Origin of the sequence: Amycolatopsis arida, assembly GCF_900115565.1 — a bacterium.
Taxonomy (GTDB): domain Bacteria; phylum Actinomycetota; class Actinomycetes; order Mycobacteriales; family Pseudonocardiaceae; genus Yuhushiella; species Yuhushiella arida.
This window is the reverse complement of sequence record NZ_FOWW01000001.1, coordinates 536453-650013: the sequence shown is the minus strand read 5'-3', so window position 1 is coordinate 650013 and position 113561 is coordinate 536453. Positions and strand designations below refer to the sequence as shown.

Annotated in this window: 101 protein-coding genes, 3 pseudogenes and 3 riboswitches (2 of these 107 running past the window's edge); of the genes and pseudogenes, 51 read left to right on the top strand and 53 right to left on the bottom strand. The window is 73.9% G+C overall.

What is annotated here, in order from left to right:
- Positions 1–366: the start of an alkaline phosphatase D family protein gene (locus tag BM051_RS03090; protein ID WP_092527561.1), read on the bottom strand. Its footprint begins 948 nt before the window's first position; 366 of the gene's 1314 nt are visible here — the first part of the coding sequence; it begins with the start codon at positions 364–366; its stop codon lies off the left edge, out of view.
- A 579-nt stretch (positions 367–945) separates the two neighbouring features.
- On the opposite strand from BM051_RS03090, the gene BM051_RS03085 reads away from it, so the two are divergent.
- From BM051_RS03085 to BM051_RS03070, 4 genes are all read left to right on the top strand, one after another.
- Positions 946–1374, top strand: coding sequence for a DUF4383 domain-containing protein (locus BM051_RS03085; protein ID WP_092527558.1), 429 nt, complete (start codon positions 946–948; stop codon positions 1372–1374).
- Positions 1375–1434: 60 nt separating this feature from the next.
- The gene (locus BM051_RS03080; RefSeq protein ID WP_092527555.1) at positions 1435–1971 is read left to right on the top strand and encodes a DUF1360 domain-containing protein; all 537 of its coding nucleotides are present in this window, start codon (positions 1435–1437) and stop codon (positions 1969–1971) included.
- A gap of 17 nt (positions 1972–1988) precedes the next feature.
- Positions 1989–2294: a DUF3040 domain-containing protein gene (locus BM051_RS03075; protein ID WP_092527552.1), complete on the top strand. Its 306-nt coding sequence runs from the start codon at positions 1989–1991 to the stop codon at positions 2292–2294.
- A gap of 90 nt (positions 2295–2384) precedes the next feature.
- Positions 2385–3266: an alpha/beta fold hydrolase gene (locus BM051_RS03070; RefSeq protein ID WP_092527549.1), complete on the top strand. Its 882-nt coding sequence runs from the start codon at positions 2385–2387 to the stop codon at positions 3264–3266.
- On the opposite strand, the gene BM051_RS03065 is transcribed toward BM051_RS03070, so the two are convergent.
- Positions 3184–3873 (bottom strand): superoxide dismutase family protein, encoded by a 690-nt coding sequence (locus tag BM051_RS03065; RefSeq protein ID WP_092527546.1) that lies wholly within the window; start codon positions 3871–3873, stop codon positions 3184–3186. The genes BM051_RS03070 and BM051_RS03065 overlap by 83 nt on opposite strands.
- A 54-nt stretch (positions 3874–3927) precedes the next feature.
- Between BM051_RS03065 and BM051_RS03060 the strand changes: the two genes are divergently transcribed.
- The gene (locus tag BM051_RS03060) at positions 3928–4539 is read left to right on the top strand and encodes a copper chaperone PCu(A)C (protein WP_092527542.1); all 612 of its coding nucleotides are present in this window, start codon (positions 3928–3930) and stop codon (positions 4537–4539) included.
- 74 nt (positions 4540–4613) lie between these two features.
- On the opposite strand, the gene BM051_RS03055 is transcribed toward BM051_RS03060, so the two are convergent.
- Positions 4614–5555 carry a universal stress protein gene (locus BM051_RS03055; protein WP_092527539.1) on the bottom strand — a complete coding sequence of 314 codons (942 nt, stop codon included), beginning with the start codon at positions 5553–5555 and terminating at the stop codon, positions 4614–4616.
- Positions 5556–5784: 229 nt separating this feature from the next.
- Here BM051_RS03055 and BM051_RS03050 point away from each other — a divergent pair, with 229 nt between their 5' ends.
- Together BM051_RS03050 and BM051_RS30260 are read left to right on the top strand one after the other, a co-directional pair.
- Complete coding sequence (locus BM051_RS03050; RefSeq protein WP_092527536.1) at positions 5785–6348, top strand: DUF4232 domain-containing protein; 564 nt, start codon at positions 5785–5787, stop codon at positions 6346–6348.
- An 83-nt stretch (positions 6349–6431) separates the two neighbouring features.
- The gene (locus BM051_RS30260; RefSeq protein WP_092527533.1) at positions 6432–6986 is read left to right on the top strand and encodes a M23 family metallopeptidase; all 555 of its coding nucleotides are present in this window, start codon (positions 6432–6434) and stop codon (positions 6984–6986) included.
- Between the two features lie 72 nt (positions 6987–7058).
- Here the strand turns inward: BM051_RS30260 and BM051_RS03040 are convergent, their stop codons facing one another.
- From BM051_RS03040 to BM051_RS03030, 3 genes are all read right to left on the bottom strand, one after another.
- Positions 7059–7889 (bottom strand): MauE/DoxX family redox-associated membrane protein, encoded by an 831-nt coding sequence (locus BM051_RS03040; RefSeq protein ID WP_092527530.1) that lies wholly within the window; start codon positions 7887–7889, stop codon positions 7059–7061.
- Between the two features lie 103 nt (positions 7890–7992).
- A complete protein-coding gene (locus BM051_RS03035) occupies positions 7993–8604 on the bottom strand; it encodes a cell wall protein (RefSeq protein ID WP_243859521.1) in 612 nt (203 codons plus the stop codon).
- Between the two features lie 10 nt (positions 8605–8614).
- Positions 8615–9046 (bottom strand): RlpA-like double-psi beta-barrel domain-containing protein, encoded by a 432-nt coding sequence (locus tag BM051_RS03030; protein ID WP_092527524.1) that lies wholly within the window; start codon positions 9044–9046, stop codon positions 8615–8617.
- A 269-nt stretch (positions 9047–9315) separates the two neighbouring features.
- Here BM051_RS03030 and BM051_RS03025 point away from each other — a divergent pair, with 269 nt between their 5' ends.
- Positions 9316–9687 (top strand): VOC family protein, encoded by a 372-nt coding sequence (locus tag BM051_RS03025; RefSeq protein WP_092528452.1) that lies wholly within the window; start codon positions 9316–9318, stop codon positions 9685–9687.
- An 8-nt stretch (positions 9688–9695) separates the two neighbouring features.
- On the opposite strand, the gene BM051_RS03020 is transcribed toward BM051_RS03025, so the two are convergent.
- From BM051_RS03020 to BM051_RS03010, 3 genes are all read right to left on the bottom strand, one after another.
- On the bottom strand, positions 9696–12602 hold the full coding sequence (locus BM051_RS03020; RefSeq protein ID WP_092527521.1) for an AfsR/SARP family transcriptional regulator: 2907 nt from the start codon (positions 12600–12602) through the stop codon (positions 9696–9698).
- 174 nt (positions 12603–12776) lie between these two features.
- Positions 12777–13244 (bottom strand): GreA/GreB family elongation factor, encoded by a 468-nt coding sequence (locus tag BM051_RS03015; RefSeq protein ID WP_092528450.1) that lies wholly within the window; start codon positions 13242–13244, stop codon positions 12777–12779.
- A gap of 52 nt (positions 13245–13296) precedes the next feature.
- Positions 13297–15708, bottom strand: a complete 2412-nt coding sequence (locus BM051_RS03010) for a Tex family protein (RefSeq protein ID WP_243859554.1) — start codon at positions 15706–15708, stop codon at positions 13297–13299.
- A 112-nt stretch (positions 15709–15820) separates the two neighbouring features.
- Between BM051_RS03010 and ilvD the strand changes: the two genes are divergently transcribed.
- The 3 genes from ilvD to BM051_RS02995 are packed head-to-tail and all read left to right on the top strand — an operon-like array spanning position 15821 to position 18642.
- Positions 15821–17506, top strand: a complete 1686-nt coding sequence (gene ilvD, locus BM051_RS03005; RefSeq protein WP_092527518.1) for a dihydroxy-acid dehydratase — start codon at positions 15821–15823, stop codon at positions 17504–17506.
- Complete coding sequence (locus tag BM051_RS03000) at positions 17503–18195, top strand: SDR family NAD(P)-dependent oxidoreductase (RefSeq protein WP_092527515.1); 693 nt, start codon at positions 17503–17505, stop codon at positions 18193–18195. The genes ilvD and BM051_RS03000 overlap by 4 nt, the downstream gene beginning before the upstream one ends.
- Before the next feature lie 24 nt (positions 18196–18219).
- Positions 18220–18642, top strand: a complete 423-nt coding sequence (locus BM051_RS02995; protein ID WP_092527512.1) for an SRPBCC family protein — start codon at positions 18220–18222, stop codon at positions 18640–18642.
- A gap of 6 nt (positions 18643–18648) precedes the next feature.
- Here BM051_RS02995 and BM051_RS02990 read toward each other — a convergent pair whose 3' ends face one another.
- The 6 genes from BM051_RS02990 to BM051_RS02965 form a co-directional block, all read right to left on the bottom strand.
- Positions 18649–19395, bottom strand: coding sequence for an ESX secretion-associated protein EspG (locus BM051_RS02990; RefSeq protein ID WP_092527509.1), 747 nt, complete (start codon positions 19393–19395; stop codon positions 18649–18651).
- Positions 19392–20639: a hypothetical protein gene (locus BM051_RS30255; protein WP_166677702.1), complete on the bottom strand. Its 1248-nt coding sequence runs from the start codon at positions 20637–20639 to the stop codon at positions 19392–19394. The genes BM051_RS02990 and BM051_RS30255 overlap by 4 nt, the downstream gene beginning before the upstream one ends.
- Positions 20640–20698: 59 nt before the next feature.
- A complete protein-coding gene (locus BM051_RS02980; RefSeq protein ID WP_092527503.1) occupies positions 20699–21328 on the bottom strand; it encodes a DUF3558 domain-containing protein in 630 nt (209 codons plus the stop codon).
- Complete coding sequence (locus tag BM051_RS02975) at positions 21325–21789, bottom strand: hypothetical protein (protein ID WP_092528446.1); 465 nt, start codon at positions 21787–21789, stop codon at positions 21325–21327. Before BM051_RS02975 ends, BM051_RS02980 begins: the two co-directional genes overlap by 4 nt.
- A 79-nt stretch (positions 21790–21868) precedes the next feature.
- Positions 21869–22099, bottom strand: a complete 231-nt coding sequence (locus tag BM051_RS02970) for a DUF397 domain-containing protein (protein ID WP_092527500.1) — start codon at positions 22097–22099, stop codon at positions 21869–21871.
- On the bottom strand, positions 22084–22872 hold the full coding sequence (locus BM051_RS02965; RefSeq protein ID WP_092527497.1) for a helix-turn-helix domain-containing protein: 789 nt from the start codon (positions 22870–22872) through the stop codon (positions 22084–22086). Before BM051_RS02965 ends, BM051_RS02970 begins: the two co-directional genes overlap by 16 nt.
- Before the next feature lie 135 nt (positions 22873–23007).
- On the opposite strand from BM051_RS02965, the gene BM051_RS02960 reads away from it, so the two are divergent.
- Both BM051_RS02960 and BM051_RS02955 read left to right on the top strand, forming a co-directional pair.
- A complete protein-coding gene (locus BM051_RS02960; protein ID WP_092527494.1) occupies positions 23008–23514 on the top strand; it encodes a hypothetical protein in 507 nt (168 codons plus the stop codon).
- On the top strand, positions 23511–23768 hold the full coding sequence (locus BM051_RS02955; RefSeq protein ID WP_424923276.1) for a helix-turn-helix domain-containing protein: 258 nt from the start codon (positions 23511–23513) through the stop codon (positions 23766–23768). The genes BM051_RS02960 and BM051_RS02955 overlap by 4 nt, the downstream gene beginning before the upstream one ends.
- Before the next feature lie 113 nt (positions 23769–23881).
- Here the strand turns inward: BM051_RS02955 and cobN are convergent, their stop codons facing one another.
- The 4 genes from cobN to BM051_RS02935 form a co-directional block, all read right to left on the bottom strand.
- Positions 23882–27487: a cobaltochelatase subunit CobN gene (gene cobN, locus BM051_RS02950; RefSeq protein ID WP_092527491.1), complete on the bottom strand. Its 3606-nt coding sequence runs from the start codon at positions 27485–27487 to the stop codon at positions 23882–23884.
- Between the two features lie 52 nt (positions 27488–27539).
- Positions 27540–27610, bottom strand: a riboswitch (cobalamin riboswitch).
- Between the two features lie 29 nt (positions 27611–27639).
- A complete protein-coding gene (locus BM051_RS02945) occupies positions 27640–27879 on the bottom strand; it encodes a helix-turn-helix transcriptional regulator (RefSeq protein WP_092527488.1) in 240 nt (79 codons plus the stop codon).
- Positions 27880–28115: 236 nt separating this feature from the next.
- Positions 28116–28958: an ABC transporter permease gene (locus BM051_RS02940; RefSeq protein ID WP_424923275.1), complete on the bottom strand. Its 843-nt coding sequence runs from the start codon at positions 28956–28958 to the stop codon at positions 28116–28118.
- Between the two features lie 14 nt (positions 28959–28972).
- Positions 28973–29902: an ABC transporter ATP-binding protein gene (locus tag BM051_RS02935; RefSeq protein WP_092527483.1), complete on the bottom strand. Its 930-nt coding sequence runs from the start codon at positions 29900–29902 to the stop codon at positions 28973–28975.
- Positions 29903–30088: 186 nt separating this feature from the next.
- On the opposite strand from BM051_RS02935, the gene BM051_RS02930 reads away from it, so the two are divergent.
- The 3 genes from BM051_RS02930 to BM051_RS02920 are packed head-to-tail and all read left to right on the top strand — an operon-like array spanning position 30089 to position 33468.
- Positions 30089–31321 carry a nitrite/sulfite reductase gene (locus BM051_RS02930; RefSeq protein WP_092528442.1) on the top strand — a complete coding sequence of 411 codons (1233 nt, stop codon included), beginning with the start codon at positions 30089–30091 and terminating at the stop codon, positions 31319–31321.
- Positions 31322–31945, top strand: a complete 624-nt coding sequence (locus BM051_RS02925) for a precorrin-8X methylmutase (RefSeq protein WP_092527481.1) — start codon at positions 31322–31324, stop codon at positions 31943–31945.
- The gene (locus tag BM051_RS02920) at positions 31942–33468 is read left to right on the top strand and encodes a precorrin-2 C(20)-methyltransferase (RefSeq protein ID WP_092527479.1); all 1527 of its coding nucleotides are present in this window, start codon (positions 31942–31944) and stop codon (positions 33466–33468) included. Before BM051_RS02925 ends, BM051_RS02920 begins: the two co-directional genes overlap by 4 nt.
- Here the strand turns inward: BM051_RS02920 and cutA are convergent.
- The 5 genes from cutA to BM051_RS02895 all read right to left on the bottom strand — a co-directional run bounded on the left by cutA (position 33459) and on the right by BM051_RS02895 (position 40140).
- A complete protein-coding gene (gene cutA, locus BM051_RS02915) occupies positions 33459–33785 on the bottom strand; it encodes a divalent-cation tolerance protein CutA (protein WP_092527477.1) in 327 nt (108 codons plus the stop codon). The two genes, BM051_RS02920 and cutA, sit on opposite strands and share 10 nt — an antisense overlap.
- The gene (locus tag BM051_RS02910) at positions 33770–35080 is read right to left on the bottom strand and encodes an MFS transporter (protein WP_166677701.1); all 1311 of its coding nucleotides are present in this window, start codon (positions 35078–35080) and stop codon (positions 33770–33772) included. The genes cutA and BM051_RS02910 overlap by 16 nt, the downstream gene beginning before the upstream one ends.
- Before the next feature lie 458 nt (positions 35081–35538).
- Positions 35539–38712, bottom strand: coding sequence for an arabinosyltransferase domain-containing protein (locus tag BM051_RS02905; protein ID WP_092527461.1), 3174 nt, complete (start codon positions 38710–38712; stop codon positions 35539–35541).
- 10 nt (positions 38713–38722) lie between these two features.
- A complete protein-coding gene (gene bluB / locus BM051_RS02900) occupies positions 38723–39397 on the bottom strand; it encodes a 5,6-dimethylbenzimidazole synthase (RefSeq protein ID WP_092527459.1) in 675 nt (224 codons plus the stop codon).
- Positions 39394–40140 (bottom strand): cobalt-precorrin-6A reductase, encoded by a 747-nt coding sequence (locus tag BM051_RS02895; protein ID WP_243859553.1) that lies wholly within the window; start codon positions 40138–40140, stop codon positions 39394–39396. Before BM051_RS02895 ends, bluB begins: the two co-directional genes overlap by 4 nt.
- 76 nt (positions 40141–40216) lie before the next feature.
- Between BM051_RS02895 and BM051_RS02890 the strand changes: the two genes are divergently transcribed.
- Entirely contained in the window at positions 40217–41377 is a 1161-nt protein-coding gene (locus BM051_RS02890) for a cobalt-precorrin-5B (C(1))-methyltransferase (RefSeq protein ID WP_092527453.1), read from the top strand.
- Here the strand turns inward: BM051_RS02890 and cobM are convergent.
- Complete coding sequence (cobM, locus tag BM051_RS02885) at positions 41317–42093, bottom strand: precorrin-4 C(11)-methyltransferase (RefSeq protein ID WP_092527450.1); 777 nt, start codon at positions 42091–42093, stop codon at positions 41317–41319. The two genes, BM051_RS02890 and cobM, sit on opposite strands and share 61 nt — an antisense overlap.
- Before the next feature lie 115 nt (positions 42094–42208).
- Positions 42209–43402, bottom strand: a complete 1194-nt coding sequence (cbiE, locus tag BM051_RS02880) for a precorrin-6y C5,15-methyltransferase (decarboxylating) subunit CbiE (protein WP_243859517.1) — start codon at positions 43400–43402, stop codon at positions 42209–42211.
- A gap of 17 nt (positions 43403–43419) precedes the next feature.
- Positions 43420–43560, top strand: a riboswitch (cobalamin riboswitch).
- Between the two features lie 70 nt (positions 43561–43630).
- Here cbiE and BM051_RS02875 point away from each other — a divergent pair.
- The 6 genes from BM051_RS02875 (at position 43631) to BM051_RS02850 (ending at position 50412) form a co-directional block, all read left to right on the top strand.
- On the top strand, positions 43631–45670 hold the full coding sequence (locus tag BM051_RS02875; protein ID WP_092527447.1) for a putative cobaltochelatase: 2040 nt from the start codon (positions 43631–43633) through the stop codon (positions 45668–45670).
- A 113-nt stretch (positions 45671–45783) separates the two neighbouring features.
- Positions 45784–46398 (top strand): cob(I)yrinic acid a,c-diamide adenosyltransferase, encoded by a 615-nt coding sequence (gene cobO, locus BM051_RS02870; protein WP_092527444.1) that lies wholly within the window; start codon positions 45784–45786, stop codon positions 46396–46398.
- A 15-nt stretch (positions 46399–46413) separates the two neighbouring features.
- Entirely contained in the window at positions 46414–47784 is a 1371-nt protein-coding gene (locus BM051_RS02865) for a cobyrinic acid a,c-diamide synthase CobB (RefSeq protein WP_092527440.1), read from the top strand.
- A 535-nt stretch (positions 47785–48319) separates the two neighbouring features.
- Positions 48320–49339, top strand: coding sequence for an Rv2231c family histidinol phosphate aminotransferase CobC (gene cobC, locus BM051_RS02860; RefSeq protein WP_243859552.1), 1020 nt, complete (start codon positions 48320–48322; stop codon positions 49337–49339).
- A 39-nt stretch (positions 49340–49378) separates the two neighbouring features.
- Positions 49379–49762, top strand: a complete 384-nt coding sequence (locus tag BM051_RS02855; protein WP_092527435.1) for an ArsR/SmtB family transcription factor — start codon at positions 49379–49381, stop codon at positions 49760–49762.
- Positions 49759–50412: an SRPBCC family protein gene (locus tag BM051_RS02850; RefSeq protein WP_092527432.1), complete on the top strand. Its 654-nt coding sequence runs from the start codon at positions 49759–49761 to the stop codon at positions 50410–50412. The genes BM051_RS02855 and BM051_RS02850 overlap by 4 nt, the downstream gene beginning before the upstream one ends.
- A gap of 286 nt (positions 50413–50698) precedes the next feature.
- On the opposite strand, the gene BM051_RS02845 is transcribed toward BM051_RS02850, so the two are convergent.
- Entirely contained in the window at positions 50699–51673 is a 975-nt protein-coding gene (locus tag BM051_RS02845; protein WP_092527430.1) for a helix-turn-helix transcriptional regulator, read from the bottom strand.
- A 62-nt stretch (positions 51674–51735) separates the two neighbouring features.
- On the opposite strand from BM051_RS02845, the gene BM051_RS02840 reads away from it, so the two are divergent.
- Positions 51736–53139: an FAD-binding oxidoreductase gene (locus BM051_RS02840; protein ID WP_092527428.1), complete on the top strand. Its 1404-nt coding sequence runs from the start codon at positions 51736–51738 to the stop codon at positions 53137–53139.
- A 75-nt stretch (positions 53140–53214) separates the two neighbouring features.
- On the opposite strand, the gene BM051_RS02835 is transcribed toward BM051_RS02840, so the two are convergent.
- The 3 genes from BM051_RS02835 to cobU form a co-directional block, all read right to left on the bottom strand.
- Positions 53215–53985 (bottom strand): adenosylcobinamide-GDP ribazoletransferase, encoded by a 771-nt coding sequence (locus BM051_RS02835; protein WP_092527426.1) that lies wholly within the window; start codon positions 53983–53985, stop codon positions 53215–53217.
- Positions 53986–54211: 226 nt separating this feature from the next.
- Positions 54212–55255, bottom strand: coding sequence for a nicotinate-nucleotide--dimethylbenzimidazole phosphoribosyltransferase (cobT, locus tag BM051_RS02830; protein WP_243859516.1), 1044 nt, complete (start codon positions 55253–55255; stop codon positions 54212–54214).
- Positions 55252–55869 carry a bifunctional adenosylcobinamide kinase/adenosylcobinamide-phosphate guanylyltransferase gene (gene cobU, locus BM051_RS02825; protein ID WP_134046174.1) on the bottom strand — a complete coding sequence of 206 codons (618 nt, stop codon included), beginning with the start codon at positions 55867–55869 and terminating at the stop codon, positions 55252–55254. Before cobU ends, cobT begins: the two co-directional genes overlap by 4 nt.
- A 276-nt stretch (positions 55870–56145) precedes the next feature.
- On the opposite strand from cobU, the gene BM051_RS02820 reads away from it, so the two are divergent.
- The gene (locus tag BM051_RS02820) at positions 56146–57108 is read left to right on the top strand and encodes a cobalamin biosynthesis protein (protein WP_092527422.1); all 963 of its coding nucleotides are present in this window, start codon (positions 56146–56148) and stop codon (positions 57106–57108) included.
- Between the two features lie 83 nt (positions 57109–57191).
- Here the strand turns inward: BM051_RS02820 and BM051_RS02815 are convergent, their stop codons facing one another.
- On the bottom strand, positions 57192–57848 hold the full coding sequence (locus tag BM051_RS02815; protein ID WP_092527419.1) for a CbtA family protein: 657 nt from the start codon (positions 57846–57848) through the stop codon (positions 57192–57194).
- Positions 57849–57858: 10 nt separating this feature from the next.
- Positions 57859–58071, bottom strand: a complete 213-nt coding sequence (locus BM051_RS02810) for a CbtB domain-containing protein (protein ID WP_092527417.1) — start codon at positions 58069–58071, stop codon at positions 57859–57861.
- 44 nt (positions 58072–58115) lie between these two features.
- Positions 58116–58206: riboswitch (adenosylcobalamin (AdoCbl) riboswitch) on the bottom strand.
- A gap of 724 nt (positions 58207–58930) precedes the next feature.
- Here BM051_RS02810 and BM051_RS02805 point away from each other — a divergent pair.
- From BM051_RS02805 to BM051_RS02790, 4 genes are read left to right on the top strand one after another with little or no spacing between them, the layout of a single operon-like run.
- Positions 58931–59809 carry an SIS domain-containing protein gene (locus tag BM051_RS02805; protein WP_092527415.1) on the top strand — a complete coding sequence of 293 codons (879 nt, stop codon included), beginning with the start codon at positions 58931–58933 and terminating at the stop codon, positions 59807–59809.
- Between the two features lie 2 nt (positions 59810–59811).
- Positions 59812–60735 carry an ROK family protein gene (locus BM051_RS02800; RefSeq protein WP_243859515.1) on the top strand — a complete coding sequence of 308 codons (924 nt, stop codon included), beginning with the start codon at positions 59812–59814 and terminating at the stop codon, positions 60733–60735.
- Positions 60732–61655 carry a 1-phosphofructokinase family hexose kinase gene (locus BM051_RS02795; RefSeq protein WP_092528434.1) on the top strand — a complete coding sequence of 308 codons (924 nt, stop codon included), beginning with the start codon at positions 60732–60734 and terminating at the stop codon, positions 61653–61655. Before BM051_RS02800 ends, BM051_RS02795 begins: the two co-directional genes overlap by 4 nt.
- Positions 61646–62476, top strand: coding sequence for a class II fructose-bisphosphate aldolase (locus tag BM051_RS02790; RefSeq protein WP_092527413.1), 831 nt, complete (start codon positions 61646–61648; stop codon positions 62474–62476). Before BM051_RS02795 ends, BM051_RS02790 begins: the two co-directional genes overlap by 10 nt.
- Here the strand turns inward: BM051_RS02790 and BM051_RS02785 are convergent.
- Positions 62448–63398 carry a polysaccharide deacetylase family protein gene (locus BM051_RS02785; RefSeq protein ID WP_092527411.1) on the bottom strand — a complete coding sequence of 317 codons (951 nt, stop codon included), beginning with the start codon at positions 63396–63398 and terminating at the stop codon, positions 62448–62450. The genes BM051_RS02790 and BM051_RS02785 overlap by 29 nt on opposite strands.
- A gap of 57 nt (positions 63399–63455) precedes the next feature.
- Here BM051_RS02785 and BM051_RS02780 point away from each other — a divergent pair, with 57 nt between their 5' ends.
- The gene (locus tag BM051_RS02780) at positions 63456–63884 is read left to right on the top strand and encodes a MerR family transcriptional regulator (protein ID WP_092528432.1); all 429 of its coding nucleotides are present in this window, start codon (positions 63456–63458) and stop codon (positions 63882–63884) included.
- Here the strand turns inward: BM051_RS02780 and BM051_RS02775 are convergent.
- Positions 63874–64659 carry a DeoR/GlpR family DNA-binding transcription regulator gene (locus BM051_RS02775; RefSeq protein WP_092527409.1) on the bottom strand — a complete coding sequence of 262 codons (786 nt, stop codon included), beginning with the start codon at positions 64657–64659 and terminating at the stop codon, positions 63874–63876. The genes BM051_RS02780 and BM051_RS02775 overlap by 11 nt on opposite strands.
- Positions 64660–64747: 88 nt before the next feature.
- Positions 64748–66136, bottom strand: coding sequence for a Gfo/Idh/MocA family protein (locus BM051_RS02770; RefSeq protein ID WP_208325951.1), 1389 nt, complete (start codon positions 66134–66136; stop codon positions 64748–64750).
- Positions 66137–66487: 351 nt separating this feature from the next.
- Here BM051_RS02770 and BM051_RS02765 point away from each other — a divergent pair, with 351 nt between their 5' ends.
- From BM051_RS02765 to BM051_RS02755, 3 genes are read left to right on the top strand one after another with little or no spacing between them, the layout of a single operon-like run.
- Positions 66488–67927 (top strand): ABC transporter substrate-binding protein, encoded by a 1440-nt coding sequence (locus tag BM051_RS02765; RefSeq protein ID WP_092527405.1) that lies wholly within the window; start codon positions 66488–66490, stop codon positions 67925–67927.
- Positions 67927–68859, top strand: a complete 933-nt coding sequence (locus tag BM051_RS02760; RefSeq protein ID WP_092527402.1) for a carbohydrate ABC transporter permease — start codon at positions 67927–67929, stop codon at positions 68857–68859. The genes BM051_RS02765 and BM051_RS02760 overlap by 1 nt, the downstream gene beginning before the upstream one ends.
- A gap of 31 nt (positions 68860–68890) precedes the next feature.
- Positions 68891–69820, top strand: coding sequence for a carbohydrate ABC transporter permease (locus BM051_RS02755; RefSeq protein WP_092527399.1), 930 nt, complete (start codon positions 68891–68893; stop codon positions 69818–69820).
- Between the two features lie 19 nt (positions 69821–69839).
- Here BM051_RS02755 and BM051_RS02750 read toward each other — a convergent pair whose 3' ends face one another.
- Both BM051_RS02750 and BM051_RS02745 read right to left on the bottom strand, forming a co-directional pair.
- Positions 69840–70121 carry a hypothetical protein gene (locus tag BM051_RS02750; protein ID WP_092527396.1) on the bottom strand — a complete coding sequence of 94 codons (282 nt, stop codon included), beginning with the start codon at positions 70119–70121 and terminating at the stop codon, positions 69840–69842.
- A 51-nt stretch (positions 70122–70172) separates the two neighbouring features.
- Positions 70173–71543, bottom strand: coding sequence for an LVIVD repeat-containing protein (locus tag BM051_RS02745; protein WP_243859514.1), 1371 nt, complete (start codon positions 71541–71543; stop codon positions 70173–70175).
- Positions 71544–71720: 177 nt separating this feature from the next.
- Here BM051_RS02745 and BM051_RS02740 point away from each other — a divergent pair, with 177 nt between their 5' ends.
- A complete protein-coding gene (locus BM051_RS02740) occupies positions 71721–73208 on the top strand; it encodes a peptide ABC transporter substrate-binding protein (protein WP_092527393.1) in 1488 nt (495 codons plus the stop codon).
- Positions 73209–73432: 224 nt separating this feature from the next.
- Here BM051_RS02740 and BM051_RS02730 read toward each other — a convergent pair whose 3' ends face one another.
- Both BM051_RS02730 and gltB read right to left on the bottom strand, forming a co-directional pair.
- Complete coding sequence (locus BM051_RS02730; RefSeq protein WP_092527388.1) at positions 73433–74884, bottom strand: glutamate synthase subunit beta; 1452 nt, start codon at positions 74882–74884, stop codon at positions 73433–73435.
- Positions 74877–79409, bottom strand: a complete 4533-nt coding sequence (gene gltB, locus BM051_RS02725) for a glutamate synthase large subunit (RefSeq protein ID WP_243859513.1) — start codon at positions 79407–79409, stop codon at positions 74877–74879. Before gltB ends, BM051_RS02730 begins: the two co-directional genes overlap by 8 nt.
- Before the next feature lie 437 nt (positions 79410–79846).
- Here gltB and BM051_RS02720 point away from each other — a divergent pair, with 437 nt between their 5' ends.
- Together BM051_RS02720 and BM051_RS02715 are read left to right on the top strand one after the other, a co-directional pair.
- On the top strand, positions 79847–81025 hold the full coding sequence (locus tag BM051_RS02720; protein WP_092527384.1) for an acyl-CoA dehydrogenase family protein: 1179 nt from the start codon (positions 79847–79849) through the stop codon (positions 81023–81025).
- Between the two features lie 71 nt (positions 81026–81096).
- Entirely contained in the window at positions 81097–81615 is a 519-nt protein-coding gene (locus tag BM051_RS02715; RefSeq protein WP_092527382.1) for a retropepsin-like aspartic protease, read from the top strand.
- Positions 81616–81644: 29 nt separating this feature from the next.
- Here the strand turns inward: BM051_RS02715 and BM051_RS02710 are convergent, their stop codons facing one another.
- The 3 genes from BM051_RS02710 to BM051_RS02700 all read right to left on the bottom strand — a co-directional run bounded on the left by BM051_RS02710 (position 81645) and on the right by BM051_RS02700 (position 83376).
- Positions 81645–81911, bottom strand: a complete 267-nt coding sequence (locus tag BM051_RS02710; RefSeq protein WP_092527380.1) for a hypothetical protein — start codon at positions 81909–81911, stop codon at positions 81645–81647.
- A 155-nt stretch (positions 81912–82066) separates the two neighbouring features.
- The gene (locus tag BM051_RS02705; protein WP_092527378.1) at positions 82067–82594 is read right to left on the bottom strand and encodes a hypothetical protein; all 528 of its coding nucleotides are present in this window, start codon (positions 82592–82594) and stop codon (positions 82067–82069) included.
- Positions 82591–83376: a 2-keto-4-pentenoate hydratase gene (locus BM051_RS02700; protein ID WP_092527376.1), complete on the bottom strand. Its 786-nt coding sequence runs from the start codon at positions 83374–83376 to the stop codon at positions 82591–82593. Before BM051_RS02700 ends, BM051_RS02705 begins: the two co-directional genes overlap by 4 nt.
- 102 nt (positions 83377–83478) lie before the next feature.
- Here BM051_RS02700 and BM051_RS02695 point away from each other — a divergent pair, with 102 nt between their 5' ends.
- Complete coding sequence (locus tag BM051_RS02695; protein WP_424923280.1) at positions 83479–86325, top strand: FAD-binding and (Fe-S)-binding domain-containing protein; 2847 nt, start codon at positions 83479–83481, stop codon at positions 86323–86325.
- 44 nt (positions 86326–86369) lie between these two features.
- Here BM051_RS02695 and prcB read toward each other — a convergent pair whose 3' ends face one another.
- Entirely contained in the window at positions 86370–87230 is an 861-nt protein-coding gene (gene prcB, locus BM051_RS02690; protein ID WP_092527366.1) for a proteasome subunit beta, read from the bottom strand.
- A gap of 198 nt (positions 87231–87428) precedes the next feature.
- Between prcB and BM051_RS02685 the strand changes: the two genes are divergently transcribed.
- The 3 genes and pseudogenes from BM051_RS02685 (at position 87429) to BM051_RS29350 (ending at position 90788) form a co-directional block, all read left to right on the top strand.
- Positions 87429–89405: a beta-propeller domain-containing protein gene (locus BM051_RS02685; RefSeq protein ID WP_092528426.1), complete on the top strand. Its 1977-nt coding sequence runs from the start codon at positions 87429–87431 to the stop codon at positions 89403–89405.
- A gap of 264 nt (positions 89406–89669) precedes the next feature.
- Positions 89670–90545, top strand: a pseudogene (locus tag BM051_RS02680) (chitinase); the annotation flags it as partial.
- 114 nt (positions 90546–90659) lie between these two features.
- Positions 90660–90788: a PIG-L family deacetylase gene (locus BM051_RS29350; protein WP_092527363.1), complete on the top strand. Its 129-nt coding sequence runs from the start codon at positions 90660–90662 to the stop codon at positions 90786–90788.
- A 324-nt stretch (positions 90789–91112) separates the two neighbouring features.
- On the opposite strand, the gene BM051_RS02670 is transcribed toward BM051_RS29350, so the two are convergent.
- On the bottom strand, positions 91113–92048 hold the full coding sequence (locus BM051_RS02670) for a phosphotransferase family protein (protein WP_092527361.1): 936 nt from the start codon (positions 92046–92048) through the stop codon (positions 91113–91115).
- A gap of 100 nt (positions 92049–92148) precedes the next feature.
- Here BM051_RS02670 and map point away from each other — a divergent pair, with 100 nt between their 5' ends.
- Positions 92149–92916, top strand: coding sequence for a type I methionyl aminopeptidase (gene map, locus BM051_RS02665; RefSeq protein ID WP_092527359.1), 768 nt, complete (start codon positions 92149–92151; stop codon positions 92914–92916).
- Here the strand turns inward: map and BM051_RS02660 are convergent.
- From BM051_RS02660 to BM051_RS02650, 3 genes are all read right to left on the bottom strand, one after another.
- Positions 92903–95020, bottom strand: a complete 2118-nt coding sequence (locus BM051_RS02660; RefSeq protein WP_092527357.1) for an HNH endonuclease signature motif containing protein — start codon at positions 95018–95020, stop codon at positions 92903–92905. The two genes, map and BM051_RS02660, sit on opposite strands and share 14 nt — an antisense overlap.
- A gap of 465 nt (positions 95021–95485) precedes the next feature.
- Positions 95486–95665 carry a hypothetical protein gene (locus BM051_RS02655; protein WP_092527355.1) on the bottom strand — a complete coding sequence of 60 codons (180 nt, stop codon included), beginning with the start codon at positions 95663–95665 and terminating at the stop codon, positions 95486–95488.
- Between the two features lie 80 nt (positions 95666–95745).
- The gene (locus BM051_RS02650; protein ID WP_092527353.1) at positions 95746–96735 is read right to left on the bottom strand and encodes an ABC transporter substrate-binding protein; all 990 of its coding nucleotides are present in this window, start codon (positions 96733–96735) and stop codon (positions 95746–95748) included.
- Between the two features lie 227 nt (positions 96736–96962).
- Between BM051_RS02650 and BM051_RS02645 the strand changes: the two genes are divergently transcribed.
- The gene (locus BM051_RS02645; RefSeq protein ID WP_092527337.1) at positions 96963–97532 is read left to right on the top strand and encodes a TetR/AcrR family transcriptional regulator; all 570 of its coding nucleotides are present in this window, start codon (positions 96963–96965) and stop codon (positions 97530–97532) included.
- A 171-nt stretch (positions 97533–97703) separates the two neighbouring features.
- On the opposite strand, the pseudogene BM051_RS02640 reads toward BM051_RS02645, so the two are convergent.
- Positions 97704–98910: pseudogene (locus BM051_RS02640) on the bottom strand (IS110 family RNA-guided transposase).
- 228 nt (positions 98911–99138) lie between these two features.
- On the opposite strand from BM051_RS02640, the pseudogene BM051_RS02635 reads away from it, so the two are divergent.
- From BM051_RS02635 to BM051_RS02610, 6 genes and pseudogenes are all read left to right on the top strand, one after another.
- Positions 99139–99396, top strand: a pseudogene (locus BM051_RS02635) (DMT family transporter); the annotation flags it as partial.
- 111 nt (positions 99397–99507) lie between these two features.
- Positions 99508–100374, top strand: coding sequence for an SDR family oxidoreductase (locus BM051_RS02630; protein ID WP_092527331.1), 867 nt, complete (start codon positions 99508–99510; stop codon positions 100372–100374).
- A 98-nt stretch (positions 100375–100472) separates the two neighbouring features.
- The gene (locus BM051_RS02625; protein WP_092527328.1) at positions 100473–101531 is read left to right on the top strand and encodes an alpha/beta fold hydrolase; all 1059 of its coding nucleotides are present in this window, start codon (positions 100473–100475) and stop codon (positions 101529–101531) included.
- Between the two features lie 162 nt (positions 101532–101693).
- Positions 101694–102671 carry a LysR family transcriptional regulator gene (locus tag BM051_RS02620; RefSeq protein WP_092527325.1) on the top strand — a complete coding sequence of 326 codons (978 nt, stop codon included), beginning with the start codon at positions 101694–101696 and terminating at the stop codon, positions 102669–102671.
- Positions 102672–102720: 49 nt separating this feature from the next.
- The gene (locus BM051_RS02615; RefSeq protein WP_092527322.1) at positions 102721–102960 is read left to right on the top strand and encodes a hypothetical protein; all 240 of its coding nucleotides are present in this window, start codon (positions 102721–102723) and stop codon (positions 102958–102960) included.
- 103 nt (positions 102961–103063) lie between these two features.
- Positions 103064–103435, top strand: coding sequence for a glyoxalase superfamily protein (locus BM051_RS02610; RefSeq protein WP_092527320.1), 372 nt, complete (start codon positions 103064–103066; stop codon positions 103433–103435).
- Between the two features lie 9 nt (positions 103436–103444).
- Here BM051_RS02610 and BM051_RS02605 read toward each other — a convergent pair whose 3' ends face one another.
- Positions 103445–104362: a LysR family transcriptional regulator gene (locus tag BM051_RS02605; protein ID WP_166677700.1), complete on the bottom strand. Its 918-nt coding sequence runs from the start codon at positions 104360–104362 to the stop codon at positions 103445–103447.
- Positions 104363–104452: 90 nt separating this feature from the next.
- Between BM051_RS02605 and BM051_RS02600 the strand changes: the two genes are divergently transcribed.
- Entirely contained in the window at positions 104453–105433 is a 981-nt protein-coding gene (locus BM051_RS02600; protein WP_092527314.1) for an NADPH:quinone reductase, read from the top strand.
- A gap of 1351 nt (positions 105434–106784) precedes the next feature.
- Here BM051_RS02600 and BM051_RS02585 read toward each other — a convergent pair.
- From BM051_RS02585 to BM051_RS02570, 4 genes are all read right to left on the bottom strand, one after another.
- Positions 106785–107996 carry an acyl-CoA dehydrogenase family protein gene (locus BM051_RS02585; RefSeq protein WP_092527308.1) on the bottom strand — a complete coding sequence of 404 codons (1212 nt, stop codon included), beginning with the start codon at positions 107994–107996 and terminating at the stop codon, positions 106785–106787.
- A gap of 21 nt (positions 107997–108017) precedes the next feature.
- Positions 108018–109313 (bottom strand): acyl-CoA dehydrogenase family protein, encoded by a 1296-nt coding sequence (locus tag BM051_RS02580; protein ID WP_092527305.1) that lies wholly within the window; start codon positions 109311–109313, stop codon positions 108018–108020.
- Positions 109314–109434: 121 nt separating this feature from the next.
- Positions 109435–110631 carry a low temperature requirement protein A gene (locus tag BM051_RS02575; protein WP_092527302.1) on the bottom strand — a complete coding sequence of 399 codons (1197 nt, stop codon included), beginning with the start codon at positions 110629–110631 and terminating at the stop codon, positions 109435–109437.
- 66 nt (positions 110632–110697) lie between these two features.
- Positions 110698–111918 carry a TetR/AcrR family transcriptional regulator gene (locus BM051_RS02570; RefSeq protein WP_092527299.1) on the bottom strand — a complete coding sequence of 407 codons (1221 nt, stop codon included), beginning with the start codon at positions 111916–111918 and terminating at the stop codon, positions 110698–110700.
- Between the two features lie 128 nt (positions 111919–112046).
- On the opposite strand from BM051_RS02570, the gene BM051_RS02565 reads away from it, so the two are divergent.
- Complete coding sequence (locus BM051_RS02565) at positions 112047–113258, top strand: acetyl-CoA C-acetyltransferase (protein WP_092527297.1); 1212 nt, start codon at positions 112047–112049, stop codon at positions 113256–113258.
- Between the two features lie 10 nt (positions 113259–113268).
- A protein-coding gene (locus tag BM051_RS02560) for a 3-hydroxyacyl-CoA dehydrogenase NAD-binding domain-containing protein (RefSeq protein ID WP_092527296.1) crosses the window boundary here: on the top strand, positions 113269–113561 show its beginning. The gene runs 1879 nt beyond the window's last position; the window shows 293 of its 2172 coding nt (coding positions 1–293); it begins with the start codon at positions 113269–113271; its stop codon lies beyond the right edge, outside the window.

The following is a 113561-nucleotide window of genomic DNA, read 5'->3' as shown; positions in this document are numbered from 1 at the left end:
GTGCCCGGAGTTCTTCTCGTACATGTAGTCGCCGAGGAACAGCACGACGTCGGGATCGTCGGCGGCCAGGTGCCGGAACGCGTGGTACCAGCCCTCCTCGAAGTGCGCGCACGACGCCATCGCGAACCGCACCGACGCCGGGTTCGACCCGGCGGCCGGCGCGGTCCTGGTCCGGCCGACCGGCGAGATGTGCGAGCCGGTCCGGAACCGGTAGAAGTACTCCGTGTCGGGGGTGAGCCCGGCCGGCTCGGCGTGCACGCTGTGCCCCTCGCCGGGGGTCGCCGTCTCCGCGCCAGCGGCGACCACGTTCGCGAACCGCTCGTCGGTGGCCAGCTCCCACTGCACGTCCACGGTCTGGCTGCCCATGCCGCCGTCCAGCTCGAGCGGCGCCGGACGCCACCCCCAACTCGAACGGGTAGCGCAACGCCACCGTGCCCGCGCCCGCCGCGGCCGGGCCGGGCACCGCGAGCGCGCCGCCCGAACACAGTGCGCGGTGTCGACATGGCACCTCCGACAGTCGGGTGGAGCCCGATTCTGCCGAGCGGGCGGCCCGGTGGGCAGCGATACGGCGACATCGCCGGGAAGTCCGGCGCGGGCCGCCGAACTCCCAACTTTTCGCAGAACCGGAATGGCCGGATGTTTCCCTCCGGCAGCGGAGCACCCGGCGGACCGCGGGCGAGCGCACCCGGACGGCACCGGCCGCCGCGACGGGGTACGGCGAACCCGGCCGGCACGGTGGCCGGGGACCGCCTCGGCGATCACGGCACCGGCGGGATGCGGGCCGCGACAGCGCCCCGACCAGGGCTCTCCCGGCAGGGTGTCACCCGGTCTCGTCACCGTTGGGACGGGGGCGGTTTGACTGGTTTACCCGCGGGTATTCCGACGATCCGTCCAACAGTCCCTTCCGAACGAGGTGGCGACGTGAGTGAATCGGTCAAGCCGGCGATGTCGCCGGTACGGGCGGCGGCCATGGTGGTCGCGGCCGTGTTCCTGGTGGTCGGCATTCTCGGCTTCATCCCGGGTGTGACGACCAACTACGACAGCATGCAGTTCTGGTCGCACGACTCGACCGCGATGCTGCTCGGCGTGTTCCAGGTGTCGATCCTGCACAACCTGGTGCACCTCGCGTTCGGTGTCGTCGGGTTCGCGATGGCGATGCGGCCGGGCGGCGCGCGGGCGTTCCTGATCGGCGGCGGGATCATCTACCTGTTGCTGTGGATCTACGGGCTGGTCATCGACCTCGACAGCCAGGCCAACTTCGTGCCGCTGAACAACGCCGACAACTGGCTGCACCTCGGCCTCGGCGCCGGCATGGTGCTGCTGGGCCTGCTGCCGACCGGGGCCCGCGCGGAGACGGGTGTGGTGCGGCACTAGTCGTGATCCACACGACCCCGTTGAGGGTCGGCGAGTCCAGCGCGACGACGAGGAGTGGGCATGTCGATACTGGCCAGGACGGGGCGGCGGATCCGCGAGCTCTACCAGGGCGACGCGGACCGACCGCTGCGGGGTTACCTGGTCGTCCTCGGCACCTACGGCGGTCTGGCGGCCGCACTGACCGCGGGCGGGCGCGCCCTCGGCGTGCGGCTGCCGGAGCGGATCGGCCTCGGCGACACGGTGTTGCTGTCCGTGGCCACCCACAAGGCGAGCCGGGTGCTGGCGAAGGACACCATCACCAGTCCACTACGGGCGCCGTTCACCCGATACGAGGCACCGGCGGGGGAGTCCGAGTTGCAGGAGTCGGTACGCGGCGACGGCGCGCAGCACGCGATCGGGGAGATGATCACCTGCCCGTTCTGCCTCGGGGTCTGGATCGCGACCGGCCTCACCGCGGGCATGGTGGCCGCGCCGCGCCCCACCCGGCTGGTGAGCACGGTGCTCACCGTGGTGGCGGCTGCCGACGTGCTGCAGATCGGCTATGACATGAGCAAGCAACTGCTCACCCGCGCGGCCAGGGCCGCGCACCCCCAGTGAGTTCCGCGGAGGCGCTGATGTTCAGCCAGCACGAGGAGCGGGAACTGAAGAAGATCGAGCAGTGGTTCGAGGCCGACGACCCCGAGCTGGCGAAGGCGCTCGGCGAGGGCGCGCTCCCCGGCGGCGCGCGGCGGGCCAGGGCGATCCGTCTCACGATGACCGTCCTGGCGCCCGCCGTCGTGCTGCTCGGCGTGCTGACGCTGAACTTCTTCCTGGTCTTCGTCGGCATCGTCGGGCTCGTCGGTGCCGCGTGCCTGCACCTCAGTGACGAGGACAGGACACCCGGTCCGCACGGCGGTGGACACTGGATTCCACCGCACTGACCGGTCCCGCCAGAGCCGTTCTGGCGAGGGGCAGGTGGCTTCTCGCGCCATGGCCGTCGAGGGGGACGCGACGGTGAGACGGAGGAGCAGATGAGCCGGGTGACATCGAAGGACGGCACGCCCATCGCCTACGAACGGCAGGGCAGCGGCCCCGCCGTGGTCCTGGTGACCGGAGCGCTCGACGACGGATCGGAGAACGCGCCGCTCGCCACGGAGCTGGCGGGGAGCTTCACGGTGTTCAACTACGCCCGCCGGGGCCGCGGCGCCAGCGGCGACACGCCGCCGTACGCGGTGGCGCGCGAGATCGAGGACCTCGCGGCGCTGATCGGCGCGGCCGGTGGGCCGGTGCGGCTGTACGGCGTGTCCACGGGCGGGGCGCTCGCGCTGGAGGCGGTGGCGGCCGGGCTGCCGGTCGACCGGATCGCGGTGTACGAGCTGCCGTACAGCCTCGACGCGCCGCCGGGTCACTGGCGGGACTACGTCGTCCGGTTGCGGGAGACGCTGGCCGAAGGGCGGCGGGGGGACGCGCTGGAGCTGTTCATGCGGCTCGCCGGTTCGTCCGACGAGGACATCGTGGCGGCGCGGACATCGCCGATGTGGCCGGATCTGGAGACGTTGGCGCACACCCTGGCCTACGACGCCGCGGTACTCGGCGACAGCCGGCCGCCGTTCGCCCGGCTCGCCGCGATCACCCAGCCGGCGCTGGTGGCCACCGGCGGCGGCGCGGACTTCTTCGAGCGGGGCGGACTTCTTCGAGCGGGCCGCGGACGCCGTCGCCGGGAGCCTTCCCCACGCGGAGCGACTCACCCTGGACGGCCAGCCGCACGCCGTCGACCCGGCGGCGCTGGCCCCGGTGCTCGTCCGGTTCTTCACCACCTGACGGAGCCGGTCACCCGGTCGTGCCGAACGGCACGGTCAGGCACGCGAGCCGGTCGCCGGCCTTGCCGGCCTTGCCCGGCTCGGTCGCGGTGACCTCGGCCTCGTGCACGACCACCGATCCCGGAGCCCGCTCGGTGAACACGAACGGCACCGTCGTGCGCGTCTCGCCGTCACCCTCACCGTTGGTGCGGATGTCCAGCCAGATCTCGTTGTCGGGGTTGGCGTAGGCGGGGTCGGTGGACGGATTGTCCGGCGTCGCGTTCGGGTCCACGTTGTGCTGGAAGTGCGGGCCGGCCGCCTCGCCCGTCTGGCCGCACGGATCGACGTGCGCGTGCACCGCGTACCCGCGGTTGGGCAGCAGGCCGTCGACGCTGAACTCCACCGCGGTCGCGCCGCCATCGCGGTCGACCTCGACCGTGAGCTCCGCGCCGGCCGGGGCGAGCTCGGGGTTGTAGGTGTAGGCGTCCTGCGCCGTCTCCGGTGGCGCCAGTCGACCGCTGTGGGTGAGCTCCGGTTCGTCCTGGGTGGGCGTCTCGGTCAGCCCCTCCGCCGGACCGGGTGGCGGCGGAGGATAGTCCTCCACGGGCGCGGTGTCGTCGGAGCAGGCCGTGGCCAGCAGCCCGGCGACGGCGAGCGCGGCGGTCAACCTGCCGAGCGGCTGGCGAGGCTGGCGAATGGTCGGAACGTCGTGCGATGTCATGCCGTCCGGTTTCCCCGCTCGCAGGGATGCCAATCGTGCCACGTTTCGCTCCGGGTGACCGGTGGTACCCGCGCGACGATGTGGGGCACGAGGAGGACGATCGCCGGCTCGGCGGTGGCGTTGCTGATGATGGCCGGCTGCGGCGGCGAGGGCGGCCAGCCGCCCGACGAGGGGGTGCCCCTCGAGGAGCAGCAGCTCACCACGCTGGGGACCAACGCCGAGCTGGGGCCGATCACGTTGCGCAACGTCTACGTGCAGCGGCCCCCGGACGGCGAGTTCCAGCCGGGCCAGTCGGCCCGGCTGCTGCTGACGCTCGCCAACGAGTCCCCGGAGCAGGACTCGCTGATCCGGGTGACGAGCTCTCACGCGAAGGTGAAGCTGCGGTGGGACCGCGACTGCGACGGCACCGCGGAGCCGGTCGACGGCCTGCCGATCACCGCGAACGGCACCGTGCCCGGCCCGCCGGGCCGCGACGTGACCGGCCACCTGCCGTACTTCGTGGAGGTCGTCGAGTTCACCCAGCCGGTCCTCGCCGGCACCTCTATGCCGGTCACGTTCACCTTCGAGCGGGCCGGCGACATCACCGTTCCGGCGAAGGTGCAGCCGCGCGAGCCGATCGACGAGCCCGCCCGGTACGCCTGCGTCGACGTCCGGGCGCCCGGCTGACCGCACCACCGCCCCTCGCCCGGACGCGGGAGTGATCGGTTCGCTCTCGCCTCTCGTCGCCGCCGCTCACCGGGTCACGTCTCGTCGTCCCGCTCACTACCCCGCAGCACCGCCACCGGGCAGTTCGCGTGGTGCACGGCGGCGTGGCTGACCGAGCCGAGCAGCGCCCTGCGGAACGCACCGCGCCCGTGGCTGCCCACCACGAGCAGCCGCGCGTCCTCCGCGCGGTCGAGCAGCGTGCGGGCCGGCCGGTCGGCGACGACGTCGAAGTGCAGCGGCACGTCCGGGTACCGGCGCCGCCACTCGCCGAGGTGCGCGTCGGCGATCCGGCCGACGTTGGCGCCGTCCAGCTCGCCCAGCGGCTCGGCCGCACCCGTGCCCACGAGGGAGGTCAGCGGGGTGTCCGACCAGGCGTGCACCGCGTGCAGCGGGCAGCCGTGCCGCGCCGCGTAGTCGAAGGCGAAGCCGATCGCGCGGTAGCTGGTGGGCGAGCCGTCCACCCCGACCACCACCGGCGCGGCCACCGCCTGCGCCGGCTCCTCCGGGTCCCCGCCGCGCACCACCACGACCGGCCGGCGCTCGGTGTGCACCAGCTCCGCCGCCGTCGAGCCGAGCAGCAGCCTTGACAGTCCACTGTGGCCGGACGCGCCAACGACGAGGAGCGCCGCGCCGGCCCGCGCGGCCTGCTCGCTCAGCGCGGGGGCGGCCGGGCCGTCCTGGATCGTCGTGGTCACGTCGAGGTCCGGCCACCGCTTGCCGGTCTGGTCGGCCGCCTCGGCCAGCTGCTGCTCGGCGGCCCGCCGGACCGGCTCCTCGCCCAGCGGCTCGGTGGGCACCCACGCGCCGGCGACTCCCGGCGGCCAGCCCGCGGCGGCGACCGGTGGTTGCCAGTTGAAGGCGTGCGTGAGGACCAGCGGCACCTTCCGGTTGACCGCCTCGCGGGCGGCCCATCCGACCGCCTCGCGGGCGGCCGCCGAGCCGTCGAAGCCCACCAGTACCGGTCCCGAGTCGCTCACCGCGCCCCTCCCTCGCTTCCGTCGTCGACGTCTCCCGCCACGTGTCCGCGCAACCAGGTCACGACACCGGGCAGAACTCTTTCGTGACGTTACCGTGACCGTCTGGTGATCGCCGGCGGAGGTGAGCCAAGGCCACCTTCTCGGCGTTGCGGGAAGAGGGGTGGTGGATCACGGACTCGGTTGGGTACTCGGTAAGAAGCAACATCGACAGTCGGGGAGTGTGACAATCATGAACGACAGGACGATGGTGGTGGGTCTGGCGGTCGGCGGACTGTGCGCGGGCGCCCTGGCCGCGTGCAGCCAGCCCGCCCAACCAACCCAACCCGCGCGGCAGGTGGCGCTCGAGTCGACCACGGTCGCCGCCGCGGAGACGGAGGCATCCCGGTGCCTCGCCGATCAGCTGAGCGGCGAGGTGCGGGTGGAGGGCGCCGCCGCCGGCACCCGCTACGGCACGCTGGTGGTCACCAACATCGGTGCCGAGCCGTGCACCCTGTACGGCTACGGCGGCCTGGAGCTGGTCGGCCCGGACCGCCGGTCGCTGCCCACCGACCTGCAGCGAGTCGACCCCGGGCCACAGGAGGTGAGACTCGCGCCGGGGGAGCGGGCCGGTAAGGACCTGCGCTGGGGTGTCGTGCCCGGCGAGGGCGAGCCGGCCACCGAGCCGTGCCAGCCGAAACCGGACCACGTCGACGTGATCCCACCCGATGGCACCGAGCAGTTCTCGGTACCGTGGCCGGCCGGCCCGGTGTGCCAGCACGGCCAGATCGAGGGCAGCGCCTACCACCCGCTGTAGGCGCCGGCACCGGTTGTACGTCTCGTGTACAGCGAAATGGTGACCTGGTTCCTCCCTGCACGCGCACACAGTGAGGAACCGAGATGGCACCTGTGTCGACCAAGAAGAGAGCACTGACCGGTCTGCTGTCGGCCGCCGCGGCGAGTGTCGCCCTTGTCGCGGCACCGACGGCGTCGGCCGTGTCGTCGGCGGACGTCGGGGTGCAGGCGGTCAACCTGCGCACGCCGTTCGACTGCGGCCAGGTGTGGAACGCCAACACCCGCACCAACCACAACCCGCAGAACGCCGTGGACTTCCAGCGCGGCGACGCGCTCGGCAAGAACGTGCGGTCGAGCGCGGCCGGGACCGTGGAGACGGTGCGCAACCTCGGCAACCGCAGCTACGGCAAGTACATCGTGGTGCGGCACGCCGAGGGCTGGAAGACGCTGTACGCGCATTTGAACTCGTTCAACGTCTCGGTGGGGCAGAGCGTCAGCACCGGCACGGTCATCGGCAAGGTCGGCAGCACCGGCGGGTCCACCGGGCCGCACCTGCACTACGAGCAGATCCGCAACGGCGTCGTCCAGCGGGCGGTGCTCAACGGCGTCGCGATCAGGTACTTCGGCAACACGACCATCACCAGCAGCACCGGCTGCTGACCGCGTTCCGGGGCCGGCTCGCGTCATGGGGGTGCGCGAGCCGGCCCCGGCTCGTGTGCTCAGGCCGGGTGCTCAGCTGACCAGTACGGCGCGGACCTTCTCCGGCGCGTGCTCACCCCGCGGCACGGCGAACACGGCGGTGCCCTCCCCGGCGGCGAACGTGACGATGCGCCAGCCTTCCTCGTCCCAGGTGTCCAGAACGGACGACCGCAGCAGTCCGTGCGCGGATCGGTAGGCGGGGCTGCGGTAGAGCTGCTGCAGGGTGGCCTGCACCGGCACGTCGGTCGGGTCCGCGGTGACGGCGCGGCCGAGCGGGTGGCGCAGCCGAACCCGCAGCCGGCGCAGCGGCAGCAGCCAGCGGTGGTCGAGCTCGGCCGACAGCGCGACGAACACCGCGGCCTCGACGGCCAGCAGCGCCACCGCCGGCACGGGGTGGGCGGCGAGCGCGACCGGCCACGGCACGGCGAGTGCCGCGGTGCCGAGTCCCGTGGCGGTGAGGTTCACCGTGGCGATGAGTCCCGCCGCGGCGGTGAGCAGGCCGGCGCGGGCGAACGCGCGGGCGCCGACCGGGGCGGTGCGGGAACCGAGGCAGCCGCACGAGGTGCCGGGCGCGGCCAGCCTGGCGTAGCCGAGGTAGGCCAGCATTGCCAGGCACCACACCGTGGTGGCGACCGCGGTGAGCGGGTGGCCGGCCGGGACGAGCAGCGCCACGACGAGGGCGAGCTCCACCGCGCCGACGAGCCGGTACGCGGGCAGGGCCCGCCGCTCGCCCACGAGGCGGCGGAGTGCCGAGCGGTGGGCGGCGGTCGCGGTGTGCCGGCCGAACAGCTTGGTCACGCCGGCGACGCCGAGCGCGCCGGTGACGAAGACGGACTGGACGGCCGCCGGGACGACGAGGTCCATGGACTTCTCCCGAGCAGGGTGGGGGAGGGCCCGGCCCCCGGTGAGCGGGCCGGGCCCGTGGTTGGGGCAGGGTTCAGGCGGTGTCGAACGGTTCCAGGCGGTGTCAGGCGGCGGAGGTGTAGAGGGTGGAGATGTCCACGTGGTTGGTGTCCGGGCGCCAGGCACCGATCACCTGCGCGTGCCGACCGACCTGGACCATGGAGAGGTCGCGCACGGCCGGCGTGCCGTTGTAGACGGCGGCCGTGGTGCCGGGCACGACGTGCGCGACGACGTGCTGGCCACCGGCGTCGAGGTGCAGCAGGTCGGGTGCCATGCCGACGACCCTGCTGCGCAGGTTGACGATGTTCAGCCAGATCGCGTCGGCGGCGAGGGTGCCGTCGTCGAGGCGGACGCCGCGGGCGTAGAGGCCGTCCCCGACGGCGGTGGCGCCGAGCGTGGTGTGCCGGAGCTTCCAGACGCTGGTGGCGCCGGTGGCGTGGATGCGGTGGACGGAGTGGTCACCGGACAGGACGGTCAGCACCGCGCCGGTGATCGCGGTGATCCGCCCATCGACGAAGTCGGGGTCGTACATGTCGGCGCCGAGGTCGGGGCCGACATGTTGCTCGGCCAGCGCGGCCTCGGGGGAGATCGCGCCGAGGGCGGTGGCGCCCACCACGGTCGCGGTGCCGCCGAGCACGGCCCTGGTGAGGAATCGTCTTCGGTCGAAGGTTGTCACGATGGCCTCCTCAGCTGCGGAAGGTGACGGGGATCAGGCCGGCGGACAGGTCGCCGATGGCGCTGAACGCGGCCGGGGTGAGGTCGAGCAGGCGGTCGGTGGCGCACTTGCCGCCGCAGCAGCGCCTCTCGCCGCACCAGCGGTCGGTGTCCGGGCCGCAGTCGGCGATCCTGACGGCGATCTCCTTGGTGCCGCAGAGGTGTTTGACGTAGAAGGTGTGCCCGCAGCCGCGCCGGGTGAGGTTGTTGCCGCACCGGTCGGGGCGGGTGATGGCCCAGCACTCGGCGGAGGCGTTGGGCCAGGCGGTGTGGTAGCTGCCGGAGCGGCAGTTGCCGCACGAGCCGCCGCCGGCCGAGTTGCACGGGCCCCAGCCGGGGCCGCAGCAGAACCACGACGTCTCACTGTTCGCCGCCGCCATGGTGCCGATCTCGTCGGACGCCATCGCCGTCTCCTTTCCCGTCGGGGCCGGTACCGCGGGCGAGCTCACCGGCGGTACCGGATGGCGGCCGATTCTGCGGCGCAGATGTACACGATCGATACAAAGGTGCGGCCGTTGATCGCGTTCGGTGATCGACCGGGGGGCCTTCTCGTGCCAGATCAGACCGTTCCAGTTGGACGTTCAGGCCACTGGTCGGCACACTACGTGTCCTGCCCGACGGAACCGTGCGGCGTCCTGGCCGCACACGGTCGACGCCCCGTAGGGTGCCGATCATGGCTTGTCGCATCTCCGAACTGGTGATCAAGTGCCGGGATCCGCGACGGCTGGCGGCGTTCTGGTGCGAGGTGCTGGGCTTCACCGTGCTCGAGACCGACTACGGCGCGGTCGCGGCCCTGCCACCGGAGGGGTTCGGCGGATCGCAGCCGACCCTGGTCTTCATCCCCACCACCGAGCCCACGGTGGGCGGGCTGCCACTGCACTTCGACGTCAACGCCACCGACCGCAACCAGGACGCCGAGCTCGAACGCCTCCTGGAGCTCGGGGCCCGCCCGGCCGACATCGGCCAGACCGGCGAGGAGTCCTGGCACGTCCTGGTCGACCCCGAGGGCAACGAGTTCTGCCTGCTGCGAACCCGCCTGAGCTGAGCGTCGGCTCAGGCGGGGCGCAGGACGTTCGGGTCGGCGGTCGGACCGGGCCGAGCGGCGTGCTCCGCTCCACCCGGGTGACCGGGCGCGGCCACACCGAGGTCACGCCACAGGGACCGGGCGTGCGCCCGGTACCGCTGCGACCGCTGCGGCTGCCCGATCGTCTCGTGCAGGCGTCCCAGCAGCTCGGCCACCTCCGCTTCCGAGCGGCGGTCCCCGTTGCGCCGGTGCACGCTCAGCGAGTTCACCAGCAGCAGCCGCGCGTGCGCCAGGTCCCCGCTGTCCAGGCACAACATGCCGAGGCTCTGGTTGGCGTACCCCACGCAGTGGTCGTCGCCGAGGCCGGTGAAGATCGCGATCGCCTCGTCGATGTGCTCGCGGGCCAGTGCCAGGTTCCCGCGGTGCTGGTGCAACTCCGCCAGCCGCTTCAGGGCGTGCGCCTCCCGGTGCCGGTCCCCGATCCGGCCGGCCAGCTCCCGCGCGTCGGTGAACCATCGCCGCGCCGCCGAGTGGCACCCGCGCGCCAGCCACACCGATCCCACCGCGAGCCGCGCCACCGCCTCCCCGTGCTGGTCACCCACCGCACCGAACTGCGCCAGCGACTCCAGGCACCGCACGAACGCCTCGTCCAGCTCGCCGCGCACCCGCAGCACCGTTCCCAGCCCGGCCAGGGCGATCGCCGCCCCGCGCCCGTCGCCGGCCTCGTCGAACAACCGGTGCGACTCGGCGAACGCGTCGGTCGCCTCGACGTAGGCGTCCTGGTACAGCCGCACCTGGCCGAGGTTGCGCAGCATCACCGCCTGCCCGTACCGGTCCTCGGCCCGGCGCGCCGCCGCCAACGCCACCTCGTGCGTCCGCTGCCAGTCGTCCTGGTGCCCGCGCAGGTCGAAGTACGGCGCGAACGCGGCCGCCAGCCGCCACGCCGCGTCGTCCAGCTCCCACCGCGCGGCGAGCTCGACCAGCGCCACCGCCGCCCGGTGCTCGGCGGCGTACCACGCGACCGGGTCCACCCCGATCGGCCGCCGCGGGTCGCCGGCCCCGGCGGTGACCCCGAGGAAGTGGATCGGCATCCGCGCCGCCGCGTCGACCGCCCGCGCCACGTACTCCGCCAGCACCCGCCGCACCGCCGCCCGGCACACCGCCGCGCCGTCCTCACCCGCCCTGCCCGCGGCGAAGCAGCGCAGCAGGTCGTGCAGCCGGTACCGCGGCTCCCCGGCGACGTCGCACCCGGTCAGCTCCACCAGGTGCGCGTCCACCAGCGTGTCCAGCACGTCGTCCGCGGGGTCGCGCGCGTCGAGCAGGGCCGCCACCACCCAGCCGGGCAACCGCAGCGGCCCCAGCAGCCCGAGCCAGCGGAACGCGGCGGCCGCCCGCTCCGGCAGCTGGTCGTAGCTCAACGCCAGGCTCGCCCGCACGGCCAGGTCGCCCACCCGCAGCTCGTCCAGCCGGCGCCGCTCGTCCCGCAGCCGGTCGGCCAGCGTCCGCAACGTCCACCCGGGCCGGCCGGCCAGCTTGGCCCCGGCGATCCGGATCGCCAGTGGCAGGTGGCCGCAGTACCGCAGGATCGCCGCCGCGCCGTCCGGCTCGGCCCGCACCCGTCGCTCGCCGACGATCCCCGCCAGCAGCCGCGCCGCGTCGGGCTCGGGCAGCACGTCCACGTCCACCGGGTGCGCGCCCGTCAGGTCGGGCATCCGCACCCTGCTGGTCACCAGCACCGCGCAGCCGCCGGTGCCGGGCAGCAGCGGCCGCACCTGCGCGGCGCCGGCGGCGTCGTCCAGCACCACGCACACCCTGCGCCGGGCCAGCCGCGACCGCAGCAGCGCCGCCCGCTCGGCCAGCCCGCGGGGCATCGCCCCGTCGGTGACCCCCACCGCCCGCAGCAGCTCGGGCAGCACCTGCTCCGGTGTCCGCGGCGTTCCGGACGTCCCGGCCAGGTCCACGTGCAGCTGCCCGTCCGGGAAGTCCGCGCGCACCGCGTGCGCCACCCGCACGGCCACCGCCGACTTGCCCGCGCCCGGCGGCCCGGACAGCACCACCACCGCCGGCGTCTCCCGTGCCCGCAGCGCGCCGACCAGCTCGGTCACCAGCCCCTCCCGGCCGGTGAAGTCCGGCAGGTCCAGCGGGAGCTGGCAGACCGGGAACGGCGACGCGGGGCGGTCCCCGGGGCCGCCGAGCAGCCGGGTGCGCAGGGCGCGCAGCCCCGGCCCCGGCTCGGCGTCCAGCTCGGTCAGCAGGATCTGCTCGACCTCGGCGTAGGCCTGCAACGCCTCCGCGGTGCGACCGGCGTCGGCCAGCGCCCGGATGAGCTGCTGCCACAGCTCCTCCCGCAGCGGGTGCTCGGCGAGCAGGCCGCGCAGCTCCACCACCGCGTCGTGGTGCTCGCCCGACTCGACCCGCAGCCGTAGCCGTTGCTCGTGGGCGGTAAGCCGCAGCTCGGCCAGCCGCGCCACGGTGGCGCTCCACCGGTGGCTGTGCGGAAGGTCCTCCAGCACGTGCCCGCGCCACAGCCGGCCCGCCTCGTCCAGCGCGCGCAGCGCCGCCGGCACGTCCCGCCGGGCCAGCGCCTCCTGCGCACCGGCCACCTGGTCCTCGAACACGGCAAGGTCCAGCTCCCCGGGCCCGACCTCCAGGAGGTAGCCGGAAGGGCGGTTGCGGATCCGGTCGGCGAGCTCCGCGCCACCCTCAACCAGCCGGCGGCGCAGCGAGTGCACGTAGGTGCGGATGTTCGCCGGTGCCGAGCGGGGTGCCGTGCCCGGCCACAGCACGTCGATCAGCAGGTCGGTGGAGACGGCGACGTTGGCGTGCAGCAGCAGGGTCGCCAGCAGCAGGCGTGGTTTCGGCCCGCCGAGCGGTACCGGCCGGCCGGCCACCTCGACTTCCAGCGGCCCCAGAACGCGAAACGAAATCGCCGTCATGTGTACCGCCCCAGCAGGCAGGATGCGATGTTCGCCCGATGGTAGGACGCCATGGCGACTAATTGCCAGAGTACGCGGCTAACCGGGTGATAATTGCCATTGATGGCTCGGCTGGCTCATTGTCGCCATATGGAATTCGTTTCACGTTGGTGGTGCCGCAACCCGCTGGACGACTCACCCCTTCTTCGGCGGCGTCATCTCCACGATCTCGGCGCTGGCGTCGCCCTGCGGGGTCCGGTAGGTGATGGTGTCGCCGGGACCGCGCTCGGCGATGGCCCGACCGAGCGGACTGTCCAGGGTGAGGGCCGCCTCGTCGTCCTCGGCCTCGGCGGCGATGGCCACGACCCGCAGCGTGTCGACGCTGCCGTCGGCGAACCGGATGGTGACCTCGGTACCCGGCGGCACGGCGTGCTGGGTGTCCGGGTCGGTTCCGCCGGCGAGCAGCTCACGGATCTCGTGCATCCGCCGCTCCATCCACGCCGCGGTCTCCGCGCGTTCCAACATGTCCGCCTGGTCGGCGCTGTCCCCCAGCGACTCCTCGCTGAACCGCGGCATGAGCGCGTCGTGCTGCTCGCGGAGCTGGGCCAGCTCCTGTTCGAGACGGGTTCGTGCGGTCGGGCTCAAGCCACCTGTCGAAGCCATGCCGTCCATTGTCCGTGCCGAGCTCCGGCCCCGCCACGCGATTCGACGTGCCTCACCTGCCGTACCCGGCGCGGCGGAGCGCGTCGGCCAGCGCCCCGCCGCCACCCGGCGCGCCACCGTCCTGCCGCCGGTTCCGACCCCGGCCCTGGCCCTGGTTCTGGCTCTGGCCCTGGTTCTGGCCTTGGCCCTGGTTCTGGCGGTCCTGCCCCCGCCGCTGCCCGCCCCGGCCCCGGTCGCCGCCCTGCCGGCGCTGCTCCGCCGGCCGGCCCGGCTCGTCGTCCAGCCGGAGGGTGAGCGAGATGCGCTGGCGTGCCTCGTCGACGTCGAGCACCTTCACCCGCACCACGTCGCCCGGCTTGACCACGTCGCGCGGGTCCTTGACGAAGTCGTGTGACATCGCCGACACGTGCACCAGGCCGTCCTGGTGCACGCCCACGTCGACGAACGCGCCGAACGCGGCGACGTTGGTCACCACGCCCTCCAGCACCATCCCCGACTTCAGGTCGGCGACCTTCTCCACCCCGTCGGCGAAGGTGGCCGTGCGGAACGCCGGGCGCGGGTCACGGCCGGGCTTCTCCAGCTCCTTGAGGATGTCGGTGACCGTCGGCAGGCCGAAGGTGCCGTCGACGAACCGCTCGGGTGGCAGTGCGCGCAGCACCTTCGTGTTGCCGATCAGCTCCCGGGTGTCCGTGCCGGCCGCCGCCACGATCCTGCGCACGACCGGGTAGGCCTCCGGGTGCACGCTGGAGGCGTCCAGTGGGTCGTCGCCGTTCGGGATGCGCAGGAAGCCGGCGCACTGCTCGAACGCCTTCGGGCCGAGCCGCGGCACCTCCTTCAGGGCCGTCCTGGTGCGGAACGGGCCGTGGGTGTCCCGGTGCAGCACGATGTTCTCGGCCAGCCCGGCGCCGATGCCGGAAACTCGGGTGAGCAGCGGCGCCGACGCGGTGTTGACGTCCACGCCCACCGCGTTCACGCAGTCCTCCACCACCGCGTCGAGCGAGCGGGAGAGCTTGAACTCGGCGAGGTCGTGCTGGTACTGGCCGACCCCGATCGACTTCGGGTCGATCTTGACCAGCTCGGCCAGCGGGTCCTGCAGCCGGCGGGCGATCGACACCGCCCCGCGCAGCGACACGTCCAGGCCGGGCAGCTCCTGGGCGGCGTAGGCCGACGCCGAGTACACCGACGCGCCGGCCTCCGACACGACCACCTTGGTCAGCTTCAGCTCCGGGCGCAGCGCCACCAGCTCCCCGGCGAGCTTGTCGGTCTCCCGTGACGCGGTGCCGTTGCCGATCGCGATCAGCTCGACCCGGTGCTCGCGGGCCAGCCGCTCCAGTGTCGCCAGCGCCTCGGCCCACCGCGCCCGCGGTTTGTGCGGGTGGATCGTGTCCGTGGCCACCACCTTGCCGGTGCCGTCGACCACGGCCACCTTCACCCCGGTGCGGTAGCCGGGGTCGAGGCCCATCGTCGGCCGGGTGCCGGCGGGCGCGGCCAGCAGCAGGTCACGCAGGTTGGCGGCGAACACCCGCACGGCCTCGTCCTCGGCGGACTGGCGCAGCCGCATCCGCAGGTCGATGCCCAGGTGCAGGAGGACCTTGGTGCGCCAGGCCCAGCGGACGGTGTCCAGCAGCCAGCGGTCGGCCGGCCGGCCCCTGTCGGCGATGCCGAAGCGCGCGGCGATGGCGACCTCGTACTCGCTCGGGCCGTCCCGTTCCTCGTCCTCGGTCGTCGGGGTGGGCCGCACGGTGAGGTCGAGGACCTCCTCCTTCTCGCCGCGGAACATGGCGAGGATCCGGTGCGAGGGCAGCTTGGTGAACGGCTCGGCGAAGTCGAAGTAGTCGGCGAACTTCGCGCCGGCCTCCTCCCTGCCGGGGCGCACCTTCGCGGCGAGGCACCCGCGGGCCCACATGGTCTCCCGCAGCTCGCCGATCAGGTCGGCGTCCTCGGCGAACCGTTCCACCAGGATCGCCCGCGCGCCGTCCAGCGCGGCCGCGGCGTCGGCGACGCCCTTGTCGGGGTCGACGAACGCGGCCGCGGCGGCCTTCGGGTCGGTGCCCGGCTCGGTGAGCAGCCCTTCGGCCAGCGGCTCCAGCCCGGCCTCCCTGGCGACCTGCGCCTTCGTCCGCCGCTTCGGCTTGAACGGAAGGTAGATGTCCTCCAGCCGGGCCTTCGTCTCGGCCGCCCGGATCCGCGCCTCCAGCTCGTCGTCGAGCTTGCCCTGCTCGCGGATGGAGTCGAGGATCGCGGTTCGCCGCTCCTCGAGCTCGCGCAGGTACCGCAGCCGCTCCTCGAGGGTGCGCAGCTGGGTGTCGTCGAGCGTGCCGGTCATCTCCTTGCGGTAGCGGGCGATGAACGGCACGGTCGACCCGCCGTCGAGCAGCTCCACGGCGGCCCGCACCTGCCGCTCCTGGACCCCGAGCTCCTCGGCGATCTTCTGGTGGATGGACACCGTGTTGGACACCGGGATGGTCACCGTCTCTCGCCCTGCCTCTCGTCGTGCGGCCTCTCGCGCGGCCGACCGGCATTCTGCCGGTTCGGCCCGGCGGGCCGCGCGCTGACCTCTACGGCATCATCGGGGCATGGCCGACACGGACAGCAAGCCCGACATCAAGCCGCGCAGCCGCGAGGTCACCGACGGCATCGAGCGTGCCGCCGCCCGCGGCATGCTGCGCGCCGTGGGGATGGGCGACGACGACTTCGCCAAGCCGCAGGTCGGGATCGCCTCGTCGTGGAACGAGATCACCCCGTGCAACCTGTCACTGCAGCGGCTGGCCGGGGCCAGCAAGCAGGGCGTGCACGCGGCCGGCGGCTTCCCGATGGAGTTCGGCACCATCTCCGTCTCCGACGGCATCTCCATGGGCCACGTGGGCATGCACTTCTCGCTGGTGTCCCGAGAGATCATCGCCGACTCGGTGGAGACGGTGATGGAGGCCGAGCGGCTGGACGGCGCCGTGCTGCTCGCTGGGTGCGACAAGAGCCTGCCGGGGATGCTGATGGGTGCCGCGCGGCTCGACGTGGCGGCGGTGTTCCTCTACGCCGGCTCGATCCTGCCGGGCAGCGTGGACGGCCGCGAGGTGACGATCATCGACGCGTTCGAGGCGGTCGGCGCGTGCGCCCGCGGCCTCATCTCCCGGGACGAGGTGGACCGGATCGAGCGGGCCATCTGCCCCGGTGAGGGCGCCTGCGGCGGGATGTACACCGCGAACACCATGGCGTGCGCGGCCGAGGCGCTCGGCATGTCGCTGCCGGGGTCGGCCAGCCCGCCGTCGGTGGATCGGCGCCGCGACCGGTTCGCCCGAGCCAGCGGCGAGGCGGTGGTCGGGATGCTGCGGCGGGGGCACACCGCGCGGGACATCCTCACCCGCGAGGCGTTCGAGAACGCGATCGCCGTGGTGATGGCGCTCGGCGGGTCCACCAACGCCGTGCTGCACCTGCTGGCGATCGCGCACGAGGCCGAGGTGCCGCTCACCCTCGGCGACTTCACCCGGGTCGGGGACAAGGTGCCGCACCTGGCCGACGTCAAGCCGTTCGGCCGGCACGTGATGACGGCGGTGGATCGGGTCGGCGGGGTACCGGTGGTGATGAAGGCGCTGCTGGACGCGGGGCTGCTGCACGGCGACTGCCTCACCGTCACCGGTCGCACGGTGGCGGAGAACCTCGCCGAGTTGGCGCCGCCGGAGCTGGACGGGACCGTACTGCGCCGGCTGTCCGACCCGATCCACCCGACCGGCGGGCTGACTATCCTGCACGGCAGCCTCGCGCCGGAGGGGGCCGTGGTGAAGAGTGCCGGCTTCGACACCGCGCGGTTCGAGGGCACGGCGCGGGTGTTCGACGGTGAGCAGGCGGCGATGGACGCGCTGCCCGAGCTGAAGGCGGGGGACGTGGTGGTGATTCGCTACGAGGGCCCGCGCGGTGGGCCGGGCATGCGGGAGATGCTCGCGGTCACCGGGGCGATCAAGGGGGCCGGGCTGGGCAAGGACGTGCTGCTGCTCACCGACGGGCGGTTCTCCGGCGGGACCACCGGGTTGTGCGTGGGGCACGTCGCGCCGGAGGCGGCGCACGGCGGGCCGATCGCCTTCGTTCGCGACGGCGACCCGATCGTGTTGGACATGGCGGCGCGCACGCTCGACCTGCTGGTCGACGACGCGGAGCTGGCCCGCCGCCGGGAGGGCTGGCGGCCGCCGGAGGTGCCGCGCCGCACCGGTGTGCTGAGCAAGTACGCGCGGCTGGTCGGTTCGGCGGCCCGCGGGGCGGTGTGCTCGTGAGCCGGACGGCGCTGGTGACCGGCGGCACCGGTGGGCTCGGCACGGCCGTCACGCGGACGTTGCTCGCCGAGGGCTGGCGGGTGGTGGTGCCGTGGACCCGCGAGGAGGGCCGCGATCGGCTGGGTGCCGCGGACGGGTTGGAACTGGTGCGGGCCGACCTGTTCGAGCCGGCCGACGTGGCACGCTGCGTCGAGCTCGCGGCGGGGGAACCGGGCGCGCCGCTGCGTGCCGTGGTCAACCTGGTCGGCGGGTTCGGGATGGGGCCGAAGGTGCACGAGGCGCCGGTCGAGGACTTCGAGTGGCAGCTGCGGCTCAACCTGCGGCCGACCTACCTCGTGTCGCAGGCGGCGATCCCGCACCTGGTGGCTGGCGGCGGTGGGTCGGTCGTGTGCCTGTCCAGTCGGGCCGCGGTGCGGCCGTTCCCCGGCGCCGCGGGGTACGTGACCGCGAAGGCGGCGGTGCTGGCGTTCGTGGCGGCGCTGGACGCCGAGTACCGCGGGGACGGTATCCGCGCCAACGCCGTGCTGCCGGGCGTGATCGACACCCCGGCCAACCGCACGGCCATGCCGAACGCCGACCGGAGTGGTTGGGTGGCGCCGGAGGAGATCGCGAAAACGATCGTTTTCCTGTGCGGCGACTCCTCCGGCGTGGTGAGCGGCGCCCAGGTGCCCGTGTGGGGCCGCGGCTGACGCGTGGCGCGGTAGCGTGCCGGCATGCGGTTCGAGACCTCGCGGCGGATCACGGCCGCGGCCGACGTGGCGTGGGCGGTGCTGGTGGACGTCGAGCGCTGGCCGGAGTCGACGCCGTCGATGACGTCGGTGCGCCGGCTGGACGGCGGGCCGTTGCGCGTGGGCAGCAGGGCCAGGGTGCGGCAGCCGCGGCTGCCGCCGGCGGTCTGGGAGGTCACCGACCTGGTCGAGCACCGCGAGTTCACCTGGCGTTCCCGGTCGGTGGGGGTGACCACGGTGGGCCGGCACCTGCTCACGCCGGACGGCGACGGGGTGGTGCTCACGCTGGTGCTGGAGCAGTCCGGCCCGCTCGCCCCGGTCGTCGGGCGGCTGGCCGGGGGGCTCACCCGGCGGTACGTGACACAGGAGACCGAAGGGCTGGCTTGCACGGCCGAGCGCCGGGCCTGAGCGCCGTCAGCGGCGCGCGATCTCCGTTCCGAGGCCGTCCAGCGCCGCGGTGATCTCACCGGTGGTGCCCGGGCGAAGGTGGACATCCTGGCCGAGCGTACCGTCGCGGAGGAAGGTCACGATTCGCCCGTGGTGGGTGAGATCGAGGATCGTGAGGCGGAGTCCGCGGACCCGTCGCCCCTCCGGCTCGCGGACCGCGGTGAACACCTGGTGGACGGCGTCCCGTTCCGCGGCGAGCCAGTCGCGGAGGTCCGCGGCGGGGTCGTCCTCGGCGAGCGGGTCGCCGGGGGAGTCCAGTGTGGACTTCTCGACGGTGAGTGGGCGGGCCGGTGCCGGTGGTGCCGCGGGCAGGGTGGCCAGGAACTCCTCGAGCCAACGGTCGGTGTCCACAGTGTCCAGCCAGGTGAGGCCGCCCCTGACGACGAGCCGGGCGGCGGTGTCGTCCCGGACGGCGACGAGGACGGCCTGGTCACGGGATGGCTCGGCGAAGCTACTCCAGCAGTAGACCTCCCGGCCGGCGTCGGCGAGGGTGCGCAGGAGGCGGCGGAACGGTCGGGCGAGCCGACCGCCGGCGGACAGGCCCAGGTCCTCGTACCACTGGCCGCACAGCCGGTCCAGTTTCGCGCTGGCCGCGGCGGGCAGGTAGTACCCGTTGCCGCCGAGCACCGGGTGCGGCTCGCCGAGCCCTTCGTCGGCCCAGGTGCGCAGTAGCGCCAGTCGGGGCAGCGGCAGTGGTCGGTAGTCTCCGGTCACGGCCGGCCGAGGGTGGGCGGGGTGACGGCCATGCCGGTCTCCGGGTCGCGCAGCTTCTCGCCGTCGGTGACCAGGACGAAGTGCTCGTCGCTGGGCTGGACGTACTTGCGCTGGTGGTCGGAGTCGCTGCTCTTGCCGCCCCCGCCGGCGGCCGGCGCCATGCCGCCCATCGGCATCCCGGCCCGGCCGCCACCCGCGCCCGGGCGCGTGCCCGGGGCAGTTCCCGCCGGAGTCGGGCCGCCGCCGGGTGCCGCGCCGGTGAGCTTGCCCGGCGCCGGCGCCCCACCACCGCGCGGCGCGCCCGGGCCGGCGGGTCCGCCCACGCCGGCCGAGCGGCCGCCGGAAAGCGGCCCACCGCCGGAGCGGCCACCGGGGGAGGCCCCGATGCCGCTGGTGCGTCCGGGCGGGTAGGGGCTGGTGTAGGTGCCCGTGCCGGGCGGACCGCCGGTGGGGCCGGGGCCGGGCGGTGGCGTGGGCTGGGAGCCGCCCGGCGGGCTCCAGGAGGGCTGGTGGGCCGCCGGAGGCACCACCCGGGAGGTGTGCGTCGACTCGTCCGCACCCGGCCGGGTCGAGGTCCCACCGCCATCGCCGCTGGCGGGCGCCGGTGTCCCGGGCTGTGTTGGGATGTCCGGCTGGTGCCGTGGGGACGGCGGTGGCGCCCACGCCGAGCCGGCCGGGGTGCGCGGCTGGCCGGGGTCGCGCCGGCCGTCGGTACCGGTGTCACTGGCCGGACTGGTGTCGAGGGTGACCTCGCCGTCGAAGGCGCCCAGCTGGCCGTAGTCCCGCGCCAGGCCCGACCCCGCCGCCTGCGTCTGCTGGTCGTAGGCCTGGTAGCGCTGGAGGTTCTGCTCCTCCACCGCCCGGTACTGGCGGATCCGCTCCTCGGTGTCGGTCTCCCACGGCGAGGCGTGGTCGAGGAAGTCCCGCGTCGGCGGCCGCTCGGGCATCGGCACCAACGACCGCTTCATCTCCTCGAACCCCGACGCGCCCTCGGTGGCCACCCGCGCGTTGCCGTCATACGCCTGCGACGCGGCATCGGTCACCTCCACCATCGGTTGGAGCTTGGCCCGCCCGGCATCCGCCCCGGCCCCGGTCCACACCGATTCCAGGCCGGTGAGCACTTTGCGCAACCGCGTGCTGGCCTCCTCGTGCGCGCCGGCCAACTCCTGCGCCGTGCCCGATCCGGTGTACCAGTCCTCGGCTCGACCAGCCTGCACCTGCCGCACCAGCTCCGGGATCGGCATGGCCTCTCGCTGAATGAGCTCGGCCATCGCCGCCGCGATGCTTCTGCCGACCGATTCCATCAGCGCCCCGCCTTCTGTTCGAGGTTTCCGACCAACTCCCCCGCCAACCGCTCGGCGGGCACGCACGGATCACTGTCCGGCCGGCGCCGAATGGGTGTGGAGACCGCTACCGATACGTCGTAGGTGTCGGCAATGCCCACCGCGACCGTGCACGACGATTCCGGATCGGCATCGAACCGAAACGCCACCGCCGGGTAGCCCCGGACCGAGGGGATCTCTCGCCACACCTTCATCTGCGGTCGGGTGTTCTGGTAGAAGTCGCTCAACCCTTGCCGGGTCTTCGTGCCGAAGAACACGCTGAACCCCGCGCCGGTTTCGAGGTTGCTCCACCGGCAGGTCGGACCGGGGGCGAAGTCGGCATCGAGTTCACCGTGACCTGCGTTCTTTCCGAGGGCGTCTTCGACCTGTTGGCGGGTGAGGGCGTCGCAGGGGCTACCGGAGAGGACCGACTCGGGGAGGGGGTTGGTGACCTTGGGGGCTCCGCTGTGTGGCGGGTCCGAGGTGTCCGGACCGTTCGACCCGCTGGTGGTGGAAAGCTCAGCGGGAGAGGGTGAGCCAGCCTCCCCCGGTGAACAGCCGCCAACCAACGCCACGGCTATCACGGCTACCACCATGGTGCTGAACTTCACTGAATGTACCCTTCCTCGCTGTTCCCGCCGGCTCGGCCGACCTGACGTGCGGCGACGTCATCGGCGTCGTCGATATCGTTTAGTGCGCGTCGCAGCCGGTCGATCAGTTCCTCGAGGTAGGCGATTTCCTTCTTGATGTGGCCGTGGCCGTAGCCGAACGCGCCGGGGTCACTGCCGTCACCGACGAACGCCTTGTTCAGCGCCACACTGGCCGGGTCCTGGGCTGGCGGACCCATTCGCGTCAGACCGGCAGCGCGCTCTTCACATGCCCGTAGGTCGTCGAGGATCCCGCGGCATTCGCGGAGGAGGGATTCGGCCTCGTCGCGGGTGAGGCTGAAGCCGCCGCCACCACCGCCGCCGGTGTCGGCGCCGCCGCTGCCTCCGCCGCCTGTGGCGGGTGATGATGCCTTGCCGTCGACCCAGAAGGTCACGTCGGACAGCCAGCTCCCCGTTTCGGTCACGTCGTCCTCCCTCAACCGACCGAACACAGGGTAGCCAACCGGACGCACTGCGGGAGGCGTTATCGCCCGATCGGCCCGGCTACCGCAGTTCGGTGAGGAAGGCCCGCCAGGCGGCCGCGGGGAACCACAGCTCGCCCGAGCCCGGGGCCTTGGAGTCGCGCACGCCGGTGCGCTGGTCCCGGCCGGCGACCTCCACGCAGGCACCGCCGTTGGCCGTGCTGTAGGAGGACCTGCGCCAGGCGACCTCGACGCAGGTGCCCCCGTTGGAACCGGTGTAGGAGGACTTGCGCCAGGTCAGGATGTCGCCCATTGGTCTGCCACCTTCTCGATCAGCTCGATCGACTGCCGCTTGGACAGCGCGTCGGAGCGGAACAGCTCGAACACCTGTCGTAACTGTGCCACGTCGTCCGGCCGCTCCACCACCTCCCCACGGAGCTGGTTGTCCACGTATGCCACCTCGTTGCCGCCGTCGAAGCTGGCGACCACGAACGGCCCGGTGAACTTGGCACTGGCTGAGGCGTCGGGTGGCACCACCTGCACCACCACGCGTGGTTGGCGAGCTATCTCGGCCAAGTGCAGCATCTGCTCCCGCATCACGGTGGCGGTACCCACCTGTTGGCGCAGCACGTACTCGGGCAGAACCACCACGAGCATGGGTGGCTCTCCATCTCCCAAGACTCGTTGCCGTTCCATCCGAACCTGTACCAGGTCGTCGTCTTCGAGCATCGCACGGGCGTAGTCCTCGGTTTGGAGTAAGCCGTCGATGACGGTGGGTTGGAAGGACAAGAGAGTGGTGGCCCGGGATTCCACCTCGATCCACTTGCCCATCCACTGTTGCGGCACATCGCGGGAGACCAGTTCCGACAGCAGGCGGGACAGGTAGCCGTTGCTGCCGACGATCTCCTCGCAACGGGTCAGGTCCTCGGCCTTCGGGGTGCGCCGCCCGGTCTCCCACATGGCCACCAGCGACGGCGAGACGTACATCCGCTGCGCCAGCGCGTCCTGACTGAGCCCGCACCTCTCGCGGGCGGTCGCCAGCTCCCGCCCCCAGAACTGCAGCGTGCTGTGCCGTTTCGGAGCCATCCGTGAAGTCCTCACCCGCACCCGGTGAGGATCAGCAGTCCTTCACCTTGCGTATTCGACGTGTCACTGGTTCCGATCGTAGCGCCGCGGCGGCAGCCTGTGACACGTGCAACACCGACCGCGAAGGGAGACGTCATGCCGATGACCGACCACTCCAGTGCGATCCTCCGGGTCGCCGACCTGCTGGCGGAACGGGACGTGCCGGTGGCCGACCAGGAACCGTGGCGCGGCCGGATCGCCGTGCCCGGCGGCTCGCTGAGCGTCGACGACGACGGCAGCGTCGAGTGGTACCTCCGCCCGCGCGACGCCCGCCCGGCCGCGATGGTCCGCGCGAGTCTGCGGCTGCTGGCCGCCGTCGACCGGCCCGTGTCCTGCGGCACCGGATCGTTCAACCGGGCCATCGCCGACGGGCTGACCGCGGCCGGGATGTCGGTCGCCATGAAGGTCTATACCGACAGGGTGGCCATGGAAGCCTTCGCCGGGTTGGTCGTCACGAACCCGGAGCGGCTCGACCGCGGCACCGCGTACGTCGACGACGAGCGCGAGCTGGTGTGGGTCGTCGACGCGCCGAGCGGGCAGTTCGTGCCGCTGCCGGAGGTCGCCGACACGATCGTCGACGTGCTCGCCGGCACCGGCTGGTGACCGACGTGGAGCCACCGCACCGCTACCAGCGGATCACCGGCGAGCGGCGCCGGCTGCTCGCCGCCTGGTACGCCGAGCGGTACCGCGCCGGCGTCCCCATCCGCGCCCTGGCCCGGGAGACCAACCGCTCCTTCGGGTTCGTCCGCACCGCCCTCGTCGAGGCCGGCGTGTCGCTGCGCCCCCGCGGCGGAACCCGGCAGCGCTGGGACGACCGGGCGGGCGCACCGGGTGCCGCCGAGCCCCGCCCGGTGTGAGGAGCGGTCCCGACACGGGCGGCTCGCGCGCACGAACACGCGACACATGTGCGCAGGCCGCGGACACGTGTGCACAGGAGGCGGACACGTGTGCGCAGGGCGCGGGCACGGGGTCAGGTGTCCTCGAGGTCGCCTTCGAGGGTCAGGTAGACCTCGCGCATCCGGGCGAGCAGGTCGGGGTCCGGTTTCGCCCACAGACCGCGGTCGGCGGCCTCGGTGAGCCGCTCGATGATGCCGCGCAGCGCCCAGGGGTTGGCCTGCCGCAGGAACTCCTGGTTCTGCTGATCGAGCACATAGGACTCGCTGAGCCGCTCGTACATCCAGTCGTCCACCACGCCGGCGGTGGCGTCGAAGCCGAACAGGTAGTCCACTGTCGCGGCCAGCTCGAACGCGCCCTTGTACCCGTGCCGGCGCATCGCGGCCAGCCAGCGCGGGTTCACCACCCGCGCCCGGAACACCCGCGCCGTCTCCTCGGCCAGCGACCGGGTGCGCACCGCGTCCGGGGTGGTGCTGTCGCCCACGTAGGACGTCGGAGCGGTGCCGGTGAGCGCCCGGGTGAACGCGATCATCCCGCCGTGGTACTGGAAGTAGTCGTCGGAGTCGGCGATGTCGTGCTCACGGGTGTCGATGTTCTTCGCCGCCACCGCGATCCGCCGGTAGCTGCTCTCCATGTCCTCCCGCGCCGGCGCGCCGTCGAGGTCGCGGCCGTAGGCGTAGCCACCCCACACCGCGTACACCTCGGCCAGGTCGGCGTCGTCGCGCCAGTTGCCGGAGTCGATCAGCGGTAGCAGCCCTGCCCCGTACGAGCCGGGCTTGGAACCGAAGATCCGGGTGGTGGCCCGCCGCTCGTCGCCGTGCCGGGCGAGGTCGGCGCGGGCGTGCGCGCGCACGAAGTTGTCCGACTCGGGCTCGTCCAGCTCGGCCACCAGCCGCACCGCGTCGTCCAGCAGGGCGATCACGTGCGGGAACGCGTCCCGGAAGAAGCCGCTGATCCGCACGGTCACGTCGATCCGCGGCCGGCCCAGCTCGGCCAGCGGGATCGCCTCGATCCCGACCACCCGGCGGGACGCCTCGTCCCACACCGGCTGCACACCCAGCAGCGCCAGCACCTCGGCCGCGTCGTCGCCGGAGGTGCGCATCGCCGACGTGCCCCACACCGACAGGCCCACCGAGCGCGGCCAGTCCCCGGTGTCCTCGCGGTAGCGCCGCAGCAGCGACTCGGCCAGCGCCTGCCCGGTCTCCCAGGCCAGCCGGCTCGGCACCGCCTTCGGGTCGACCGTGTAGAAGTTGCGCCCGGTGGGCAGCACGTTCACCAGCCCGCGCAGCGGCGACCCGCTCGGCCCCGCCGGCACGTAGCCGCCGTCGAGCGCGTGCAGCACGGCGTCGAGCTCGCCCGCGGTTCCGGCCAGCCGCGGCACCACCTCGGTCGCGGCGAACTCCAACACCGCGGCCACGCCATGAAGGCCACCTTCATGGCGTGGCAGCACCTCGGTGCACACCTCGGGGATGGCGTCCACCGACCAGTTCCGTTCCTCCATGGCCTCGACCAGGGCGCGGGCGGTGCGCTCCACGGAGTCCACTTCGGACATGGGAGCGTTCTCCCCGAGGCCCAGCGCGGTGCGCAGCCCCGGCACCGCGTGCCGGCCGCCGAACAGTTGCTGCGCGCGCAGGATGGCCAGCACCAGGTTCACCCGCGCCTCGCCGGTCGGTGCCGCGCCGAGCACGTGCAGCCCGTCGCGGATCTGCGCGTCCTTCACCTCGCACAGCCAGCCGTCGACGTGCAGCAGGAAGTCGTCGAACTCGGCGTCGTGCGGTCGCTCCTCGATGCCGAGGTCGTGGTCGAGCTTCGCGGCCTGGATCAGCGTCCAGATCTGCCCGCGAATCGCCGGCAGCTTCGCCGGGTCCATCGCGGCGATGTTGGCGTACTCGTCCAGCAACTGCTCCAGCCGGGCCAGGTCGCCGTAGCTCTCCGCGCGGGCCATCGGCGGCACCAGGTGGTCGACGATCGTGGCGTGCGCCCTGCGTTTGGCCTGCGCGCCCTCACCGGGATCGTTGATCAGGAACGGGTACACCAGCGGCAGGTCGCCGAGCACCGCGTCCGGGGCGCACGCCGCGGACAGCCCGGCGGTCTTGCCGGGCAGCCACTCCAGCGATCCGTGCTTGCCGAGGTGTACCACCGCGTGCGCGCCGAAGTCCTGCTCCAGCCAGCGGTAGGCGGCGAGGTAGTGATGGCTGGGCGGCAGGTCCGGGTTGTGGTAGATGGCCACCGGGTTCTCCCCGAAGCCGCGCGGCGGCTGGATCATCAGCACCACGTTGCCGGCGCGCAGGCTGGCCAGCACGATCTCCCCCTCGGGGTCGTGCGAGGTGTCGACGTACAGCTCGCCCGGCGGCGGCCCCCAGTGCTCGGTCATGGCCGCGCGCAGCTCGGCTGGCAGCGCGTCGAACCACTCCCGGTAGCGGGCCGCGGGGACGCGGATGGGGTTGCCGGCGAGCTGCTCCTCGGTGAGCCACTCCGGGTCCTGCCCGCCGGCGGCGATCAGCGCGTGGATGAGCGCGTCGCCGTCCGGCTGGTCGGTGCCGGTGGGCTCCACCCCGGGGAAGGCGTCCGGCCCGAGGTCGTAGCCGGCGGCGCGCATCCGGCGGAGCAGCTCGACGGCGCTGGCCGGGGTGTCCAGGCCGACCGCGTTGCCGACCCGCGAGTGCTTGGTGGGGTAGGCCGACAGCATCAGCGCGATCCGCCGCCGCTCCGGCGGGGTGTGCCGCAGCCGGGCGTGCGCCAACGCGATCCTGGCCACCCGGCGGGCTCGCTCGGGATCGGGCACGTAGTGCGGCAGCCCGTCGGCGTCGAGCTCCTTGAACGAGAACGGCACGGTGATCAGCCGACCGTCGAACTCGGGCACGGCCATCTGGTTGCCCGCGTCCAGCGGCGAGAGGCCCTCGTCGTTGGCCGCCCAGGTCTCCCGGTCGCTGGTGAGGCACAGCGCCTGCAGGATCGGCACGTCCAGCGCGGCGAGCTCAGCCACGTCCCAGGACTCGTCGTCGCCGCCCGCGCCGGCCTCGGCGGGCCGGGTGCCCCCGGCGGCGAGCACGGTGACCAGCAGCGCGTCGGCCTTCCGCAGCTCGGCCAGCAGGCCTGGCTCGCGGTGCCGAAGCGACGCGCAGAAGATCGGCAGCGCCCGGCCGCCGGCGGTCTCGACCGCGGCGGCCAGCGTCTCCACGAACGCGGTGTTACCGGACAGGTGGTGGGCCCGGTAGTACAGGATCGCCACCACCGGGCCGCCGGTTCCCGGGTCGGGACGGTCCAGCACACCCCACATCGGCTGCTCCACCGGCGGCGCGAAGCCCTCGCCGGTGAGCAGCAGCGTGTCGGAGAGGAACCGGTGCAGCTGGGCGAGGTTGTCCGGCCCGCCCTGAGCCAGGTAGACGTGGGCCTGCGCGGCGATCCCGGCCGGGGTGGTGGACAGCTCCATCAGCTCGGCGTCAGGGGCCTGCTCACCGCCGAGCACCACGACGTGCGCGCCGGAGGCCCGCACGGTGGCCAGCCCGTCCGGCCAGGTCTTGGCCGAGCCGAGGATCCGCACGACGACGATGTCCGCCCCGGCCAGCAGGTCGGGCAGGTCGGCGAGGTCGAGCCGGGCGGGGTTGGCCAGCCGGTAGTCCGCGCCACTGGCCCGAGCGCTGAGCAGGTCGGTGTCCGATGTGGACAGCAGCAGGATCACGGTGCTCCTTCGCGGGGAGTCCTCGCCCCGGGTCGCGGGTACGCGTCGGCCGGAGTTCCTGACTCCCGGACGTGGAGTCCGGTCACAGTTGCGGGTCAGTCCCGGATTCGCACCGGGTTCCTCCGCGTCCGCGCGGGTGGTCGGCCCTCACTCTATGCGGAGTGCTCCGAGCTGCCCAGCCGCGGGAAGGGGCGGATGGAGAACACCACCTCCACCGGCACCTCGAAGTACTCGGCGATGCGCAACGCCAGGTGCAGGCTCGGGCTGTACTCGCCGCGCTCGAGGTAGCCGATGGTCTGGTAGTGCACGCCGAGGGCATCCGCCAGCTCCCGCCGGGAGAGGCCCCGCTCGGCCCGCAGCATCGCGATCCGGTTGAAGATCGACTCGCTCACGCCCCCTCCTCGCTAGCGCTCGTCGGCGGCGTTCGCCGGGCTGCTGTGTTGTATGGCGTGCTCGCAAGCTCGCCCGCGGGCCCCTCCTCGCTAGCGCTCGTCGGCGGCGTTGGCCGGGCTGCTGTGTTGTATGGCGTGCTCGCAAGCTCGCCCGCGGGCCCCTCCTCGCTGGCGCTCGTTGGCGGCGTTCGCCGGGCTGCTGTGGTGAATGGTTCGCTCGCGAGCTCGCTCACGTCTCAGCTCACCCGCTGCATGGCTCGCTCCCGGCGGGCCGCGACGGCCGAGCCGGACTCGCGGCGGGCCATCCGCCGCAGCAGCGCCGGGGCCAGCGCGAACCCGAGCACCGCCCAGACGCCCAGCACGCCCAGGGTCTCCAGGTGCCGCCACGACTCGCCGATCTCCACGGCCGCCATGGTGTCGGGCAGCAGCGCCGAGCGCATCCCGAGGCCCATCCAGTAGATCGGGAACGCCTGGCCGACCCACTGCAGCCACTCCGGCAGCGCGGTGATCGGGTAGAACACCCCGGAGACGCCGGTGAGCGCCATGAACGGCAGCATGATCAGGCCCATGCTGCGTGGGCTCCTCGCCAGCGAGCCGAGCGCCGCGCCGATCGGCAGGGTGGCCAGCAGGCCCACGGCCAGCACCCACAGCAGGGTCAGCCAGGCACGGGCGCCGCCGGTCGCCAGCCCTTCGAACAGGAACAGGCTGGGCACCAGCACGAGCAGCAGCATGAGCACCGCGGAGGCCGAGGTGGCGCAAACCTTGCCGACCAGGTAGCCGACCATCCCGTTGGGCGTGGCCTTGGCCCGCAGCAGGGTGCCGTCCTCCCGGTCGACGCTGAGCCACGCGGCGATGCCGACCATGCCGCTGTAGACCAGACTCATGCCGAGCACGCCGGGGACCGCGGTGGCGCCGAGCGAGAAGGTGGTGCCGGGCACCGTGGCGTCCCGCATGAAGACCAGCACGACCAGCAGGATCGCGACCGGGATGATCGCGCCCATCACGTCCTCGGCGTTGGTCACCGTCTGCCGGAACTCGATCCAGCCGCGGCGCACCCCGAGCCGGACGGCGGTCGTCATCGAAGTCCCACCGTTCATGCCGCGCCCACCTCCCGGAACCGGGCGGCGACGATCTCGTCCTGGCCGGACTCCGCCTGCCGCACCAACGTCATGTACGTGTCCTCCAGGGAGGCCCTGCGCACCTCCAGGTCCTCGATCGCCTCGCCGTGCTGCTTGAACAGCTCGTGCACGAACTTCGTCGCCGCCGGGGTGGTGTGCACGAACCGCTGGCCGTCGCGGGTCCAGCGGACCTCCGCCTCACCGGCGATCCGCCGGCTCAACGCGTCGGCGGAGCCGTCGGCGATGATGCGCCCCCGGGAGAGGATTAGGATGCGGTCGGCCAGCTTCTCGGCCTCGTCGAGGTCGTGCGTGGTGAGCAGGATCGTGGTGTCGTGCGCGTCGGCCAGCCGGTGCACCAGGTCGTGGAACTCGCGCCGGGCCTGCGGGTCGAACCCCGTGGTGGGCTCGTCGAGGAACAGCAGCTCCGGGCGCCCGACGATGCCGATCGCCACGTCCAGCCGGCGGCGCTGGCCGCCGGAGAGGTGCCGGAGCTTCTTGCCGGCGTGCTCGGTGAGGCCGACCGTGGCGAGCAACTCGTCCAGGTTCCACGGGCGCGGGCGCTCCGGCGTGGCGTAGGGCGCGTAGAAGCCGCCGAGGTAGTCGAGCACCTCGCGGACCCGCCACTTGCCGTGGTCGCGCCAGGACTGCAGGACGATCCCGAGCCGGGCCCGCCAGGTCTCGTCACCGTGGGCCGGGTCGCTGCCGAGCACCGCCACGTGGCCGGCCGACCGGCGGCGGAAGCCCTCCAGGATCTCGATCGTGGTCGTCTTGCCGGCGCCGTTGGGCCCGAGCAGGGCGAGCACCTCGCCACGGTGGGCGGCGAAGGTCACCCCGTCGAGGACGTCCTTCGTGCCGTACCGCATGCGCAGGTCGCGCACCTCCAGCACGACATCCGGGTCGGTCATGGTTCACCCCCATCAAGTAAGTGCTGCCGAAGATAGCACATCTATTACAAGCCACCGCATACCTGCACCCAACCGTCGCCGTGTCCGCGCTTCACGTCACCGTGTTCGCCGTTCACGTCGCCGTGTTGGCGCTCGGCGGTCGCCGGGTGGGCCAGCCCGGGGGACCCGGCGTTTACAGTGAGCACCATGGCCACCCCCGCGCGCTCCCATGCCGACGCGTGCCCGGGTGTCTTCGCCCCGCACGACGCGGCCGACGGCGCGGTCGCCAGGATCCGGCTGCCCGGCGGGGTGCTCACCGCCGCCCAGCTCCGCGTGCTCGCCGGCTGCGCGGCCGACCTCGGCGACGGCACGGCACACCTCACGTCCCGGGGCAACGTCCAGCTGCGCGGCCTGGACCGGGCCGAACCCGAGCTCGTCCGCCGCCTCTCCGCCGCCGGGCTGCTGCCCGCGCCCGGGCACGAGCGGGTCCGCAACATCCTCGGCTCGCCGGCCAGCGGCCTCGACGGCGGAGAGGCGGCGGGCCTGCTCGACGTGCGCCCGCTGGTCCGGCAGCTCGACGCGGCCCTGTGCGCCCGCCCGGAGCTGGCCCGACTGCCCGGCCGGTTCCTGTTCGCGCTCGACGACGGCAGGGGCGACGTCGCCGGGGAGGATCCCGACGTCGCCTGGCAAGCGGTGACCGGCCGCGAGTTCGCCGATCCGAACGACGCCGGCTTCGACCGCCGGAACTCCACTGGCCCGGATGGCAGCGGACCCGAGGGAGCGCTGCTGCTCGCCGGCGCCGACACCGGGCTGCGGGTACCCGCGGCCGCCGCGGTGGACGCGCTGCTCGGCGTCGCCGCGGCGTTCACCGCCACCCGAGGTGCCGCGTGGCGGGTGCGGGAGTTGCCGGACACGGGAGCGCTGCTCGTCGCCGCGGCGCCGCTGGGCCGGCGGGCGGAGCCGGCGCGGCTGCCGCGCCGCGCGGGACCACCGGTCGGCGTCCACCCCGGCTTCGCCTGCGTCGCCCCGGTGCTCGGGGAGCTGGCCGCCACCACCCTGCGCGGGCTGGCCGACCGGAGCTCGGCGGGGGTGGTGGTCACGCCGTGGCGGACCCTGCTGCTGCCCGGGGTGACCACACCGCCGGACCTGCCCGGCCTGGTGACCGACCCCGCCGACCCCGCCCCCGGGGTGAGCGCCTGCGTGGGCCGGCCGGGGTGCCCGAAGTCGCGGGCCGACGTGCGGGCCGACGCCCGCCGGCTGCTGCCCGTGCTACCACCGGGCCACCGGGTGCACCTCGCCGGGTGCGAGCGCCGCTGCGGTCGCCCACGCGGGCCCCACGTCGACGTGCTCGCCGCGGACGGCGGCTACCGGGTGGGCGGCAGCTGGGTTCCGGCGGCGCGGGTGGCGGAAGCAGCGCAGCGGGCAGGAGAGGACGGGTAGATGGACTACATCCGGGACGGGGCGGAGATCTACCGCCACTCGTTCGCCACCATTCGGGAGGAGGCCGACCTGGCGATCCTGCCCGACGACGTCGCCGCGGTCGCGGTCCGGATGATCCACTCCTGCGGCATGGTCGACCTCGTCGACGACCTCGCCTACACCCTCGACGTCGTGGAGGCCGGCCGCACCGCGCTGGAATCCGGCGCGCCCGTGCTGTGCGACGCGAACATGATCGCCAGCGGGATCACCCGGCGGCGGCTGCCGGCCGGCAACGAGGTGCTGTGCACGCTGTCCGACCAGCGGGTGCCCGGGCTGGCCGAGCGCATGGGCACCACCCGCTCCGCCGCCGCGCTCGAGCTCTGGCGGGACCGGCTGCCCGGGTCGGTGGTGGCGATCGGCAACGCGCCGACCGCGCTGTTCCGGCTGCTCGAGCTGCTCGACGAGGGCGTCGGCGTCCCGGCCGCGATCATCGGCGTGCCGGTGGGCTTCGTCGGCGCCGTGGAGTCGAAGGAGGCGCTGGTGGAGCGCCGGCCCGCGCCGTACCTGGCGGTGCGGGGGCGGCGCGGGGGCAGCGCGCTGGCCGTCGCCGCGGTCAACGCGATCGCCTGCAAGGACGAGCTGTGACGCGGGGGACGCTGTGGGGTGTGGGCCTCGGGCCGGGTGACCCGGAGCTGGTGACGGTCAAGGCCGCTCGCGTGATCGGCGCGGCGGACGTGGTGGCCTACCACTGCGCCCGGCACGGCCGCAGCATCGCGCGCTCGGTCGCCGAGCCGTACCTGCGGCCCGGGCAGCTCGAGGAGCGGCTGATGTACCCGGTGACCACGGAGACCACCGACCATCCCGGCGGTTACGAGGGCGCGATCGCCGACTTCTACGAGCTGTCCGCCAAGCGGCTCGCCGAGCACCTCGACGCGGGCCGGGACGTCGTGGTGCTGTGCGAGGGCGACCCGTTCTTCTACGGCTCCTACATGTACATGCACGAGCGGCTGGCCGACCGGTACGAGGCGCACGTCGTGCCCGGGGTGACGTCGGTGAGCGCCGCGTCCGCCGCGCTGGGCCGCCCGCTGGTGCAGCGCGACGAGGTGCTCACCGTCCTGCCGGGCACGCTGCCGGCGCCCGAGCTGGCCCGGCGGTTGGCCGACACCGACGCCGCGGCCGTGCTCAAGCTCGGCCGCACGTTCGGTGCCGTGCGGGACGCGCTCACCGAGGCCGGCCGGCTCGACGAGGCCGTCTACGTCGAGCGGGTCACCTGGCGCGCCGAGCGGGTCGAGTCGATGTCCGATGTGGACCCGGAGACCGTGCCCTACTTCTCGCTGGCGGTGCTGGCCAGCCCGGCGTACGCGGCGCGCACCTCGGGGGCCGCGGCGCCGGCTCCGGCGGCCGGCGCCGGCGAGCCGCGCGGCGGGGGAGAGGTCGTGGTGGTCGGGCTCGGCCCGGCCGGGCCGCGGTGGCTCACCCCGGAGGCCGAGGCCGCGTTGGCCGAGGCCGAGCACCTCGTCGGGTACGGGCCGTACCTGGCGAAGGTGCCGCAGCGCGCCGGGCAGCGCCGGCACGCGTCGGGCAACCGGGTGGAGGCCGAGCGGGCCGCGGAGGCGTTGGAGCTGGCCAGGTCGGGCGCGAAGGTCGCGGTGGTGTCCTCCGGCGACCCCGGGGTGTTCGCGATGGCGTCGGCGGTGCTGGAGCAGGCCGAACGGCCGCCGTGGGCGGAGGTGCCGGTGCGGGTGCTGCCCGGGGTGACCGCCGCGCAGGCCGCCGCGGCGCGGATCGGGGCGCCGCTGGGACACGACTACTGCGTGCTGTCCCTGTCCGACCGGCTCAAGCCGTGGGAGGTGGTCGAGCGCCGGCTCGTCGCCGCGGCGGAGGCCGACCTGGTGGTCGCGGTGTACAACCCGGCGTCGCGCAGCCGCACCACACAGCTCGGCCGGGCGCGGGAGGTGCTGCTGCGGCACCGCGCGCCGGACACGCCGGTGGTCGTCGCCAGGGACGTCGGCGGGCCGGAGGAGTCGGTGCGGGTGTCGACGCTCGGCGAGCTCGACCCCGCGGGGGTGGACATGCGCTGCCTGCTGATCATCGGCTCGTCCCGCACGCGGGTGCGCACCCGCCCGGACGGCGGCAGCGTGGTCTGGACCCCGCGCCGCTACGACTGAGGCCGGGTCTCGTCGACCACCCACGACAGGTACGCGGCGCTGCCGCCGGTGATCGGGGTGGCGACGATCTCCGGAACGTCGTAGGAGTGCGCGGCCTTCAGGTGCTCGGTGAGGGCGGCCACCCGGTCCGCGGCGGTCTTGATCTCCACCCGCCACTCGGGGTCGGTGTGGGTCGCGCCCTCCCACCGGTAGACGCTGGTGATGGGGCCGACGATCTGCGCGCAGGCGCCCAGCTTCGCCTCGACCGCGCCGGCGGCCAGTGCCCGCGCCCTGTCCTCGCTGTCGGTGGTCGTCGCCACGATCACGTGTTCGGCCATGTCCGCGAGGGTATCGATGGTGCCCGGTCAGCGCCGGTCCCCGTCGGCACCGGCCGCGGGGCGCGGCGCAGCCGGCGGCGGGCGGCGAGCCCGGCGAGCACGGCCGCCGCCGCCGCGCCCAGCAGCACCGGGCGGGTCCCGTCGACCAGGAACGCGTCGCCCCACACCGTGACGGTGCGTGGTCCGAGCAGCGTCACCAGCGTGGCGGCGAGCGCGGCCGCCGCCGCCAGCACCACCTTCACCAGCAGCTGGTACACCCCGTTGACCCGGCCGCGCACCGCGTCGTCGACCTCGCTGCCGATGATCGTGGTCGCGGTGAGGAACGCGGCGCCGGCACCGGCGCCCAGCGCGGTGGCCGCGAGCACGGCCGACACCGGGTGCGGCGTCACCGCGACCGCCGCCAGTGCCCCGCCGGCGCTGGTGATGGCGCTGGTGAACACCCGCTCGCGGGGTAGCCGCCGGGCGAGCCGGGGCGCACCGGCCATCCCGCCGGCGGCGCCGAGGAACACCGCGCCCAGCAGCAGCCCGAACGCCGCGTCGCCGGCGCCGAGGCTGGCCGTGTACGGCACGGCCGACCCGACGACGGCGCCGCCCGCGGCGACCGCGCCGGTCATGCCGATGAGCAGCCCGGCGACCAGCGGTGAGTCGCGCAGGAACCGCGGGCCGTCGCGGAGCGGCGCCCGGTCGAGGCCCGTTCGGCGGGTGGCCGGCCGGCGGGCCGTGGCTGACCGGCGGGACAGCTCGGGCAACCGCGCCGCGACGAGCAGCGCGCTACCGAGGAAGAGCAGGCCGTTGACGGTGAGGGCCACCTTGGCCAGCCCGAGCTCCCCGAACGTCGTCGTGGGCAGGCCCAGCACCGTGGGAATCCCGCTGATCGCCGCGAAGAGCCCGGCACCGCACACCACCGACACGCCGTAGGTCAGCACCAACCCCACCTGCCCGGCGGCCTCCATCTGCTCGGGCCGGCGCAGCAGGTTCGGCAGCGCGGCGTCCTTGGCGGGGATCCACAGCAGCGCGCAGCAGCCGACGAGGAGGTTGCCGAGGAACAGCCACCACAGCGTGCCGACCAGCGGGATCGACAGCACCAGCGCGGCACGGGCGAGGTCGCAGCAGATCATGACCGTGCGCCGGTTCAGTCGGTCGGCGAGGAGGCCGCCGAGCGGCGCGAGCACCAGGCCGGGCAGGAGCTGGGTGAGCACCACGCCGCCGAAGGCGAAGTTCTTGGCCGGACCATCGACCAGCTTGGTGGCGAACGCGGTCAGCGCCAGCAGGGAGAGCCAGTCGGCGTGCTGCACAGCACGGTGACCCCGCACAGCCGGCGGAACGCCCGGATCGCGAGCACTGACCCGATCGGTCGATTTCTCGGCCGATCGGAACCGAACGGAGCCTTCGCGCCCCCAGATCGACCCCAGTTGTCCACAGATTCCCGAACACCCACCGTGCACCCCCCGACCTCGGTAGGCTGGACCTGGGCACGCCCCCCGGTAGCGGGTGGGGGCTACGTACAGTGCGGTGGGAGTTGATTTCCGGCCCCGCACGCTTGATTCGGACGGGTACCGCCATCGGCACCGACCCCTGGCCGCTGGCGGGCGGCACCCGGCTCCTGATTCCCGCTCCTGATCCGGGCGAGGACGGCACCGGCTTCCGACGCCCTCTCAGGACGGCACCGGCTTCCGATTGCTGGCGCGACGACCCCGACCCCCGACCTCTGGCCACTGCGGCCATCGGCGCCGACCGCCGGCCGCCCGCTCCGTCACCGGGTGGGTTCCGAGCCGTCCGGTTGCGCCGGGCCAGGGCCGGGTGACCACCAGCCCGGGTGCACCTCCTGGCCGCGCAGCACGGTCGGCGGCGCGCCCTCGGCGTAGGGCTCGATCTCCAGCAGCTTGCCCCACGCGCGTTCCGGCTCACCGCCGAGGAAGCTCGGCACCTCCGGCTGGTCGGCCACCTCCTCGAGCCACCCGTTCGGCCCGCCGCCCTTGCTGCTGGCCCAGTCCGCCTCCGACGCCAGCGTGTCGGCGGTGATCCGGTACGCCGGCACCTCGCTGATCCCGTCCCGGGTCTTGGCCGGCGTCAGGCACGGGTACACGAACGACGTCGGCCAGTCCATGTACACCGGCTTGTCGCCCACCTTGTCGGTGAGCGTGGTGAACGTCGGCACCCGCGGCGCCGTCACCGCCACCCAGCCGTCCTCGGTGAAGTCGTCGTCGGCGGCCACGACGCGGGCCGCGGTCGCGCCCGGCGGCACCTCGCTCAGGTTGATCCGCACGTCGTTCCAGTTGCCGTAGCCCCCGCCCGGCGGCAGCACGGTCCTGCGGTCGGCCACCCGGAACCCCTCCGGGCTCGGTCGGCCGAACTCGACGTGCACCGACGTCGCCTTCCCCCGCGCCGCGGCCACGGCCAGCACGAGCTGCCCGTGCGGCGGGTGGTCGGCGAGGTCGTACCACTCGGTGCGCAGCCGCCCGGTGGGCGTGGTCCGCTCGTCGTAGCTGCTCCACATCGCCACGGTGTCGGTGGTGAACCCGTGCGGCGGCTCGGCGAGCGGGTCGCCGGTCAGCGCGGCCCGGGTGTGGAAGCCGGTCGACGTGGTGCCGTTGCCGTCCTCCGGCCCGGGCAGCCCACCCGGCCCCGACGTGGTCTCGTCCACGGTGACCTGCTGGGCGGGTGGCAGTGGCGCCAGCATGCTGGACACCGGGTCGCGCTCGACCATCACGTGATCGGCGAGGTTGCAGCTCGAACCGAACAGGTGCCGGATGTTCGCCTCACCCAGGCTGTAGCTGTCGTGCTGCCCCTGGATGGCCGTGGCCATGCTGGCGAACTCGGCCGCCGCGATCGTCCCGCACACCACGACCAGCGACATCGACCCCAGCCGCAGCGACCGGCCCCGCCGCTCCGGCGGTTGCGGCGCCCCCGGCCGCTGGGCCCGCACGTTCTCCAGGAACGCCACCACCGCCGCGATGGCCGCACCGCCGAGCAGCAGCGTGGAGAGCCCCAGTCCGCCGATGCTGGGTGCGCGGTCGGACCACGGTACCCCGAAGTTGGACACGAACCAGTAGGCGTTCGGGCCCGTGGTCGCCAGCGCGGCCACCACCAGCAACCCGGAGAGGAACGCCGCCCGGTTGCGTTTCGAGCGCAGCACGCTGGAACTGGTCGCGAGGGCGGTGAGCGCGGCCATCGCGGCGCCGACCGCGGCGAACGCGCCGAAGTGGTGGGTCCACTTGGTCGGGGTGAGCGCCAGCAGCAGGAAGAACAGCGCGACCGTGCCGATCAACCGACGGCTCGGGCCGAGCGCGGCGCCCGGGATCCGCCCGCGGCGCAGCAGCACGACCAGGCACGTGCCGGTGCACAGCAGGAGCAGCAGCACCGGGAAGCGCCGGGCCGCCGAGCCGTCGGCGGTGGAGCTGAACAGCAGCTGGTACCGGTACAGCTCCTCGAACCACGACATGCTCGGGCCGACCAGCGCGCGCAGCCGGGTGGCCTCGAGCACGGTGGCGAACGTCTGGTCGGCGAACACCACGAACAGCACCAGCACACCGCTGGCGGCGATCGGCGCCAGCACCGACGGCCAGCTCTGTCGGGCCCGCTGCCGCAGCAGCTGGAACAGCGGCCGCCCGGCCACCAGGAACGGCGCCACCGCGATCAGCCCGGTCGGCGTCGCGGCCAGGGTGAACGCGGCGGCCAGCAACCCGAGGCACAGCGGGAGCAGCCGCCGGGTGACCAGCGCCCGCTCCACCGCGCACAGCGCCAGCAGCGAGCCGACCGCGGCCACCGGCTCGGGCCGCACCCCGTTGTTGAACGGCATCCACCACACCAGGAACACCGCGGCGGCCGCCCAGCCCGCGGCGCGGCTGGTGCGCACCTCCTTGCCCAGTCGCGGCATCACCTCGCGGCTGATCAGCAGCCAGCTGACCAGGCCGAGCACGAACGACGGCAGCCGGATCCACGGCGGCACCGTGGACACGTGCGTCATCAGCTCGTAGACGTGGTAGAACCAGCCGAACGGCGCCTCGGCCACCCCGAACCAGCGGTGGTAGTTGGTGAGGTAGCCGGCCTCCTCGGTGACCCGCGACATCGTGAGGATGTAGCCGTCGTCGGAGGTCACCGGCCCGATGAACACCCACGCGCCGAGGGCGAGGAACACGGTGATGTCCCGGCCGGTGAGGTGCCACCAGCCCACCGGGGCCCAGCGCGGCGCGCGGCGGGCGACCCCGGCGTCGAGCCGGTTCACCGCGATCAGGCAGCCGACGAAGGCGAGCACGCCGAGGATCCCGACGCCGGTCTTCCACCCGGTCGGCGACGACTGGTAGCGGGTGTCCGGGGTGATCGACACGGACAACCCGTCGATCGGGTCGTGCGCCGCGTCGATCGCCGTGTAGATGCCGACGACGCGCGGCCGCACGTCGGACCGCTCGTCGAAGATCGGTGTGCCGGCGACACTGATCGTGGTGTGCCGCGCCGTGGAGGACACGGTCACGTCGCAGCCTTCCGGCGGCAGCGGCTGCCGGGCGACCTGCTCGCCCCGGTTGGACGCCACCAACAGACCGTCGCCGATCCGCAGCTGCATGCCGGCGCCGTCCTCGGAGCGGGCGGACGGGACGGTGGCGAACAGCAGCGCGCTGCCCGGCGTGCGGACGTCCACCGACTGGACGGTCGCGCACGGGACGCGTACCCGCATGTCCTGCGCCCAGTACCCGCTGAGTGGAGCGTTGACCTGGCTGGTGTCGCCGCCGGCGGGCCACACGATCCGCGCGGTGTCCTGCACCACCGGCAGGAACGGGAACGCGAACGCGCACAGTGCCGCGAGGAAGCCCAGCCCCACGGCGAGCCGCCGCCACACGAACGTGCGGTCGCGCCCGGCGTCCCCGGTCACGGGTGTCGGGACGGACACCTCGTCCCGGGTGTCCGCGCTGGAGGTGGTCGCGAGCCGCATCGGGGCAACGCTAGCCAATTGCCGAAGGGCCGCCGGAGCTGGGTTCGCCGTCGTGACGCGATCCACGGAAGCGCTCGACGTGCACCGCTTCGGCCAACGGTCGGCGGTGCCGCCACCCGTGCCGTTCCAGGTCTGGGGTGTCGGCCAGCGCGCGCACCGGGCCCACGCACAGCCACGCCACCGGCCGGACCCGGTCGGGGATGCCGAGCAGTTCGCGCAGGAACGGCTCACGGTAGAAGCTCACCCAGCCGACGCCGAGGCCCTCCGCGGTGGCCGCCAGCCACAGGTTCTGGATGGCCAAACAGACCGAGTAGAGCCCGGCGTCGGCGATGGCGTGCCGGCCGAGCACCGCGGGGGCGCCGCGATCGGGATCGTAGGTGACGACGATGCCCAGGCTGGCCTCGCGCACGCCCTCGATCCTGATCCGGGCGAAGGTGCGGGCGCGCTCGCCGTCGAGGGTGGCGGCGAACGTCTCCCGCTCCCGGTGCACGTGCTCGGCGAACGCACGGCGGGTCTCCGGGTCGCGGACCAGCACGAAGTCCCAGGGCTGGGTGAGCCCGACGCTGGGCGCGGCGTGCGCGGCGGCGAGTACCCGGGTGAGCACGTCCTGCTCGATCGGCTCCCCGGTGAACTCGGCCCGCACGTCCCGGCGCCGGTGCAGGACCCGGTAGAACTCCTCGCTCATGCCCGTCCGATCGTCGCCAGCCAGTCCAGCGCCGCCGCGACGGTTCGCACCGTCGGCGGTGGCGGCGCGGGGCGGGACGGGCGGCGCACCAGCACCACCGGCAGGCCCAGTTCCCGCGCGGCGACCAGCTTGGCCGAGGTCATCGACCCGCCGCTGTCCTTGGTGACCAGCACCTCGATCCGGTGGTACCGGAGCAGCGCCAGCTCCCCGTCGACCGTGTAGGGGCCGCGGCCGAGCAGCACCGTGATCCGCGGCGGCAGCGGCGGCTCCGGCGGGTCGACGCAACGGGCGAGGAACTCCAGGTCGGCCAGCCCGGCGAACACGGCCAGCCCCTGCCGGCCGGTGGTGAGGAACACCCGCCGGCCGAGCGCGGGCAGCGCCGCCGCCGCCTCGGCCATGGTGGACACCGGGTGCCAGTCCACGCCGGGCCACTCGTCGCCGTCCGCCCAGCCCGGCCGCTCCAGCCGCAGCAGCGGCACCCCGACCATGCCGGCCCCGGCCACCGCCGACGCGCTGATCCGCTCGGCGAACGGATGCGTCGCGTCCACCACGGCGGCGACGTCGTGCGCGCGCAGCCACCCGGCCAGCCCTGCCGGCCCGCCGAACCCGCCGATCCGCACCTCCCCGGCCGGCAGCCGCGGCGCGGCCACCCGCCCGGCCAGCGAGCTGACCACCGGCACCCCGCGGGCCACCAGCTCACCGGCGAGCTCCCGCGCCTCGGCCGTCCCGCCGAGAACGAGCACCCTCCCGACCGGCCGGGGCTCGGTGGGTGCTCGGCGGTCGTCGCGTGGTCGCTTCCCGCGCATACGCTCAGGCATCGTGAACCGGGCCAAGAAGGAGCCGGCCGAGAACGAGCCCCGGCTCCGCTACGGCTGGACCACGGGAGCGTGCGCGACCGCGGCGACCACGGCCGCGTACACCGCGCTGCTCACCGGCGGGTTCCCCGACCCGGTCGAGGTGCGGCTGCCGAAGGGCCGGCGCCCCCGGTTCGCACTGGCCACCGAACGGCTCGCGCCCGGCTCGGCCACCGCCGGGGTGATCAAGGACGCCGGTGACGACCCGGACGTCACGCACGGCGCGCTCATCCTCGCCACCGTCACCCCCGGCCCGCCGGGAAGCGGCGTCACCTTCCGCGCCGGCGAGGGCGTCGGTACCGTCACCCGGCCCGGGCTGCCGCTGCCGGTCGGCGAGCCGGCGATCAACCCGGTGCCGCGCCGGCTGATGACCGAGGCGGTCCAACGGGTCGCCGGCGAGCATGGCGGCACCGGCGACGTCGTGGTGGAGATCTCCATCCCGGACGGCGCGGAGCTGGCCCGGCACACCTGGAACCCGCGGCTCGGCATCGTCGGCGGGCTGTCCGTGCTCGGCACCACCGGCGTCGTGGTGCCCTACTCCTGCTCCGCGTGGATCGACAGCATCCGCCGCGGGGTCGACGTCGCCAGGGCGATGGGCCACCGGCACGTCGCCGGCGCGGTCGGCAGCACGTCCGAGCGGGTGGTGGCCGAGCTGTACGGCCTGCCGGAGAGCGCGCTGCTGGACATGGGCGACTTCGCCGGGGCGGTGCTGAAGTACCTGCGCCGCCACCCGGTGCCGCGGCTGTCGCTGGCCGGCGGGTTCGCCAAGATGTCCAAGCTCGCCGCCGGCTACCTCGACCTGCACTCCCAACGCTCCCAGGTGGACCTCGGCCTGCTCGCCGACCTCGCCACCGGGGCGGGCCGGCCGGAGCTGGCCACACCGATCCGCGCGGCCAACACCGCGCTGCACGCGCTGGAGCTCGCCCAGGCCGCGGACCTGCCGCTCGGCGAGCTGGTGGCCGAGCGGGCCCGGCGGACGGCGGCCGAGGTGCTCGGCGACGCGCCGGTGACCGTGGACGTGGTGGTGGTCGACCGCGGAGGCGCGATCGTCGGCCGGGCGCCCACTCATGGCGGTGGTCCCGGTAGCGACCCCGGTTGGGTGGAACGCTCGCGGTCGGCGGAGTAGAGGAAGCTGTCCGGGAAGTCCGCCGCGGCCAGCGCTCGCCCCACGAAGATCATCGCGGCGCGGGTGACGCCCGCCGCGCGAACCTGTTCGGCGATCCCGACGAGCGGGCCGCGCAGCACGCGCTGCCCCGGTTGGCTGGCGTGCGCGACCACCGCGGCCGGGCAGTCGCCTCCGTAGTGCGGGACCAGCTCGGCGACCACGTGCTCGATCCGGTTGACCGCCAGGTGCAGCGCGAGGGTGGCGCCGGTGGCGGCGAACGCGGCCAGCTCCTCGCCGGGCGGCATCGGCGTGGACCGGGCCCGCGCCCTGGTCAGCACCACGCTCTGGGCGACCGCCGGCACGGTCAGCTCCCGCCTCAACACCGCGGCGGCCGCGGCGAACGCCGGCACGCCGGGCGTCACCTCGTACGGCACGCCGGCGTCGTCCAGCCGGCGCAGCTGCTCGGCCATCGCGCTGTAGACGGCGGGGTCGCCGGAGCACAGCCGGGCCGCGTCCTGGCCGCGCCCGTGCGCCGCGACCAGCTCGCCGACGATCTCGTCCAGAGTGAGCTTCGCGGTGTCCACCAGGCGGGCGCCGGGCGGGCAGTGCGCGAGCAGGTCGGGCGGGGTGAGGCTGCCGGGGTACAGGCACACCGGGCAGCGGGCCAGCAGGTCCCGCCCGCGCACGGTGATCAGGTCCGCCGCGCCCGGTCCGGCGCCGATGAAGTGCACCGTCACGTCCCCACCCCCACCGTGTCCGCGCTTCCCGACCGCGTGTCCGCGCTTCCCGACCGCCAGCGCGTACGCGAACCGCGGACGGGCGTACGCAGGGCGCGGACACGGGTGGTGGGTGTCACGGCTTCACCCCGCACCACTGGGTCACCGCGCGGGACGGGGTCCAGCCGGTGAGTCGGCCCAGCGGCGCGGCCGCCTCCACCGAGATGCGCACCAGCTCGCCACCGCGCTCGGCGGAGGCGCGGGCCAGCACCTGCTCGGCCTCCAGGGTCACCGCGTTGGCCACCAGCCGCCCGCCCGTGCCGAGCGCCGCCCAGCAGGCGTCCAGCAGCCCGGGGACGCTCACCCCGCCGCCGAGGAACACCGCGTCCGGCGGATCGAGGCCGGCCAGCGCGTCCGGCGCGGCCCCGGTGACCACCCGCACGTCCGGCACGCCGAGCCGGTGGGCATTGCGGCCGATCCTGGCCGCCCGCTCGGGCCGCGACTCCACGGCGATCGCCCGGTTGGCCGGGTGCGCCCGGCACCACTCGACGGCGACGCTGCCGGCGCCGGCGCCGACGTCCCAGAGCAGCTCGCCGGGGGCGGGCGCGAGCCGGGCGAGCGCGGCCGCGCGGACGTCGCGCTTGGTGAGCTGCCCGTCGTGCTCGAACGCGGTGTCGGGAAGGCCGGGCAGCGGCGGCAGCGGCCGCGTTCCGGCGCACTCCACGGCCAGCACGTTCAGCGCGGCGCCCGGCGGGTGCGGCCAGCCCGCGGCGGTGCCGTCGAGCCGGCGCTCCGCGGTGCCACCCAGCTCCTCCAACACGGTGAGCCGGCTGGCGCCGAAGCCGTGCTCGGTGAGCAGCGCGGCGACCTCGCCGGGGGTGGCCGCGCCGGCGCTGAGCACCAGCACCCTCCGCGCGGCGCCGAGGGCCCGCAGCACCCGGTGCGGGCTGCGGCCCACCGCGCTGACCACCTCGGTCTCCTCGGCCGGCCAGCCCAGCCGGGCCCTGGCCAGCGCGACCGACGACACGCCCGGCACGATCCGCACCCGGTCGGCCCCGAGCCGACGGACGAGCGTGCCGCCGATGCCGGACAGCAGCGGGTCCCCGCTGGCCAGCACGCACACCCGGCGCCCGGCGTGCGCGGCGAGCAGGTCGTCCAGCGCGGGCAGCAGCGGGCTCGGCCACGGCGTCTTCGCGTAGTCCCCCTCGGGCACCAGGTCGAGCTGCCGGGGCCCACCGAACAGCACGTCGCACGCGGCGATCTCGGCCCGGGCGTGCGGGCCGAGCCCGGGCCACCCTTCGGCCCCGATTCCCACCACGGCGATCGTCACAAGCGGCAACGGTAACCCAGGAGTGTGCGATGATCGGCCGGACGGTCGTCGCGAGGAACCCGGTGCGAATCCGGGACGGTCCCGCCACTGTGACCGACCAACCGTGATCGAGCGGAGTGGGTCGGGAGTCAGAGCTTCGCCGGCCGTTGCGCGCCCGGGCGTCCCTCCGGGCGCGGGCCAGTTCCGGTGTGGGCGTGGACACCCACTCGTGGCACAAGGAGGGTGCGAATGCGGCCCTACCCGTTCACCGCCGTGGTCGGCATGACCGATCTGCGGCTGGCGTTGGTCCTCTCGGCGATCTCCCCGGCGATCGGCGGGGTGCTCGTGCGCGGGGAGAAGGGCACCGCGAAGTCGACCATGGTGCGCGCGCTGGCCGCGCTGCTGCCGGAGGTCGAGGTGCTGACCGACTGCCGGTTCTCCTGCGACCCGGCCGCCCCCGACCCCGGCTGCCCGGACGGGCCCCACCCGGCGGGGGCGCCGGGGCACCGCCGGCCGGCCCGACTGGTGGAGCTGCCGGTGGGCGCCGCGGAGGACCGCGTGGTCGGCTCGCTGGACCTCGAGCGGGCGCTGCGCGACGGGGTGCGCGACTTCTCGCCCGGGTTGCTCGCCGGCGCGCACCGCGGGCTGCTCTACGTCGACGAGGTGAACCTGCTGCACGACCACCTGGTCGACACGCTGCTGGACGCCGCCGCGATGGGCCGCGCCACGGTGGAGCGGGAGGGCGTGTCGGTGTCGCACGCCGCGCGGTTCGTGATGGTCGGCACCATGAACCCGGAGGAGGGCGAGCTGCGGCCGCAGCTGCTCGACCGGTTCGGGCTCACCGTGGAGGTGGCCGCGAGCCGGGACCCGGCCGAGCGCGCCGAGGTGGTGCGCCGCCGGCTGGCCTACGAGGCCGACCCGGACGGCTTCACCGCCGGGTTCGCCGAGACCGACGCCGCGCTCGCCGACGACATCGCGGCGGCGCGGCGGCTGCTGCCCCGGGTGGTGCTGCCGGACGCCGCGCTGCGCCAGATCGCCGAGGTGTGCGCCGCGTTCGAGGTGGACGGGCTGCGCGCGGACATCGTCACGGCGCGCACGGCCACCGCGCACGCCGCCTGGGCCGGCCGGGAGACCGTGGCGACCGAGGACATCCGGGTGGCCGCGCGGCTGGCGCTGCCACACCGGCGCCGGCGCAACCCGTTCGACGCGCCCGGCATCGACCCGGAGGAGCTGGAGCGGGCGCTGTCCGAGTCCGACCCGGCCACCCCGCCCGAGCCCCCGGAGTCCCCCGAGCCTCCCGGGCCTCCCGAGCCCGACGACGACGGGCCCGGCGGTGGAGCCAGCCCGGACGGTTCCGCCGACGGGGACGGCCATCACGGCGACGCGAGCGGCCAGCACGGCGACGCCGACGGCCAACACGGCGACACGAGCGGCGACCACGGTGACGGGAACGGCGAACACGGTGCGGGGGAGCGGACCGTGGGGGCGGGGCGGCCGTACCGGGCGCGGCTGCTCACCGTGTCGGGCACCGGGGCGGGTGCGCACGGCCGGCGGTCCCGGGCGGTCACCGAGACCGGGCGGACCGTCGGGGTGCGGCCGGCCGGCGAGCGGGCGAGCGGGCCGCACCTGCTGGCGACGGTGTGGGCGGCCGCGCCGCACCAGCGGGCCCGCGGGCACCGCGGCGCCGGGCTCACCGTGCTGCCGGGGGACGTCCGGTACGCCCGGCGCGAGGGCAGGGAGGGCAACCTCGTGCTGTTCTGCGTCGACGCGTCCGGGTCGATGGGCGCGCGGGCGCGGATGCGCGAGGTGAAGGCGGCCGTGCTGTCCCTGCTGCTGGACGCCTACCAGCGCCGGGACAAGGTGGGGTTGGTGACGTTCCGGGCGGCCGGCGCCGAGCTGGCGTTGCCGCCGACGATCAGCGTCGAGGCCGCGGCCGCCCGGCTGGAGCACCTGCCGACCGGCGGGCGCACCCCGCTGGCCGAGGGCCTGCTGCGGGCGGCGGAGGTGCTGCGGGTGGAGGCGATCCGTGACCCGCGCCGGCGGCCCTTGTTGGTGGTGGTCACCGACGGCAGGGCCACCAGCGGCCGGGACCCGCTGGGCCGCGCGCACGTCGCGGCGGACCTGCTGGCCGGGACCGGGGCGAGCGCGGTGGTGGTCGACTGCGAGAGCGGGCGGATGCGGCTCGGTCTCGCCGCCGAGCTGGCCGCCCGGCTGGGCGCGGAGCACCTGCCATTGGGCGAGGTCGCCGCGGATGCGCTCGCTCACGAGGTGAAGCGGAGGGCGGCCTGAGTGACCATGGCGAAGCTTGACTCAGGTCGCCCGACCGGGGTGGGCCCCCGCTGCGGCATGCTTTTTCGCCGCGGTAGGGGAGGGTGTCCCGCAAGACACAGGAGGGCGGCCTGATGCCGAAGGGACAGCCGGCGGTGGTGCCGGACGACGGGCTCACCACGCGACAGCGGCGCAATCGGCCGATCCTGGCCGTGCACACCGGCGAGATGAAGGGCAAGTCGACCGCGGCATTCGGGATGGCGCTGCGGGCGTGGAACCAGGGCTGGTCGATCGGGGTGTTCCAGTTCGTCAAGTCGGCGAAGTGGCGGGTGGGGGAGGAGTCGGCGTTCCGCGCGCTGGGCGAGCTGCACGCCACCACTGGCCAGGGCGGGTCGGTCGAGTGGCACAAGATGGGCGAGGGCTGGAGCTGGGCCCGCAAGCAGGGCATCGAGGACGACCACGCCGAGCGCGCCCGCGAGGGGTGGGCGGAGATCAGGCGCCGGCTGGCCGAGCAGCGGCACGACTTCTACGTGCTGGACGAGTTCAGCTACCCCCTGCACTGGGGCTGGGTGGACGTGGCCGACGTAGTCGCCACGCTGCGCGACCGGCCCGGCCGGCAGCACGTGGTGGTCACCGGCCGGCACGCCCCGCCGGAGCTGGTCGCCGCCGCCGACCTGGTGGTGGAGATGACGAAGGTCAAGCACCCGATGGACGCCGGGCAGAAGGGGCAGCGGGGCATTGAGTGGTAGCCGAACGGCGGCCGGATGGTAGCCAGGGTGGTGGTGGCCGCGCCCGCGTCCGGGCACGGCAAGACGACGATCGCCACCGGGCTGATGGCCGCGTTGCGCGAGCGCGGGGTCGCGGTGTCCGGGCACAAGGTGGGGCCGGACTTCATCGACCCCGGCTACCACGCGCTGGCCACCGGCCGGCCGCCGCGCAACCTCGACCCGTTCCTGCAGGGCGAGGACCGGGTGGCCGCGCTGCTGCGGCACGGCGCGCGCGGCTGCGAGCTGGCGGTGATCGAGGGCGTGATGGGCCTGTTCGACGGGATGCTCGGCACCGAGGGCTACGCGTCGACCGCGCACGTCGCCCGGCTGCTCGACGCGCCGGTGGTGCTGGTGGTCGACGCCTCCGCGGCCAGCCGCAGCGTCGCCGCGGTGGTGCACGGTTTCGCGCACTACGACCCTTCGGTGCGGTTGGCCGGGGTGATCCTGAACAAGCTCGGCTCCCAGCGGCACGAGGACGAGATCCGAGCCGCGGTCGCGCCCACCGGGGTTCCGGTGCTCGGCGCGTTGCGCCGGGACGAGGGGATCCACGCGCCGAGCCGACACCTCGGCCTGGTGCCGGTGGCCGAGCGGGCCGAGGAGGCGCGGCGGCTGCTGCCGCGGCTGGCCGCGTGGGTGGCCGAGGGGGTGGACCTCGCGGCGGTGGAGCGGGTCGCCATGGCCGCACCGTCGCTGCCGGGGCCGACGTGGGACCCCGCCGCTGAGGTGGCGCCGATCGCCGGTCGGGCGGTGGTGGCGGCCGCGGCCGGGCCGGCGTTCACCTTCCGCTACACCGAGACCGCGGAGCTGCTCGCCGCGGCCGGGGTCGAGGTGGTGGACCTGGACCCGGTGCACGAGGTGGCGCTGCCCGCCGGCTGTGCCGGGCTGTACTTCGGCGGCGGCTTCCCGGAGGCGCACGCCGACGCGCTGGCCGGCAACGCGGAGCTGCGCCGCGCGGTGGCCGCGGCCGTGCGGGCCGGGATGCCGGTGGTGGCCGAGTGCGCGGGCCTGCTGTATCTGTGCCGCGAGCTGGACGGGGCACCGATGGTGGGCGCGCTGGACGCCATGGCGCGGATGACCGCGCGTGGCGCGCTCGGCTACCGCAGGGCCACCGCGACGGCGGACAACCTGCTGGCCGCCGCCGGCACGCCGGTCACCGGGCACGAGTTCCACCGCACCGAGGTGACCCCCGGGCACGGCGAGCCGCCGGCGTGGCGGTGGCCGGAGGCGGGCCGGCCGGTGGTCGCCGAGGGCTTCGCCTCCGCCCAGCTGCACGCCTCCTACCTGCACGTTCACTGGGCCGGCCACCCCGGCCTGGCGCACCGCTTCGCCGCCGCGGCCCACGCCCACCCGGCCGCTCGCCATGCCTGAGCCGGCCGGCGTCACCGGGGGCCACCCTCGCGGTGGCTGGTCTGGTGGCGCACCCGGCACGGTTTCCGGCGAGGAGGGCTCACCGCACCTCTCGGCCGGCGACTCTGCCGGCGTTGGTGCGCAAGGCGACGTGCCCGGCGGCCACTCCCACAGCGGCGCTTCCCGGAGCGGCACGCCTGCCGTGGGTTCCCGTGCCAGCGGCCCCCCGGGAGGTGCTCGTGCTGGCTCTGGTGCTGGTGGTGAGGACGGTGGTGCCCTTCCTGCTGGCTTGCCGAGTGGTTCCCGTGGTGCCGGGGCCGGCGGTGACTCGTCCGAGGCCGACTCCCGGGGGGCCGACTCGCGCGGTGGTTCTCCGGGCGGTGCGGCCGGCACCGGCTCCCCGAGCGCCGATCCCCGGCGCGGCGACCTCCGTGATGCTCGCGCACCGGTCGGTGGCGCCCCCGATGCCGATCCGCACGGTGTCGACTCGCGCGGCGTCGCTTCCCCGGCCACCGCCGGGCAGCACGTCGATCCCCACCCGCCCGGTGATGTCGATCTGCACCATCACGGCGACCGGGAGGTCGGCCCGGGTCTGGTGGACCTGGCAGTCAACGTGCGGCTGCCGGAGCCCCCGGGGTGGCTGCGCGCCGAGCTGGCCGCCTCGTTGCCGGACCTCGCCAGCTACCCCGACCCCACCGAGGCCGTCGCCGCGCTGGCCACCCGGCACGGCCGGCCGGCCGCCGAGGTGCTGCCGACGGCGGGCGCGGCCGAGGCGTTCACCCTGCTCGCGGCCGCGCTGCGCCCCCGGTGCGCGGTGGTGGTGCACCCGCAGTTCACCGAGCCGGAGGCGGCGTTGCGCGCGGCCGGGCATCCGGTGCACCGGGTGCTGCTGCGGGCCGCTGACGGGTTCCGGCTGGACCCGGACGCCGTGCCGGAGCGGGCCGACCTGGTGGTGGTCGGCAACCCGACCAATCCCACCTCCGTGCTGCACCCGGCCGCGGCGCTGCGCGCGCTGGCCCGGCCGGGCCGCGTCGTGGTGGTGGACGAGGCGTTCTCCGACGCCGTGTCCGGCGAGCCGGAGAGCCTGGCGGGGTCGGTGCCCGGCGGGGTGGTGGTGCTGCGCAGCCTGACGAAGACCTGGGGCCTCGCCGGGCTGCGCGCCGGCTACCTGCTGGCCGAGCCGCCGCTGGTCGACCGGCTCCGCGCGGTGCAGCCGCCGTGGTCGGTGTCCACCTTGGCGCTGCGGGCGATGGTCGCCTGCAGCCGGCCCGCCGCGCTCGCCGAGGCCGAGCGGATCGCCGTGGCCGCCGAGCGCGACCGGGAGGCGCTGGTCGCCGGGCTGCGCTCGCTCGGGTTGGCCGTGCCGGGGGTGCCGCGCGGCCCGTTCGTGCTGGTCCACCGGCCCGGCGCCGACCGGATCCGGCTGGCGCTGCGGGAGCGTGGTTTCGCGGTGCGGCGCGGGGACACGTTCCCCGGGTTGGGTCCCGACTGGCTGCGGCTGGCCGTGCGGGACCCGGCCACCACGCGCCGCTTCCTGGCCGCGCTGGAACCCGTCGTCCGGAGCCGTAGTATTTAGTCGTTGACTTATATAAGCGGCGGCCGATAGCCTGGCGTTGTGCAGGCCTTCGACGTGCTGGGTGACCCCGTCCGCCGGCGGATCCTGGAGTTGCTCGCCGACGGCGAGCGGACCGCCGGCGCGATCAGTGCCGCGATCCGGGAGGAGTTCGGGATCTCCCAGCCGGCGGTGTCCCAGCACCTGAAGGTGTTGCGCGAGGCCGGCTTCGCGACCGTGCGGGCCGAGGGGGCCCGCCGGCTCTACGCGGTGGACCCGGCGCCGCTGCGGGAGGTCGACGGTTGGCTCGACCGCTTCCGGCGGTTCTGGACCCCACACCTGGACGCGTTGGCGACCGAGATCGCCCGGGGCAAGCGCGAGCGCCGCCTGCGCGGCTCTGGCCACGACGACCACGACGACCACGACGACGAGAGGAAACGACCATGATCGACGTCACCGAGCAGGTCAACAGCACAAGCCGGCAGCTCGGCTCCCGGACGCTGGAGGCGGGGGAGGCGCGGGTGCTGACCATCAGCCGTACCTACGACACCAGCGTCGACGACGTGTGGGACGCGTGCACCAACCCGGAACGCCTCCCGCGCTGGTTCCTGCCGGTGTCCGGGGAGCTGGAGGTGGGTGGCCGGTACCAGCTCGAGGGCAACGCCGGGGGCACGGTCGAGCGGTGCGACCCGCCGACGAGCTTCGCCGCGACCTGGGAGTTCGGCGGCAAGGTGAGCTGGATCGAGGTGCGGCTGTCCGCCGCTTCCGGTGGGGGCACGCGGTTCCAGCTCGAGCACCTCGCGCTCCTGGAGGACGACGACACGCTGTGGGCCACGTACGGTCCCGGCGCGCTCGGGATCGGCTGGGATCTGGCCCTGTACGGGTTGGCCCTGCACCTGGCGACCGGCGAGGCGGTGGACGAGAAGGAGTACGAGGCCTGGACGATGTCCGAGGAGGGTCACCGGTTCGTGACACTGGCCAACGAGAGCTGGCGCGCGGCCAGCATCGCCTTCGGCACCGATCCCGAGGAGGCCAAGGCCGCCGCCGAGCGCAGCACCGCCTTCTACACCGGAACCGAAGCCCCGGCGGAGTCCTAGCCGCGAGCACCTTTTGGGCGACGGCGAGTTCGATGTTCGGGAGCGCGAGCCCAACAGTGAGCGAGCCCGGCCGGGCAGCGGAGACACCGCCGCGCCGGATCGGACAAAGCAGATGTTGCACAGTGCCGGGCCCCGCGCGGGGCATCACCCATTCCCCTCCTCACCCCGATCTGAAGCCGCCTTGCGGACGGCGATGGCGGGTCAAGGCACTCTCTCCCGCCTTGACACGGTGTCGACGGCCGTCAACACAATCGAGCTTCGGGGTGGGGATCACGAGGGCCCCGGCTCAGTCACCGAGTGCCGTGGCCAGCCCCCGGGACACCTCCACCAGATGCTCTCGCACAGGGGACTCCGCGGAGACCGTGAACGGCACTCCGAGTGACGCCACCGCGAGCACGTCCCGGGTGAGCCGCGCGAGGTCGTTCGAGCCGAGCCGCACCACGCAGGAGGAGTCGTCGCGGGCCTCGATCCGGCCCGGGAACAGCCCCGACAACCGCCGCCGCACCTCGGCGGCCGGGGCCCGCACCACGGCTTCCGCGCTGTACCGGTACGGCGCGCCTTCGAGCGAGCGGCGCAGGTAGGTGGCGGGGTCCGGGGCCGGAAGGGGCCGCGCGGGGAACCGCCGACCCGTCGGTCGCGGGGGACCGATCCGATCGACCCGGAACGTGCGCCAGCCGTCCCGGTCGAGGTCGTAGCCGATGAGGTACCACAGCCGGTACCCGGTGATCAGGTGGTGCGGCTCGACCCTGCGCGGTGCGGGGTCACCGCCACGGGTGCGGTAGTCGAACGACACCACCTCGTGGTCCCGGCAGGCCGCGCCGAGTGCCGCCAGCGTGCTCGGCGCGACCTGCGGGACGTCCGCCCCGACCACGGCGATCGTGCTGCGGGCGATGGCCCCGACCCGCGGCCGCAGCCGGGCGGGCAGCACCTGCTCGAGCTTGGCGAGCGCGCGCACCGACGTCTCCTCGATGCCGGCCACCGTGCCGCCGGCCGCGGTGAGCAGCGCGGCGGCGATCGCCACGGCCTCGTCGTCGGTCAGCAGCAGCGGCGGCAGGTTCCGCCCGGACACCAGCCGGTAGCCGCCCGCGGTGCCGGTGGTGCCGGCCACCGGGTAGCCCAGCTCGCGCAGCCGCTCGACGTCCCGGCGCACGGTCCGGTCGGTCACCCCCAGCCGCTCGGCCAGCTCGGCGCCGGACCATTCGCGCCGACTCTGCAGCAGGGACAGCAGCCGCAGCGTCCGGCCGGTCGGATCGGTACTCACGAGGTCAGCATGCTAACCCTTAAGGACAGGATCCGTCCGCAACGCTGCCTACCGTGGGTCCCATGACGACACCAACGACACCAGCGGCATCCACCGTGGACATCATCGGGAACGTGCGGGGCCCCGTGCTCCGACCCGGCGACGAGGGCTACGACGCCGAGCGCGGCGGCTTCCAGGCCTTCCGGCGACACGAGCCGGAGGTGATCGTCGGCGCGACCGGCGCCGACGACGTGCGGCACGCCGTGGCGTTCGCCGCCGCCCAGGGCCTCCCGGTCGCCGTGCTCGGCACCGGGCATGCCCCGGTCGCGCCGGAACCGGGCGGGCTGCTGATCACCACCTCCCGGATGGCCGGCGTCCGCGTCGACCCGGAGCGGAGTACCGCGGTGGTCGCGGCCGGGACGACCTGGGCGGAGGTGATCGACGCGGCGGCCGCGCACGGCCTCGCCCCGCTGGCCGGCAGCGCGCCGCACGTCGCCGCCGTGCCCTACGTGCTGGGCGGCGGCCTGAGCCTGCTCTCCCGCCGGTACGGCTACGCCGCCGACCACGTGCGCTCCCTCGACGTGGTCACCGCCGACGGCGAGCCGCGGCACGTGACCGCCGAGTCCGAGCCCGACCTGTTCTGGGCGCTGCGCGGCGGCGGGGGCAACCTCGGTGTGGTCACCCGGATGGAGATCGACCTCGTGCCGGTCACCCGGCTCTACGGCGGCGGGCTGTTCTTCGACACGCCACTGCTCGGCGCCGCGCTCCGGGCATGGTGCCGGTGGGCCGAGGACGCGCCGGAGGAGGTGACGTCGTCGGTGGCGCTCGTCCCGTTCCCGGACGTTCCAGGGGTGCCGGAGCCGCTGCGCGGCCGGCACGTGGCGCACGTTCGGATCGCCCACCTCGGGGACGCGGCGTCGGGGGAGCGGCTGGTGGCACCGCTGCGGGCGGTCGGACCGCGGCTGTTGGACACCCTCGACGAGCTGCCGGCCACCGCGGTCGGGTCGATCTACGACGACCCGAAGGGCCCGCTCCCGTCGTTGTCGGGCAACCTGCTGCTGCGCGACCTCGACGACGCGGGGGTCGACACGCTGCTCGACTTGGCCGGGCCGGGCAACCCGGGTCCGTTGATCGTGGAGGTGCGGCAGCTCGGCGGGGCGCTGGCCCGCCCACCGGCGGTCGCGAACGCGGTGGGCCATCGCGACGCGGGGTACCTGCTCGGGTTCGTCGACCCGCTGCCGTCGGCGACCCCGACCGAGGCGGAGGTGACCGAGGTGCGGCGGCGCCAGCGGCACTTCGAGCACGCCGTGGCCCCGTGGTCGACCGGCGGCCGGTTCTTGAACTTCCTCGGCGGCGACGGAACGACACCCGAGATCACCCGCACGGCCTTCACAGCAGCGGACCACCAGCGCCTAACCCGCCTCAAGACCCACTACGACCCGCACAACCTCCTCCGCCGCAACCCCAACATCCCCCCAACCCCCTAACCGTGTCCGCGCCCTGTGCACACGTGTTCGCGTCGTGCGGCGCGGACGCGTGGTCAGGGAGCGCGGACACAGCGGTCACGGGGCGAGGGCGAGCAGGGCGGTGGTGGTGGCGGCCTCGACGCACGCGCCGAGGACGTCGCCGGTGGTGCCGCCCAGCCGGCGCACGCAGCGGGCGAGCAGCACCCCGCCGGCGACCAGCCCGGCGAGCACGGCGACCGGGCCGCGCCACCATGGCAGTCCCGGCACGAGCGCGGTGGCGGCGGCGAGCAGCGCGCCGGCCGCCACCGCCGCCGCGATCGGCACCGTGCCGGCCACCGCGGCGCCGAGCCCGCCGGGCCGGGCGGCCGGCACCCCGCGCACGCAGCAGCCGGCCAGCACGCCCCGCCCGACGAGCACCGCGACCACCGCCGCGGCGGGGCCGTGCCCCGCGGCCACCGCACCGGCCAGCGCCGCGCACTGCACGAGTACCACCAGCACCAACGCCGTCACGCCGGCGGGCCCGGTGTCCCCACGGCGCATCACCGCGAGCGCCGCGGCCACGTCGGCGCCGGGGCGGGCGGCGACGGCCAGCCCGTCGGCGGTGTCGGCCAACCCGTCCAGGTGCAGGCCGCGGGTGGCGAGGGCGACGGCGCCGACGGCGAGCCCCGCGGTGGCCAGCGCGGGCAACCCGGCCGCCGCGCCCCCGGCCACCACCAGCCCGGCCACGGCGGCCAACGGGACCGCGGCGATCGGCGCGAGCAGCATGGCCGCGCCCGCGACCCTGGCGTCGACGGTCCGCGGCGGCGGCACCGGCAGCGCGGTGAGCGTCCCGACCGCCAGCCGCCCGGCGTCACCGAGCAGCGTCATCGGATCCAGTCCTGATCCACCCGGTCGTCCGGACCACGGTGGGGCCGAGTCCACCCGCGCCGAGCCCGCGCCACCGCCCCAGGCTTCCCCGAGCCCGATCCAGCCGAACTCGGCCCCGGCCGAACTCGGCCCCGGTCGAACTCGGTTCCGTCGACCCCGGTTCCGCCGAACTCGATCACGTCGAGTCCAGCCCGGCCCTGGGGCTGGTCACCGGAGCCAGGGCCGGTCACGGCACGTCGAGGTCGGCGAGGGCGCCCATCTCCGCGAGGACCGCCCGCGCCGCACGCAGCACCGGCACCGCCTGCACGGCGCCGCTGCCCTCACCCAGCCGCAGGCCGAGGTCCAGGATCGGGTCCAGGCCGAGCGCCTTGAGCGCGTACGCCTGTGCCGGCTCGGTGGAGCGGTGCCCGGCCAGCCACCAGCGCTCCGCCCCGGGCGCCAGCTCCCTGGCCAGCAGCGCGGCCGCGGCGGGGAACACGCCGTCCAGCAGCACCGGCACCCCGCGCGCCGCTGCCTGGACGAGCAGCCCGGCGGTGGCGCCGAGGCACGCGCTGCCCAGCGCGGTGAGCAGCTCGACCGGGTCGCCCACCCGGCCGCCGGCCCTGGCCAGCGCCGCCCGCACCACGTCCACCTTGCGTGCCCTGCCCGCGACGTCGACGCCGGTGCCGCCACCCACCACGTCCTCGGCCGGCAGGCCCAGCACGGCGGCGACCACGGCCGCCGCGACGGTGGTGTTGCCGATGCCCATGTCGCCGGGGATCAGCAGGTCCGCGCCGCCGTCGAGCTCCGCGTCGGCGACCGCTTTGCCGGCGGCGAGTGCCCGCGCCGCCTCGCCCGGCGCGAGCGCGTCCTCGACGTCGATCGACCCCGAGCCGCGCCGGATGCGGTGCTCCCGCACGGCCGGCGGCACGTCGTCGAGGTCGGCGTCGACGGCCACGTCCAGCACCCGAACCCGCGCGCCGACCTGCCGGGCCAGCACGTTCACCCCGCTGGTGCCGGCGAGGAACACCCGCACCATCGCCGCGGTGACCTCCCGCGGGTAGGCCGACACGGCGGCCCGCGCCGCGACCCCGTGGTCACCGGCGAACACCACCACGCGCACGTCGTCCAGCGGGCGCGGCGGCACCTGTCCGTGCGCGGCGCTCAGCCACGCCGCGAGGTCCTCCAGCCGACCCAGCGCGCCGAGCGGCTTCACCAGCCCGTCCAGCCGGCGCCGCGCCTCCGCCCCGGCCCGCTCGCTCGGCGCGGGGATCTCCGGCGACTCGGTCACAACGCACCCTTCTCGCGCAGTTCCAGCACCCGCCCGGCCACCACCAGCAGCACCTGGTCGGCGTGGGCGGAAACCTGGCTGTTGAGCGCGCCGAGCACGTCCCGGAACACCCGGCCGGCGAAGGTCGGCGGCACCACGCCCATGCCGACCTCGTTGCTCACCACCACCACCGGCACGCCGGCGTTCGCCCACGCGTCCACCAGGTCGGCCAGCCGCTCGTCCACCCGCTGCTGCCAGCCGGGCCGCTGGTCCCACGCGCCCAGCTCGCCGAGCACCCGGCTCAGCCAGGTGCCGAGGCAGTCGATCAGCAGCGGGCCGGTGGCGGTGCGCAGGGCCTCGGCGAGGTCGGTGGTCTCGAGGGTGTGCCAGTGCGCCGGGCGGCGGGCGCGGTGCGCGGCGATCCTGGCGGCCCACTCGGGGTCGTCGTCGCTCGGCGGCGGCCCGGCGGCGACGTAGGTGACCTGCGGGTAGCGGGAGATCAGGTGCTCGGCGTGCCGCGACTTGCCGGAGCGGACGCCGCCGAGGATCAGCACCCTGCCGTCCCGCCGGGACCGGTCGCCGCGCCGGCGGAGGGTTCCCGCCCAGGCTTCCAGGCGGGCCGCCACGACATCCACGAGCCCGCCGGCTCTGGAGGCAAGGCCGAGCCCGCCGGCTCTGGAGGCAAGGCCGAGCCCGCCGGCTCTGGAGGCAAGGCCGAGCCCGCCGGCTCTGGAGGCAAGGCCGAGCCCGCCGGCTCTGGAGGCAAGGCCGAGCCCGCCGGCTCTGGAGGCAAGGCCGAGCCTGCCGGCTCCGGAGGCAAGACGGAGCCCGCCGGCTCTGGAGGAGGAGCGGAGCCTGGTCCGTTGTGTGGTCATGCCCGGCATTCTGACGGACGGGCTAGGGTGCGCGCTGTGGTTGATCTCCACTCGTTCCGGCGCCGGGCCACCGCGGCGGGCATCGTCGCTGGTTACCTGGCCGACGTGGTGTTCGGCGATCCGCGGCGGGGGCATCCGGTGGCGCTGTTCGGCCGGGCCGCGCAGCGGCTGGAGCGCCGGATGTGGGCCGACTCGCGGCCACGGGGGGCGCTGTACACGCTGGCGTGCGTGGGCGCGGCGACCGGGGCCGGTGCGCTGCTGGCGTTGGCGACCAGGGAGCGGCCGTGGGCCCGCGCCGCCGCGACGGGGTTGGCCACCTGGACGGTGCTCGGCGGGCGCGGGCTGGCCGGCGAGGGCGCGCACCTGGCCGGGCTGCTGGCCGGCGGGGACGTGCCGGCGGCCAGGGCCCGGCTGCCGCACCTGTGCGGCCGGGACCCGCACACGCTCGACGCCACCGGCCTGGCCAGGGCGGCGACGGAGTCGATCGCGGAGAACACGTCGGACGCCGCGGTCGCGCCGCTGCTGTGGGGTGGCGTGGCCGGGATCCCCGGGCTGCTCGGCTACCGCGCGCTGAACACGCTCGACGCGATGGTGGGCCACCGCTCGACCCGGCATGCCCGGTTCGGCTGGGCGGCGGCCCGCGCCGACGACGTGGCGAACCTGCTGCCGGCGCGGGTCACCGCCGCCGGGGCGGTACTGGCGGCGCCGCTGGTCGGTGGCTCGCCGCGGCGCGCGTGCCGGGCGTGGCGTCGGGACGCGCGCCGGCACCCGAGCCCCAACGCGGGCCCGGTGGAGGCGGCGTTCGCCGGAGCGCTGGGCGTGCGGCTCGGCGGGCGCACCAGCTACGGCGGTCGGGTCGAGGTCCGTGGCCCGCTCGGGGAAGGCCCACCGCCCGGACCGGTCGAGCTGCGCCGCGCGGTACGACTGTCCCGAGTGGTCTCGGCCGCCGCGGTCGCGCTGTCCGCCGGGCTCGCCCTGCTGTCCCGGAGGGCCGGCTGACGCCGTCCACATCAGACAGTAGCGGTGGAACGCTGGCGCAGCACCCGCTCGGCGAGCGCGCCGAACACCAGCCCGAGCGTGGTTCACAGCACGAGCTGGGTGCCGAGCGCGGCGATCCGGAACGTCCACAGTGTCGAGCCGGGGAAGCCGGGCGGCACCTCGTCGACCACCGGCAGCAGCGCCGCGGCCACGGCCGTCACCAGCACGTAGCCGCCCGCGGCGAGCAGGCCGCCGGACCACCCGCCGAGCCGGTCGGCGAGCCGGCGACCCGCGTAGGCGGCGAGCGCGGCGGCCAGCACCGACAGCGCGACGAAGCCGAAGTACAGCGCGGTGCGATCGCCGATCGTCTCGGCCCTGCCCACCGCCGGCGGGTTGGCCGGGTACTTGAGGAACGGCACCAGCACCACCACGGCGTAGCCGGCGGCGGCGAGCAGCGCGGCGGTCACCCGGGGGCGCAGGGTGCCGATCCGCCCGTACAGCACGGCGAAGGCGAGCGCGAACAGCCCACCGATCGCCAGCGCGTACCCGCCGACCCCGGCGAGTAGCCCGATCGTGCGCTGGACACCGCGGGTGACCAGCTCCTCCTCGCCGTGCGAGTGGGAGCCGGCCTCGTGCGCGGCGGCCTCCTCGAGCCCGATCGCGGCCTCCACCGAGGGCTCGCCGAAGACGTAGGCGAACAGCGTGGCGAGCACGCCGGCGACCAGGCCCGCGAGCATGCCGCGGACCAGGAGAGTCCTCATGCCGCCCGCCTCAGTGGCAGGGGAAGGCGAGCAGGTGCCGCCCGTCGTGCACGAACTCGTGCACGTAGCCGCCGGAGAACAGCGCGGTGGCGCCCTCCTCGGTGCTGACGAAGTACAGCACGACGACGGCGAGGATCCCGACGAACACCGCCCAGGGAAGGATCTCGCGGAGGGGGATGCGGACCGGAACCGGTCGCGGAACGGCGATCGAAGCCTGCGACATGACGGGTACCTCCCTGGGCGTGACGCGGCCCTTGCGGTGACGGTCGCGACGGCGGTAGGTCTGACTTCCGAGCTCGCGGCTCGGTCACAGTGGCGCGACCGTGCGGATTCTCACCGGCTTCCGGCCGCCGTCGCGGGCAAGCCGACCGAGCGTAAGTGTGGTTGATCAGGACTGTCAATGTGACGCCGGACCGGCGCACCCGAACAGAGCAGCGCCCGCTGTCCACCGTCCGGAGAGGGACTCCGACGTCGTCCTCCCGGTGGCTGTGCCGCGCCACCGCGCGCGACTGGCTCGTTCCGGCGGAGCCGTGCACGGAGGGAGTGATCGTGCGAAGAAGGGTTGTCGTACCCGGCGCCGTGGTCGGCACGCTGGTGCCGGGTGGTGTGCCGCGGTGAGCGGGGCTGCTGATGCCGGTGGCGTTCCTCGACCGGGAGCGACTGGTGTCCACAATGGAGGTCATCGGGATCGACGTCGGGGACGGCGAACAGCACCAACGTCAGCACCGACTGCGCGCCCTGGGTCGCGCGGTACGACGCGAGGCACCGGCTCGGCGCGCGTGGACGGACGGTCGACGCCTTCGTGATCGACGGTGTGGTGCCGGCGGGTGCCCCGTCCTGCCCGGGCCTGCCGCTGCCCGAGCCCGAGGGCGGGGCCGCGAGTGGCCGCCCCTGTGCCCCTTCTCGTGCGTTCCGTGGGCGCGAGCGGCGAACACGGTGACGGGAGCGGCGAACCCGCGGGGGTTGCGGCGGGAGTGTGAGCGAAGCTGCAAGAAGAGTGCGTTGACCGTGCATAAATGAGCACCTACGCTGATCGTCGAGTGGGCGGGTGAGGAGCGCCCGCCCGACCGGATGGGGAGCGCATGACCGGGTCCTTCATGGCGGAGGAGATCGCCAGCCAGCCGGCGTGCTGGCGGGCGGCGGCCGAGCTCGCCCGGAGCGTGCCGGGGCTGCCGCGGGCGGGGGAGCGGGTGGCGGCGGTCGGGTGTGGCACCTCGCGGTACATCGCCGAGTGCTACGCGGTGCTGCGCGAGGCCGCGGGGCTCGGCCACACCGACGCGTTCGCGGCGTCGGAGTTCCCCCGCGGGCGGCGGTACGACCGGTTGGTGGCGATCACCCGGTCCGGCACCACGACCGAGGTGCTCCGGCTGCTGGCGGACATCGGCCCGAGCATGCCGACCACGGTGCTCACCGGCGTCCCGGCCGCGGTGGCCGGCGTGGCCGGCGCCGTGGTCGACCTATCCTTCGCCGACGAGCGGTCCGTCGTGCAGACCCGGTTCGCCACCACGGCGCTGGCCCTGCTGCGCGCGCACGCCGGCGAGGACCTGCGCCCGGTGATCGGCCAGGCCGAGCGCGTGCTCGGCACCCCGGTGGCCGCGCCGGTGCGCGCGGCCGAGCAGCTCACCTTCCTCGGTTCCGGCTGGACGGTCGGCCTCGCCCACGAGGCGGCGCTGAAGTTCCGCGAGGCCGCGCTGGCGTGGACCGAGTCCTACCCGGCGTGGGAGTACCGGCACGGGCCGATCAGCATCAGTCAGCCCGGCCGGGTCACCTGGATGTTCGGCGTCCCGCCGGTCGGGCTCGCGGACGAGGTCCGCCGCGCCGGAGGGCACTTCGAGCACAGCGACCTCGACCCGCAGGCCGACCTCGTCCGCGCGCAGCTGGCCGCCGCCGCGGTCGCCACCGACCGCGGCCTCGACCCGGACAACCCGCGCCACCTCACCCGCTCCGTCGTGCTGGGCTGACCGTGGCTCGCGACCGGACGGCGGTGGCCGCGGTGGACGTCGGCGGCACCGCGGCCAAGGCCGTGCTGCTGGACCAGGACCTCCGGGTGCTGGCCAGGGCGCACCAGCCCACCGAGCGAACCGGTCCCGGCGCCGTGGCCGAGCAGGTCGGGCGACTGGTTGAGGAGCTGGCCGGGCGGGCCGGGACCGACCCGGTCGGCATCGGCGTCGTGGTTCCGGGCATCGTGGACGACCAGGCCGGGGTGGCCCGCTACTCGGCGAACCTGGGGTGGCGGGACGTGCCGTTCGCGGCGCTGCTGCGCGGGCGGCTGGACCTGCCGGTGGCGTTCGGCCACGACGTCACCGCCTGCGGCCTCGCCGAGTGGGAGCTGGGCGCCGGGCGCGGCCACCGCACGGTGGCGGTGGTGCCGGTGGGCACCGGGATCGCCGCGGCCCTGCTGCTGGACGGGCGGCCCTACCGCGCCGGCGGGTACGCCGGCGAGCTGGGCCACGTCGACATCGGGCACGACCTGCGCTGCGGCTGCGGCGCGACCGGGTGTCTGGAGGCCGTGGCGTCGGCCGCCGCGCTGACCCGGCGCTACCGGGAGCGCGCCGGCCGCCCCGCCCACGCTGCCGACGCCGCGGAGGTGGTGCGTTCGGCGTGGGCCGGCGACCCGCACGCCGCCGCGGTGCTCGCCGACGCCGTCGACGGGCTGGCCAGGGGGCTGCGGCTGCTCACCATGCTGCTCGCGCCGGAGGTGGTCGTGCTCGGCGGCGGCCTGTTCGAGGCGGGCGCGACGCTGCTGGACGCGGTGCGCGACCGGCTGGCCGAGCTGGTCACGTTCCAGCCGATGCCCCGGCTGCGGTTGGCCGAGTTGGGCGCGGAGGCCGGGTGCCTCGGCGCCGGGCTGCTGGCGTGGCGGGCGGTGGCGGGCGAGTCGCCGTGATCCTCACCGTCACCCCGAACACCGCGCTGGACGTGACCTACACCGTGCACCGGCTGGTGCCCGGTGAGGTCCACCGGGTGCGGGAGGCGCGGCATCGCGCCGGTGGCAAGGGCGTGAACGTGGCACGGGTGCTGCACACTCTCGGCGTGCCCACCCGCGCGATCGGCACCGCGGGGGGAGCGGACGGTGCCGCCGTGGCGACCGAGCTGCGCCGGGCGGGGATCCCGCACGAGCTGGTCCCGGTCGCCGGGCCCACCCGGCGCACCGTCACCCTGGTGTCCGCGGTGGACAACCAGGCCACCCTGGTCAACGAGCCCGGCGCGGAGCTCGCCGCGGCGGAGTGGGACCGGTTGCTGGCCGCCGTCCGGTCCCATGTGGACGATGCCGCCGTGCTGGTCTGCTCCGGCAGCCTGCCGCCGGGCGCACCGGTCGACGGCTACGCCGTCCTGCTCGCACTCGCCCCGCGGATCCCCACGGTGCTGGACACGGCGGGTCCCGCGCTGCTGGCCGCGCTGCCCGCCCGCCCGACCGTGGTGAAGCCCAACGTCGACGAGCTGCGCGCCGCCACCGGTGTCACCGACCCGCCGGCGGCGGCCCGCGCGCTGCGCCGGGCGGGTGCCGGGGCCGTCGTGGTCTCCCGCGGCGCCGCCGGGCTGCTCGCCGTCACCGGCGAGGGCACGTGGTCGGTGCGGCCGAGCGCGCCGCTGGCCGGCAACGCCACCGGTGCCGGGGACGCGGCGGTGGCCGGGATCGCCATGGAGCTGGCCGCCGGAGCGCGCTGGCCGGACGTCCTGCGCCGGGCGGCGGCCACCTCGGCCGCCGCGGTGCTCGGCCCGCTGGCCGGCGACCTCGACCTCATTCACTACCGGCGCGAGCTGCGTGCCGTCACCCCGACCCCGGAGGAGGACCCGTGCCGCTGACCGCCACCGGCGACGTCGTCGGCGCCGCGGCCGCCCGCCGTGCGGCGGCCGCGGCGTTCAACGCCGTCCAGCTCGAGCACGTCACGGCGATTCTGGCCGGTGCCCGCGCCGCGAACCGGCCGGTAATCGCGCAGGTCAGCCAGAACGCCGTGCGCTACCACGGTGCGCTCGCCCCGATCGGCGCCGCGCTGCTCGCCGCGGCCGCGGAGGCGGAGGTGCCGGTGGCGGTCCACCTCGACCACGCCGACGACGTCGCACTGCTGCGGCAGGCGGTGGCGCTCGGCTTCGGGTCGGTGATGGTGGACGCGTCGGCGGAGCCCTACGCCGAGAACGTGCGGATCACCCGGGAGGCGGCGGCGTACTGCCACGACGCCGGCGTGTGGGTCGAGGCCGAGCTGGGGGAGGTCGGTGGCAAGGACGGCGTGCACGCGCCCGGGGCGCGCACCGATCCGGACGAGGCCGCGGAGTTCGTCGCGGCGACCGGCGTGGACGCGCTCGCCGTGGCGGTGGGCAGCTCGCACGCGATGCTCACCCGCGACGCCGAGCTCGACCTGGAGCTGATCGCCCGGCTGCGCGCGGCGGTGCCGGTGCCGCTGGTGCTGCACGGCTCGTCCGGGGTGCCCGACGACACGCTCGCGGCCGCCGTCCGCGCCGGCCTCACCAAGATCAACATCGCCACCCAGCTGAACAAGGTGTTCACCGCCGGGGTGCGCGAGTTCTGCGCGCGGCACCCGGAGGTCGTGGATCCCCGCAAGTACCTCGGCGCCGGCCGGGACCGGATGGCCGCCGAGGTCACCCGCCTGCTCCGCCTCCTCCCGTGATCCCGGGTCCCTCCGTGGCGCAGTGCTCGGCGATCTCGTCGCTCGTGGTCAGCCACACGTCCGGATGGTTGACGACGTACTCGAGCGCCTGGTCCAGGTACTTGTGCCGGAAGGGCTGGTTGATCACGAACGGGTGCAGGGCCAGCGCCATCACCCGGCCGCTGCCGGCCGCGTCGGCGTGCAGCTGGTCGAGCTGGTCGGCGACGATCCGGACGAAATCGGGCCCGCTGAGGTTCCGACCGGCGAACAGGGTGACGTCGTTCAGCTCGACCGAGTACGGCACGCTCAGCATGCCCGGCACCCGCAGCGGGTACGGCTGGTCGTCGTTGCACCAGTCCAGCACGTAGCGCAGGCCCAGCTCGGCGAGCAGCTCCGGGGTCCGGAAGGTCTCGGTGAGCGCCGGCCCCATCCAGCCACGTGGCCGCCGGCCGGTGGCCCGCTCGATGGTCTCCACCACGTCGGTGAGGTAGTGGCGTTCCTCCTCGATGGGCATGTCGGCCTGGAAGGTCGAGTTGTTCTTGCCGTGCGCCAGCCACGCCCAGCCCCGTTCCCGACCGGCGGCGATGATCTGCGGGTACCGGGCACAGACGTCGGAGTTGAGCAGCACGCTGGCGCGCAGCCCGTGCCGGTCGAGGGTGTCCACCAGCCGCCAGATGCCCACGCGGGGGCCGTAGTTCCGCCAGCCGTGGTTGAGCGGGTCGGGCACCAGGTGCGCGGTGCCGGGGAAGAGGCTCGTGGAGGGGCGGTCGATCCGGTAGTGCTCGACGTTCACCCCCACGTAGAAGGCGACGCGGGCGCCGCCGGGCCAGTGGATCGGCGGGCGCTCGACGATCGGGCTGTAGTCGAACAGGTCGTGGTCGGTCGGGTCGTGGTCGGTCGGGTCGTGGTCGGTCGGGTCGTGGTCGGTCGGGTCGGTTCGCATGGTCCCTATGCTTGAACCATCACATCTGTGTGAAGGTCAACCCGCGAGGTGGGCACGTTGCGGATCGGGGAGTTGTCGGCGCGCACCGGCACGCCACGGCGGCTGCTGCGCTACTACGAGGAGCAGGGCCTGTTGGTGCCGCGCCGCTGCGCCAACGGCTACCGGGACTACGACGAGGAGCTCGTCGACCGGGTGCTGCAGATCAGGGGGCTGCTCGACGCCGGGCTGCCGACCCGGATCATCCGGCAGATCCTGCCGTGCCTCGACGGGACACGGCGGATCCACGTCGCCGACGCGACCCCGGAGATGATCGCCACGCTCGAGCGGGAGCGCGACCGGATGACCGAGCGCATCCAGTGCCTGGTCCGCAACCGCGACGCCATCGCCGGCTACCTGGAGGCCGTCCGCCCGGCCCCGTCGGACACGCCGTCCCCAACGTCGAGCTCGCCGTTCCGAACATCGATCTCGCCGACCGTCAGGCGGTGATGACCTCGACGCCCTCGGCCTCGAAGGCGGCGACGGTCTCCTTGTCGGCGGCGGCGTCGGTGATCAGGGTGTCCACGTCCGTGGTGGGGCAGATCTGGGCGAAGGCGTGCCCGCCGAGCTTGGAGCTGTCGGCCACCACCACGACCTGCCGGGCCCGCGCCGCCATCAGCCGGTTGATGCTGGCCTCGCCCTCGTGGTGGGCGTAGGCGCCGCGCAGCGGGTCGATCGCGTCGACGCCGAGGAACACCAGGTCGAGCGTGATCTCGTCGAGTATCCGGGTGGCCAGCGGCCCGGTCAGCTCGAACGAGTGCTGTCGGGCCACGCCACCGGTCACCACCAACTTGATGTTCGGCCGGACGGCCAGCTCGTTGGCGATGTTCAACGCGTTGGTGACCACCACCAGCGCCGGCGAGCTGCCCCGGTCGTTCAGGTCCTGCCGGGTGGCCAGCGCCCTGCCCACCTCGGTGGCCGTGGTGCCGCCGTTGAGCCCCACCACCATCCCGCGCTCGACGAACCGCATCGCGGCCGCGCAGATCCGCTGCTTCTCCGGCGCGTGCCGGGCCGCCTTGTGCCGCAGCGGCAGGTCGTAGGCGACGTTGCTGGCCACCGCGCCGCCGCGGGTGCGGGTGAGCAGCTGCCGCTCGGCGAGGTGGTCCAGGTCCCTGCGGATCGTGGCCGGTGAGACGCCCAACTCCGCGGCCGTCTTCTCGACGTCGATCTTGTCCCGCTGCCCGACCATGTCGAGCAGCAGCCCCAGTCGCTCGTGCCGGTCCACGCCACGCTCCTCGAGTAGCTCCCGCCGCGGTCGCGACGAGTCCGCCGCTGGCGCCGAACGTACAACAGCGCGGCGTGGACCATTCGGATCAACCCGGCTTGGTCGAGTCGGTGCCCGGGTGCGGGGTGCGCCACTGGCCGCGAGTGAAGTCCGGGAACGACACCGGCACGCCGCCGTACCTCACCGACAGCACGCTCAGCGCGAACGGCGCGTTCCACGCGGCCGCGTCGTAGACGTCCATGTCCGGTGGCAGGCCGAGCCGCATGGTCTGGCCGAGCCGGTAGAGCATGAGGTAGTCCATGCCGCCGTGTCCGCCCGGCCCCGGCCCGACGTCCGTCCACAGCCAGTGGTCGTGCCGCTGGTAGTCGTCCCAGCTCCGCCACCGGTGGTCGGTCGCGTCCGGCTCGAGGTAGATCCGCGGCGGGTAGTCCTCGAACACCCCCTTGGTGCCGGCCAGATGGTTGAGCCGGCTGTACGGGTGCGGGTTGGACACGCCGTGCACGAGGTGGATCACCCGGCCGCGCTCGGTCTGGATCAGGCTCATCGTGACGTCGCCGTTGACGTAGCGCTCCCGCCACTTCGGGTCGCCCGCCGGCACGTGCTGGGCGCGGTAGTCGGCGAGGCCGAGCGCCGGTGTGCTCATCGAGGTCATCCGCACCAGCCGGTCGCCGCGGTTGACGTCCATGTATGCGGCAACCGGGCCGAGGCCGTGGGTGGGGTAGAGGTCGCCGTCGATCCTGGTGTGCCAGGCCCTGCGCCACTGCCCGGCGTAGTAGGTGTCGGAGAACAGCAGCTCGCGCAGGTCGTGCAGGTAGGCACCGGAGCCGTGCAGCAGCTCCCCGAACAGCCCGTCGTGGGCCATCCGCAGCGCGCGCAACTCGTTGCGGCCGTAGCAGCAGTTCTCCAGCTGGATGCAGTGCCGGCGGGTCCGCTCGGACGCGTCGACCAGCTCCCACAGCTCCTCGATCGTGGTGGCGATCGGGCACTCGACGCCGACGTGCTTGCCGCCGCGCAGCGCGGCCAGCGCCATCGGCACGTGCGCCTCCCACGGCGTGGCGACGTAGACGAAGTCGACGTCGTCGCGCCGGCACAGCCGCTCGTAGGCGTCCGGGCCCTCGGTGAACCGCGCCGGCTCGGGCTGCCCGGCACGGGTGACCACGCGGGTGGCGGCGGCCACCCTGGCCGGGTCGACGTCGCACAGCGCGGTGACCCGGATGCCCTCCACGGCCAGGAACAGCGGCAGCATCGAGCCGCCGCGGTTGCCGAGGCCGATGATGCCGACCCTGATGGTGTCGTGCCGCTCGAACGGCACGCCCATCATCGAGCGGCCGCGCCGCGGGGGCCAGGTCCGCTCCTCGGCGCCCGGCACGCTGGGCCCGGGGGGTGGTGCGGCGCCGGCGGAGCCGTGCCCCACGCCCAGCGCGGCGAGACCGGCGCCGGCGGCCGCGCCGGTGCGCAGCACGGAACGGCGGGACATGCCGGGCCGCTCGCCGGCGGTGTTGTCCGGGTCGTTCCCCGGGCCGATCTCCGGGACGTCGGTGGGCATCGAACCTCCTGCAACGGTGCGGGGTCCCCGGCCGAGGCGGCGGGGTCGGGTCGCGATCACGGTCGTGCGGGACGAAGCTTCCGCTCGAGGTCGTGGCTTCGTCAATATTTCTGCTCGAAATTGCCCGTAATCGAGCAGCTTCCGTCACCGACGATCGGAGGTGTCGCGGCCGGTCCGCAGGCGTACGCCCGCCCGAGGGGCTGGTCCAGGGCTGTTGACATTTGCGCGAAGGGCCATAAAACTGCGCACTAATGCGCAAACGCGAGCCGACGTGAGGTGGCCATGCGACCAGGTTCGAGCCCGTTCCGCCGCCTTGCCCCCCAAACCAGCACCGCCAGCACCGTCAGCACCGCTCTTGTCGCCGGCGTCGCCGTGGTGCTCGGCCTCGCCGGCTGCGGCAGCCCCACCGGCACCGGGCCGGCGGCGCTGCCGGGCACGGAGGAGTACTTCGCGACGCCCTGCCCCGAGCCCGGGGTGCGGCCCGCCGGCACCGAGTTCACCTACTGGTCGATGTGGACGGCCGACGAGCCGCAGGCCAGGGTGCTGCAGCACGCCGTCGACTGCTTCACGGAGAAGACCGGGGTTCAGGTCACCGTGCAGTGGCTCGGCCGCAAGCTGCTCACCCAGAACGTGGCGCCCGCGCTCAACGCCGGCGAGGTACCCGACCTCATCGACCAGGACCTGAGCCAGCTCAAGGCCGCGGTGGTGGCGCCCGGCGGCACGCAGAGCGTCGAGGACGTCTACGGCATGAAGGTCGGCGAGGGTGACCGGACCGTCGAGGACGTGCTCGCCAGGTACTCCCACGACCTGCCGCAGCACGCCGACGCCGAGGGCAACCGGTTCCTGGTGCCCTACGAGATGATCACCAACGCCTGGTGGTACGACCGCAACACCCATCCGGACCTCACCCCGCCCCGGACCATGGACGAGCTGTTCGCGCTGTTCGAGCAGGAGTTGCAGGCCGGCCGGCCGGCGATCAGCCAGGACGGCGACATCAGCCATTACAACGCCTACTTCTTCACCCAGCTCGCCGCCCGCTTCGTCGGGCCGGGCGGCATCGCCGCGGCGGCCGCCGACCGCACCGGCGAGTCCTGGCGCACCGAGCCCGGCTTCCTCGCGGCCGCCCGGTTGGTCGAGCGGATCGCCACCGGCGGCTACTTCGCCGAGGGGTGGGACGCCGCGAAGTTCCCTCAGGTGCAGCAGCGCTGGGCCGACGGCGAGACCGCGTACACCTTCAACGGCACCTGGCTGCCCAGTGAGACCCGCGAGTACCTGAACAAGCAGGGCGGCGGCCGGGAGATCCAGTACGGCTCGTTCCAGTTCCCGATGTCCGAGGGCGCGACGCACGACATCGTCGAGCAGATGCCGATCGGGTTCGCGGTGCCCGCCCCGGCGCGCAACGCCGAGCCGGCGAAGGCGTTCATCGCCTACGTGCTGCACAAGGACATCCTCCAGGGCATCCCGACGGTCAGCGACAACCTGGCCCCGCGGACGGACCTGCCGGTGCCCGCCGACCTCGCCGACGCCAAGGCTGCGCTCGACGACCCGGACAAGGAGCACACCCTGGTCATGGACGGGCTGGACGGCCTGTTCGGCGGGACCTATGTGGACACCGTGTTCTTCCCGGCCGACGACGCGCTGCTGCGCGGGCAGATCACCGCGGAGCAGTTCATCGACCGGATGGCCACCGACACCGCGACGTACTGGAAGTCGCGGGGCTGATGGCCGCTCCACCCGTCGCCGCCACGCGGCCGGTCACCCACCGCACTGGCCGGCGGCGGCTGTTCTGGCCACTGCTCACCCCGGCGCTGGCGCTGTACGTGCTGTTCCTCGTGCTGCCCACGGTCGCCACGGTGGTGCTCAGCTTCACCAGCTGGGCCGGGGCGGGCGACCGGCCGGAGTTCGTCGGGCTGGCCGAGTACCGGGCGCTGCTCACCAGCGACGCGTTCCGGTACGCGTTCGGCAACACCATGGCCTACATCGTCGTCGGTGGCGTGGGCACGTTCGTGCTGGCGTTCCTGTTCACCATGGTGCTGCGGGAGATGCGCGGCGGGAAGCTGGTGCGGGCGATCCTGTTCTTCCCGAACATCGTCGCGCCGGTCGCGTTGGGCATGTTCCTCGGCCTGGTGTTCAAGTACCAGCCGAACAAGCAGGGGTTGGCGAACTTCGTGCTGGAGGGCCTCGGGCTGGAGGCGGTGAAGTTCCTCCAGCCGGAGAACGTCACCTACGCGGTGATCGCCGCGCTGGTCTGGGCCAGCTCCGGGTTCTTCATCACGATCCTGATGGCCGCGGTGGACCGGATCCCGCCGTACCTGTACGAGGACGCCGAGTTGGCCGGGGCGTCGCCCTGGCAGAAGTTCCGGCACGTGACGTTGCCGCTGACCTGGGACGTGGTGGGCATCGCCGGGGTGCTCTGGACGATCAACGCGATGAAGATCTTCGAGCTGGTGTTCGTGCTCGCCGGGCCGGGGACGTACTCGCCGCCGGTGCGGACCTGGACACTCGGCATCTACGTGTTCGACCGGTCGTTCGGCACCAGGGGGACGCCCGCGTTCGGCGCGGCCTGCGCGTGCGCGGTCGTGATGATCGTGCTGGTGACGGTGTTCGTCGTGCTGTTGCGGCGGCTGATGCGCCGCGAGGCCCTCCAGTTCTAGCCAGTTCCAGGAGCCAGTCGTAGGAGCTACCGTGTCCACTGTGGAGGTAACACCCGCGCCGCGGTCGGCCGCGGAGCGGCCGGCCCCCCGCCCACCGCGCCGCCGGTCGCGGGTGCGCCGCCGGGTCAGCCCGCTGCGGGTGCTCGGCACGGCCGTGGTGTGGCTGTTCACCGCGGTGAACCTGCTGGTGCTGTACTGGCTGCTGGTCTCGTCGTTCAAGACACCGGTGGAGATCTTCACCCAGCCGTTCCAGCTGCCGCGGCAGTGGTTCGTGGTGGGGCAGCCGCTGCGGAACTTCGCCTACGCCTGGAACCAGGCCGGCTTCGGCTCGGCGTTCCTCACCACGGTGCTGCTGGTCGCCGCGGCGGCGGTGTCGGTGGTGGCGCTGGCCGCGCCGGCCGCGTACGTGCTGACCCGGTTGGGGGTGCGCGGGGCGAACGTGCTGACCAACTTCGTCGCGGTGGGCATGGGGGTGCCGTTCCAGACGGTGATCGTGCCGCTGTTCGTGGCCATGGCCGCGGTCGGCCTCACCGACAACCTGCTCGGGCTCTACCTCATCTACGTCGCGCTGTCGCTGCCGTTCACCGTCTTCCTGCTCACCGGGTTCTTCCGGTCGCTGCCGGACGAGCTGGAGGAGGCCGCCGCGCTCGACGGGGCCTCGCCGCTGCGCACGTTCGCGTCGATCATGCTGCCGCTGGCCCGCGGCGGGTTGCTCACCGCGCTCATCCTCAACGCCGTCGGGTTGTGGAACGAGACGCTGCTGGCCATCGTGTTCCTGCACGACAACGCCAACTTCACCCTGGGAAGGGCGCTGTTCACCTTCTACGGCGCGGCGAGCTACCAGTCGGAGTACGGCGGGTTGGTCGCCGGCATCACCATCGTCGTGCTGCCGATGCTCGCGCTCTACCTCGTGCTGGCCCGACGCATCATCGCCGGCCTCACCCTGGGTGCCGGCAAGTAGCGGTGGGACACCCGGTCGCTCAGCCGGGCTCGCCGCGGCGCTTGCGGTGGATCACCCAGCCCAGGTCGATCGCGCTGGCCACGGCGAGCACGACCAGCACCACCACGGCCCACGTCGCGCCCAGCATGCCGGCGACGACCGCGCCGGCGATCGCGAGCACCACGGTCAACGCGGCGAGGACGATCCGCAGGCTCAGCGCGCTGTACATCGGCGCCGCCCCGCCGAACCGACCGGTCGGGTCGTGGTAGTCCGGCAGCCCGCGCTCGTACTCCTCGCGGCTCCGCTTCCGGTCCTCCGCCATCCCCGTGGAGTACCCGGGAGCAGCAGGTGCCAACCCCGCGCGACCCCCGACTCAGCGGGTGAGCCGGAGGATGTCCACCCCGCGGTTGTTGTCCGCCACGTACACCAGCCCTCGGTGCCAGTACGGCGCCCAGGACGCCGCGTCCGCCGCCCGGTGGTAGGCGACCTGGGTGGGGTTGGTCGGGTCGCTGACGTCGAGGAACCGGGTGCCCTGCGCGTAGAACGACTGCACCAGGATGTCGCCGCGCACGTCGAAGTAGTGCGCCGAGCAGTTCCCGCTGTCCGGGTCGCTGCCCTCCTGCCCGGCGACGCCCCAGGTGCCCACGGTCTCCAGCCGGAACGGGTCCTCCGGCGTCGAGCGCCAGCCCTGCCCCTGGTAGGAGCCGCGCAGGGAGGCGATCACCAGCACGCCGTCGTTGGCGCAGCCCGGCTCGAACGCCTCCTCGGTCACGTAGATCAGCTCGCCGGGCCGGCCGTGCCGCACGTCGCCGCCGTCGCGCAGCTTCCGGCCCACCGGCCGGTAGCTGTTGTGCATGAACGTCGACGCGGCCGCCAGCTCGGAGACGCCACCGCCGGCGTAGGGCACCGGCTCCCACGGCGTGGCCCAGCGGATCCCGCCGGTCACCGGGTCGCGGTGCATGCCCGACGTCCAGTACCCGCGTACGCCGCCGCGGCCGGAGGTCCAGGCCACGCCGTGCGCGTCGACCTGCACGTCGTGCACGTAGTCGGTCTTCCCGTCGTTGCGGCCGAGGTCGATGGGCTCGGGGAAGACCTTCGGGTTGCGCGGGTCGCGGACGTCGGTCACCCAGATCGGCCGGCCGCCCCAGTCCTCGGGCATCGACGCGGCCTTCGCCGGCCCGCCGGTCCACAGGTACCGGCAGTCGTTCACGCAGCTGGTGGTGTGCCCGGCGGGCACCCGCACGTAGCTGGCCAGCTCCGGCCGCGCGGGGTCGGAAAGGTCGACGGTGTAGATCCCGGACTCGCCGGTCTGCGTGTTGCCGCCGAACGCCCGCGGGTCCCTGGCGAGGAACACCAGCTTGCGCACCGGGTCGACCTCGGTGTCCTCGGTCTCCCACATGCCCGGCATGGACAGCTCGCCGAGCGGCGTCGGCCGCGCCGGGTCGGCCGTCAGGTCGTAGGTCTTCAGCCCGAACTCGCCGGACACCACCAGGACGTCCCGCTGCCGGTGCCCGTACCCGTACTGCAGGAACTGCAGCGCGATCGCGCCCTGCGCGTCCGGCAGGGTCCCCACCAGCTCGACGTTCTTCTGCGCGCTGGTCGCCGACGGCCCCTCCTCGGCGTGCGCGGTGCCGCCGGGCACGTGCTCGGCGTCGCAGGCGAACGCGGCCGCGGGGGTGAGCCCGACGGCGGTGGCGACGGCGAGGACGAGGGTGGAGCGGAGCACGGTGGTCCGACGTAGCACGGCACACACCTCCGGATGGGTGACCCGACGTTGATGCGACCCGGCGCCGGGATCGATCCGGCGCTGGGCCGACTGTCGACGCTAGGACGTGGCGGGGGAGGGCACAAGCGCCGATCGGAGGTTGGTGCCCCGGCGCCGACCTGGTAGGCGTGGACGCGTCGCCGTTCGGGAGGTCCCATGCGCCGTCTGTCCATGGTCGTGCTCGCCGCGGTGGCGGCGCTCGCCGGGTGCACCGCCGAGCCAACCGACTCGCCGCCCGCGCCGGGGACGTTCTCGGTGGCGGTGCGCGAGCCGGCGGCGCTGCTGCCGGCGCAGGTGCGCGACCTCCCCGGCCGGCTGGTCGTCGACGCGCTGTGGACGCCGCTGACCGACCCGGCCGATGCGGAGGCCGAGCCGCTCGCGGCCAGCGAGGTGACCAGCGACGACCTGCGCACCTGGACCATCCGGCTGCGGGAGGGGTTGCGCTTCCACGACGGCTCGCCGGTCACCGCGCTGTCCTATGTAGACACCTGGCGGGCCGTGGTGGAGGAGGGTTGGCCGGGTGCGACGGTGCTCACCGACGTGCTGCGGGCCGAGGATTTCCGGGCAATCGACGAGCACACCGTCGAGCTGGTGCTGGACCGGCCGCTGGGCCAGGTTCCGGTGGTGCTCGGCGCCCCGGCGCTGCTGCCCCTGCCCCGTGCCGTGCTCGACTCCCGGGACTGGGCGGCCTTCGCCGTTCAGCCGGTGGGCAACGGGCCGTACCGGTTGGCCGGGCCGTGGCGGTCGGGCGAGGGCGCTCGACTGACCAGGGTGGACGACCACGCGGGGCCGCGGCCCGGGCACGCCAGGGAAATCGACCTGCGGGTGGTGGCCGACCCCGCCGAGCAGTACGAGCTGGCCCGCACCGGCGCGGTCGACCTGGCCACCCAGGTGCCCGCCGCCGCGCACGGGCGGATGCGCGACGACTTCGGCGAGCGGGTGCTGATGTGGCCGCTGCCGGAGGTCAGCATGCTCGGCTTCCCCGCGGCCAACCCGAGCCTCGCCGACGCCGCGGCCCGGCACGCCGTGGCGCTGGCCGTGGACCGGGCCACGCTCGAGGCCGGGCCGCTCGGCCACCAGGTGGACCTGGCGAGCGCGCTGCTGCCGCCGGCGGTGCCACTCGGGCAGCGCTCCGGGCAGTGCCGGCCGTGCAACCACGACCCCGAGGCCGCGACCGCGCTGTGGGAGCAGGCCGGGCGCCCCGCCGGGGAGCTGGTCGTGCACGCCGGCGCCGACCAGGCGACGTGGGCCGCACCGCTGGCCGAGCAGGTCGGCGCCACGCTCGGGGTGCCGGCCAGAATCGAGACGGGACCACCCGCTCCCACCGGCGTGCACGCGCTGACCAGGACGTTGCACACCCGCAGCCCGCACGAGCTGCTCGCGCCGCTGGCCTCGGACGCGCCGGGCAACCCGGTCGGCTACGCCAGCACGACCTTCGACCAGATGCTCGCCGCCGCCGGGGAGGCCGCCGATCTCGCCGAGAGCGGTCGGTTGTACCGCCTCGCGGAGAACCAACTGCTGCGCGACCTGCCGGTGGCGCCGCTGTGGTCGGCCCACGGCCACGCCGTCTGGACCGACCGCATCGCGGGCGTCACCCCCAGCCCGTCCCTCGCCCTGAACCTCCCCACCATCACCACCCCCTGACTCGCATCCCCGCCGTGTCCGCGCTCTGTATACGCGTGTCCGCGCTCTGCGTCCGCGCGTCCGCGTCGTGGGGCGCAAACACGCGGACGCCGACGGCAAACACGCGGACGCCGACGGCAAACACGCGGACGTGGACGGCGAACACGCGGACGTGGACGGCGAACACGCGATGGGGGCGGGCCCGGTCGCGGGGGCGACGGTGACCCCGCGACCGGGCCGCCGGTCTAGGAGATGGGCCGGTCGGTCGGGGCGATCGGCGCGGGCAGCGCGTCCCGCCCGGTGAGGAAGGCGTCGACGCCCGCCGCGGCCGAGCGGCCCTCCGCGATGGCCCACACGATCAACGACTGGCCGCAGCCCATGTCACCGGCGACGAACACGTTGTCCACACTGGTCCGGAACGAGTGGTCCCGCGCCACGTTGCCGCGCTCGTCCAGCTCCACGCCGAGCTGGTCGAGCAGTCCCTCCCGCTCCGGGCCGACGAAACCCATCGCCAGCAGCACCAGCTGGGCCGGCAGCTCCCGCTCGGTGCCCTCCACCGGGACGAACCCGCCGTCCTCGCGGCGCACCTCGACCAGTCGCAGCGCCCGCACCCGGCCCCGGTCGTCGCCGAGGAACTCCTGGGTGTTCACCGAGTACAGCCGCTCGCCGCCCTCCTCGTGCGCCGAGGACACCCGGTAGATCATCGGGTAGGTCGGCCACGGGTGCGCCTCGGACCGCGTCTCCGGCGGCCTGGGCATGATCTCCAGCTGGGTCACCGAGGCCGCGCCCTGCCGGTGCGCGGTGCCCACGCAGTCGGCGCCGGTGTCGCCGCCGCCGATCACCACCACGTGCTTGCCCGCCGCGTCGATCGGCGGCGACTCCAGCTCACCGGCCGCGACCCGGTTGGCCCACGGCAGGTACTCCATCGCCTGGTGCACCCCGTCGAGCTCGCGCCCGGGGGCCGGCAGGTCCCGCCACGCCGTCGCGCCGCCGGCCAGCACCACCGCGTCGTACTCGGCGCGCAGCCGCTCGCCGGTGACGTCCACGCCGACGTTCACCCCGGCGCGGAACTCGGTGCCCTCGGCGCGCAGCTGCTCCAGCCGCCGGTCCAGCCGGAACTTCTCCATCTTGAACTCGGGGATGCCGTACCGCAGCAGCCCGCCGATCTTGTCCGCCCGCTCGAACACGACCACGTCGTGCCCGGCACGGGTGAGTTGCTGCGCCGCGGCCAGCCCGGCCGGGCCGGACCCCACCACGGCGACCTTCTTCCCGGTCCTCGTCGGCGGCAGCTGTGGCGTCACCCAGCCCTCGTCCCACGCCCGGTCGATGATCGAGATCTCCACCCGCTTGATCGTCACCGGGTCGTCGTTGATCCCGAGGACGCACGCGGTCTCGCACGGCGCGGGGCACAGCGTGCCGGTGAACTCCGGGAAGTTGTTCGTGGCGTGCAGCCGCTCGATCGCCTCCCGCCAGTCGTCGCGCCAGGTCAGCGTGTTCCACTCCGGGATGAGGTTGCCCAGCGGACACCCCTGGTGGCAGAACGGGATTCCGCAGTCCATGCACCGCCCGGCCTGCCGGGTCAGCTTCGTGCGGTCGAAGTCCTCGTAGACCTCGCGCCAGTCCTTGAGCCGCAGGAAGACGGGCCGCGACGTCGGTGTCTCCCGCGGTGTGGTCAGAAAGCCCTTGGGGTCAGCCATGTGCGGCCTCCATGATCGCCTCGTTCACGTCCCTGCCGTCGCGCTCGGCCGCCGCCCGCGCCTGGAGCACCCGCTTGTAGTCCTTCGGCATGACCTTGCCGAACTCCTCCACCGCGATGTCCCAGTCGTCCAGGAGCCGCCGCGCCACGGCGGACCCGGTCTCCGCGAGGTGCCGCTCCACGACCTCGCGCAGGAACCGGCGGTCCTCGGTGTCCAGCGGGTCGAGGTCCACCATCTCCCGGTTGACCCGGTGCTCCGGCAGGTCCAGCACGTACGCGATGCCACCGGACATGCCGGCCGCGAAGTTGCGGCCGATCGACCCGAGCACCACCACGCGCCCGCCGGTCATGTACTCGCAGCCGTGGTCGCCGACGCCCTCGACGACCGCGAGCGCGCCCGAGTTGCGCACGCAGAACCGCTCGCCGACCTTGCCGCGCAGGAAGAGCTCGCCGCTCGTGGCGCCGTAGCCGATCACGTTGCCGGCGATGATGTGCTCCTCCGCGGCGATCCGCGCCTCCCGCGGCGGGCGCACGATGATCCGCCCGCCGGAGAGGCCCTTGCCGACGTAGTCGTTGCCGTCACCGAACAGCCGCAGCGTGATGCCCTTCGGCAGGAACGCGCCGAACGACTGCCCCGCGGTGCCGGTGAAGGTCACGTCGATCGTGTCGTCGGGAAGGCCCTCGCCACCCCAGCGCCTGGTCAGCTCGTGGCCGAGCATCGTGCCGACCGTCCGGTTGACGTTGCGCACCGGCAGCTCCAGCCGCACCCTGTCGCCGGAGTTCAGCGCGCCCTCGGCGAGCTGGATGAGCGTGTTGTCCAGCGCCTTGTCCAGCCCGTGGTCCTGCCTGGTCACGCAGTGCCGCGCGGCCCGCGGCGGCAGCTCGGGCACGTGGAGGATCGGCGTGAGGTCCAGCCCGCCGGCCTTCCAGTGCTCCACCGCGTCGCGGGTGTCGAGCAGCTCGGCGTGGCCCACCGCCTCGGCGACCGAGCGGAAGCCCAGCGCGGCGAGGTACTCGCGCACCTCCTGCGCGATGAACTCGAAGAAGTTCACCACGTACTCGGCCTTGCCGCTGAACTTGGCCCGCAGCGCGGGGTTCTGCGTCGCCACGCCCACCGGGCAGGTGTCCAGGTGACACACTCGCATCATCACGCAGCCGGACACCACCAGCGGCGCGGTGGCGAACCCGAACTCCTCGGCGCCGAGCAGCGCGGCGACGATCACGTCCCGGCCGGTCTTGAGCTGGCCGTCGGTCTGCACCACGATCCGGTCGCGCAACCGGTTGGCCAGCAACGTCTGCTGCGTCTCGGCCAGGCCCAGCTCCCACGGCCCACCGGCGTGCTTGATCGACGACAGTGGCGACGCGCCGGTGCCGCCGTCGTGCCCGGAGATCAGCACGACGTCGGCGTGCGCCTTGGACACACCCGCCGCGACGGTGCCCACGCCGACCTCGGACACCAGCTTGACGTGGATCCGCGCGCTCGGGTTGGCGTTCTTCAGGTCGTGGATCAGCTGCGCGAGGTCCTCGATGGAGTAGATGTCGTGGTGCGGCGGCGGCGAGATCAGCCCGACGCCCGGTGTGGAGTGCCGGGTCCTGGCGATCCACGGGTAGACCTTCGTGCCGGGCAGCTGCCCGCCCTCGCCGGGCTTGGCGCCCTGCGCCATCTTGATCTGGATGTCGTCGGCGTTGACCAGGTACTCGCTGGTCACCCCGAACCGCCCACTCGCGACCTGCTTGATCGCGCTGCGCCGCTCCGGGTCGTACAGCCGCTCCGGGTCCTCACCGCCCTCACCGGTGTTGGACTTGCCGCCCAGCCGGTTCATCGCGATGGCGAGTACCTCGTGCATCTCCTGGGAGATCGAGCCGTAGGAGATCGCGCCGGTGCCGAACCGCTTGACGATCTCGGAGACCGGCTCGACCTCCTCGATCGGCACCGGTGGCCGCACACCCTCCCTGAGCTGGAACAGGCCGCGCAGCGTCATCAGCCGCTCGGACTGCTCGTCGACGGACTTCGTGTACTCCTTGAAGATCTCGTACTTCCCGGAGCGGGTGGAGTGCTGCAGCTTGAACACCGTGTGCGGGTCGAACAGGTGCGGCTCGCCCTCGCGGCGCCACTGGTAGTCGCCGCCGACGGCCAGCTCGCGGTGGTGCGGCCGCAGCCCGTCCGGTGGGAACGCCCGCCGGTGCCGCTGCGCGACCTCCTCGGCGATCGTGTCGAAGCCGATCCCGCCGAGCCGTGAGGTGGTGCCGGTGAAGCAGCTCTCCACGACCTCCGCGCCGAGCCCGATCGCCTCGAAGATCTGCGCGCCGGTGTAGGAGGCCACCGTGGACACGCCCATCTTGGACATCGTCTTGCGGACGCCCTTGCCCAGCGCCTTGATCAGGTTGCGGGTGGCCTGCCTGGCGTTGACTCCCGGCAGCTTGCCCCGCTCGGCCAGCTCCTCCACGGTGGCCATCGCCAGGTACGGGTTCACCGCCGCGGCGCCGTAGCCGATCAGCAGCGCGATGTGGTGCACCTCGCGCGCGTCACCGGCCTCGACCACCAGGCCCACCTGGGTGCGGCTCTTCTCCCGCACCAGGTGGTGGTGCACCGCCCCGGTGAGCAGCAGCGACGGGATGGCGGCGCGCTCGGCGGTGACCCCACGGTCGGACAGGACCAGCAGCCGGGCGCCGTCGGCGATCGCGGTGGACGCCTCCGCGCGGATCTCGTCCAGCCGGCGCACCAGCGCCGGGCCGCCGCCGGCCACCTCGTAGGTGCCGTCGAGCACGTGTGCCTGGAACTCCGGCAGCGTGCCGTCGTCGTTGACGTGCACCAGCTTGGCCAGCTCGTCGTTGTCCAGCACCGGGAACGGCAGCACGATCCGCCGGCACGAGTCGGGGCCGGCCTCCAGCAGGTTGGGCTCCGAGCCGAGCTGGGTGCCCAGCGCGGTGACCAGCTCCTCGCGGATTGCGTCCAGCGGCGGGTTGGTCACCTGGGCGAACAGCTGGGTGAAGTAGTCGAACAGCTGCCGCGAGCGTCGGGACAGCGGCGCCAGCGGCGAGTCGTTGCCCATCGAGCCGATCGGCTCGGCGCCGCTGCCCGCCATCGGCTTCAGCAGGACGTCGAGCTCCTCCTCGGTGTAGCCGAAGGCCTGCTGCCGGCGGACCAGCGAGGCGTGGTCCGGCACCTCGCGCTCCCGCTCGGCCAGCTCGGTCAGGTGCAGCAGACCCTTCTCGACCCACGCGCCGTAGGGGTGCTCGGCGGCGAGCCGCCCCTTGATCTCCTCGTCCTCGACGATCCGCCCCTCCGCGGTGTCCACGAGGAACATCCGGCCCGGCTCCAGCCGGCCCTTGCGCACGATCCGGGACTGGTCGAGGTCGAGGACGCCGACCTCGCTGGCCAGCACCACCAGGCCGTCGTCGGTGACCCAGTACCGGCCGGGGCGCAGTCCGTTGCGGTCGAGCACCGCGCCGATCTGCGTGCCGTCGGTGAACGCGACCAGCGCCGGCCCGTCCCACGGCTCCATCAAGGTCGAGTGGAACTCGTAGAAGGCCCTTCGCGCCGGGTCCATCTCGTCGTGGTTCTCCCACGCCTCCGGGATCATCATCAGCACGGCGTGCGGCAGCGACCGGCCGCCGAGGTGCAGCAGCTCGAGCACCTCGTCGAACGACGCCGAGTCGCTCGCGTCGCGGGTGATGATCGGGTAGACGCGGGAGAGGTCACCGGGGACGAGGTCGGTGGCCAGCATCGACTCGCGGGCGTCCATCCAGTTCCGGTTGCCGCGCAGGGTGTTGATCTCGCCGTTGTGCGCGACGTACCGGTACGGGTGCGCCAGCGGCCACGACGGGAAGGTGTTGGTGGAGAAGCGGGAGTGCACCAGGCCGATCGCGCTGGTCACCCGCTCGTCGGTGAGGTCGGGGAAGAACCGCGAGACCTGCGGCTCGGTGAGCATTCCCTTGTAGACGATCGTCCGGGCGGACAGGCTCGGGAAGTAGACGTCCTGGTCGGCGAGCGCGTGCTCGGCCCGCTTGCGGACGCAGAACGCCGCCCGCTCCAACGCCAGGCCGGTCAGCTCGGCGCGCTGCGGCGCGAGGAACAGCTGGGCGAAGTACGGCATCGTGGTCGCCGCGCCCGCGCCGACGTGCTCGGTGTCCACCGGCAGCTCGCGCCAGCCGAGGATGCCCATGCCCTCCTCGGCGGCGATGCCCTCGATGGTGGACATCGCCCGGCCGCGGACCTCGCCGTCGGTGGGCAGGAACGCGGTGCCCACCACGTACCCACCGGGCTCGGGCAGCTCGAAGTCGACCACGGCGCGGAAGAAGGCGTCCGGAACCTGGATCAGGATCCCGGCGCCGTCACCGGTCTCCGGCTCGGCGCCGCGGGCACCGCGGTGTTCGAGGTTGCGCAGGGCGACGAGCGCCTTGCGGACGATCTCGTGGTCGCGCCGGCCGGCGAGGTCGGCGACGAACGCGACCCCGCAGGCGTGGTGCTCGTACTGCTCGTCGTACAGGCCCTGCTGCAGCGAGCTCGGTGCGTGGCGGTTCACGGCTGGCCGCCCTCCTATGGCGTCGGCGTGGCCGGGCCGTCCGTCGACGATGCCAGCGGGCTGGCTAACGGAGTGGCCCGGCGTCGCGATGGTCAGTCGGGGGAGAGAAAGCCCGAGACGGGCTCCGGTCATCGCCGGATGGCCACACCTCGTCGTGTGGCCGGGGCACGTCGCTGTGCGCCACGCGCGCCGGAAGGACCCGCGTGGTGGGGGCCGTTCGGGCGCGCGGAGTAACTCCCGGGTTCGCCGGGTCTTATGACAGTAGTGTGAATTCCACGTAATCGGGATAGGTCGGACCCGCCGCGTGGTGTATCCCACGCAGGTGTTGACGGCGCGGCACTGCGCGATGTGTGCGCAACATAGCCGACACCGAACGTTGTGACCAGCGCAAACGCGTGTGACGTGGGTCCCGTCGCGGCTCGGATACCCTGTCCCCCATGGGAACGAGCGCTGCCCCCGATCCGCACGACTTCCTCGGCCTCGACGCCGGGCTGACCGACGACGAGCGGGACATCCGTGACGCCGTGCGGGACTTCGCCCGCGCCGAGCTGCTACCGAACGTGGCCGACTGGTACGAGTCCGGCGCGCTGCCGGCGCGTGACCTGGCGAAGGGGTTCGGCCGGTTGGGCGTGCTGGGGATGCACCTCACCGGCTACGGCTGCGCCGGCACGTCGGCGGTGGCGTACGGGATCGCCTGCCGGGAGCTGGAGGCGGTGGACTCGGGGCTGCGCAGCTTCGTGTCGGTGCAGGGGTCGCTGGCGATGTTCGCCATCCACCGGTGGGGCAGCGAGGGGCAGAAGCGCGAGTGGCTGCCGAGGTTGGCGAGCGGGGAGGCGCTGGGCTGCTTCGGGCTGACCGAGTCGGACGCCGGCAGCGACCCCGGGTCGATGCGGACCAGGGCGCGCCGCGACGGGTCCGACTGGGTGCTCGACGGCGCCAAGATGTGGATCACCAACGGCACCGTGGCCGACGTCGCCGTCGTGTGGGCGCGGACCGAGGAGGGGATCCGCGGGTTCCTGGTGCCCACCGACACGCCGGGCTTCACGGCCAACGAGGTGAAGCGGAAGCTGTCGCTGCGCGCGTCGCTGACCGCGGAACTGGTGCTGGACGGGGTGCGGTTGCCGGCCGACGCGGCCTTCCCGGAGGTGCGCGGGCTGCGCGGGCCGCTGTCGTGCCTGAACGAGGCGCGGTTCGGGATTGTCTTCGGCGCGGTCGGCGCGGCGCGGGCCTGCTACGAGGCGGCGCTGGAGTACACGCTGTCGCGGGAGCAGTTCGGTCGGCCGTTGGCGGCGTTCCAGCTGTCCCAGCGCAAACTCGCCGACCTGGTCGTGGAGGTCAACCGGGCCGGCCTGGTCGCCCTGCATCTCGGCCGGCTCAAAGACGCCGGGCGGCTGCACCACAACCAGGTGAGCTTCGGCAAGCTGGCGAACGTGCGGTCGGCTTTGGACGTCGCGCGGACCGCCCGCACGTTGCTGGGCGCCAACGGGATCTCGCTGGAGTACCCGGTGATGCGGCACGTGACCAACCTGGAGACGGTGCTCACCTACGAGGGCACCGAGGAGATGCACGCGCTCTCCGTCGGCCAGGCGGTCACCGGCCTCCCCGCCTTCCGCTGACCCTGGTGCACGCCGGTGCGTAGGGCGCGGCGGGTGCGGGTACCCGGGGCCGGCCGGGAAGGAGGATCGGCGTGGGCGCGACGAGACGACGCCGGGCCGGAGCCGTCGCCGCGGCGCTGGCGGCGGCGCTGTTCGCCGGATGCGCGACGGAGCCGAGGGAGCCGATGACCACCCCGGACGAGGATTGGCGCAGCGTGGACCTCACGGTGCTCGACCTCGGCGAGCAGACCCTCGCGCTGGTGCCGGTCATCATCGGCGACGCGGGGCCGCACCTGTTCGTCCTCGACACGGGGGCGTCGATGACCGTCCTGGACGAAGGTCTGGCGGGCGAGCTCGGCTTGCCGCCCACCGGCAGGGAACGGCCAGTCAGCGGAGTCCTCGGGCAGCAGCAGGCCACCACCGTCCGGGTGGACCGGTGGCGGCTGGGCGACATCCCATTGGACGCGGCTGAGATCGCCACGATCGACCTCCCGGACACCGGCTCCGGCACCGAATTGCGTGGCCTGCTCGGCTCCGACGTGTTGAGCCGGTTCGGGCAGATCGTCGTGGACTACGACGCCGACAAGCTGGGCCTGCCGGCCGAGGGATAGCCGGCGGGGACGGTCGAGCGGGACGAGGCTCAGGCGGCCGAGGTGGCCAGCTCGCGGCCGAGCGCGGCGCGGCCGGCGTTGGTGAGGACGGCGGGCACGAGCTCGCCGGGGCGGCCGGTGCGGGCGGGCGCTACCAGGCCCTGCCGGGCGAGTCGGTGCGCGGTGGTCTGATCACAGCACGCCAGTCCGTCGATGAACAGGTCGGGCTCGCAGCTTCCGGTGATCTCGGCGCGGCCCAGCGCCACCGCCTGCAGGGTGGCGCGCTCCCGATGGTTCAGTTCCGCCTGCTGAGGCACATCCGCCTCCACTATCAACCCCCGGGTCCTTTCCCCGGGTCTGGTCGCCCACCATTGAACCGCAGGTCACCGACACTCTCCCGCAGCGTGTGGCGGATGTCTCGGACTCTCTCCGATCGAGTGACCAGGTGTAACCACTCCGTTCGGTAAGGTGATTAACTCGCGCCACCCGACCGACCGTTCGGTCGGACGATCTGGCAGGCGATCGGGCCCACCGTCGCGAAGTGCGCCGCGACCCGGCTGCCCGCCGCCACCTCGACCGGCTCGGTGAGCGGCCCGGTGACCACCAGCCCGCCGGCGATCACGCCTTCGGCGACCTCCGCCGCCGTGGCCAGCGCCACGCCGGGCTCCGCCGCCGCGGCCGCCGCGCTGTCCACCACCTGCCCGTCCACCTCCAGCAGGCAGCCCTCCAGCACCAGGTCGACCTCCCGAACCGGCCGCCCCACCGGCCCGAGCACCACCCGCGGCCCGGCGGCGCCGTCCGCGGTGTCCAGCACCAGCGCCCCGTGCACCGCCGCCACGGCCGCCAGCGCGGCCGGTGCCGGCACCGGCCCGGCCAGCGCCGACCGCAGCAGGAACACCAGGCGCGCGGTCACCGTGACCGGCCCCGGCACCACGCCCGGCGCGCCGAGCAGGTCAGCGGTCAGCGGGCCCTCCGGCATCCGCCCCAGCACCCCGGTCATCGGTCGAACACCGCCGTCACGCTCCCCAGCCCGGCCACCGCGGTGACCACCGTGTCCCCCGGTCGCACCGGGATCGCCCTGGTCATCGAGCCCGGCAGCACCACGTGACCCGGCTCGAGGTCGATGCCCAGTGGCCCGACCGTGTTCGCCAGCCACACCAGCGCGTTCAGCGGCGAGCCGAGCACCGCGCCGCCGGCCCCGGTGGCCACCAGCTCACCCCCTCGGTGCAGCGTGCACCCGGCCAGCCGCAGGTCGACCGCGCCCAGCGGCACCGGGCGGCTGCCCAGTACCACCCCGCCGGAGGAGGCGTTGTCGGCGATCGTGTCCACGATCGAGATCCGCCAGTCCCGGATCCGCGAGTCCACGATCTCCAGCGCCGGCAGCACGAACTCCACCGCGCGCACCGCGTCGGCCACGGTCACCCCGGGCCCGGACAGCCGCCGGCCGAGCACGAACGCGACCTCCGGCTCGATCCGCGGTTGCAGGAACGCCCCGATTGGGATCGGCGCGTGCTCCAGGTGGAACATGCCGGCCAGCAGGTGCCCGTAGTCCGGCTGGTCGACACCCATCTGCCGCTGCATCGCCGCCGACGCCAGCCCCACCTTGTGCCCCTTGACCACGTCGCCGTCCGCGGTCCACCGGCGCACCTGCTCCTGCTGGATGCGGTAGGCGTCGGTGACGTCGGCGTCCGGGTACGTCTCGATCAACGGCGGGATCGGGGTGCCGCCGCGGTAGGCCTGCCGCAGCCGGTCGGCCGCCTCGCGCACGCTTGTGGCGTCCATACCGGGCTCCATGGTGTGCACCCTCGCCGCGCCGACCGACCCGCGCAAGCGGCCCGTCCCGCTCACCGGCACGTCGTCGGTGACAATGGCCGGGTGCGCCAGATCCGGGAGACACTGCGGCGGGCCCTGACCGGGCGGGTGAGCTGCCCGGTGGCCAACGACCCTGGCACCCTCGCCCTCTACACCACCGACGCCTCCAACTACCGGCACGAGCCGCTGGCCGTGGTGCTGCCGCGCACGGTGGACGACGTGGTCGCCGCGGTGGCGGTGTGTCGCGAGCTGGAGGTCCCGGTGATCGCCCGCGGCGGCGGCACCAGCATCGCCGGCAACGCGTGCGGCCCCGGCGTGGTGCTGGACACGTCGCGGTACCTCGGCGGTGTGCGCGAACTGGACCCCGAGGCGCGCACCGCCCGGGTCGCCCCCGGCACCGTGCTGGACGACCTGCAGGCGCTCGCCGCGCCGCACGGCCTGCGCTACGGCCCCGACCCGTCCACGCACAGCCGCTGCACGATCGGCGGGATGATCGGCAACAACGCGTGCGGCTCACACTCGGTGGCCTGGGGCCGCACCGCCGACACCGTCCGCGAGCTGACCGTGCTGACCTACGACGGGACGGTGCTCACCGTCGGCCGCACCGATCCGTCCGAAGTGGACCGCAGGGCCGGGCTGCCGGGTACCGAGGGGCGGATCTACCGGCAGTTGCGCGACCTGGTTCGGGACGACCTTGCCGTGCTGCGCACCGAGCTGTCCACCTGGCCACGCCGGGTGTCCGGCTACGGCCTGGAGCACCTGCTGCCCGAGCGCGGGTTCGACGTCGCCAGGGCGCTGGTCGGCAGCGAGGGCACCTGCGTGACCGTGCTGGAGGCCGTGCTCGACCTCGCCGAGTTGCCCCGGCACCGGGCGCTGGCCGTGCTCGGGTTCCCCGACGACGTCGCCGCCGCCGACGCGGTGCCGGACATCCTGCCGGTCGGCCCGCTCACCGTCGAGGGTCTGGACGCCGAGCTGGTGGGGCTGGTCGGCCCCGGGCGGCGGGCCGGGCTGCCCCCCGGCGGCGCGTGGCTGCTCGTCGAGCTGGCCGGCGCCGAGCCGGGCGAGGCCGAGCGGAGGGCGGGCGCGCTGGCCCGCGCGCTCGGTGACCGGTGCACCGGCCACGCCGTGCTCACCGACCCGGCCGCGCGGCGCCGGCTGTGGCGCATCCGCGAGGAGGGCGCCGGCCTGGCCACCCGGCTCGCCGACGGCACCGAGGCGTGGCCCGGCTGGGAGGACGCCGCCGTCCCGCCCGAGCGGCTGGGCGCCTACCTGCGCGAGTTCAAGGACCTGATGCGCCGGCACGGCCGGCGCAGCGTGGTCTACGGGCACTACGGCGAGGGCTGCCTGCACATGCGGCTGGACTTCGACCTGCTCTCCGCGCGTGGGGTCCGCGCTTTCCGTGTCTTTCTCGAGGAGGCCGCCGACCTCGTCGCCGCGCACGGCGGGTCGCTGTCCGGCGAGCACGGCGACGGCCAGGCCCGCTCGGAGCTGCTGCCCCGGATGTACTCGCCGCGGGTGCTGGCGGCCTTCCGCCGGTTCAAGGGGATCTTCGACCCGGACAACGGGATGAACCCCGGCGTGCTGGTCGACCCCCGGCCGGTCGACGCCGACCTGCGCCCGCGCCCCGCGCCGCCGGCGATCGAGCGGGCCACGATGCTCGGCTACCCGCACGACGGGGGCAGCTTCGGCGCCGCCGTGCGCCGCTGCGTCGGCGTCGGCAAGTGCCGCAACACCAGCGGCGGCGGGGTGATGTGCCCGAGTTACCGGGCGACCAGGGAGGAGCGGCACTCCACCCGGGGCAGGGCACACCTGCTCGCCGAGATGATCGACGGGGAACTGGTGACCGGCGGCTGGCGCTCGCCCGAGGTGCGCGAGGCGCTGGACCTGTGCCTGTCCTGCAAGGGCTGCCTGTCCGACTGTCCGGTGGATGTCGACATGGCGACCTACAAGGCGGAGTTCTACCACCAGCACTACCGCGGCCGGCTCCGCCCGGTGACGCACTACTCGCTGGGCTGGCTTCCGCTGTGGTTGCGTGCGGTCGGGCTCGCGCCCCGGCTGGCCACCGGCGTCACCCGGCGGCCGCGGGCGGCGGCGGTGCTCAAGCGGCTCGGCGGGATCGCGCCGGAGCGCGCGCTGCCACCGTTCGCGCCGGTGCCGTTCACCCGGGCCCGCCGCGACCTGCGCCGCCCGCCCGACCCGGCGGCGCGGCGGCCGGTGCTGCTGTGGCCCGACTCGTTCAACAACTACTTCACCCCCGGGGTGCTCGACGCGGCCGTCGAGGTGCTCACCGCCGCCGGCTACCAGGTGGTGCTGCCGGCGCGCGGCGTCTGCTGCGGGCTGACCTGGGTGTCCACCGGGCAGCTCGGGATCGCCCGCGGGGTGCTGCGCCGCACGCTCGACGTGCTGCGGCCGTACCTGGCCGCCGGGTACCAGGTGGCCGGGCTGGAGCCCAGCTGCGCGGCGCTGTTCCGCGGCGACCTCGGCCACCTGCTGCCCGGCGACGCCACCGGCGCGCTGCTGGCCGAGCGCACCCGCACGCTCGCGGAGCTGGTGGCCGGCGCGGACGTGCCGTGGCGCGCGCTGGACGTCGACGCGGTGAGCCAGGTGCACTGCCACCAGCACGCCGTGCTCGGCTTCGCCGCCGACGAGCGGGTGCTCGCCGCCGCCGGAGTACGCAACTCCACCTTGGACACGGGGTGCTGCGGGCTCGCCGGCAACTTCGGGTTCGAGCGCGGGCACTACGCGGTGTCGGTGGCCTGCGCGGAGGACCGGCTGCTGCCGGCGCTGCGCGACACGCCCGCCGACACCCTCGTCATCTCCGACGGCTTCAGCTGCCGCACCCAGATCGAGCAGGAGTCGGACCGCCACGCGGTGCACCTCGCCGAGGTGCTGCGCCGGGCACTGCCCGGCGGGCGCTGATCAAGGCCACCGCTCGTGCTCGCCCGAGCACGGCCCGTGTTCGGTCAGCTCGACTGCTCCCGGCTCATGTCGACCTTCGGCCCGTCCGGTGCGCCCATCCGCCGCTGCACGACCTCGCGGGCGATCGGGCCGACCTCGTCGTCGGGCAGCTCCCGGTCGCCGTCGGCGGTCACCACGTGCACCACGGGGTAGACGTCGCGAGCCAGGTCCGGGCCCATGGTGGCCACGTCGCCCTCCGCGGCGTCGTAGAGCGCCTCCATGGCGACCGTGATGGCGTCCCGCTCGCCGAGGGTGGAGCGGTGCAGCTTCTTGAGGCTGCCCAGCGCGAAGGTCGAGCCGGAGCCGATCGAGTGGTAGCCGTCGTGCTCCTCGCTGACCCCGCCGATCGGGTCGTAGCTGAAGATCCGGCCGACGTCGGCGAACTGGTCGTAGCCGGCGTAGATCGGCACGACCACCAGGCCCTGGGTGGCCATGTCGAGGTTGCCGCGGACCATCGAGCTGAGCTTGTTCGCCTTGCCCTGCAGCGACAGCGTGCGGCCCTCGATCTTCTCGTAGTGCAGCAGCTCGAGGCGGAAGAGGCGGGCCATCTCGAAGGCCAGCGACGCGCTGCCGGCGACGCCGACGCAGGAGTACTCGTCGGCGACGAAGACCTTCTGCGCGTACCGGTAGCTGATCGTGGTCCCGCTGGTGATCTGCCGGTCGCCGGCCATCAGCACGCCGCCGTCGAAGCGCAGCGCCACGATCGTCGTGCCGTGCGGCGTCTGCCCGGCGAGCTTCGCGTCGGGCACCCTGGCCCAGGGCAGCGCGTCGGGGTGATGGGTGGCGAGCAGCTCGGTGAACGACGAGGTCAGCGACGTCATGTACGTCGTGAACGGATGCTGCCCGCCGTGGGGACCGACGACCATGGAGCACGCCTCCCGAACGCTTGTCGTGCTGATCAGACTCCGGACGCAGCCTAGCCGATCCCGCCGTCCCGGCGCCGTGCCCACGAGGCTTCCCGAGCGCGGCTCGAGCGTCCGGTGATCCAGGTCACGCCACGTCCACGGCGGATCCGCTCGGGCGTCGGTGCAACCGACCGGGTGGTCGGCCCCGTCCTGTCCGGTATGAAGCGCGACCTCCTCCGGCCGCGGTGGGCCGTGCTCGCCGCCGCCGTGCTCGTCGGCTGTGTCAGCTCGGGGGTGCTCCCGGTGCCGTTCGGGGGTGCCGGGACCGCGGCCGCGACGCCGGGGCTGGTGGCGTTCGACTCCTGCGATCAGGCGCTGGCGGAGCTGCGCAAGGCGGCCCTGTCGCGGGTGGGACCGTACGGGTTCGACCGCGGGTCGGTCGGCGGGTTCGCCGGGAACGGCCCGGCGGTGGCCGACGGCCGGTTGTCGGCGGAGGGCACGGGGGAGGGCACGGGGGAGGGCACGGCCGCTGCCCCGGCCGCTCCGGCCCGGGAGCACTCCGGCACCAACACGCACGAGGCCGGGGTCGGTGAGCCCGACCTGGCGCGGACCGACGGCCGCAGGGTGGTGACGGTGGTCGACGGCCGGCTGCGGGTCGCCGATGTCGCCTCCCGCGAAATCACGTCCACAGTGGAGATTCCGGGGGACGCGCCGGAGGGCCTGCTGCTGCACGGCGACCGCGCGCTGGTGCTGGCTTCGGACATGTCGCCGATGCCCATGCCGGAGCCGCTGCCGGCACCGGTGCCGCGGCCGGGGCCGGGCATCACCGGTGTCGAGCCCGGCTCCGATCCCGGTGGGATGCCGGAGGCCGACCCCGGCTTCGCCCCTCCGGAGGGCGGGACCCGGCTGATGCTGGTCGACCTCGCCGGCCCGGCACGGGTGCTCGGCACACTGTCGGTGGCCGGCACCTTCGTCGACGCCCGGCTGGTCGACGGCAGGGCGCGCGTGGTGGTGCGGTCGGCGCCTCGCCTGCCGTTCAGCTACCCGAACGACGCGGGGTCGCTGGGGAAGGCGTTGCGGCACAACGAGTCCGCGGTGGCCGCGGCGACGATCGACGACTGGCTGCCGCGCTACGAGCTCACCGCGGGGTCGACCCGGCGGGAGGGGCGACTGGTGGACTGCGCGCGGGTGAGCCGGCCGGCCGAGTACAGCGGGGCCTCGCTGCTCACCGTGCTGACCGTCGACCTGGCCGGGGAGCTCGGCACCGGCGACCCGGTGTCGATCGTGGCCGACGGGGACACCGTGTACGCGACGGCGGAGACGCTGTACGTGGCGAACCGGTCCGGGGCCGACCGGACCGAGGTGCACCGGTTCGACATGCTGGTGCCGGGCCCGCCGCGGTACGTGGCCTCCGGCGCGGTCGACGGCTGGCTGCTGAACCAGTACGCGCTGTCCGAGCACGCCGGGCACCTGCGGGTGGCGACGACCACCGACCGGGGTGAGCGGGCCGCGTCCGCGAGCGCGGTCACCGTGCTGGCCCGGCGGGAGTCCGAGCTGGTCGAGGTGGGCTCGGTGGGCGGGCTGGGTCGGGGTGAGCGGATCCACGCCGTGCGGTTCCTCGGTCCGGTCGGGTACGTGGTGACGTTCCGGGAGACCGATCCGCTCTACACCCTCGACCTGCGCGACCCCGCGGCACCGGCCGTGGTGGGGGAGCTGAAGATCACCGGGTACTCGGCCTACCTGCACGACGTCGGCAACGGGCGCCTGGTCGGGGTGGGGCAGGAGGCCGACCTCGACGGCCGGCGGCTGGGGCTCCAGGTGTCACTGTTCGACGTGTCCGACCCGGCGCGGCCGCGGCGGGTGGCGCGGCACCACGTGCCGGGGGCGTACTCGGAGGTCGAGTCGGACCCGCACGCGTTCCTGCACTGGCCGCCCAGCGGGCTGCTGGTGCTGCCGACGAGCGGTCCGGTGACCGGGCGCGAGGTGGCCGTCGTCGGTGAAGCGCTGGTGCTGCGGCAGTCCGGCGCGAGTCTGGCCGAGGTGGGCACCGTGCGGCATCCGGCCGGCACGGCGGTGGACGCGTCGGTTCGCCGCGCCCTGGTCGTCGGGAACGAGCTGTGGACCGTCTCCTTCGCCGGTCTCGGCGTCGCCTCGCTCGGTGACCTGACCGAGCGAGCGTGGCTGCCCTTCGACTGATCGATCTGGTGCCCGCCGTCGGCCCTTGCGGAGGACATGTGGTCTAGACCACACTGGGGTTGGGTGTGCCGCCCACCCGGTCCGCATCCCTGCAACCCTGCGAGGACACCCATGCCACGGAACCGATGGCACCGTTTCGCCCTCATCCCGACGATCACCGCGGCCGTGCTCGGCCTCGCCGCCGGACCCGCGACCGGCAGGGTGCCCGGCGGCGCCGAGCCGGCGGGCTGGGTCGCCGGCGGAGCTCCCGAGGCCGGGGCCGCCGCCGTGGGGCGCGGTGCGCCGTACCTCTACCTCGGCTGGGGCAACCCGCCCGCTCCGGCCACCGTCATGCGCGCGACCGGCGTCCGCTGGTTCACCATGGCGTTCGTGCTCTCCGGCGGCGGGTGCACGCCGGCGTGGGACGGCACCCGGCCGCTGCAGGGCGGCGTCGACGCCAGGGCGATCGCCGAGATCCGCGCGGCCGGCGGCGACATCGTGCCGTCGATCGGCGGCTGGAGCGGCAACAAGCTCGGCCCGAACTGCTCGACACCGGAGGCGCTCGCCGGCGCCTACCAGCGGGTGATCGACGCCTACCGACTCACGGCGATCGACATCGACATCGAGAACACCGACGAGTTCGAGAACCCGGCCGTGCAGGACCGCATCCTCCGCGCGCTCGCGATCGTCGAGCGGAACAACCCCGGGATCCGGACGATCGTCACGTTCGGCACCACGACCTCCGGCCCGAACTACTGGGGCAACCGGCTGATCGAGCGGGCCCGTGACCTGGGAGCCGACATCGACGTGTTCACCATCATGCCGTTCAACTTCGGTGGCGGGGCGGACATGTACCGCGGCACGGTCTCCGCGGCGGAGGGGCTGAGGACCAAGTTGATGTCCGTGTTCGGATGGTCCGCCGCCACCGCCTACGCGCACATGGGGATCTCCGGGATGAACGGCCTTTCCGACCAGCGGGAGGTGACCAGCCCGGCGACCTGGACGCAGATCCGGGACTGGGCGAGGGCCAGGGGGCTGGCCCGGCTGTCGTTCTGGTCGGTCAACCGGGACCGGGGCTGCCCCGGCGGCGGCGTCACGTCGCACTGCAGCGGCATCGCCCAGGCCGACTGGGAGTTCACCAGGATCACCGCCGGCTTCTGAGCCGGCTGGGACCGAGCACGCGCGGCACCGGTGCGCCGGGCACCGGTGCCGCGCCTGCCCTCCGGCTGAGTTCCGCGAGCGCAAGCCGAACGCGGGCCGCCGCCTCCGCCGGGCATGGCGCCCCCACCGAGCCTGCTGTGCGGGCACGCCCATCCCGACGACGAGGCACTGTTCACCGGCGGAGTACTGGCCCGCCGACACGAGGAGGGCGCGCGCACCGGCGTGGTGACCTGCACCTGGTAGGAGGGCGACCGGCGGGTCGACGAGCTCCGCCGCTCGCTGGTCGAGCGGATCTGGGGCGCGCCGTTCGACGGCCCGCCACCGGCGGCCGGGCCGGGCGCGGCCGGCGTGCCGGACGAGGAGGTGGCCGTACGAGTCGACGTGCGGCCGTGGCGGGAGCGCAAGTGGGCGGCGCTGCTCGCGCACGAGTCGGAGACCGCGCGCGGCGCGGGGTCGGGCCCGGTTCACCGCGCTGCCCGCCGCGGTGCGCGACCAGCTGCTGGACACCGAGTGGTTCCCGCGCCCGACCTCACCGGCCCGGCGAGCCGGGGCGGTGGTGTCGCCGCGCTACTGAACCCCGAACCAGGTCGTGGCCAGTGCGTTCAGGGTTGGTTCCCGTGGTGCGGGCAGCTCGCGCAGGTACCAGGACAGGTTGGCGTAGCGGTGCAGCAGCGTGTACGCCAGCAGCCGGCGGGACAGCGCCTCGTCGAGGTCGGCGTCGAGGTAGCCGTAGGCGCGCAGCACCTCCCGCAGCACCGCCGCGTCACCGCGGGAGAAGAACAGCCCGACGGCGGCGAACTCGTACTCCGGCGCGCCAGGCATGGCCGGCTCGAAGTCGAACAACCCGCTCAACCGCCAGCCGTTCGGCTCCCGTGTCACCAGCAGGTGCTCGCGCATCACCTCGGTGTGCAGCAGTGCCGGCGGGCCCGGTACCAGGTCGACAGTGTCCAGAAAGGACGTTATCTGGGCCAGCCAGCCCGCGTCGAGGCCGGCGCGGCGCTGCCGCTCCACGGCGGTGGCCCGCTGAGCGGCGACGAACGCCGGCCAGTCCCGTGGCTCCAGCCCGGCGAGCGCGGGATCGCGCACCGCGTGCAGCGCGGCGAGCGCCTCGCCCAGCTGCCGGGCCAGCGTGGTGCGGTCGGCGGGGGACAGCTCCGGCCACGCCTCCGGCAGCGGTCGCCCGGTCAGCCGCCGCATCAGCACGTACCGCCAGCCGTCGGCCTCGCCGGTGTCCACGACTCCCGGCGTCGGGACCGGCAGCCGGCCGTCCAACGCCCGCAGCACGGTGGTCTCGGTGACGGCCTCGCCGGCGTCGACCGGCGAGTACAGCTTCAGCACCAACTCGTCGCCGATCGCGTACACCGGCAGCGATCCGTCGGCGAACCGGTCCACCGGGCGGTCGGCGTGGCCGAGGCGGCGGCACAGGGCGGTCACCGCGGGACGCAGCCGCTCCTCGGTGATGGCGTCGTACTGCTCCTCGGTCTCGACCAGGGGCAAGGTCACGCGCCGGACCGTATGGCGTCGTGCCGGAGGGACGCCAGCGAGTTTACCCAGCGGCCACGCTTGTGATAGTTATACCGGTATAACTATCCCAGGAGGAGATGTGATCGAGCTGAAGACCGAGCCGGAGTTGGCCGCCATGCGGGTCGCGGGCCGGGTCGTCGCGACCGCGTTGCGGGAGGTCAGGGCGGCCGCGGCGGTCGGCGTCTCGCTGCGCGAGCTGGACGAGGTGGCCGCCGGCGTGCTGCGCGACGCGGGGGCGAAGTCGTCGTTCCTGCACTACCACCCGCGGTTCGCGCCCACCCCGTTCCCCGCCGTGCTGTGCACCAGCGTGAACGATGCGGTGGTGCACGGCATCCCCACCGGCTATCGGCTGCGGAACGGGGACCTGCTCGGCATCGACTTCGGGGCCGAGGTGGACGGTTGGCACGGGGACGCGGCGGTGAGCTTCGTGGTGGGGGAGGCCGATCCGGCCGACCTCGCGCTGATCGAGACCACCGAGCGGGCCCTCGCCGCCGGGATCGCCGCCGCCCGGCCCGGCGGGCGGATGGGCGACATCGGGCACGCCATCGGCGCGGTGGCCCGCCCCGCCGGTTACGGGCTGGTGGCCCACCACGGCGGGCACGGCGTCGGGCGGGCGATGCACGAGCCGCCGGGGGTGCCCAACGAGGGCCGACCGGGCCGCGGGCACCGGCTGCGGCCGGGACTGGTGCTGGCCATCGAGCCGATGCTGGTCGCCGGCGGTGGCGACGGCTACCGGTTCGGCGCGGACGGCTGGACCGTGCACACCGCCGACGGCAGCCGCGCCGCGCACGCCGAGCACACCGTGGCCATCACGGCCGACGGCCCCGTCGTCCTCACCGCCCCGTGAACCCTCGCCCTGGCATTCCGGAGGGGGCTGTGGGCCGTGACCGGTCCCGCTCAACGCACCCTCGGCGCGGGGACGCCGTGCGGGGTGGGACTTCCTCGGGCGTGGCGCCAGGGGTTGAGGCAGGAGTGCGCTGGCCGGGTGTTGGTGGTCTTCTCAGTGGCCGTGGCTCGGACGGCGCTGGCGGTGTGGTGGGCGGTGTTACGTAATGGTGTGCGGTGGGGGTCGAGCCGTGCCGGGGGAGGAACTCGGGGTGTGGACTGCTCGGGTCGATACGTACCTCCCAGCGAGTGTGGTGGATGACGCGGTGATGAGCGGCGCAGAGCAGGACGAGGTTGTCGATGTCGGTGGTCCCGCCGTGCGCCCACGGGCGAAGGTGATGCGGAACAGTCCATTTCGGAGTCCGGGTGCAGCCCGGAAACGCGCACCCTCGATCCCGTAGGGCGAGGGCGCGGCGTTGGGCGGTGGTGGCGTGCCGGGTGGTGCGGCCGAGGTAGAGCGGTTCGCCGCGCTGGCCGTAGATCGCGGGGACCACGGCGGCTTCGCAGGCCAGCCGGCGGAGCTGGTCCAGGCTGGCCACCCCGAGCAGGCCGGGGACGACGCGGCCCGGGTGGTCGGGACAGGTCCCGGCTGCCGGCTGGCTGCATGCCTGCGGGCCACCGATCGTCCGGGACGGTTCCGGCTCGTCGGGCGATGGGAATGGCACCGGGTCGGCGGTTGGGTGGGATGGCCCAGGTTCGTGGGGTGATCGGGGTGGCGCCAATCTGCTGGTTGGGCGGTGCTGCTCCGGTTCGCCGGCCGGGTGGGTCGGTTCGGCCTGATCGGCGGGGCGGCACGGCCCCGGCCCGCTGGGTGGATGGCAGGGTGCTGACTCGCCGGCCGGTCGGAAGGGCGTCGGTTTACTGGCTGTGCGGGTCGGCATCGGCTTGCCGGCCGATTGGAACGGCGCCGGTTCAGTGGCCGGTTGGAACGGCGCTGGCTGGGCAGCAGGGTGGGGCGACCCCAGCCTGCTGGCTGGTCGGGGCGAGCCCGGCTCGCCGGTCGGCTGGAACGGCGCGGGTTCGTGGGATGGCTGGGACGGTTCAGCCTCGCTGACTGGGCCAGTGGACCGCGGTGTGGCTGCCGTGGGTGGTGTTGCCATCGGTGTTTCCGCCGGTGCGGTTCGCCGGTGCCAGGTGGACGGGCCGCCCGGGTCGTCTGGTTCGGGCGGCCTCGCCGCGATGGCTGGGTGGGAGGTGCGGGCTTGTTCTGGCGGGGTGAGGAGGGCTTGGCGGGTGCGGTGTTCGAGGTCGGTGAGGCTGAGGGTGGTGGTGAGGACGGCGCGTTCGCCGCCCTGGACGGTGAGGTCGTCGGTGCGGGCGGCGCAGTCGATGATCTCGGCCAGCGCGTCCCCTTGGCGGGCCTCCCGGCCGCGCCCGTCGCGGCTGCCGTCCGCGGTGGGTTGGGGTTTGGCCAGGGGGCCGAACAGTCCTTCGAGGGTGGCGGCGGTTTCGGGGTCGAGCAGGCCGTGGAAGCGCATCTCCCCGGGTCGGGTGTGGTGGTAGGCGAACTCCCGCCGCGGCGCCGCCAGCTCCTCGTCCTCGGGTGGGCGGCCGTCGGCCTCCCAGTAGGTGATCAGCCGTCGGGCGGCGACGCGCACCACGTCCGGGGTGGCCTGGGCGGCCAGCTCCAGCAGGGTGCGTTCGTCGGCGGACCGCGCCTCGTCGGTGACGTGGCTGGGGCGGCGGTCGAAGGTCTCGGCGATGACCCGGGCGTGCTCCGCGCTGATCTCGGCGGTGGCGAGTGCGGTGCCGGTGGCGGCCAGCCGGGCCGGGCGCGGCGGCCCGGTCAGGCTCTGCTCGGGGCGGGTGGCCGCGGCCAGGCCGAGCCGGGTGCGGATCTCCCGCGCCGAGAGCCGTAGTTCCTCCCGCATCCACCCGGTGGTGCCGGCATACCCGAGCCGCCGTCCCAGGTCCCGCCGCTCGGCCTCGGCCACCAACGCGACCATCCACGCATACTCCCGGCGCAGGACGGCCTCGCTGGCCAGCGCCGCGGAGGCCAGCTGCTCGTCACCCCACCGCCACACCTCGGATGGCGGGGGTGTCGTGGCCATCGCGCTCTCGGACATGCTTGGAGTCTACCGCCGAATATCGAACATTTGTTCGACACGAACAGGTGAACCTCAGAAAGACCACAAAGGACAGTGGTGGCATGCCGGGCCCAAAAGCCTTGGGGACCCCCGATTTTCAGCTTATCGCTGTTCGTGGCGCTGGAACGGCGTCGTGGAAATCTGTGGACAACTAATGGGTGATGTGGACAACCGGTTCCGGATCGTCGACTACGACCCGGCCTGGGCTGTCCGGTTCGCCGAGCTGGGCTGGACCGGGCTGGACTGGGCCACTGTGGGGCCGAGAGTGGTGCTCTGCTGCGCGGGCCGACTCGCGGCGGGTGGCACGGGTGCGCGGGCTGGTCGCGCACCGCGGCTTCCGGATGGCCGAGCACGACGGCGTGCCCGCCGGGGCCCTCCAGGCGGGCGAGCGGCCGGAGTACGTGCCGGCCGTGCCCGAGCGGCAGCTCCACGTCGGCCCGCTGATCACTTCCCGAGCGCACGGCGGCGCGGGATCGGCGGGGTGCTGTTCGACGACGCGCGGGCGGAGGCACGCCGGTGCGGAACCCGGTCGCCGCGGGTGGACCGCTGGGCCGGCGGTGCGGAGATCTCGTGCGGCAGCACGTCCGGCAGGGGTTCCGCCCGACGGTGGCGTTCGACGACCATGGCCGGTCCGGCCAGGTCCTCGAGCAGCGGCTCGACCGAGGCTCGTCCGAGGCTCGACCGAGTTTCGGCCTGGCAAGCCTTCAGGACGATGGTGGCGGCAGCAGCATCGGCGCGACGTCGAACCGCTCCTCCAGGATGCCGAACTGGTGCATCAGGTCCGCCACTCGCTGGATGCGGGTCGTGTCGAGGGTGGCGCGGAACTGGGGCATCGCGATCAGCGCGACGATGTCCGGGTCGACCTTGGCGGACTCGACGACGACCCGTTCGACCGCGGAGCGGTCCGAGGCGGCCCGGGTCGCGCGAATCATGGTCCGCTGCCACGCGCGCACCGTCGCGGGGTTGGCCGTGACCCACCGGGTGGTGGCGGCATAGGCGGTGAACGGCAGGTCCGCCGTGGGGCCGGTGGCGAGGTCGGCCAGCGGGGTGGCGCCGCTGGCGGTGACGGCCTGGGTGATGAACGGCTCGACCATCATCGCCGCGGTGATGTCCCCGCGTTCCAGGGCCGACGGCATGTCCGCGAAGCTCATCGGAACCCACTGGACGGAGCCGACGTCCACGCCCTGGGTGTTGAGGACGGACTTGACCATCAGGTCCGCCAGGGTGTTGACGGCGGGCACGGCGATCGTCGCACCCGTCAGGTCCGTGACCTGCCGCACCCGGCTCGTGGCGCTGGTGACGAGCATGGCGGTGTTCGGCGCGGCGCCGGAGTTGTCGGTCACGATCCGCAGATCCGCCGCACCCCTGGCCTGCGCGAGGATCACCGGCACGTAACTGGAGTACGCGAGATCGTAGTCCCCACCAATGAGGCCCGCCGTACTGGCCTGACCACTGGCGACGGTGATCACCTCGACGGAGCTGATTCCCTCGTCGCGGAAATAGCCTTCCTCGATCGCGAGATGCAGCGGAGCGACCTCGACCGACGGCAACACGGCCACCCGCAGCGCGGGTTTCTCCACGGCACCGCCGGCCGGTGCGGGTTCGCGGGCGGTGGTGTCGCCGAGCAGGGAGCAGGCGGCGAGAGCGGGCGCGAGCAGGGCAGCGGCGAACAAACGTGGCAAGCGTCTCGGCACGAAGAATCCCTGCCTTTGTCACACAGAAGGTGGAAGTGGGCCAGATTAGTGGCTCGGCGTGCCGGGGTCGATACGCCGTTCGCGCGTTTGCCGGTGCTGAATTCGGGAAATGAGATCGCTCCGGGAACGGTCGAATACGTACCACCAACATGCTGAGTCCGTTCCGAACGGCCACCGCAGGGGTTTCCCGGTCGAGCCGCGGCTATCCTGGCCGGTCGGAGGCTCTCATGGACGTGGTCAGCGGCACGGCGTCGGCGGACGGGCGGCGGGTGCGCGGCGAGCGCAAGCGCGCGGCGATCATCGCGGCGACGCTGCGCGTGGTGGAGCGCGACGGTGTGGCCAGCGTGACCCACCGGTCGGTCGCGGCGGAGGCCGGGGTGTCCACCGGGTCGGCGTCCTACTACTTCGCGACCTTGGACGACCTGCTGGTGGCCGCGCTGTCGGCGGCGGCGGAGGACTACGACCGGCAGCTGCGCCAGCTCGTCGCGAGCGGCTGCGACGAGCTGACGGCGGTCACTCGACTGATCGCCATGTCGGCGGGGTCGGGGAGGACCCGGGCGCTGGCCGAGCGCGAGCTGAACCTGCTGGCGGCGCGGCGGCCCGCGCTGCGGCCGGTGGCCCGCCGGTGGCGCGACATGGTGGCCGGGGTCGCCCGCGGGCTGACCGCGGACGAGCTGGCGGTGCGCGAGGTGGTCGCGGCGGCCGACGGGATGTGTACCCAGCTTCTGCTGGGGGAGGTCGAGCTGACCGAGGGCGAGATCCTGGCCGTGCTGCGCCGCGCGCTGCGGGCCGGCTGAGCACTCGCGACTAGTTGGACATCAGTTCAACTTCTAGCTACACTCCAACTAGTTGAACAAATGTTGTGCCAGGAGGTGGCCGTGGCCTACGTCTTCTTGGTGGGCGCGATCCTCTCCGAGTTGATCGGGGCGATGGCCACCCGCTTCTCGGGGGGTGTCCCTATGTGGTTGTCAAGCCGCAACCGGGGCGGGTGTGGTCTCGGGGTGGCGGTAGTGAGTCTTGTTGCGGAGCATGGCGAACAGGACGTCGCAGCGGCGCCGGGCCAGGCAGATCAGTGCGGCGTTGTGCTTCTTCCCCTGGTCACGTTTTCGCTGGTAGTAGGCTCTGCTGGTTGGGTCGGACAAGGCGGCGAACGCTGCGAGGAAGAACGCCCGTTTGAGTTTGCGGTTGCCGGTGCGGGGCCGGGTGTTCGCCCTTGATCGAGGAGCCTGAACTGCGGGTGACCGGGGCGATGCCGGCGTAGGCGGCCAGGTGACCGGAGGTCTTGAAGCCCGTGGCGTCGCCGATCTCCAGCAGGATGCGGGCTGCGGTCCTGACGCCGATGCCGGGCATCGAGGTCAGGACCCCGGCGAGAGGGTGTGCATCGAGTATCCCTTCGACCTCGGCGGCGACCTGTTTGCGTTGCAGGAGGACGGTTTTCAGGCTGTCGGCCAGGCGGGGCAGCACGGTGTTCGCCGCAGTCGTTCCCGGGACGACGACGGTCTGCTCCTCCAGGGCGGCCAGGATCGCCGCGACCAGTTTGTCCCCCATCCTCGGTGCGTGTGCGGTGGCGATCGTGGTCAGCTTGCGGCGACCGGCGGCGCGGATGCCGGTCGGGCCGCCGCATCGGGACAGGATCTCCAGCACTGCCGGGTGACTGATCTTCGGGCCGATGGCGCGTTCCAGGGCGGGGTGGACGCCGGTGAGCAGGCCGCGGATGCGGTTGGCGATCCGGGTGGCTTCGCCGGCGAGGTCGTCGTCGAAGCCGACCAGCACGTCCAGCTCGGCCAGGGCGTCGTCGCCGACGTCCACCGGGCGCAGCGTGTGCGGCAGCGAGCGCGCCGCGTCGGCGATGACGAATGCGTCCCGGGCATCGGTTTTCGCCCGGCCCGGATAGAGGTCGGCGATGCGACGCATGGCCAGGCCGGGCAGGTACGCCACCCGGTGGCCTGCCGCGCGGGCCACCGCGACCGGCAGCGCGCCGATCGTGGCCGGTTGATCGACCACCACCAGCAGGGGGCCGTGCGCGGCAAGTTTGTCGAACAGCGCTCGCAGCTTCGGCTCGCTGTTGGGCAGCGGCCCGTCGTGTAGCCGCTTCCCGGCAGGGTCCAGGCCGACGGCGTGGTGCTCACCCTTGCCGACATCCAGGCCGAGAAACACCTGGTAACCGCTGGTCATCTGTCATGCCGTTCGTCCGTCGCGGGTGGTCACCGGTCAGGCATCGACGGCCGGCAACCACGTTACGACGAGACCTGCCCGGCGGGCGGCCGTGTCCCTATCAGCGGTCCGGCGATGCCACCAGGTCCGGTGACACCACCCCCCGGATCATGCGTGCGACTGGGGGCATCAGTCATGCCGGACCTGGCGACCACGACTCCTTGATCAGGAGCTACGAAAAAGGTAACGGGGTTCAGCAAGGTGGTGCCGTCCGCGGTGGCCGTGGTGGGCGTGCTCGGCGCGTACGTGCTGCTGTCGTTCGCCCTGGAGCGCGGGATGACGATCGGCGTCGCGTACGGGATCTGGGCGGCGGTCGGGGTCGCGCTGGTCGCGGTGATCGGCGTGGTCGCGCTCGGGGATCGGATGACGCTGGTGCAGGTGGGTGGCATCGTGCTGGTCATCGGCGGCGTGCTGGCCCTGGAGCTCGGTGCCGCCGCGACCCATTGACAGAGTTCACCGAGACCCCCCCCTGGCGGGGTCTGGTGCCGGCGCCGGTTCCGCGTCATCATGAACCAGTTGGCACACTGCCAACAGTGCGACGGTGAAGGGAGCCGGGGAATGGGACGGCAACGGCGCTCGCTGCGCGAGCTGGTGGTCGTGGTGACCGGTGGGGCACAGGGCATCGGGGCGAGGACCGCCGCGGCCCTGGTCCGCGCGGGTGCCAAGGTGGTGATCGGCGACCTGGACCAGGTGCTGGCGGAGAAGACCGCGGCCGAGGTCGGCGGCGACACCCTCGCCCTGCCACTCGACGTCACCGACATCGCCGGCTTCACCGCGTTCCTCGACGAGGTGGAGCGCCGCCGTGGGCCGATCGACGTGCTGATCAACAACGCCGGCATCATGCCGCTCGGCACCCTCGAGGAGGAGGACGACGCCAAGACCCGGCGGCAGCTGGAGATCAACCTGCACGCCGTGATCCACGGCACCCGCGAGGCGGTCCGGCGGATGCGGCCGCGGGGCACCGGGCACATCGTCAACGTCGCGTCGATGGCCGGCAGGGCGGGCTTCCCCGGCGGGGCCACCTACTGCGCCACGAAGCACGGGGTGGTGGGGCTGTCCGAGTCCGTGCGGCTGGAGCTGCGCGGCACCGGCGTCGAGGTCTCCTGCGTGATGCCCGCCGTGGTGCGCACCGAGCTGGCCGCCGGCATCGGCGAGGCCAAGCTGATCAAGTCGGTGCTCCCCGAGGAGGTGGCCGCGGCCATCGTCGACGTCCTGCGCCGGCCGAGGTTCGACGTGTTCGTGCCCGCGACACTCAGCGTGATGGAGCGGATCGTCCGGTTGCTGCCGCGCTCGGCCGGCGAGTGGGTCGCCCACACCCTCGGCGGCGACCAGATCCTGCTCTCCGCCGCGCACTCCAGCGCGCGGGCCGGCTACGAGGCGCGGGCCGCGGAGAGCGCGCCGGCCGCGGACGCCGAGCGGGGGTGACCCGCGCCACCGACGTCCGATGTAGACAGCGGCTTGAGTGCCGCCCTTCCAGCGGGCAGGATGCTTCCGGACGGGACGCAGCGGAAGGGAGGGCGGCGATGGGCTCGCCACCGGCACGGCTGGCCGCCGCGGCGTCGAACGTGGTGGCCAAGGTGCTCGGTGGAGGCGTCGCCGACCTGCGGCCCATGCCCCGCGTGCTGATCGACCAGGGCCCCAACCGCTCGGTGTACCGGATGGCGCCGGGCGAGGCGCCATCGTCGGGACCGCCCGTGTTGCTGGTGCCCCCGCTGGCCGCGCCGGCGCTGTGCTTCGACCTGCGCCGCGGGTGCAGCCTCGCCGAGCACCTGGTGGACGGCGGCCGGCGAACCTACCTGGTCGACTACGGCAACGTGGCGTTCTCCGACCGGCGGCTCGGCGTCGAGCACTGGATCGACGAGGTGCTGCCCCGGGCGATCCGCAGGGCGAGCGAGGACGCGGGCGGGCAGGGCGTGCACCTGGTCGCGTGGTGCCTCGGCGGGATCTTCTCCCTGCTCACCACCGCCGACCAGTCGGACCTGCCGGTAGAGTCGATCGTCACGGTCGCCTCGCCGGTGGACTTCACCGCGATCCCGCTGGTCGCGCCGTTCCGGCCGCTGGTCGACATCACCGGCGGCTACCTGCTGACGCCGTTCTACCGGCTGCTCGGCGGAGCACCGTCCTACGTGGTGAGCCGGGTGTTCCGAGCGACCGGGATCGACAAGGAGATCACCAAGCCGCTGGCGATCCTGAAGAACCTGGACGACCGTGACTTCCTCGCCCAGATCGAGGCGGTCGACCACTTCATGGACAACATGGTCGCCTACCCCGGGCGCACGTTCGGTCAGCTCTACCACCGGTTCTTCCGGGCGAACGACCTCGCCGAGGGCACCGTGGACCTCGGCGGGCGGATCATCGCGCTGTCCGGGGTGAAGGTGCCGGCGCTGGTGATCGCCGGCGAGGGGGACGGGATCGCGCCGCGCCCGGCCGTGGAGCGCCTGGTGGGGCTGCTGGAGAACGCCCCTTCGGTGCGCTTCGAGGTGGCGCCGGGTGGACATCTCGGCGTGCTCACCGGTCGCCGCGCCCGCGCCACGACCTGGACCTACATCGACCGGTTCCTCGACGAGCGGTTCGCCCGCTGACCCGCCCCCAGCCGTACCACCAAGGCCCCGCAGCGCGACGGTGGGCGAAGCCCGCGCGGTAGGGGAGCACTCGCGGTGGGCCGGGCGGGGCGGGGGATTTGTCGGGATCACCAACTTTTGGCGCTGGTCGGCCCTCGCGAGCGCGGGGTATCAACTCGGGTTATGGCGGAGTTGGAACTGCGACACCTGCGCACGGTCTGCGCCATCGCCGAGACGGGCAGCCTGACCAGGGCAGCCGCGCGGCTGGGGTTGACCCAGCCGGCGCTCAGCGCGCAGCTCCGGTGCCTCGAGACGATCATGGGCGGCACGTTGTTCGAGCGCAGCTCGACGGGGAGCACGCTCACCGCGCTGGGTCGGCACGTGGTGGGCACGGCGCGGACCGTGCTCGACGACGTGGAGCAGCTGGTCGACCTCGCCCGCGACCAGGCGCGCGCGGAGGAGCGGGAGCCGGTGGTGGTCGGCGCGGTGCCGGCCTCGTTCGTCGGCCGGCTGGCGGCCCGGCTGCGCGGGTGCCTGCCAGTGGGTGGCGTGCGGACCAGGACGGTGGTGTCGTCGGCGCGGCTGTGGGACGAGCTCGCCGCCGGGCGGGTGCAGGTGGCCGTGCTGGAGCGCGGAACGGAAACGTCCCTTCCGGACGTGGAAGTGTTCCCGCTGGTCGACGAACCGCAGTTCGTGGCCCTCGCCGCGCACGACCCGCTGGCCAGGCGCGCGGAGGTCGAGCTGCGCGAGCTCGCCGACCGCGACTGGGTGGTGCCGCTCGACGAGCGGAACGGGCTGCGCCCGCCGCGGCGGGCGGTATGCGCGGCGGCCGGTTTCGTGCCGCGACGCACGCACCGGGTCGACGACGGCGCGGCCGCGTGGTCGCTGGTCGAGCGGGGCGCCGTGTGCTTCGCCGCCCCGACCGCCCCCGCGACCGCCGACGTGGTGCTGCGCCCACTGGCCGGGCCGCTGGTGGCGCCGCTGGTTCTCGCGGTGCGCGTGGACGGGGTGCTGGCCGGTCGGGCGGGGGAGGTGTACCGGTGCGCCGCCGCGGCCTGCGCGTCGGTGATCGGCCGGAATCCGGACCACGCCGGTTGGTGGGCCGACCACCCGGAGGCCCCCGCCGACCTGGACGGCGCCCTGCGCGCCCCGACCCGGTAGGTTTGTGGGTTTCGACGTGGGTGGGACGAGATGACGGGAGCGCGGTGAGATGGCGTGGTGGATCTGGGTGGTGGGGGTTCTCGTGCTGCTGCTCGTGGTGGCGGCGATCGTCGACCGGCGGGACGCGCGGCGTGGTGGCACGCGGAGGATCCTCATGCCGGGGTGGCTCGAGCGCCGCGGCCGGGGTGCGATGGGCACGCAGCCGGTGGCGTGGGACGCCGAGGACTACCGCCCCAGGTCGCCGCGCGAGCGGGACGAGGACGAGCGCCGCCGCCGTCCCGGCCACTGACCCCTTGCCCGCGCGGCCCGAAACTGTCGGGGGTGCCCGCTAGCGTTCCTTTCCGAGGCCTCCGACGAGGGGCCGTGTGGGGAATCTCCGGAAAGGACACGCCATGGACCTGAAGCTGGAGCTGGTCGCGGTGCCCGTCACCGACGTCGACCGGGCGAAGAAGTTCTACGCCGAGCAGGTCGGCTTCGTCGTCGACCACGACCACACCGTCAGCGAGGAGATCCGGTTCGTTCAGCTCACCCCACCCGGGTCGGCGTGCTCGATCGCCATCGGCAGGGGGGTCACCGACGCCGCGCCCGGGTCGGTGCAGGGGTTGCAGCTGGTCGTGTCGGACGCCGACGCCGCCCGTGCCGAGCTGCGCGACCGGGGCGTCGAGGTCAGCGACGTGCAGGAGTACCCGTGGGGGAGGTTCGTCTTCTTCGCCGACCCCGACGGCAACAAGTGGGCGATCCAGCAGCTCCCGCCCCGCGAGTGACAACGCCGGTCAGCGGGGCGCGGTGGTCCCGGCCGCCGCCGCGAGGTGTGCGATCGCGTCGGTGACCAGCGAGGCGTGCTCGCGCTCCGGCGCCGGCCGGTGCGCCACCCAGAGGTGCCGGGCGAGTGGGTCGTCCGCGATCGGGAGCACGCGGACCTCGGGCGGGCGCGCCGGCAGCGCCAGCTCGGGAACGAGCGCGACGCCGAACCCGGCGCCGACCATGCCGCACACCGTGGCGAAGTCGCCGAGGTTCAGCCGCACCCGTGGCTCGAACCCGGCGCCGTGGCAGGCGTGCAGCGTCGCCATGGTGCACACGGCCCCCGGCTGCCCGACGATCCATGGCTCGTCGGCCAGTTCCGTCAGTGCCACGGAGTTCCGGCCGGCGAGTGGGTGGTCGGGCGGGACCACGACACGCAGCGGGTCCCGCGCGATTCGTGCCACCCGCACCGCCGGCACCGCCGGTTGTGGCGCGCCGTCGTAGCTGAAGCCGACCGCGATGTCCACGTCGCCGGCGGTGAGCAGGTCGAGCGCGTCCGGGGGCTCGACCTCGGTGAGCGAGAGCCGCAGCCGCGGGTGCCGTGCGCGCAGGGTGGTGAACGCCCGGGGGAGCAGCGTCCGCCCGGCGCTGGTGAAGGCCGCCACGCGCAGCGGGCCGAGATACTCGCGAGCGAGGTTCTTGATGGTCGCCTCGGCCACGTCGAGGCGGGCCAGCACGTCGGTGGCGAGGGCGAGCAGGGCCCGCCCGGCCTCGGTCAGCCGCACACCGCGCGAGGTGCGTTCCAGGAGGGTGGTTCCGAGGTCACGTTCGAGCGCGGCGATCTGCTGGGACACCGCCGGCGGGGTGAAGGCGAGCTGCTCGGCGGCGCGGGCGAGGGAGCCCGCGGCCGCCACGGTGGTGAAGGTGCGAAGTCGGCGCGGGTCCAGCATTAAGCCCAGCTTTCGGTTCCGGTTGTCAGACGTAACTTCCCATGCCGGCGGTGGGGGCGCAAGCATGGTCCCGAGCAGAAGGTGAGGGACATGCGAGCGGTGACCTATCGCCGGCTGGGGCCGGCGGACGAGGTGTTGCGGGTCGAGGAGTTGGACGAGCCACGGCCGGCACCCGGTGAGGTCCGGGTCCGGGTGCGGATTTCCGGGGTGAACCCGACCGACGTGCTGGCGCGAGCCGGGGGCGCGGGCAGGCGGATGCCGTTCGACGTGGTGACGCCGCATCACGACGGTGCGGGGGTGATCGACGCGGTCGGCGACGGTGTCGACCGTGACCGGGTCGGGCAGCGGGTGTGGGTGTACCTGGCGGCCGCGGGGCGGCCGAACGGCACCGCCGCGGAGTGGGTGACCGTTCCGGCCCGGCAGGCCGTGCCGCTGCCCGCCGGGGTGGACGCCGGGTTGGCCGCGAGCCTGGGCATTCCGGCGATGACCGCACACCGGGCGCTGTTCGGCGACGGCCCGATCGAGGGGGCCACCGTGCTGGTCTCCGGTGGTGCCGGGTCGGTCGGGCACTTCGCCATCGAGCTCGCCCGCCGGGCCGGCGCCGTCGTCGTCGCGACTGTGTCTACTTCGGACAAGGCGCGGTCGGCGAAGGCGGCGGGGGCCGATCTCGTGGTGAACTACCGCGATCCGGACGCCGCCGCGCAGGTGCGGTCGATCGCGCCGAACGGGGTGGACCGGGTGATCGAGGTGAACCTCCCGGCGAACGCCGCACTGGACCAGGACGTGCTCGCGCCGGGCGGAACGGTCGTGTGCTACTCCGCGCTCGGTGCCGTCGCCGAGCTCCCGGTGCGGCCCTGGATGTACCTCGACGCGACGATCCGGTTCCTGATCCTCTACCGGGCGCCGCTCGACGCGCTGGACCGCGCCGCGGCGGACATCACCGCGGCGTTGCGGGCTGACGCGTTGACCGCGCTGCCCGAGCAGCGGTTCCCGCTGGATCGCGTGGCCGAGGCTCACGCGGCGGTCGAGGCGGGGGTGACCGGCAAGGTCCTGTTGGAGCTGCCGGACTGAAGGCGCGCCCTGTGCTCATCGTCGGTGTTCCGAGGTCCGGGAACACCTCCCGGACCTCGGCGAACAGGATGGGGTGCCGCCCATGACCGAAGGCGACCACCGCGGACCAGAGCGTGTCCACCGCGGCGCGCAGCGGGTCCGGCTCGTGCGCGGAGAACAACACCGGGAAGGCCATCGCCTGTTGGAGACAGTTGTCCGTGGTGCCGTCCGGTGAGGTCACCAGGGTCTGCGGGACGGCCGGGTCGGAGAGCAACCGGTCCCAGACGCGCCGCTCGTCGTGGAACGGTGGTGGCAGGGACTCGCCCCGGTCCATCGCCGCGAGGGCGGCGGCGATCCACGGCACCTCGGTGAGCCGGGCTTCCGTACAGGCCCGCCGGGTCACCCAGTGGGCGACCTTCCGCTGGGTGGCCGCGTTCGCCTCGGCGAGGGCGTCGACGAGCGGCCGGTCCATCCGGGCCACGGCCAGTGCGTTGCCCCGCAGCTCGCGAAGCCGCGCACTGGGCAGCCGTCCGCCCCACGCGCGTTCCTCGGCCTCCCGCCGGGCACGTTCGACTTCGCGCCGCCGCTCCTCGTGGGCCCGCCGCTCGGCCGCGGCCCTCTCCTCCGGGCTCGGTGGTGGCGGCAGCGTGCGCGGGACGCCGTGCCAGTAGTGGGCCGTCCCGCTGGTCACCACGACCACGCGATCCGGTGCCGGAGGAGCCGGCCAGAACTGGAGGAGATACCGGTCGACCTCCGGCTCGTCGATCGTGCGGGTGTCCTGTGCACGGCCCTCGTCCATGCGCGTGCCGCAGTACCGAACCCGGTGGTCGGTCGGCTCCAGGCCGAGCGGCCAGCTCTGCTCCCCGCCCCAGGTGACCAGCGAGGCCGGCCCCACCGGTCGGAACGACGCCTCGACGACCTCCTCCCAGGCCTCGTCCACCGGCGGTGGTCCGTCGTGCACCTCCACCGCGAACCCCACATGCCCGGTGTGCAGGCCGGTGATCAGGAACAACGTTCCCGGCATCGCCGCGCCGCACAGCCCGTTCTCCTGCCCCCGGAAGCATGCGTGCGGATCCGGGTGGTCCGCCCCGCTCTCGACGTAGATCTGCCCGTAGTGCACCCACCCCTCGCCACGCAGCACGGTTCGCATCGCCACCCCCACTCGGCCACCGACATCGACCGCGCCATCATGGCGCAGGACTCCGACGGATTCGGCCAGGGCGAATGCCCGCTCCACGCACGTCGCCGCGGCGCAGGGTACTTCGTGTTTCCCGCGCTACCGCTCGGGGCGGCGGCGGTCGCCTCGATCCACCCGCGCCACCAGCACGCGGGTGACGGCCAGGATCACCGCGGCGTCAACCCCTGACCTCGGCTACCTCAGCTCCGCCGAGGTCTTGCCGAGCAGCCGCCGGGCCACGATGAGCTGCTGGATCTGTTGCGTGCCCTCGAAGATGTCCAGGATCTTCGCGTCCCGGCTCCACTTCTCCAGCAGCGACTCCTCGGTGTAGCCCACCGCGCCGGCGAGCTCGACGCAGCCCAGCGTGATGTCCACGACCGACCGTCCCGCCTTGGCCTTGGCCATCGACGCCTGCAGCGAGTTCGGCTCGCGGTTGTCCGCCATCCACGCCGACTCCAGGGTCAGCAGGTACGCCGCCTCGAAGTCGGCCTCCAGTCGGAGGTACTCGGCGGCCGCGGCGTGCTGGCCGTGCGCCGGCCGGTCGTAGTCCACCTCGATGCCCGCCTCGGCCAGGATCCGCGCCGTCTCCTCCAGCGCCGCGCGGGCCAAACCGACGGCCATCGCGGCCACCAGCGGCCGCGTGTTGTCGAAGGTCTGCATGACCCCGGCGAAGCCCTTTTTGGTGTCGATCTCCGGCGAGCCGAGCAGGTTCTCCTTCGGCACCCGGCAGTTGTCGAACCGCAGCACCGCGGTGTCCGACGCCCGGATCCCGAGCTTGTGCTCCACCCGCACGACCTCGAACCCGGGCGTGCCCTTCTCCACCACGAACGACTTGATCGCCGCGCGGCCCTTGCTCCTGTCCAGCGTCGCCCACACCACCACGGCGTCGGCCCGCTGCCCGGCCGTCACGAAGATCTTCTCGCCGTTGAGCACGTAGTGGTCGCCGTCCAGCCGCGCGGTCGTGGTGATGGCCGCCGAGTCCGACCCGCAGCCCGGCTCGGTGATCGCCATCGCCGCCCACACGTTGCCGAACCGGGCGAGCTGCTCGTCGTTGGCCACCGACGCGATCGCCGCGTTGCCCAGCCCCTGCCGCGGCATCGACAGCAGCAGCGCCACGTCGCCCCAGCACATCTCGATCGTGCCCAGCACCGTGAGCAGGTTGGCCCCGTTGCGGTTGCCGCCGCCGTCACCGTCGCCATCGGAGCGCCGCACCCCGGCCGCGCCCGCGCCGCCCTCGCCGGACGAGTTCAGCCCGTCCAGCAGCGCGGCGAGCATGTCCAGCTCCACCGGGTAGGTGTGCTCGGCCCGGTCGTACTTGCGCGAGATGGGCCGGAACACCTCGGCCGCGGCCTGCCGTGCCTGGTTGACCAGTGCGGTGGCCTTCTTGGGAGTCTCCAGGTTGATCATGAGAAAGCCTTTCGAGGAAAGTCAGAGGAGGACGGCGCCTTCCATCACGCCCACCGCACGCAGGTCGCGGTACCACCGCTCCACCGGGTGCTCCTTGATGTACCCGTGCCCGCCGAGCAGCTGCACGCCCGCGTTGCCGATCCGCATGCCCTTCTCGGTCGCCAGCCGCCGGGCCAGCGCCACCTCGCGGGCGTACGGCCGGCCCCGCTCGGCCCTGGCCGCCGCGCGCAGCGTCACCAGCCGCAGCCCCTCCAGCTCGATCGCGATGTCGGCCACGCCGAACGCCACCGCCTGCCGGTGGCTGATCGGCTCGCCGAACGCCTCCCGCTCGTTGACGTAGGGCACCACGTAGTCGAGCACGGCCTTCGCGGTGCCCGTCGCCAGCGCCGCCCAGCCCAGCCGGGACAGCCGCACCACCTCGGCGAACACCTCCGCGCTGCCGCCGCCGAGCAGCGCGCCGGCCGGCAGCGCCACCTTCTCCAGGTGGAGCTTGCCGGTGCCCGCCGCGCGCAGCCCCATCGCCGGCTCGGTCTCGACGGTCACGCCAGGGTTGCCCGACTCCACGATGAACAGCGCCGGCCCGCGTCCCTCGAGGTCGGCCGACACCACGAACAGCTCGGCCTGCGCGGCCCTCGGCACCAGCGACTTCACCCCGTCCAGCTGGTAGCCCTTCGGCGTCCGCCGCGCCCGCGTGCTGGGCTTGAACGGGTCGAACATCGGCACCCGCTCCTGCAGCGCCAGCGCGGCGGCCGGCACGTTCTCCCCGACGAACGCCGGCAGGTACGTCGCCTGCTGCTCGGCGTCACCCCACTGCACCAGCGCGGTGCTCACCGCCGACGGCGCCAGCACGGCCACCGCCAGCCCGAGGTCGCCGTGCGCGAGTGCCTCGGCCACCAGTGCTCCGGTGACCACCGACCGCTCGGTGCCGACGCCGCCCAGCTCCTCGGGAATACCGACCAGGCTCACCCCGAGCTCGGCGGCCCGGCTGAGCAGCCCCTCGGGCGCCTGCAGCTTGGCGTCGGCATCCGCCGCGGCCGGCCGGAGCTGCTCGGCGGCGAACTCGGCGACCGTCTCCACGATGAGCTGCTGGTCCTCGGTGGGGGTGAGGTCGAACAGCCCGGTGTCCTCGGTCGGCGCCAGGCGCACCGGCTGGCCCAGCCGCCGCGCCGCCCGGAACGACCGGCTCGCCGCGCCGGCCGCCCGGAAGCCGGTGCGGGTGCCCGCGGTGACCAGGTTCTGCACGGGCTCGCGCAGCCCCACGCGGTCGATCACCTTGCTGCCCGCCAGCTTCGTCAGCGCGGCGAGGCCCAGGCCCATGGCGTCACGTTTCCTCTGTGGGGCAACCATCGGCGCGTCTCCCATCAGCCGGATCCCGGCTCCGCTTACCTACTCGTGAGTAGGTTAGCAGAATATCCACCCGATCGGGTCAACGCCTTCGTTACTGCCCGGCGGTGAGCATTGTCCGTCGCCGCTCGCCGAACCGCACCCGCTCGAAGCTGATCAAGCCGACCATGACCCCCGTGACCACCACCACGAGCACCGCGGCCGGGACCAGCTCGAGCAGCGGTGCGCCGGCGAGCAGCAGCCCGGCCACCACCAGCCGCTGGACGTTCCACGTGCCCTGGTTGCGCCGGCGCAGCGCGCTCAGCGTCACCAGGTACAGCGCGAGGCCACCGGCGAGCGCCCACAGGGGCAGCCCGTGCAGCGCCTCGGCGGGGCCGTGGTGGTCCCGGTCGGCCACGTACAGCAGCGCCTTCTTCATTCCCAGCGCGACCAGCACGATGCCGGTGATCAGCGGCAGGTGCAGGTAGGTGTAGGAGTCGGTGGCCAGCCTCACCCGCTCCAGGCCGGTCGCGGCGGCCAGCCGCCGCTCGGCCAGCTTGGCCACGACATCGAAGTACACCCACCACATGCTCGCCGCGAGCACCAGGCCGCACACCGCGGTGAGCACCACCGGCCAGGAGATCGGCAGCGTGCCGATGCCCACGCCGATCGCCACGATCGACTCGCCGAGCGCGACGATGACGATCAGCCCGAACCGCTCCGCGAAGTGCGCGGGCGCCGGCACCTGCCAGCCCCGCGCGCCGGCGGCCCGCACGCCGACGTAGTCGATCAGCAGCGCCACCACCCACAGCGCGAGCTGTACCCCACCGGTGGTGAACGCGGCACCGGCCAGGATCAGCGCGCCGCACAGTCCTGGCGCCGTGCTGCGCAGCACCACCGACCGCAGCGCGGCGTCCTCGCGGGCGGCGCCGAGGTAGGCGGCCAGGTGCAGCACCCGCACCAGCAGGTAGCAGGACGCGAACAGCAGCGGCGCGTGCAGGCCGCCGGGGAAGTCGCCGAACGCCTCCGGGATGGCGAGCGCCACCAGGAACATCACGGCCATCGCGCCGAGCATCGCGAACCGGGCCAGCCCCTCGTCGGCCCGGACCGTGGTGCCCAGCCACGCGTAGCTGCACCAGCTCCACCACAGCACGGCCACCACCATCACGCCCTGGCCGAGGCCGAGCAGGTCGAGCCGGTCCGACATCAGCTGGACGGTCTGCGTGATGGCGTAGACGAACACGAGGTCGAAGAAGAGCTCGAGCGTGGTCACCCGGTGTCCTTGGGTGACCGCGGTCAGGCGTGGCGGCATGGGCGCTCCAGGGGTCGCGAGTGTTCGTACCTTGGCACGTTCGCGATCTCCCCGCGCGGCTTTGGGCTAATCGATATCGAGAACCGCGGTCATCAGGGTCACCAGCTCGTCGGGCAGTCGCGGCCGGGTGCGTACCCGCCTGGTGCGGGTGAGGTCGTTGGCGATGGTCAGCGCCGCGTGCACGGTGATCTTGGCCTCGCGCGCGTCCAGTGCGGGGTGCACGGCCGACAGCAGTCGCACCCACTGGGCGACGTAGTCCCGCTGCACCCGGATCAGCTCGGTCCGGTCCCGCTCGTCGACCACGGCGGTGGCCCGCCCGGAGAACGCCACCGACAGCTCGGCCGTGTCGGTGAGCGTGCGCACGTACGAGCGGGTCAGCCGGCGCAGCGCCTCCCGCTCGTCGGGCGGCGCGCTGGTCCGCAGCGCCTCCTCCGCCCCCAACGCCAGCCGCTCGGCCGCGCGCTGGCAGATCGCCGTCAGCAGGCTCGTCTTGCTGGGAAAGTGCCGGTACACGCTCGGCCCGGCGATCCCCGCGGCGGCGCCGATGTCCTCCATGCTCACCGCGTGGAAGCCGCGCCGGTGGAACAACTCGGTGGCGGCGGCCAGCACCTGCTCCCGCCGGGACGGCGCGGCCAGGCCCGGCCCCGGTGGCGCCGGCTCGCCGTTCGGCTCGGGCAGCCGCACGTGCAGCACCCGCAGGCCCAGCCGGACCAGCAGGTCGCAGAACCGCTTCTTGGCGACGCTGGTGCGGTGCACCGACACGCTGCCGAACACGCTCATCCCGGCCCAGCACAGCAGCTCGGCGTCGGCCTCGGACAGCTCCGGCCGCACCCGGCGCAGCACACCGGCCCACGCGGCGATCACCGCGCCGGACCGGCGGCGGATCTCCCGCCGGGCGTCCTCGGCCAGGTGCCGGCCCTCCCACCGCCACAGCGCCGCGGCCTCCCGCCGCTCGACCGACTTGCGGGCCAGCGTGCCGAGCAGCCGCTCCACCTGTCCCGGCGTGGGCACGCCGTCGCCGTCCAGCGCCTGCGCGGTGGCCTGCTCCATGTCCTCGATCCCGGCGAGCAGCACGTGGGCGAGGATCGACCGCTTGTCGCTGAAGTGCCGGTAGACCGCGGGACCGGTGACGCCGGCCGCCGCGGCGATCTCGTTGATCCCCACCGCGTGGTAGCCGCGGGCGCGGAACAGCTCCGCGGCGACGGCGGCGAGCTGGCGCTTGCGGTCGCGCGGCCGGCGGCCGCGGGTGAGGGGCGCAGCGGTCCCAACGGGGTCAACGGTGTCCATAGGTGAGCCCACTTTAGCCCCTGTCGTGTGGGTCGCAAGGCGTTGACAGCCTGGGGAAGCCGTGAGCTATGTTAATTGCAATTAGCACGAGCCGGCCGTTTGCGACACCACCAGGAAGGACTCATGGCGTGAGCAACGAGGCGTACATCTACGAGGCGATCCGCACGCCTCGGGGCAAGGGCAAGAAGGGCTCTTTGCACGGGATCAAGCCGATCGACCTGGTCGTCGGCCTGATCGACGAGCTCAAGGCGCGGCACCCGAACCTGGACCCCGCCGCGATCGACGACATCGTCCTCGGCGTCGTGTCCCCGGTCGGTGACCAGGGCGCGGACATCGCCCGCGCCGCCGCGGTCGCCGCCGGCCTGCCGGACACCGTGGCCGGCGTGCAGCTCAACCGGTTCTGCGCCTCCGGACTGGAGGCGGTCAACCAGGCCGCGCAGAAGGTCCGCGCCGGCTGGGACCGGCTGGTGCTCGGCGGTGGCGTGGAGTCGATGTCGCGGGTGCCGATGGGCTCCGACGGTGGCGCCATGTTCCTCGACCCGGCCACCAACTACGACAGCTACTTCGTGCCGCAGGGCATCGGCGCCGACCTGATCGCCACGATCGAGGGCTTCTCGCGGGAGGACGTCGACGCCTACGCGGTGCGCTCGCAGCAGCGCGCCGAGGCGGCCTGGTCCGGCGGCTACTTCGCGAAGTCCGTGGTACCGGTCAAGGACATCAACGGCGTGACCGTGCTCGACCACGACGAGCACCGCCGCCCCGACTCCACCGTGGAGTCGCTCGGCAAGCTCAACCCGTCGTTCGCCGGGATCGGCGACTTCGGCGGTTTCGACGCGGTGGCGCAGCAGAAGTACCACTGGGTCGAGAAGATCGACCACGTGCACACCCCGGGCAACTCCTCGGGGATCGTCGACGGCGCCGCGCTGGTGCTGGTCGGCGACGAGCAGGCGGGCAAGGACTTCGGCCTGACTCCGCGCGCCAGGGTGGTCGCCACCGCGGTCACCGGCGCCGACCCGACGATCATGCTCACCGGTCCGACCCCGGCCACCCGGAAGGTGCTGGACAAGGCCGGGCTGACCGTCGACGACATCGACCTGTTCGAGCTGAACGAAGCCTTCGCCGCGGTCGTGCTGAAGTGGATGAAGGACCTGAAGCTGCCGGACGAGAAGGTCAACGTCAACGGTGGCGCGATCGCGATGGGGCACCCGCTGGGCGCCACCGGCGCGATGATCCTCGGAACCATGGTGGACGAGCTGGAGCGCCGGCAGGCCCGGCGCGCGCTGGTCACCCTGTGCATCGGCGGCGGCATGGGCCTCGCCACCATCATCGAGCGGGTCTGAAGGGGCGGACATGGCTGACGCGAAGACCATCAAGTGGGAGAAGGACTCCGACGGGATCGTCGTACTGACCCTCGACGACCCGAAGCAGTCCGCCAACACCATGAACGCCGACTTCCGCGAGTCGCTCGGCGTGGTCGTGGACCGGCTGGAGGCCGAGAAGGACTCGATCACCGGCGTGGTGCTCACCAGCGCGAAGAAGACCTTCTTCGCCGGCGGTGACCTCAACGAGCTGATCCAGGCGAAGCCGGAGCACGCCGCCCAGCTCACCGAGAGCACCAACGAGCTCAAGGCCCAGCTGCGCCG

Bases quoted from the DNA above. Each gene is read 5' to 3' on its own strand.
- BM051_RS02770 (WP_208325951.1), bottom strand. From the start codon at position 66,136: ATGTCCCGCCGTTCCGTGCTGCGCACCGGCGCGGCCGCCGGCGCCGGT.
- BM051_RS02905 (WP_092527461.1), bottom strand. From the start codon at position 38,712: ATGCGGCTCGCGACCACCTCCAGCGCGGACACCCGGGACGAGGTGTCC.
- BM051_RS02705 (WP_092527378.1), bottom strand. From the start codon at position 82,594: ATGACCGGGGTGCTGGGGCGGATGCCGGAGGGCCCGCTGACCGCTGAC.
- BM051_RS02765 (WP_092527405.1), top strand. From the start codon at position 66,488: ATGCGACCAGGTTCGAGCCCGTTCCGCCGCCTTGCCCCCCAAACCAGC.
- BM051_RS02815 (WP_092527419.1), bottom strand. From the start codon at position 57,848: ATGAGGACTCTCCTGGTCCGCGGCATGCTCGCGGGCCTGGTCGCCGGC.
- BM051_RS29350 (WP_092527363.1), top strand. From the start codon at position 90,660: ATGGCGCCCCCACCGAGCCTGCTGTGCGGGCACGCCCATCCCGACGAC.
- BM051_RS30255 (WP_166677702.1), bottom strand. From the start codon at position 20,639: ATGCCGATCCCGGAGCTGGTGCGGCAGGTGCAGGCTGGTCGAGCCGAG.
- BM051_RS03015 (WP_092528450.1), bottom strand. From the start codon at position 13,244: ATGGCTTCGACAGGTGGCTTGAGCCCGACCGCACGAACCCGTCTCGAA.
- cobO (WP_092527444.1), top strand. From the start codon at position 45,784: ATGCCGAAGGGACAGCCGGCGGTGGTGCCGGACGACGGGCTCACCACG.
- BM051_RS02785 (WP_092527411.1), bottom strand. From the start codon at position 63,398: ATGCGAACCGACCCGACCGACCACGACCCGACCGACCACGACCCGACC.
- BM051_RS30260 (WP_092527533.1), top strand. From the start codon at position 6,432: ATGGCACCTGTGTCGACCAAGAAGAGAGCACTGACCGGTCTGCTGTCG.
- BM051_RS02760 (WP_092527402.1), top strand. From the start codon at position 67,927: ATGGCCGCTCCACCCGTCGCCGCCACGCGGCCGGTCACCCACCGCACT.
- BM051_RS02965 (WP_092527497.1), bottom strand. From the start codon at position 22,872: ATGGCTCCGAAACGGCACAGCACGCTGCAGTTCTGGGGGCGGGAGCTG.
- bluB (WP_092527459.1), bottom strand. From the start codon at position 39,397: ATGAGCGAGGAGTTCTACCGGGTCCTGCACCGGCGCCGGGACGTGCGG.
- BM051_RS02615 (WP_092527322.1), top strand. From the start codon at position 102,721: ATGGCGTGGTGGATCTGGGTGGTGGGGGTTCTCGTGCTGCTGCTCGTG.
- BM051_RS03030 (WP_092527524.1), bottom strand. From the start codon at position 9,046: ATGGCGTCCGACGAGATCGGCACCATGGCGGCGGCGAACAGTGAGACG.
- BM051_RS02700 (WP_092527376.1), bottom strand. From the start codon at position 83,376: ATGGACGCCACAAGCGTGCGCGAGGCGGCCGACCGGCTGCGGCAGGCC.
- BM051_RS03020 (WP_092527521.1), bottom strand. From the start codon at position 12,602: ATGACGGCGATTTCGTTTCGCGTTCTGGGGCCGCTGGAAGTCGAGGTG.
- BM051_RS03050 (WP_092527536.1), top strand. From the start codon at position 5,785: ATGAACGACAGGACGATGGTGGTGGGTCTGGCGGTCGGCGGACTGTGC.
- BM051_RS02740 (WP_092527393.1), top strand. From the start codon at position 71,721: ATGCGCCGTCTGTCCATGGTCGTGCTCGCCGCGGTGGCGGCGCTCGCC.
- BM051_RS03040 (WP_092527530.1), bottom strand. From the start codon at position 7,889: ATGGACCTCGTCGTCCCGGCGGCCGTCCAGTCCGTCTTCGTCACCGGC.
- BM051_RS02660 (WP_092527357.1), bottom strand. From the start codon at position 95,020: ATGTCCGAGAGCGCGATGGCCACGACACCCCCGCCATCCGAGGTGTGG.
- BM051_RS02625 (WP_092527328.1), top strand. From the start codon at position 100,473: ATGGGCTCGCCACCGGCACGGCTGGCCGCCGCGGCGTCGAACGTGGTG.
- BM051_RS03065 (WP_092527546.1), bottom strand. From the start codon at position 3,873: ATGACATCGCACGACGTTCCGACCATTCGCCAGCCTCGCCAGCCGCTC.
- BM051_RS02730 (WP_092527388.1), bottom strand. From the start codon at position 74,884: ATGGCTGACCCCAAGGGCTTTCTGACCACACCGCGGGAGACACCGACG.
- BM051_RS03070 (WP_092527549.1), top strand. From the start codon at position 2,385: ATGAGCCGGGTGACATCGAAGGACGGCACGCCCATCGCCTACGAACGG.
- BM051_RS03025 (WP_092528452.1), top strand. From the start codon at position 9,316: ATGGCTTGTCGCATCTCCGAACTGGTGATCAAGTGCCGGGATCCGCGA.
- BM051_RS02575 (WP_092527302.1), bottom strand. From the start codon at position 110,631: ATGCCGCCACGCCTGACCGCGGTCACCCAAGGACACCGGGTGACCACG.
- BM051_RS02685 (WP_092528426.1), top strand. From the start codon at position 87,429: ATGAAGCGCGACCTCCTCCGGCCGCGGTGGGCCGTGCTCGCCGCCGCC.
- BM051_RS02600 (WP_092527314.1), top strand. From the start codon at position 104,453: ATGCGAGCGGTGACCTATCGCCGGCTGGGGCCGGCGGACGAGGTGTTG.
- BM051_RS02805 (WP_092527415.1), top strand. From the start codon at position 58,931: ATGACCGGGTCCTTCATGGCGGAGGAGATCGCCAGCCAGCCGGCGTGC.
- BM051_RS02865 (WP_092527440.1), top strand. From the start codon at position 46,414: ATGGTAGCCAGGGTGGTGGTGGCCGCGCCCGCGTCCGGGCACGGCAAG.
- BM051_RS02810 (WP_092527417.1), bottom strand. From the start codon at position 58,071: ATGTCGCAGGCTTCGATCGCCGTTCCGCGACCGGTTCCGGTCCGCATC.
- BM051_RS02930 (WP_092528442.1), top strand. From the start codon at position 30,089: ATGGCCACCCCCGCGCGCTCCCATGCCGACGCGTGCCCGGGTGTCTTC.
- ilvD (WP_092527518.1), top strand. From the start codon at position 15,821: ATGGCCGACACGGACAGCAAGCCCGACATCAAGCCGCGCAGCCGCGAG.
- BM051_RS02645 (WP_092527337.1), top strand. From the start codon at position 96,963: ATGGACGTGGTCAGCGGCACGGCGTCGGCGGACGGGCGGCGGGTGCGC.
- BM051_RS02850 (WP_092527432.1), top strand. From the start codon at position 49,759: ATGATCGACGTCACCGAGCAGGTCAACAGCACAAGCCGGCAGCTCGGC.
- BM051_RS02995 (WP_092527512.1), top strand. From the start codon at position 18,220: ATGCGGTTCGAGACCTCGCGGCGGATCACGGCCGCGGCCGACGTGGCG.
- BM051_RS02750 (WP_092527396.1), bottom strand. From the start codon at position 70,121: ATGGCGGAGGACCGGAAGCGGAGCCGCGAGGAGTACGAGCGCGGGCTG.
- BM051_RS02875 (WP_092527447.1), top strand. From the start codon at position 43,631: ATGCGGCCCTACCCGTTCACCGCCGTGGTCGGCATGACCGATCTGCGG.
- BM051_RS02620 (WP_092527325.1), top strand. From the start codon at position 101,694: ATGGCGGAGTTGGAACTGCGACACCTGCGCACGGTCTGCGCCATCGCC.
- cutA (WP_092527477.1), bottom strand. From the start codon at position 33,785: ATGGCCGAACACGTGATCGTGGCGACGACCACCGACAGCGAGGACAGG.
- BM051_RS02970 (WP_092527500.1), bottom strand. From the start codon at position 22,099: ATGGGCGACATCCTGACCTGGCGCAAGTCCTCCTACACCGGTTCCAAC.
- BM051_RS03080 (WP_092527555.1), top strand. From the start codon at position 1,435: ATGTCGATACTGGCCAGGACGGGGCGGCGGATCCGCGAGCTCTACCAG.
- BM051_RS03085 (WP_092527558.1), top strand. From the start codon at position 946: ATGTCGCCGGTACGGGCGGCGGCCATGGTGGTCGCGGCCGTGTTCCTG.
- BM051_RS03075 (WP_092527552.1), top strand. From the start codon at position 1,989: ATGTTCAGCCAGCACGAGGAGCGGGAACTGAAGAAGATCGAGCAGTGG.
- BM051_RS02605 (WP_166677700.1), bottom strand. From the start codon at position 104,362: ATGCTGGACCCGCGCCGACTTCGCACCTTCACCACCGTGGCGGCCGCG.
- BM051_RS02580 (WP_092527305.1), bottom strand. From the start codon at position 109,313: ATGGGCCTGGGCCTCGCCGCGCTGACGAAGCTGGCGGGCAGCAAGGTG.
- BM051_RS02630 (WP_092527331.1), top strand. From the start codon at position 99,508: ATGGGACGGCAACGGCGCTCGCTGCGCGAGCTGGTGGTCGTGGTGACC.
- BM051_RS02570 (WP_092527299.1), bottom strand. From the start codon at position 111,918: ATGGACACCGTTGACCCCGTTGGGACCGCTGCGCCCCTCACCCGCGGC.
- BM051_RS02835 (WP_092527426.1), bottom strand. From the start codon at position 53,985: ATGACGCTGCTCGGTGACGCCGGGCGGCTGGCGGTCGGGACGCTCACC.
- BM051_RS02610 (WP_092527320.1), top strand. From the start codon at position 103,064: ATGGACCTGAAGCTGGAGCTGGTCGCGGTGCCCGTCACCGACGTCGAC.
- BM051_RS02935 (WP_092527483.1), bottom strand. From the start codon at position 29,902: ATGACCGACCCGGATGTCGTGCTGGAGGTGCGCGACCTGCGCATGCGG.
- prcB (WP_092527366.1), bottom strand. From the start codon at position 87,230: ATGGTCGTCGGTCCCCACGGCGGGCAGCATCCGTTCACGACGTACATG.
- BM051_RS02840 (WP_092527428.1), top strand. From the start codon at position 51,736: ATGACGACACCAACGACACCAGCGGCATCCACCGTGGACATCATCGGG.
- BM051_RS02720 (WP_092527384.1), top strand. From the start codon at position 79,847: ATGGGAACGAGCGCTGCCCCCGATCCGCACGACTTCCTCGGCCTCGAC.
- BM051_RS02585 (WP_092527308.1), bottom strand. From the start codon at position 107,996: ATGATCAACCTGGAGACTCCCAAGAAGGCCACCGCACTGGTCAACCAG.
- BM051_RS02925 (WP_092527481.1), top strand. From the start codon at position 31,322: ATGGACTACATCCGGGACGGGGCGGAGATCTACCGCCACTCGTTCGCC.
- BM051_RS02960 (WP_092527494.1), top strand. From the start codon at position 23,008: ATGCCGATGACCGACCACTCCAGTGCGATCCTCCGGGTCGCCGACCTG.
- BM051_RS02940 (WP_424923275.1), bottom strand. From the start codon at position 28,958: ATGACGACCGCCGTCCGGCTCGGGGTGCGCCGCGGCTGGATCGAGTTC.
- BM051_RS02655 (WP_092527355.1), bottom strand. From the start codon at position 95,665: ATGGTCGTCGAACGCCACCGTCGGGCGGAACCCCTGCCGGACGTGCTG.